Source organism: Lysinibacillus capsici, from assembly GCF_003367505.1.
In the GTDB taxonomy this organism is placed as follows: Bacteria; Bacillota; Bacilli; order Bacillales_A; family Planococcaceae; genus Lysinibacillus; species Lysinibacillus capsici.
This window is the reverse complement of sequence record NZ_PXXX01000007.1, coordinates 115,343-198,453: the sequence shown is the minus strand read 5'-3', so window position 1 is coordinate 198,453 and position 83,111 is coordinate 115,343. Positions and strand designations below refer to the sequence as shown.

Sequence of the window (83,111 nt, the reverse complement as noted above, 5' to 3'; positions counted from 1 at the left end):
TTAATTTCTGTAAAAAAATATAGTAAGAAATTCTATTTATTATATTTATAAAATATTTATTTGAAGGAAATGTAACTTTGAGAATAAAAAGTAAAATGTTTCTGAAATCGAAATAATAAAATTACTATTTTTTTGAGAGAGACGTATGGTGGAAATTTATATTTTGGTTTGTAATAATTTGAAAAAGGTACTTGCGTTTATACATGTTTTCTAGCTAAAATAATATCACGGTTTAATTTTCAGATAATTCTATCAGTGATTTAATGATTTAAAGCAAAAAAAATATTAAATTCACGCTTATCTAATAGAAAAGGAGAGGATAGGAGAGAAAAGTTAAATATGATTCTGATATAAGTATCAAGTTTTATTTTCAGAATAATGAATAATAGAGGAGAGATTGTTTGAATACAGCAAAATACTTATTAACAATATCTAATTTGACTACAAGTTTTCGAATTAAAGATACATACCACGCTGCTGTAGATGATGTCTCACTTTCGCTAAAAAAAAATGAGGTATTAGCAATAGTTGGAGAATCTGGTTGTGGTAAAAGTACTTTAGCGACTACAATTGTAGGCTTGCATAATGAAGTAAATACAAAGGTATCTGGCGATATTTTTTATAATAACCAAAATTTAGCTAAATTGAATGAACAACAATTTAATAACTTACGTGGAAATGACATAGGATTTATCTTTCAAGACCCACTTTCAGCACTTAATCCATTAATGAGGATTAATGAACAAATTGAAGAAGGATTAATCTATCATACTAAGCTTACAAAACAACAGCGTGAAGAGAGAGTTTTAGAACTATTAAATCAAGTTGGTATCGCTAACCCAAAACGTGTGGCTAGACAATTTCCACATCAGTTATCTGGTGGTATGCGTCAGCGGGTCATGATTGCTATTGCCTTATCATGTAAGCCTACTATTTTAATTGCAGATGAACCGACAACAGCTTTAGATGTTACGATTCAGGCTCAAATTTTAGATCTATTAAAAACATTGCAGACTGAAACGGAGACAGGCATTATTCTCATTACTCATGATTTAGGTGTTGTAGCAGAGATGGCTGATCGAGTTGTAGTTATGTATGCAGGGGAAGTAGTTGAAGAAGCTCCAGTTCAGGAACTATTCAATAATCCAAGACATCCTTACACTCGTTCGCTATTAAATTCAATTCCACAAACACATAGCGAAAATGAAAGACTAGAAGTCATTAAAGGGATGGTACCATCTTTAATAAATTTACCTCGAGAAGGTTGTCGTTTTTCAGGACGAATTCCTTGGATTGATGCATCTTCACACGAGACAAAACCTCAATTACATGAAATTGCACCAGGGCATTTTGTGAGATGTACCTGCTGGAAACACTTTCATTTTGAAGGTGAAGAAGGGGGCGGGACTGTATGAGCTTTATGCAAATTAAGGATTTAAATGTTCATTATCCAATACGTGGTGGATTTTTTAATACCATTGTTGATCGAGTATATGCAGTAGACGGTGTGACAATGGAGTTTGAAAAAGGGAAAACCTATGGACTAGTAGGGGAATCAGGATCTGGAAAGTCTACTACAGGCAAAGCAATTATAGGTTTAGAAAAAATTACCTCTGGGCAAATCGTTTATGAGGGCGAAAATGTGACAAATCAACAGAGAAAACGTGATTCTGCCTATAACAGAGATATTCAAATGATCTTTCAAGATTCTCATTCGAGTATGAACCCTAGAAAACGCGTTCTTGATATACTAGCAGAGCCAATTCGAAATTTTATGAAGCTTAGTGATCAAGAGGAGCGCAAACGTATTAAAGAGTTGCTTGCAATTGTAGGGATGTCAGAGGACGTTTTACTCAAATATCCCCATGAATTTTCAGGTGGACAAAAGCAGCGACTTGGAATTGCACGAGCGGTTGCATGTAACCCTAAAATGATTATCGCTGATGAACCTGTTTCTGCGTTAGATTTATCTGTACAAGCACAGGTCTTAAATTTTATGAAAGATATCCAAAATGAATACGGTCTTACTTACTTATTCATTTCTCATGATTTAGGTGTTGTTAAACATATGTGTGATTATATTTCTATTATGTATAAAGGACGCTTTGTGGAAACTGGTACAAGACATGATATTTATAAGAATCCTCAGCATATTTACACGAACCGCCTTTTATCAGCCATTCCAAATATCGAACCAGAGACTAGGGATGAGCGTAAATTAATTCGACAAAAAGTAGAGGAAAATTATCAAAAAGAGCAACATAAATATTATGATGAGCATGGAAAAGTCTACCCACTGAAATCCATTTCAGACACACATATGGTTGCAATGTCAGGGGGAATGTGAAATGTGGAAAACAATTGTTAGAAGAGTAATTTTAATGATCCCTCAAATGTTTGTACTAAGTTTAATTATTTTTGTTTTAGCAAAACAAATGCCAGGTGATCCTTTTACAGGGTTAATTACTCCAGAAACTGACCCTGCACGAATCGAAGAACTAAGGATTCAAGCGGGTTACTATGACCCTTGGTATATTCAATATTACCATTGGGTAATCAATGCCTTTCAGGGGGACTTTGGACAAAGCTATACATATAAACTTGCAGTGTCCACATTGATAGGTGAGCGTGCATTAAACACATTCTGGCTCGCTTTGCTTAGCACTATTCTTGTTTATTTAATAGCTATTCCATTAGGAATGATAGCGGGACGTAAACAGGATACTTTGTACGATAAGTCGATTACTTTGTATAGCTTCATAAGTTATGCAATACCTACCTTTGTGTTGGGTTTAATTTTCTTATATATTTTTGGATATCGTTTAATGTGGTTTCCGACAAGTGGAACTGTTGATGTAGGTGTAGAGCCGGGAACGCTCGAGTATTATTGGAATCGCTTGTATCATTTAATTTTACCTGCGATGACATATGCAATACTAGCTACAACTACAATTATTCAGTACTTACGTTCAGAAATTATTGATGCCAAGACACAGGATTATGTTAAAACAGCACGTAGTAAAGGTGTACCAATGAAAATAATCTATAGAAGACATATTTTCCGTAACTCCTTATTACCAATTGCAGCCTTTCTTGGCTTTACAATAACAGGATTATTGGGTGGCTCAATATTCATAGAGACAATTTTTGGCTTCCCAGGTATGGGACAATTATTCATCCATTCTGTAACAAGTCGCGATTATAGTGTTATTACCGCTCTTGTCATGCTTTATGGCTTCTTAGCGTTATTAGGTAGTCTATTGTCAGATATAATTATGAGCATTGTTGATCCACGTATCCGCATAGACTAGCAGCTAAATTGAACGCATAAGGAGAGGTGAATAAAATGGAGCAAAAAAATGATGTAGTGAAAGTTGAAAGTAATCCACCAACAGGAATTCAAGTTGTTATACGTGAATTCAGAAAAGATAAATTAGCATTATTTTCATTTATAGGTATAACTTTACTTATAGTTGTGATATTAATTATGTCTGCTTTTATGAACCAGGATGAGATATTACGAATTAAATTATTAGAGAGATTTACAGAACCTGGTGTTAATGGATATATTTTGGGGGCTGATGAAGCTGGGCGTGATATGTATGGACAGCTTATTATTGGTGCAAAAAATTCTATTTTAATTGCAATTGCAATCACTCTTATTGCAAATGCTTTAGGAATTGCGCTAGGAATAATAATGGGTTACTATGGTGGCTTTATTGATAACCTATTTATGCGTATCATTGATTTTCTTATGACATTACCTACCTTAATGATTATCATTGTTTTGGTCACAATTATTCCTAAATATGGTGTTTTAGAGTTGATTTTGATTTTAAGTGCCTTCCAATGGATCAGTACAGCGCGTCTTGTTCGAAGTAAAGCTCTATCAGAGGGACGAAGAGATTATGTAAATGCATCCAAAACAATGGGGACTAGTGATTTTGCCATTATGTTTAAAGGGATACTACCAAATTTAAGTTCTTTGTTAATAGTAGAGCTAACTTTAAACTTTGCTGGAAATGTGGGTATTGAAACAGGTCTATCATTTTTAGGCTTTGGATTACCACCTTCTACGCCTAGCTTAGGGACATTAGTAAGCTATGCAACAAACCCAATAGTATTATCTACAAAATGGTGGATTTGGTTGCCCGCATCATTATTAATATTAATTTTGATGCTTGGTATAAATTATGTTGGTCAAGCGCTAAGACGTGCGGCTGACGCAAAACAACGATTAGGATAAAGGGGAGGATTTACACATGAAGAAAAATTGGTTATTCTTATCCGTACTTTTTGCATTCATGCTAATTTTAGCAGCGTGCAATGGTGGTGGAGGTAGTGGGTCTGAAAAAGGCACAGAAACAGATAACACTGAAAAGTCTGGTGAAACAGAAAAGTCTGGTGAATCTGAGGCAACTAATGATTCTTTACTTCCAATGGAGGTAACAAATGAAGGAGAAGCAATTCAAGGTGGTACATTACGTGTAGGACTTGTAGCAAGCTCTCCATTCCAAGGGATTTTCAACTATGAGCTTTATGAAGATGCCTATGACTCAGATATTTTAGCATATATGACAAATTCAATATTTGACGTTGATGGTGACTTCCTTATTACTGATAAGGGCGCTGCAAAATTAGAAGTTGATACTGATGCTAAAACAGCAACAGTCACATTGCAAGGTGATTATAAATGGTCTGATGGTACACCAGTAACAGCAGAAGATTTAATATATCCTTACGAAATTATTGGACATCCTGATTATACAGGTGTACGTTACGATGATGACTTCAGAAATATTGTAGGGGCAGAAGAATATCATAATGGCAAGGCTGATACAATCTCAGGTATTACAAAAGTAGATGATAAATCAATTAAAATTCAATTTAAAAAAGTATCACCTGCAATTTATTATGGTGGGGATGGCTTATGGGGTTATGCAGAACCAAAACATCAATTAGAGTCAATTCCAGTAAAAGATTTACTAGCTTCAGATGCAGTACGAAAAAATCCGGTGACTCTTGGCGCATTTAAACTTGATAAAGTTGTTAATGGTGAATCTGTACAACTTGTAGCTAACGAACATTACTTTAAAGGAAAGCCGAAAGTTGATAAAGTTGTAATCGAAGTTGTTCCACCAACTTCAATTGGTGAGGCGTTAAGAACAGGGAAATATGATCTAGCAACATCTTATCCAACTACTCAATTTGATAGTATTAAATCTTTAGAAAATATTTCTGTACTTGGTCGACCAGAATTGTCTTATTCTTATATCGGCTTTAAGTTAGGAAAGTATGATACAACAGCAAAAGTAAACGTGTTTGATGAAAAATCAAAAATGAACAATGTAGAGTTACGCCAAGCAATTGCGTTCGCAACAGATGTTGAGGGAGTTGCTGAAAAATTCTATCAAGGCTTGCGTGTACGTGGCAACTCTTTAATTCCACCAGTATTCTCATTCTATGATGAAACATTAGAGGGTTACCATTACGATCCAGAAAAAGCGAAAGAGTTATTAGATAAAGCTGGTTTTAAAGATGTTGATGGTGATGGAATTCGTGAAGATAAGGATGGTAAAAAATTCTCAATTCGTTTAGCTTCTATGGCTGGGTCAGAAACGGATGAAGCAATTGTTGAATACTTCCGTCAAAATTGGAAAGAAGTTGGTTTAGATGTACAGTTAACAACTGGACGTCTTATCGAGTTCAATGCATTTTATGATAAAGTACAAGCAGATGATCCGGAGATCGATATGTTTATGGCAGCTTGGAATACAGGAACAAATCCATCCCCAGCGGGCTTATATAGTGTAGGTGCTGAATTCAACTTTAGCCGCTATGTATCACCTGAGTTAACAAAATTATTAGCAGCTATCGACTCCGAAGATGCTATGGATCAAGAAAAACGCTCTAAAGCTTTCCGTGAATGGCAAGAATATATGAGTGATAAAGCAATGGTAGTTCCAACATTCTTCAGAACTGAAGTTATTCCAGTTAATAAACGCGTGAAAAATTACAATGTTGATTATGCAAATCTTACAGAGTTACAAGATATTGAATTAACAGCAGATGCTCCAATAAAATAATAGGTATCAAAGAAGCAGTCTTTCTTGATAGAAGAAAGACTGTTTTTTCAAAACCTATTTAAAGATGCTGTGAATGAAAGAAAATTAAAGAGGTTATAGAGTAGAAAAGTTAATAAAATTTACTTTAAACATTCAATAACAATTACAAAAGTCTTGTATATATGCCTTTTATTGATAATTACGTTATACAGGTTTAGACTACAGTTAAATGTGGGTATAAATTAAAAAACTCCCATCACAGTTTTTATACTGTCGATAGGAGTTATAGCTTTTAGCGATTAGCAACCCAAGTTTTTACTAGATCAGCAGTACCATAAACATAATGCTGATCACCTACTTCATGGTAGGTTGCACTTTCGTCAACCTCTGTATGCTTGTACTGAATACGTTGACGGCGCTTCTCTGACATTGGATCAGGAAGTGGGATAGCTGATAGTAAAGATTTTGTATACGGATGAACAGGGTGATTGTAGATATCATCTGCTTTACCGATTTCCATGATTTTACCACGGTACATTACAGCAATACGGTCACTGATGTATTTTACCATAGATAAGTCATGGGCAATGAAAAGATATGTTAAGCCACGTTCTTTTTGTAGTTGTTTTAGTAAGTTAACAACTTGCGCTTGGATAGATACGTCTAGCGCAGAGATTGGCTCATCTGCAATGATAAACTTAGGATCTAAACTTAGTGCACGGGCAATCCCAATACGTTGACGTTGACCACCAGAGAATTCGTGTGCGTAACGATTCGCGTGTTCTTTGTTTAAACCAACAGCTTCAAGTAACTCTTGAATTTTTGCACGACGTTCTTTTTTATCCTTGTAAAGGCCATGAATATCAAAGGCTTCACCAATGATCTCACCAGCCGTCATACGAGGGTTTAAAGAAGCATAAGGATCTTGGAAAATCATTTGCATTTGACGGTTAAATTTCTTTAACTCATTTTTAGATTTTTTTCCATGGACATTTTCACCATCGAAAACAATCTCGCCACCTGTAATATCATATAAACGAATAATTGAACGACCAGTTGTTGACTTACCACAACCTGATTCACCCACAAGACCAAGTGTTTCACCTTCGTAAACATCGAAGCTGATACCATCTACAGCTTTGATAGGATTACTTGGCGAACCAAAATGCTGCTGTAAATTTTTGATTTCAAGAATTTTTTTCGCACCAGTTTTAGTCATTTTCTTGTGCCTCCTTTGCTAAATACCCTTCAATACGTTTAGCAACCGCATCTGGAAGAGGAATCTTTGGTGCATCAGGATGCAACAACCAAGTCTTTGCAAAATGTGTTTCACTTACTTGGAACATTGGTGGCTCTTGTTCATAATCAATGGCCATAGCATACTCGTTACGAGCTGCAAATGCATCACCCTTAGGTGGATTCGTCAGATCTGGTGGTGAGCCTGGAATCGTACGTAATAGCTCATCAGTATCATTATCTAAATCTGGCATTGAACCAAGTAGACCCCATGTGTAAGGATGCTTTGGATTATAGAAAATATCATTTACAGTACCATATTCAACGATTTGTCCAGCGTACATTACTGCTACACGGTCAGCGATATTCGCCACTACTCCTAAATCGTGTGTAATGAAAATGATAGATGTTTGCGAGTTTTTCTGAATTTCTTTCATTAATTCTAAAATTTGCGCTTGAATTGTTACGTCTAGAGCTGTTGTCGGCTCATCTGCAATTAATAGCTTAGGATCAGCTGCAAGGGCAATGGCAATAACAACACGTTGACGCATACCACCTGAAAATTCATGTGGGTATTGGTTATAGCGTTTTTCAGGGAAGGGGATACCTACCTGTGTTAAAAGCTCAATCGCACGTTTTTTCGCTTCGTCTTTAGAAACTTTTTTGTGTTGCAAAATTACTTCAGTTATTTGACGTCCGACCTTCATTGTTGGGTTCAAACTTGTCATAGGATCTTGGAAAATCATTGCAATTTCATTTCCGCGTACTTTAGACATTTCTTTATCAGTTAATGGAACTAAATCACGGCCATTAAATAAAATTTGTCCTGACTCATAAATACCAGGTGGCTGGGGAATTAGTTTCATTAATGCATTACTCGTAACACTTTTACCAGAGCCTGATTCACCTACTATAGCGAGTGTTTCACCCTCTTTTAAATCAAAGTTAACACCACGTACAGCATGGACAAGCCCTGCATAAGTTTTAAAGTTAATTCTTAAATCTTTTACTTCTAGAATTGTTTTACTCATTTCGGCCACCTCCTTATTTACGTAGTTTTGGATCTAGAGCGTCACGTAAGCCGTCACCAACTGCGTTAAACGCAAAGATTGTCAGTGAGATAAATACTGCTGGGAAAATCAAGCGCCATGGAGCATTGGCAATAGCTTTATTACCATCAGAGGCCATTGTACCCCAAGAAGCAGTTGGAGCAGGCACCCCAAGACCAAGGTAGCTTAGGAATGATTCAGTGAAAATAGCAGATGGAATTGTTAACGTCATCGTTACTAAGATTGCACCAAGAGCATTCGGAACTAAGTGTTTAATAATTAAATGGCCTGTACTAGCACCTAATGTACGAGCAGCAAGAACATATTCTTGATTTTTAATAGATAATACTTCACCACGAACGATACGAGCCATGTTAATCCATCCAGTGATGGACAGGGCAATAATCATAGGAATTAAACCAGGTTGCATAACAACTAAAAGTACGATTACTACTAGAAGGTAAGGTACAGCTGTTAAAACGTCGGCAATACGCATCATGATGTTATCAACACGACCGCCTGCTAAGCCTGAAATACTTCCCCATAAAACACCGATAATTAAATCAATAATCGCTGCAGCAATACCGATAAATAGGGAAATACGAGCGCCTTCCCAAATACGAACGAAAATATCACGACCAAGGTCATCCGTTCCAAACCAAAATTGTGCAGATGGTGGTGCGTTGTAAACACCTAGCTGATCACTTGCTTTATATTGAGAAAACATTGGTACGAATGTAGCCATTAAAATAACAATGATTAAAATGATTATCCCAATGATGGCTAATTTGTTATGAGAGAAACGGAGAAATACTTCTTTCCAAAAGGAGACTGATTTATCAGCTAATTTTTCCGTTGCTTCATGATTTCCACCAACAATTTTAAACTTATCTTTTTCAATTTGTTGCTGTGTCATTATTTTTTCGCTCCTTTCAGTTTAATACGCGGATCAATCACACTATATAGAATATCAACGATTAATACCGCAAATAAAAGGATGATGGAATAGAACACCGTCGTACCCATAATTACTGTATAGTCACGGTTTGTAATACTTTGAACAAAGTGCTTACCAAGTCCAGGAATAGCGAAAATTTGCTCAACAATGAAACTACCTGTTACAACACCAGCTGTTAATGGACCAAGGTATGTTACGACTGGCAGAAGGGCATTTCGTAATGTATGACGGAATACGATTGTCCATTTACCAATACCTTTTGCACGAGCCATTTTTACATAATCACTATTGTTTTGTTCAAGCATACTTGAACGTGTTAATTTTGCGATAAAGCCCATGTGAGAGAAAGCGATTGCAAGGGCTGGTAAAATACTATAAATAAAGCCCTTCCACCCACTAATAGGGAACCAGCCTAGCTTAAAGGCTAAGAAATACTGCATTAAACCTGCTAAGATAAATGAAGGTACTGATATACCGAGCACCGCAAAGGACGTTGCCAAATAATCCGGGAACCTATTATGATATAGCGCGGAAACTACGCCAATTAATACACCGAATCCAACTGCTAATAGCATAGCTTCAATCCCTAATGTTAATGAAACAGGGAAACTTTCAGAAATCATATCATTTGTAGAACGCGCTTTATATTTCATTGACTCACCGAAATTGAATGTGGCCGTATCGATTAAATAATCTTTATATTGAATATACCAAGGGTTATTTAATCCATACGTTTCGTTTAACTTCTCCTCAATTTGAGGTGGGAAATTACGTTCACTCGCGAAAGGACTACCAGGAGCGAGACGCATTAAGAAAAACGTAACCGTTACGATGACGAAAAGCGCGAGAAGTATATACATCAGCCTTTTCAAAATATATTTAATCACATAAAACTCCTCCTTCTATTTGTCAATTTTCAGACAAATATATGCCTTCGTATTTTAAAAAGAGCTGACTCGCGCCGAAGTGGCTACGAGGCAGCTCTTCGCTGTAGAGCTAAATAAGCGAATTATTTGTTGATTATTTCTCTACTTTAACCTCTTTAAGAGAGATGTTACCAAGGATGTCTGCCTTCATGTTTTTCACATAATCTTGTACTACAGATAGGTTCGTGTAGTAGTAGATTGGAATAACTGGGAAATCATTTACAGCAACTTTTTCAGCTTGTTTTAAAAGCTCAAGACGTTTAGCAGGATCTGCTTCAACGTTAGATTGATCTAATAATTTTTTGTATTCTGCACTTTCCCAACCAGTATCGTTGTTACCGTTTGCAGCAGTGTCATACATTTCTAAGAATGTATAAGCATCGTTGTAGTCACCAACCCAGCCCATACGGCCAACTTGGTAATCTAATTGGTTAAGTTTTTCTAAATATACTTGCCATTCAGAGTTATCTAGACCTACAGTGATACCTAGGTTTTTAGTCCAGCCCTCTTGAACGTATTGAGCGATAGCAGCGTGTGCTTCACTTGTGTTGTAAGAAAGGTTAATTTTGATATCTGCTGGGTTTGTAATTCCAAGTTCTTTCATACCAGCTTCAAGTGCTGCTTTAGCACCTTCGATATCGTTATCTTTGAAGTAACCACGGTCTTCTTCAAAGCCATGAACTGCGATAGGAACCATGCCTAATGCAGGTTTTTGCTCACCTTTAGTAATGTTGTCAATTAAACCTTGACGATCAACTGCTAAAGCTAACGCTTTACGGATGTTAGCGTTTCCAGTGATTTTATCTTTTGTATTTAGCTTGTACCAGTAAACAGAAGCTTGGTCATTAATATTTAATGAACCATCAGCTTTAAATGCGTCGATTGAATCAAGTGCCACAGATTGGAATGGTGCACCTAAGTAGTCAATTTCTCCAGCTTTGAAGCTTGTTGCTGCAGTTGCTTCAGACTCAACCATACCGATATTAACAGTTTCTAAAGAAACTTTATCAGCATCCCAGTACTCTGGGTTTTTCTTTAATACGATTGTATCATTGTGTCTCCATTCAGCTAATGTGAAAGGACCGTTTGTTACATAGTTTTCACCAGCATCTGCATACCACTCATCATTACCTTCAACTACTTTTTGGTTTAATGGTGCATATGTTTTGAATGCTGTTAATTCTAAGAAGTAAGGTGTTGGGTTTTCTAAAGTTACTACTAATGTTTTTTCGTCTTGTGCTTTAACGCCTACATCATCAGCAGAACCTTCACCATTGTTGTATGCTGCAGCACCTTTAATTGGGTAAAGGATTGAAGCATATTCAGAAAGATTGTCTGGGTTTAATGCCCATTTCCAAGCGTATTCGAAGTCACCAGCTACTACTGGATCTCCGTTTGACCATTTAGCATCACGTAATTTGAACGTGTATGTTTTTAAATCTTCACTAACTTCCCAGCTTTCAGCAGCAGCTGCAACTGGACGAGCGTCTGCATCAAGTGTTGTTAATCCTTCAAAAGTATTTGTTAGAATAACACCAGAAGTTGTATCTGTTGCTAATGCAGGATGAAGAGATGGCGGCTCAGAAGCTACTACTACATTTAATTCGCCACCTGATGAAGTTGTTTCTGAAGAACCAGAATCTTTTCCTTCGTCTTTAGATTTGTCAGACGAATCTCCACCGAAGCCACATGCAGCAAGTACTAAAGAAAATACTGCAAGGACTGTTAGTAATAAAAACTTTTTGTTTTTATTCATGTGAATCCCCCTTATACAATTTTTAAGCCTTTTGTGAAGCTCCTATTTAATATACCAAAAAAATCATTGTGTACAAAATAAAAAAGATTCGAATTTATATAGTATTATCTGACATTTAGGAGAATAATAAATTTTTCCGATTTATCACGCTAAAGAGGCGAAGTGTATATATATTAAAAATTTGATATTTACTTATTCTGAATATCAAAAATAAAGTAAAAATAAAAAAATGATTTACTATACGGAAAATTCCTATTTTTTTGATAATATTATCGATATTTGAAAAATGAATCAAAAGTCATAGATGTAATACCTTGAGGAATTTGTATAGATTTGTAGAAAATCTATGTAAAACTCAGTGAATTAGATTCTTTTACAGGTAATTTCTTGTAATTTATTATCGCAAAACATGAATATTTTTATCTATTAATGATATATAAGAAACTTGTTTTGTATTTTTCTAGGATTATCCATTTGTGGGGAAGAAAAAGAAAAAAATGAGCATTTGTATGAAAAAAGGTACCCATACTAAGAAAAATTTGGATTTAGTGACAAGCTAGTTTACGAGATTAAGTTTTTTTGAAATAATTTTGGAGCTAGTTGTATATACATGCATATATGCAGTCGGTTACTGTTTTATTCATCAGTTAAAAAATAAAAGGAATGCTTCATTTCGCCTTGTATTCTTCCAAAGAGAACTGTTTAAATCGTATTGTTTTTTTGAGGATGTCATTTGTCTTACTGAAGAGGATTGATAATGCAAATAATTACTAAAAATCTGTTTATTCATCGAATGAAAACGTTAACAATAGCTATTCAGAAGGATATTCTTCCACTTTTTAAGTGGTATACCATGAAAAAAATATAAAAAACAGTGCATCCCATTTATAAAATGCACTGTTTTCTATTTAAAGTTTAAATTGATTGATCTGATTCTGTAAATCTAAGGACTTTTCGCTTAGATCTGAGGCTACTTGGTTTACTTGTTGTACTGTTATAGATTGTTCTCTTGTTGCTGAAGCTACAATTTTTGTATTATCCGCGCTAGTTGAAGCACCATGGGCGATTTCTGCAACGGACGCTGCAACCTGTTCAGCGCTAGCTGAAATTTCTTCAGAGGTAGCTGATATATCTTCTATTTGATCTGTCATCGTATTAATTGCTTTCACAATTCCTTCAAAGGCTTGTCCTGCATGTCCGATGATTTTAACGCCCTCTGTGACAGAATGAAGTCCATCAAAGACTGCTTTTTCTACATTATGTGTATCCTGTTGAATATCTAGCGTTAAGGCAACGATTTGGTTGGCTGATTGTTTTGATTCCTCAGCTAACTTACGAACCTCATCTGCTACTACCGCAAATCCTTTACCATGCTCTCCAGCTCTAGCAGCTTCAATTGCTGCATTGAGTGCCAATAAATTTGTTTGATCTGTAATAGCTGTAATAACAGCTGTGATCTGACTAATCTCATCTGATTGCTTACTCAATTTTTGAACAAGATTATTAATCGTTTGTGTTGATTCATGGATGACATTCATTTGTTGCTGAGCTTCTTCTACCGTCTCGTTTCCATTTGTTGCTAATTCTGAAGTTGTTATAGCATTCTGATGTAGTTGTTGAGTTGCCTCAGCTATTCGTTGAACACCTACAGCCGTTTCATCCATAGCGTGTGCGCTTTCGTTAGCTGCAACTGTAGCTGTCACTGCAGCCTCAGCTGTTTCGTTAATCCGTATTGTAATTTCATCAGCAGTGGCAGTAATTTCTTCAGTTGAGGCAGAAAGTTCCTCTACTGAAGCTGTTAAATGCTCTGCATTGTCCTGTATATGCGTTAATAAATTTTTCAGATTCCCCTTCATGGCATTAAAAGCTGCTGAAAGTTGACCAATTTCATCTTTTGATTGATGGGTAATATCTGGATGAATTAATTCTCCATTAGCTACATGGTTTGCAGCCAGAACGACAGATTTTAAAGGGCGTGAGATTGTCCGTTGTATATAGAAAATAAGGAAAATACCTAGAGCGATACCAATAATGATTGCGATAATGGAAATAATTTGTGAATTAAACACGGCCTGTTTAGATTCTTTTGTCACAATATCTAGTTGTTGCTTTTGATAGTTTCCAATTTGATCGGATACATCTTGTATACCTTTATTAGCTTGTTGGACTTCACCATTTACCTTCTGCAAAGCACCTTCTAGATTACCAGCTTCAAATAAAGCTATTGCTTCAGTTGCTGCCTTGTTAAAAGAATCATTATGAACTTTTAATTCCTGTGCATATGTTTCCATTTCAGCTGAATTCGATTTTTCAGTGATTTCATCTACATGTGTGTCGAGCATACTTGCATATTTTGAGAAACTCTCTTTGTTAGCAGGTTTGTCTTCGATGATGATGGCACGAATGAAAAGACCTTGCATAGCCATTTCGTATTGAATATCATCTGCTAATTCTACCAGGGCAACATGTCCTTCTAATGCATTTTCAATCTTTTTTTCAATGTTTGAAAATAACAGGAACATAATGAACAAAGAAATGATTAATGTGAGAATAATTGCAAAGAAACCAAAGCTTAATTTTTTACCTACAGACATATAGATACGCCCTTTCCTGAATGCTCTATAAAAATTTTTATACTTTAATTTAGCGTTTCTCAGTAGTAGAAGTCAATATACGTTGAAGGAAACAGTGCAGATTATTCATGTGTTTTTATATTGTTATTATAATAAGGAAGATTGTCTGTAAAAATCAATCAAGATAAGGTTGTTTTCATCGTTTTATAGTACGGATTACGTGTATTCGTTATAAAAAGGAAGAAACCGATACTATTTGTATCGGTTTCTTCCTTTATGACTGTTTCTTTAACTGTAAAATGACTGCCTCATCCGGGTCAATATACAGTGTCTTTTGTTCAAAATAGATGACGAAACCAGGTTTGGCACCATTTGGTTTTTTAACCTGTCGTATTTCGGTATAATCTACAGGCACAGAAGAGGATTCTCTGGCCTTAGAAAAATAGGCGGCTAGAGTGGCAGCTTCTCGCAATGTCGTTTCATCGGGTTCACTTGAATGAATGACAACATGAGATCCAGGAATATCTTTTGTGTGTAACCAAATATCAGTCCGCTTTGCTAGTTTGAATGTCAGCATGTCATTTTGTTTATTGTTTTTTCCAACAGAGATTGTTACACCTGTAGAAGAAACATAGCGTTCTGGTTCAGGTTTCGCTTGTTTTTTCTTTTTCTTCGCATGACGTAGTTTTAAGTAACCTTGCTCTGCTAGCTCTTCACGAATTTCCTCAATATCTCCAGGAGAAGCCTGCTGAACTTGCTGTGCAAGCATTTCGAAGTAAGAAATTTCATCAGTAGTTTTTTCTAGCTGCTCTTGAACCATGACCAGGGCATTTTTTGCCTTTGTATATTTTGTATAATAACTTTGGGCATTTTCAATAGGTGTTTTACGTTCGCTTACTGGAATCGTTATTTCTTCGCCAGTTTCACTATAGTAATTTGTGACAGTAACTTCCTTAACTCCTTTTTCAAAGGCATAGATATTAGCCATTAATAGCTCACCATATAGTTGGAATTGATCGAGCTTGGAGGCACGTTCATAATCCTTTGTTAACTTTTTTGTTTTTAAAGCTAATTTGTCAATCTCATTTTGTAGCCAGCGCTCTAAATCGCCTGCTTGTTGTTTTACACGATCTCGCTCTGCACGGGCAAAGAATACACGATCAAGAAGCTCATGGACATTAGGATAGCTTGTTATATCCCCATCATGCAAATGCGTTAATTCGATAGGGGAAAAGTATACTTTCTGATTGAAGAGTACGTACATAGGCTTCATTCCACCGTTCGCAAAGGAGGCCATAAAATCCTTGAAACATACTAGCGTATTTGAAGTCGTCTTCATTCGATACAATAATTCTTCCGCGTGAAGAGGTGAAAAACCAGCTAATTGTTGCACTAGCTCTTTAGAGGTTTTCCCTTCAGCAAAAAATGCTGTTAGCTCTTCATCTGTCACCGTTAAAGGATTCCATTTGTTTTGTGCGGGTGGTGCAATATACGGTTGCCCTGGTAGTACAGTACGGAAGCTATTGACTGAAGGCGGTAGATGTTTTAGGCTGTCAATAATTTTTCCCTGCTCTTGATCAATCAACAGTAGATTACTATGTCTACCCATAATTTCAGCATGTATTTCTCTTACAATTGGATCTCCAATTTCATTTTTACTTTCAATTTCTACTATTATAATGCGATCAAAATCACGCTGTTTTATAGAAGCAATAAAACCACCCTCTATATGCTTACGCAAAAGCATACAAAACATTGGCGGCTCTGCTGGATTTTCAATCACCTGTTCAGTAAGGTGTACACGTGCATAAGAAGAGTGGATGGAAAACAGTAATTTATGATTCTTTCCGTTCGCTCGCACATGTAAAATAACTTCTTGTGCATTGGGTTGATGTATTTTGGTAATCCGACCAGTGACTAGCTGTTGTAGGTCGGCAGTTATTGAATAAGTAAATAAGCCATCAAATGCCATATGAATTCCTCTTTCCAACGATATCAAGCATCTTGGTACTTTCGTATTTTTTTCTTAATGTATCTGCATGCACTATTTTTAAGCTCGCAAATACTCTTTTGGTATGTTTATCATAGCATTTTTTAGGTGAATATTAAAATATAGCTTCAATTGTGGTAGAATTAGCTTTTACTTTAACCAAATTTTTTTGGAGAGTCGTCATAATCGACAAAGCTTATGTTATAATAATCCCAGTATGCAAAGAAAGGTGTGACGAACCTTGGTGCGTAGTATGACTGGTTTTGGCAGAGGTGTCACAACAACTAGAGACTTTCAATTAACCGTGGAAATGCGCTCGGTCAACCATCGTTTTTTAGAAATTAACGCAAAATTTCCGAAAGAATGGCTTGAAGCTGAAATTTTTGCAAAGAAACTAATTTCTCAAGCTTTGTCACGCGGCAAAATTGATGTGATGGTATATGTGAAGGACTTAGAGAACGTAGAGCAATCTATTGAGATTAATTGGTCATTAATTGAAGCGTATCGTAAGGCAAAAGAGCAATTAGCAAGTAAAGTACCACTTGAAGAAAAATGGACGATGCAAGAACTTTTATCGTTAGAGCAGGCACTTGTACAGCAAAAACCCCAGCTTACACCAGAGGATTTGCTCAGTGCTGTTGAACAAGCGATTTCACAAGCGATTTCACAGCTCGTTCAAATGCGTGAGCGTGAAGGGCAAGAATTACAAGAGGTTGTTGTACAATATAAAGAACAGTTAATGGAGCAAGTCAATCAGATTCGTTTGTGTTCTTCACTTGCTGTTGAAAAATATCGTACACGATTAATAGAGCGAATTAATGAAGTTGCAGATGGCACATTGCTAGAAGATCGTTTACTAGCGGAAGTAGCAATTTTTGCAGAACGAGTAGACATCTCCGAAGAATTAGACAGATTAGATAGTCACTTCAATCAGCTGGAGGAAACATTACTTGAAAAGATTTCGGTTGGGCGTAAATTGGACTTTTTAATGCAGGAAATACATCGCGAGATTAATACGATTGGTTCAAAAAATCAATCTACAGAAGCAGCGATTGCTGTTGTTCAGGCGAAAACAATTTTAGAAAAGATGCGTGAGCAAGTGCAAAACATCGAATAACTTGCACGTGTCTGTTATAAATTAAGGGAGATATAGAGAATAAATGATAAAAGAACGTGGATTATTAATTGTTCTGTCTGGCCCCTCTGGTGTAGGTAAAGGGACAGTGCGAAAAGAATTATTTTCTCAGCCGAATACGAATTATGAGTATTCCATCTCGATGACAACACGAAATCCTCGCGAAGGTGAAGTAGATGGTGTAGACTATTTTTTCAAGACACGTCATGAATTTGAAGTGTTAATTGAAAAAGGTGGCTTATTAGAGCACGCTGAATTTGTCGGTAACTATTATGGAACACCATTAGCTTATGTAAATGAAACACTTGATGCAGGTCGTGATGTATTTTTAGAAATCGAAGTGCAGGGTGCAGCACAAATTCGTAAAAAAGCACCAGATGCCTTATTTATTTTCTTAGCCCCTCCAAGTTTAACGGAATTAAAAGATCGTTTAGTTGGACGTGGGACAGAAACGGAGGATATCATTGCCAAACGAATCGCTACTGCAAGTGAAGAGCTTGAAATGATGAGCTTGTATGATTATGTTGTGGAAAATGATGAAGTGACGAATGCCTGTGATCGTATAAATGCGATTATTAAAGCCGAGCATTGTCGTAGAGAACGTGTTGAAAAAAGATATTTGTCAATGTTGAGAGGAGAATAAAACAATGCTATACCCATCAGTAGACGCTTTAAAAAAAGAAATCGATTCAAAATATTCATTAGTGAGCCTTGCTTCTAAACGTGCTCGCCAAATGCAAGAAGAGCAAGACACAGAACGCTTACACAAGTATGTTTCCCATAAATATGTTGGGAAAGCACTTGAAGAAGTAGCGGCAGGTGTACTTACGAAAGTATCACAGGATGAGTCAACTGTGTATGAGGACGAAATCTAACATCATGTAAAGAGCTTTACTATGTTTACATGCATGCTAGTCTAGTTAGCAGTAGATTTTAATTATACAGAATGCCGAAAGCTCCCAGGGAATCCTTCTTTGGGAGCTTATCATTTGAAAGGACGACACCTAGCATGAATAAAAATATTTTACTTTGTGTTTCAGGCGGGATTGCCGTATATAAAGCTGTGGCACTCGTAAGCAAGCTATCACAAGCAGGAGCCAATGTAAAAGTCATCATGACAGCCTCTGCTAGACAGTTTGTAAATCCATTAAGTTTTCAAGTGATGTCCAAAAATGATGTTTATTTTGACACGTTTGATGAAAAAGATTCAAGTGTGATTGCTCATATAGACTTAGCAGACTGGGCTGATTTAATTTTAGTAGCGCCCGCTACAGCAAATATAATAGGAAAAATGGCCAATGGTATAGCAGATGATATGATCACAACAACCCTGCTTGCTACGACAGCACCTGTATGGATTGCACCAGCCATGAATGTACACATGTACGACCATCCAGCGGTAAAACGTAATTTGGATAGGCTATCAGCTGATGGCTACAAATTTATTGAGCCTTCCGAAGGCTTTTTAGCATGTGGCTATGTCGGGAAGGGCCGTCTAGAGGAGCCAGAAAAAATCACTGCACTTGTTCAAGATTTTTTTTCGGGAAAAACTACACCACTAACAGATAAAACAGTCATAGTGACTGCGGGTGCCCTACATGTACCATTGGATGAACAGCATGTAATTAGTCCACAGGCAACTGGAGCCATAGGCCGAGCTTTAGCACATGAAGCAAGAATGCTAGGCGCACATGTAATTGAAATAGAAAATTCTAATTTGTTTGATGCTATACAGCAACTGGAGGCTTATAAAATCCAATATCCTCAGGCAATATTGATCCATGCAGCAAATGTGCCGACTATAAAGGAAACGCCGATCATTTCGGTAGAAGGCATAAAAGCGATCACTTTCGGACAAAAAGTGCAAGGAACTCCAATGCTTAATATACTTTCTGAGAGATGGATTGATTTTAGTGAAAAAGCGCAGCTTAACGGACAGTTTTTGGCTACAATTAACCCACAACTTTTTGCTCAGACATTATGGTCATATATTATAAAGGGTGAGGAACAATGAGCTTCTTGATAGCAGAGGTCATTGTAGATGTCTCTACTTACCATGTAGACCGTCCATTTGATTATCAAGTACCTGTAGAATGGATTAGTGTTATCGAGTTAGGAAGTCGTGTTAAAGTGCCATTTGGTCCAAGGAATGTCCTGGGTTTTGTTGTTGGATTGAAGAAAGAAACAGATGTACCGTTAAATAAACTAAAGGCAATCAATCAAATTTTAGATATGGAGCCAGTCCTGACAGAAGAGATGTTGCGAATGGCGAAGTGGTTGAAGAACGATACGATTTGCTATGAAATAGATGCCTTGCAAGTGATGTTACCATCTGCACTTCGAGCCAAGTATGAAAAAATGATTAAGCTACAACAAGGTCAACAATTGCCACTAGAGGTACAGGCTATATTCGGGAAGCGTCAACGAGCAAATTTTAAAGAATTTGAACGAGCAGGTTTACTACCCCTTGTGAAGCAATTGGTCGCAGAAAACATTGTTTCAATCGAAAATGTTGTGAAGCAACAGGGAAATGTGAAAGAAATTCGAATGGTTCAAATAACAGCAGACCAACAACTTATTGAACGTGCTTTAGAGCAATCATCCAGAGCAGCTAAACAACGGCTATTACTGCAATGGATGTGCCAACACTTAGGAGAGGTTTTTACTCCCCAACAAATTTGTGACGAAGCAAGGGTCTCTATTTCAGTTTTAGAGGCAGTAATTGATAAAGGAGCTGCTCAATTTATTCAAGAGGAAGTATTTCGTGATCCATTTACGAAGGAAGTTTCACGTACACATGCCTTACAATTAACGAGTGAGCAGCAGGTTGCTCTCCAAGCTATTACTACAGCTATGGACCAGCAAATAGCGCAAACCTTTTTATTACATGGTGTAACAGGAAGTGGTAAAACAGAGGTTTATTTGCAGGCTATTCAAAAGGTATTAGAAGAAGGAAAAGAAGCCATTATGTTGGTACCTGAAATCTCTTTAACTCCACAAATGACCGAACGATTCCGCAGTCGCTTTGGTGAGATGGTTGCTGTGATGCATAGTGGATTATCTGTAGGGGAGAAATATGATGAATGGCGTAAAATCCAACAAGGCAAAGTGAAGGTCGTAGTTGGAGCTCGTTCAGCTATTTTTGCTCCTTTTACGAATATAGGGCTTATTATATTGGATGAGGAACATGAATCAACTTATAAGCAAGAAGATTCACCACGTTATCATGCAAGAGATGTAGCCATCTGGCGTAGCGAATTTTATAACTGTCCTATTATTTTAGGGAGTGCAACACCAGCATTAGAATCATTTGCAAGAGCTAAAAAGGGAGTATATAAGCTACTCTCCTTAAAACACCGTGCTTTACATCAGGCTTTGCCGACTGTTTTTATTGCAGATATGCGTGAAGAGCTGAGACAAGGTAATCGTTCGATGTTTTCCCAATCACTGATAGAAGCAATCCGTTTAAGGCTTGAGAAAAAAGAACAAATGGTGCTGTTTTTAAACCGTCGTGGCTATTCATCATTTGTACTCTGCCGAGATTGTGGAACAGTTGTCCAATGTCCAAATTGCGATATTTCATTAACCTATCATCGAACAACTGAAAAATTGAAATGTCATTATTGTGGTTACGAGGAACATGTTCCACAAATATGTCCGCAATGTCAAAGTGATCATATTCGTTATTTTGGTACAGGTACACAAAAGGTGGAAGAGGAGCTGTATAAGTTGTTTCCTGAGGCAAGAGTATTACGTATGGATGTAGATACTACGAAGCATAAAGGGGCACATGAAGAAATATTAGAGACATTTGGGGCAGGGCATGCAGATATTTTGCTGGGTACTCAAATGATCGCAAAGGGTCTGGATTTTCCAAATATTACGCTAGTCGGTGTACTTAGTGCTGATACATCCTTACATTTACCTGATTACCGCGCAGCAGAGCGAACATTTCAGCTATTAACACAGGTAAGTGGCCGAGCTGGGAGACATGACAAGCTAGGGGAAGTCATCATTCAAACGTATACACCTGAGCATTACGCAATTGATTTAGCTAAAACACAAGAGTATGAACCATTTTATGAACGTGAGATGTTTTTACGTCGCAGATCAAACTATCCACCTTATTATTTTGTAGCTCTTATTCAATTATCCCATGAAGATGTCATGATGGCTGCTGAATATGCTGGTCGAGTGGCTGATTGGTTACGAGGGAACTTATCGAATCAAGTAGCAATAATAGGACCAACAACTGCGAGTATTGCTCGTCTCCAAAATAGATATCGTTATCAATGTTTGATAAAATATAAAATTGAACCAAATCTAATTCCCGTGTTACAACGTTTACTTGCTATGTATAGAGCAGAGTGGATTAAACAAGGAATATTAATGACGGTAGATTTAGATCCGTCTACTATATAGTTAGCGTGTAATAATAGCACGATTTTTAATAAAAGTATCAATTAGCTAGTGCACTAGCTTTAAAGCAGAAATGAGGAAATAATAATGGCTATAAAAAAAGTAATTGAAAATCCTGCAAAAGTACTATCCACACCGTGTGCTGAAGTGACAGAAATTAATGATGAAATTATTACATTACTTGATGATTTATATGACACTATGGTGGAATATGATGGCGTTGGAATTGCGGCACCACAAATAGACGTAGGGTTACGGGTAGCAATTGTTGAACTAGGTGAAGAACGTGATATTTTAGAAATGATTAATCCAACTGTCGTTGAAACGGACGGAGCAGAAGTAGATATTGAAGGATGCTTGAGCTTTCCAGGGTTATATGGAGAAGTGGAACGTCCTAGTTATGTCAAAATTGAAGCATGTGATCGTGAAGGACGTGTTTATGAATTAGAGGCAGGTGGCTTTGATGCCCGTGCGATTTTACATGAAATTGATCATTTAGATGGTGTGCTTTTCGATTCAAAAATCAAGCGTATTGTCACAGCAGAAGAACTAGAAGAAATGTACGCTGAAGAGGAGGAATAAAATGACATCTATCGTTTTTATGGGGACACCTGACTTCTCCGCACCTATTTTGCGTATGCTACATGATGAAGGATATACTATTAAAGCAGTTGTAACACAACCAGATCGTCCAGTTGGGCGTAAGCGAGTATTAACACCGCCGCCAGTAAAGGCAACGGCTTTGGAACTTGGCTTGCCAATTATTCAACCTGAAAAATTGCGTGGCTCCGAGGAGTTACAGCAGATTCTTGCTTTACAGCCTGATCTAGTAATAACAGCAGCATTTGGACAGATACTACCAAAAGAATTATTAGATGCACCGGCTCTAGGCTGCATTAATGTCCATGCCTCCCTATTACCAAAATATCGTGGAGGGGCTCCGATTCACCAAGCCGTCATGGATGGTGAAAAAGAAACAGGAGTAACAATCATGTATATGGCAGAAAAGCTTGATGCGGGAGATATTATCTCTCAAAAAGCGATCCCTATTGAAGAAGATGATCATACTGGTGGACTTTTTGATAAGCTAAGTATGGTTGGCTGTGAATTACTTAAGGAAACACTTCCTTCTATTATAAATGGTACAAATAACCGTACAGTTCAAGATGAAGCACAAGTTACCTTTGCAAGTAATATTTCAAGGGAACAAGAACGGATTGATTGGACCAACGATGCTATTACTTTATACAATCAAGTGCGCGGTCTTCATCCATGGCCTGTTGCTTATACTACTTTTGAGGATGGTAATTTTAAAATTTGGTGGGCAACGATTGGCAAAAGTAAGCATGAGGCTAATCCAGGTACAGTGGTTGCCATTGATAAAGATCATTTTGAGGTAGCAGCTGGCAACGGGACAACTTTAGCATTATATGATGTGCAACCAGCTGGTAAAAAGCGCATGACCGCAGAGGAATATTTACGTGGGACAGGTTCTAAATTACAGATTGGGGACCAATTTAAATGAGTAAAAAAAGTGTAGTGATTTGGGATGGCAATGTACGAGATGCCGCATTGTCAATTCTATTAGCAGTTGATAAAAATCAGGCTTATAGCAACTTATTGCTAAATGAAACAATTAAACGGCATAAAATTGAAGCAAAAGATCGTGCTTTATTGACTGAAATAACGTATGGAACTTTACAGCATAAAATGACACTTGATTATTACTTAGAGCCATTTATTCGTGGTTCAATTGATCATTGGGTTCGCTGGTTATTAAGAATTTCGTTGTATCAAATCCATTATTTAACACGTATCCCTCCACACGCTGCAGTAAACGAAGCAGTAGAAATTGCCAAGCGTCGAGGGCATCGTGGAATCGCTTCTATGGTCAATGGCATATTAAGATCCGTGTTACGCAGTGGAGTCCCTTCAACAGATGACATAGCAGATCCAATTGAGCGCCTTTCAATAGAAACAAGTCATCCAATGTGGTTAGTTCAAAGATTTGTTGATAACTACGGTTTTGAAGTAGCGACTGAAATGTTGCATGAAAATAATAGACCGCCTGTGCAGACTGTGCGTGTTAATACGACAAAAGCAACTGTTCAGCAAGCAATTGCCAAGTTAGAGGCAGAAGGATTAACGGCTAATCAAAGCGACGTTATACCAGAGTGCTTATACATTACAAACGGTCAACCAGCTCGTACAAAAGCCTTCAAAGAAGGTATGATTACTATTCAGGATGAAAGTTCAATGATACCTGCTAATGTGCTAAATCCATCTCCAGGTATGCGTGTCTTGGATATGTGTGCGGCACCTGGTGGAAAAACAACACATATTGCCGAAATAATGAAAAATGAAGGGTCTATTTTAGCAACAGACCTTCATCCACATAAATTAGATTTAATCGACCATAATACAGAGCGTCTAGGGCTTGATATTGTTGAAACAGCCCCAATAGACGGACGGAAAGCACCAGAATTTTTACAAGCAGCGTCTTTTGATGCTATCTTAGTCGATGCACCATGTAGTGGACTAGGAGTTATGCGACGTAAACCAGATATTAAATATACAAAGCGAGAAGAAGATTTAGAAAGTCTTCAAAAAATCCAATTAGCTTTACTTGATGCAGCAACGAAAGTTTTGAAAATAAATGGTAAGCTTGTATACAGTACGTGTACAGTAGACATACAAGAAAACGAAGGCACTGTGAAAGCCTTTTTAACAGCACATCCAGAAATGGAAGCTATACAACTAGAATCTTTACCAACAAAATTAGCGGAAAAGCAAGCTAATGGCATGCTTCAAGTCTTTCCACAAGACTTTGGCAGTGACGGTTTCTTTGTCGCCGCCTTTCGTAAAAAAGGAGAATCCAACTAATGGTGGATCAAGAGAAATTTAATGAACGTATTAACGATTTAGTCGAAGAAGCAGAAGAAAAGCCCGTTCGACGTGTAAAAAAAGAAAAGCCAAATTTAAAAGAATCCATTTATTCGTTACAACCTCATCAATTAGAAGAATGGCTAAAGGAAAATGGCGAAAAGCCTTTCCGTGCTGCTCAAATTTTTGACTGGCTGTATAATAAACGTGTAAAGACATTTGAAGAAATGTCAAACCTTTCAAAGGGATTACGCGAAAAACTAACTGCAAATTTTGCATTATCCACACTATCAACCATTATTAAACAAGAATCTAAAGATGGTACCATTAAATTTTTATTCCAATTACAAGATGGCTATTCAATAGAAACTGTTTTAATGCGCCATGAATATGGAAATTCTGTCTGTGTAACAACACAAGTAGGCTGCCGAATTGGCTGTACGTTTTGTGCATCCACTTTAGGTGGTTTGAAGCGACATTTATTAGCAGGGGAAATTGTGGAGCAAGTTGTCAAAGTGCAGCAAACATTAGATGAATTGGGCGAGCGAGTATCTCATATTGTCATTATGGGTATTGGTGAACCTTTCGATAACTATGATGCAATGATGAACTTCTTAAAAGTGATCAATCATGAAAAAGGTTTAAATATCGGAGCACGTCATATCACAGTTTCAACATCGGGTATTGTCCCTAAAATTTACCAGTTTGCAGATGAACAATTACAAATTAACTTTGCCGTTTCTCTGCATGCGCCAAACCAAGAAGCACGTCAAAAGCTAATGCCAATTGCCCGTGCTTATAAATTGGAAGAATTAATGGAAGCTGTGCGATACTATACAAAAAAAACAGGTCGACGAGTGAGTTTCGAGTATGGGCTGATGTCTGGTGAAAATGATTCAGTAGAAATCGCAGAGGAACTATCTGCTTTAATTAAAGGAATTAAATGTCATGTCAATTTAATTCCTGTAAACTATGTACCAGAACGTGATTATGTTCGTACATCTCGTAGTCAAATTTTTGCTTTTGAAAAAACATTAAAGAAAAATGGTATTAACGTAACGATCCGCCGAGAGCAAGGTTCAGATATCGCTGCTGCGTGTGGTCAATTACGTGCACAAGAGAGATCTGAAGAAACGAGGTGACCAGTATTGGAATACACAGTCGAAAGTGATATTGGTTTAAAACGATCCATTAATGAGGACCGTGCTGCATTCTTTAAACGTCCAGATGGACTTGCACTAGCACTTGTAGCGGATGGCATGGGTGGTCATAATGCTGGTGATGTAGCAAGTGATATGGCAATTAAACAAATGGAATCCTTTTTTTTACAGGCAGACACACATCATTTTGTATCCACAACATCAAAAAAAGAATGGTTATTACAAACAGTTAAGCAATTAAATAAAACAATATATGACTATTCTTTATCACATGAAGACTGTAAAGGAATGGGCACGACATTTATTGCAGTGTTAATCGAAGAACAACATTGCTTCATTGCACATGTGGGAGACAGTCGTGTGTATTATTTCTTTGAAGATGGTGCACAACAAATAACAAGAGATCATTCATATGTGAACGTCTTGGTCGAAAATGGTGAGATAAGCGAAGAAGAGGCTTTGACACATCCAAAGAAAAATTTCATCTTAAAAGCGGTTGGGACAGAGGACACAATCGAACCAGACTTTTATGAAGTAGATTTAGCATCAGAATCGTATTTACTCATTTGTTCAGATGGATTAAGCAATAAACTAACTGTTTATGAAATGGCATCGATAATTACGTATCCAGACTCCATTAAGGAAAAGGGGCGTAAACTTGTAGAATTAGCAAATGCCAGCGGGGGAGAAGACAATATCTCCCTCGTGCTATTAACAAAAAAGGATGAGGAGGTGTAAGAATGCTTGTAGGTAAAAGAATTAGTGACCGTTATAAAATTTTAGAACTCATTGGTGGCGGAGGTATGTCCAATGTTTATTTAGCACACGATATGATCTTAAATCGTGATGTAGCCATTAAAATATTACGCTATGATTTTTCCAATGAGGATGAATTACATCGACGTTTTCAACGTGAGGCACTGTCTGCTACAAGTCTTACACATCCAAATATTGTTAGTGTTTATGATGTAGGTGACGATGGAGATCTACACTATATTGTGATGGAATATGTTCAAGGAAAAACATTAAAGCAGTACATACAAGAATTTGCACCAATTTCTCCTGCTAGAAGTGTGCATATTATGAAGCAATTAACGTCTGCCATTGCTAATGCCCACGAAAACCATATTATCCACCGTGATATTAAACCGCAAAATATATTAATGGATGCGGAAGGTAATGTGAAAATTACGGATTTTGGTATTGCCATGACGTTAAGTGCTACATCATTTACTCAAACAAATTCTGTGCTTGGTACAGTCCATTATTTATCACCAGAGCAAGCTCGCGGCGGTACAGCTACAAACAAATCAGATATTTACGCACTCGGTATCGTGTTATATGAATTATTAACAGGTGAACTTCCATTTTCTGGCGAATCTGCTGTTTCAATAGCACTTAAGCATTTACAAGCTGAAACGCCTTCTGTCCGTGCTTTTGATGCAACGATTCCCCAAAGCTTGGAAAATGTAGTATTAAAGGCTACTGCCAAAGATTCATCCCATCGTTATACTACAGTGGAAGAAATGTATGAAGATTTGGAAACCGTACTAACACCATCTAGAATCAACGATCCCAAATTTGTCATACCTGTGGATAATGATGTAACGAAAGCTATTCCCATCATTAAAGAGCAGATGCATAAAAAAGACGAAGATCTAACTAAAACAAGAGTTATTGAACCGATTATGGAAGCTAAAGCACCTTCTCAACCACAACCTAAAAAGCCTGTAGAAAAGCCAGTTCCTGTAAAGGGAAAGAAGAAAAATTGGCCCAAATATGTTGCAGGACTATTCATTGCAGCGGTTGTCATTTTCTTATTCTTTATTTTTGCAAAAGATTTATTTAGCCCGAAAAAAGTGGCTATACCAGATGTAGCAAATTTAACAATAGAGGAAGCGACAAAAAAATTAGAAGCAGATGGATTTGTTGTTGGTGAAGAGCATCAGGAGCGAAATCATGAGGAAATAGAGAAGGGGAAAGTTATAGAAACGGACCCATCAAAAAATTCATTACGTGAAAAAGGTTCAGAGGTAGACTTAATCGTTAGTTTAGGTGTAGAGATGACGACTGTTGATAATTATGTTGGACAAAATTATAGTCAAGTTGAAGCTTTAATAAAAGGAAAGTATAAAGACGTAATAAAAGAGGATGTCCCTTCTAATGAGCCAGAAGGAAGAATTATTGAACAAAGCATACCACCAAATTCTGAGGTAGTAGCGAAAGAAGAAACAATCACGTTTAAAGTTAGCCAAGGAGTTAGAATGGTAAGGGTTGAAAATGTTGTAAATTATACGAAAGCTGATATGGATGACTATGTGAAAAGAGCAGGTCTCAATTGGCGTATATCTCGTGAAGAACATCATGAAACCATCCCAGCTGGCAGTGTAATTTCGCAATTGACAAAAGCGGGTACTATGGTAGAAGAAGGTTCTATGATATCGGTTGTAATAAGTAAAGGGCCAGCAAAACAGCCCGATAAACTACGTGTCATACCTGTAGTCATTGAGTATAAACCTACAGAAGAGGGAATAGCTCAAAATATTCGAATTGAAATTCAAGATAAAAATCATACATTGTCTGAACCTGTTGAAGTATTTGAAATTTTAAGTGATACGCCATACAACATTCAGCTTACAATTGAAGATGGCAAAGATGCGAGTTATAGAATAATTCGTGACTCAGAAATAATTTTAGAAGGCAAAGTTAATTATAATGATGTCGATTAAGGAGGAATTGGATGGCGCAAGGCCAAATAAGAAAAGCATTAAGTGGTTATTATTATGTATTTGATGGACATCAACTGATTCAATGCCGAGGACGTGGGGTATTTCGTAATCGTGGCGAATCCCCACTCGTAGGCGATATTGTAGAGTATACAATGGAAACTGAAGGCTCTGATGGGACAATACAAAAGATTTTTGAGCGCCAAAATGAATTAGTACGTCCGCCAATTGCGAATATTGATCAAGGTATTTTGGTGTTTTCTGTAAAGGAACCGAATTTCAATACCATTTTACTGGATCGTTTTTTAGTTGTGTTAGAATCCTTCCATGTACATCCTATTATTTGTTTAACAAAAATGGATTTGCTAGAAAATGATGAACGTGATGAATTACAAAATTATATAGCAGATTATGAAAGCATGGGCTATACAGTTTTGCAAACATATAAAGATGAAGAAGAATTAGTAGAACGGTTACATCCTATTTTAAAGGGAAAAACCACCGTTTTAGCTGGCCAATCGGGCGTTGGGAAATCAACTTTGCTTAATACGCTCATTCCAGAGTTGAACTTAAAAACGGGTATTATATCCCAAAGCTTAGGACGGGGTAAACATACTACTCGACATGTTGAACTGATAGAGGTCTGTGATGGTTTATTAGCAGATACGCCTGGATTTAGTTCCTTTGATTTTGACGAAATTGAGAAAGAAGAATTAGGTGTATGTTTTCCTGAAATGGCTAGAGTAGCGGATGATTGTAAATTTAGAGGTTGCTTACACTTGAAAGAGCCAAAATGTGCAGTAAAGGCAGCAGTAGAAGCAGGGGAAATTCGAGACTACCGCTACAAGCATTATGAACAATTTATGCAAGAAATTATGGATCGAAAGCCGAGGTATTAATGATGATACAAATAGCACCATCAATTTTAGCAGCAAATTTTGCAAAGTTAGGTGAAGAAGTAAAGGAAGTAGAGCAAGCAGGTGCACAACTTATTCATATTGATGTAATGGATGGTCACTTTGTACCGAATATCTCATTTGGTTCTATTGTATTGGATGCTATCCGTCCATTAACGAAGTTACCATTAGATGTGCATTTAATGATAGAAAATCCAGATCAGTATATTGAACAGTTCGCAAAAGCTGGAGCAGATTATATTACAGTACATGTAGAAGCATGTCGTCATTTACATCGAACAATTCAATTAATCCGTTCTTTTGGTGTAAAAGCGGGTGTCGTATTAAATCCACATACACCGATAGAATCAATTCAACACATTTTAGAAGATATTGATATGGTATTATTAATGACTGTTAATCCTGGATTCGGTGGACAAAAATTTATTCATTCTGTTGTACCTAAAATTGAAGCATTATCAACAATAATTAAGGAGCGAGGCTTAGATATTGCCATTGAAATTGATGGTGGTATTACTGCTGAAACAATTGTGCCATGTGCACAGGCTGGAGCGACAATTTTTGTAGCTGGGTCAGCTATCTATAGTAAAGAAGATCGAACAGCTGCTCTTCAAGAGATTTTACTAGCTGGTGAGGCAGCGATTAAAGGATGACGACAGTCGTTGTTTGTGCAGGTGGTCCAAAAAATGAGCTTTGTTCATTTTCATCGTTTCAGCAACAACAGGATGTTGTGTTTATCGGGGCTGATCGTGGCGCTTTATATTTAATTGAGCAAGGAATTACGCCCCATGCTATTGTTGGTGATTTTGATTCTTTAACGGATGAAGAATATCGACAAGTAATGGCACAAACCAATGATCAACAACGTTTTCAAGAAGAGAAAAATGAAACAGACACGGATTTAGCTTTGCTTAAAGCCTATACGTTTGCACCACAAGAAATTATTTTGACAGGTGTGACGGGTGGGCGTTTAGATCATTACGAGGCAGCTGTTCGTTCTATTTATCGGTTACAAAAAGAGCATCCTCAAATTGAGTTAAAGATAATCAATCATACTAATATGTTGCAATTTTTACTACCAGGTACACATACAATTTATGCAGATGATCGATACCGATACTTGTCTTTTTTTGCTCACGAGGAGCCTATTCAAGGTGTAACATTACGACAAGTAAAATATGAAACAACGAATGAGGAAATTTCCTTAGGAACATCTCGATTTACAAGTAATGAAATAATAGGAACTTCAGGGTCTATATCTTTCTCGCAAGGCATATGTTTAATGATAAGAAGCATAGATTAGCGTAAGGGGGAGAGAGTCCTGAAAGTATATACGTTCCAATTGCCGAAATTCGTGAGTAGTATCACGCGTACGTGTATTAACCTATTTAAAAAAGATAAGAAAGTAAAAAAATCCGACTAGTGTTAGTCGGATTTTTTACTTTCTTCTAGAATACTAATCAAGAAAAAAATCGATTGCGCTCAATGCGAAATCGATTTTTTAGAAGCAGCGATTAAACGCGCTCGATTTTACCTGATTTTAATGCACGAGCAGAAACCCATACACGTTTTGGTTTACCGTCAACTAAGATACGAACTTTTTGAAGGTTAGCACCCCAAGTACGTTTGTTAGCGTTCATAGCGTGGGAACGGTTGTTACCAGTACGAGCTTTACGTCCAGTGATTACACATTGTTTTGGCATGTTGTATTCCCTCCTTACTGTTGATGCTGAAAGATTATTATTTCAGTTCGGTATTTCACATACCATAATAATTTAACATACGATGGCGTTCAGTGCAACAGTTTTCACATAACCTTTCAAGAAAAAAACCTTTACAGACATAAAACATTTATGAAAAGTAGAGAAGTTTAATGGGGAATAGTTCTCCTATCCTTTTCCTCGATAACCAAGTTTCAGCGATACACGTCTACCAGTATCAACTAATCGCTCAATCAATGTATTAATATGATCTTGAGAGACATTAAAGTTTACAAAACCAATACTGACTGCTCCTATCACTTCACCAAAACCATCTAAAACAGAGACAGCAATGGAGGAAGTACCTGCAGTTCGTTCTCCATGACTTATTGCATAGCCTTGTTGTCGAATTTGGTGAAGCTGCTCCTCTAATTCGGCCATTTCATCTTTAGTTACTAGTTGCTCTAGAATTTCTTTGGATTGTAGCGCTGACATTGAGGCGAGTATGGCCTTATTGGCCGCTCCGATATGCATAGGTATGCGAATACCCAACTGATCATAAATACGAATCGGATTAGCTGCACTGTCTATCCGTTCTATAATAATCGTATCTAATCCAGCTGGTTTACTTAAATAAACGCTTTCTTCAACCTCCCTGGCTAATCGTTCTAACTCAGGTCTGATTTTGCTAATATAATCCATCGTATCATATACCTGTAAGCCAAGTTCCATCCATATGGTTCCAAGCCGATAATATTTAGTCTGTTCATCTTGCTCAATCATCCCTTGTTTAATCATGGCTTTTAAAATTCTATGTAAAGTACTTAGCGGTAAATCGCATTTTGTAGAAAGCTCTGAAATGGACAAGCTACTGTCGTTTGCATCAGCAGCTAAAACCTTGGCAATTGTCATCGCCCGCTCTAATAATTGCATTTGTCCCACCTCCCTTCATCCTATTTTATTTTTATTCTCCATCTACGTCTAGTTCCAATATTCCCGTACAAATCAGAAGTCTAAACAAATGCTTATTTTAATACACGAAAACTACAAAAGGATCCTTTAAGGCTTCTTTAATAAACGACAGCATTTTTTCCAAGCGTGAACGCAATCTAGATTAAAAGAAAAATAAAAGTTTTCTAAATATATTGACAGTATAGCATAAAACGAATATATTCTTCATATAAACTTTCCTCTTAACGGAAACGTTTTCCACTACGCGGAAATGAGGTGAAAGGAATGCATTATTGTTCATCAATGTATGCGCCTTTGAAACATGTTATTGTAAAAGATCCAAAAGATGCTTTCCGAAGCCAGACACATCTTAGTGAGGAATGGAAAACATTTAACTACTTATCTGAGCCTGATTATGAAGAAGCTCTAAGCGAATACGCTGAATTTATTGGGATTCTTGGAAAGTATGTTGAGACTATTGAATATCTGCCTATAGCAGATGAAGTAGGATTAGATTCTCTTTATGCACATGATCCAGTTAAATTCACTCCAAATGGTGCCATAATACTGAAATCAGGCAAAAAATTAAGACAACCAGAAGCAGCAGTATACAAGGACTTTTTACGGCAAAAAGGTATACCAATAATTGGTGAACTTACTGGAGAGGCAGTTTCAGACGGTGGAGATATTGTTTGGCTAGATGATCGAACGCTCGTTGTGGGTAGAGGTTATCGAACAAACGATGAAGCCATTCGTCAGTTAAAGGAAATGACAGCCGATATGGTAGATGAATTTATAGTTGTACAACTACCACATGATCTTGGTGAAGCTGAATGTTTACATTTAATGTCTTTCATAAGTATGGTAGACCGAGATTTAGCTGTTGTGCATTCGCGTTTAATGCCAGTATTTTTCAGACAACTGCTAATTGAGCGTGGCATCCAGCTAGTAGAAGTACCTAAAGATGAATACGATTCGTTAGGCTGTAATGTTTTAGCGCTTGCACCAAGGGTATGTGTGATTCCTCAAGGCAACAAAGAAACAAAGCAACAGCTACTTGATGCTGGAGCAACTGTGTACGAATATAAAGGCGATGAAATTACTGTTAAAGGAACAGGTGGGCCGACTTGCCTAACTTGCCCAGTAGTAAGAGGATAAAGGAGAAGATGAATATGTTTAAAAATGTTATTGTTAAAAATCCAGGTAATAGTTTTGTAAACGGTTTAACAACTAGTGATTTAGGAAAGCCGATTTTAGAAAAATTATTTGAACAACATGAACATTATGTAGAGGCTTTAAAAAAATGCGGTGTAGAAGTTACACAATTACCAGCAAATGAAGCATTTCCTGATTCAACATTTGTAGAGGATACAGCTGTATTAACGCCTGAATTTGCTATTATATCGAATCCTGGAGCAGCAGCTCGTAACCGCGAAATTGAAGAAATCGAACCAGCTGTAAAGCAATTCTATGAAAAAATTTACTATATTAAAGGTTCTGGAACACTTGATGGTGGAGATGTACTACAAGCAGAGAAAAAGTTTTACGTAGGGATCTCAGAACGCACAAATGAAGAAGGCGCTCAGCAATTTAAAGAGATTGTTGAACAAGAAGGTTATGAAGCAACTATTATTCCATTAAAAGAATTCTTCCATTTAAAAACTGGAATTGCCTATGTTGGGGAAAATCGTATGGTGCTAGCTGGTGAATTTGTCGATCATCCTGCATTTGAATCTTACGAAAAAATCGTGATTCCTAAAGAGGATGAATATTCAGCTAACTGTATTCAAGTAAATGATTATATTATTATTCCAGCTGGCTATCCAGAAACAAATCGTAAATTACTGGACCTTGGCTATCAAACAATTGAACTTGATATGTCTGAATTTAGAAAACACGATGGTGGTTTAAGCTGTTTATCATTACGTTTTTAAGTAAATCTAACAATACCCAATCAATTTAAAAGAGAAAATTGATTGGGTACTTTCATTCTTAAAATATCAGAATATTTAATATTTTTACATTATATGGGAAGTAGGGATGGATGTTGAATAAAGGGGATCAGCTTCACAATAATCAATTAAAGCGTTCGATGAAAAGTCGTCACTTGTTAATGCTTTCACTTGGGGGTGTTATTGGAACAGGCTTATTTTTAAATGTAGGCTATACCATTAACCAGGCAGGACCCGGCGGTGCACTGATTGGTTACTTATTTGGTGGCTTAATTTTGTTTATGGTCATGAATTGTCTTGGGGAATTGGCTGTTTACATGCCTGTTACAGGTTCTTTCCAAACTTATGCAACACGTTTCATTAGTCCTTCAGCCGGTTTTTCATTAGGTTGGATGTATTTTGTCGGATCTGCTGCCACAGCAGGCGTTGAATTTACGGCTGCAGGTATTTTAATGCAGCATTGGTTTCCAAGTGTACCAATTTGGATATGGTGTGCTGTGTTTATGGTTCTTTTATTTGTCTTAAATGCTTTAACAACGAAGGGCTTTGCTGAAGCAGAGTTCTGGTTTGCTAGTATAAAAGTTGTTGCAGTGATTGCATTTATCATTATTGGTGGAGCAGCAATCTTTGGTTTAATTCCATTAGCAGATCGTCCTACTCCACATCTCACAAATTTAGCACCTTCTGGTTTATTCCCAGCAGGTATTACGATTATTTTTGTCACAATGATGAATGTAATTTTTTCTTATCAGGGATCAGAGCTGGTGGGTATTGCAGCAGGGGAGACCGAGAACCCTGAAAAAAATATTCCTAGAGCGATTCGTACAATTCTATTTAGAATCATCGTTTTCTATATTGCTTCCATTATTGTATTATCGGCAATATTCCCAGCATCAGAGCTTGGGCTTATGGAAAGTCCATTTGTCACGTTAATGAATTTAGCTGGTGTACCATATGCAGCTGGTATCATGAACTTTGTTATTTTGACAGCTATTTTATCAGTCGGTAATTCATGTTTATATGCATCAACACGTTTATTATTTTCCATGTCACAAGAGGGGATGGCGCCCAAGTTATTTGGTCGATTAACGAAAAATAAAGTACCTTTAAATGCGCTTATTTTTACGATGGTATTCTCACTCTTATCTTTATTAACTAGTGTAATGGAAGCTGATGCTGTATTTGTATTACTAATGTCGGTAGCAGGTATATCTGTCACAATTTCATGGATGGGGATATGTGCTTCTCAGTTAATGTTCCGTTATCGCTATGTGAAGTCGGGAGGAAATGTGGCTGATCTAAAATTTAAAACACCACTATTCCCGTTGATTCCAGTATTTTGTATAATCTTTTGTGTTTTAATTTTAGTATTTTTAGCGTTTGATCCAACGCAAAGGATTGGTTTACTATACGGGATTGGCTTCTTTATTGCCTGTATGATTTTTTATCAATTTAAATTAAAGAAAGCGGCGACTGCTGCTACAGATAGCAAAAGTGAAGAAACACTAGAAGTTCGTTAATCGTACCTCTAACGAATGGGAGTAAAAGGAGAAAAAATCATGAATACTTTTATGTGGGATACACCCGAAAAACTACGTGCCCTATTATGTGAACTTGTGAGCTGGGAAAGCCGTACATTAACGGAGGGTGAAAATAAATTTGCCTTTCGACTAAAAGATAAATTGTTAACGCTTCCATATTTTGAGAAGCACCCAGACTTGATTGAATTACATGATGCAGGACTTGGCAGAAATGCAGTGACAGCCTTCTATAAGCATCCAACCGCAACTGAAACCGTTGTGTTAATCAGTCACTTCGATACCGTGCATACGGAGGAATATGGTGAACTAGAGCCGTTAGCCTTTTCTCCAGAAGAACTAACGAAAAAGCTAATGGAACCTAAATACCTAAAAGATTTACCAGAGGCAGCTCGCATTGATTTGGCGTCTGGGAATTATTTATTTGGACGCGGCACAATGGACATGAAAATGGGTCTTGCCTTACACATGCAGTTGATCGAAAAGGCAAGCTTTGAGCAATGGCCGATTAATTTAATTTTAACAACGGTCCCTGATGAGGAAGTCAACTCTGCTGGTATGAGAGCGGCTGTTGTGGAACTGGTGAGACTGCGGGAACAGCATGGCTTAACCTATAAATTATTTTTAAATAGTGAGCCATCGTTTTCACAAGGGCCTTCGGATACGAATGAATATATTTATTCAGGTACAATTGGTAAAATCATGCCTGCTGCTTTGTTCTACGGAAAAGAGACACATGTTGGTGAGCCATTAAAAGGGATGACGGCCCCCTTTATCGCTTCCTATATGACACAGCATATGGAGTGGAATCCCCTTTTCCGTGAAACAGATTTAGGCGAAAGCACACCACTACCCGTCTCTCTACAATTAAAAGATTTAAAAATGGAGTATTCTACACAAACACCATACCGTGCGGCGGCACTTTACAATGTCTTTTTGTTAAAACGTACAGCCGCTGAGGTGATGGCTATTTTTGAGGAAGTTGCGTTACAGGCAATGGCTGCTTGCAATGCGCACTATCAGGACATTTGTACACGCGAAAATGTTCAGGGTGTGGGCATGGTAAAGGTCTTACGCTACGAGGCATTATTGGAGCATGCGATCCATAAGTTAGGGGCTGAGGAAGTACAAGCGATTAAGCACCAGGTTCAGCAGCATCCTGCATGGGATGATCGTGAAAAATCCATTCGTATTGTGGATCAGCTCATGATTCGCTGTCAGGAATTAGCACCTGCCACAGTTCTGTTATATGCACCACCTTACTATCCAGCCATTAATTCATCCAACCATCCATTAGTGAAACAGTCGATTGAATTAATGAAGCAAACAGCTCAAACATTTGATATTGAGGTGGAGCAGATCCACTACTTTAACGGAATTTGTGATTTAAGCTATGTCAACTATTCAGATGCATCCAATGAGTGGCTAGCATTTGAACGGAACACACCTGTATGGGGCGATACGTATCATATTCCATTCAAAGAGATGGCGGCATTACAAGGACCTGTCTTAAATGTCGGTCCATTTGGTAAGGATGCCCATCAAAAAACAGAACGATTGCATGTGGATAGTGCGTTTAAAGAGATGCCTGTTATGATTGACACGCTTATTAAAAGTCTATTTTAGCCAAATAAATTTTTCGATATTTAATTGAATACAATGTAAAAAGTTGATGCTATAAAGGTATCAACTTTTTTATTTATCAGAAAAATTTAGATTGACTTGTATTTTTCATTATCATGACGATACATATAGGACATTATAATTATTTGAAAGTGGGCATGAGGAGAGAGCATGATGGAAAATCAAGAAAAATTAGCTTTTTCTATTCGCGAAGAAATGGTTCAGTCGAATTTAAAAGGGATGAGAATAGTTGCTTGGACACTCATGTATGTATCAGTCATTATTTCGTTAATACATTATGGAGAGGTATTTTTTGTGAAGGCGGAAAGAGCCGTGGTTCCCGTCTATATTGCCATTCATATCGCTATGTTTTATATAGATGTTGCAGTATTATTGTTTATCCGAGAAAAGCGAATTCATATTACTCCTGTTAATATACAGAAGTATGAACGGTTGGTTGTTGTTTATATTTACACAATAATGCTTTTGATTACTGCGATATCGGTATTGGATGTTTACTTTTTCCGTCATGCAGCACTCTATGAGGTTATTTTAATCATTATTTGTACAGTATTCGCGTTACCTTTACGAAAAATTGTCTGGATTATTTTGCTTTCTGCATCAGCCATTATTGTGAGTGCATATATGAGTGCTGGAATATCGAGTGAAAATATAAAAATTATATTACCCATGTCATTATTAATACCTATTGGTGTAATGATTCAATATCAGACCTATAAGGTTCGTAAACAAATCCATACCCAGCATATTTTATTGAATGAGGAAATGACTAAAACGAAGCGACTATCAGAATTGTTGGCTATTAAAAATAATGAATTAGCAGAGCAAGCATTAAAAGATTCTTTAACGAATCTACCTAATCGACGTGCATTTAACCAAAAATTGAATAAGATCGGACAGCAACTTTATCAAACACAACCTTTAACAGTCATAATGATTGATATTGATTGCTTTAAAAAATTTAATGATTATTATGGTCATTTGCAGGGAGATGCAGCAATTGTCAAAGTCGCATCTCTATTGGAGGAAATTGCAGGGAAGTATAATGCATTTGTTGCCCGTTGGGGTGGCGAGGAGTTTGTTATGATAAGCCAGCATACTCATAAGGTTGCTGAACCTGTATGTGAAGAAATCTTAGAAGAAATTCGACAACTTAATATACCGCATTTACAATCTACTATTGCCCAACAAGTTACTGTTAGTATTGGAATGTGTCAAGCTAAAATCGCAAAATATGAGCATTTACAAACATGTTGTGAATTAGCTGACCAAGCGCTATATTTGGCAAAGCAAAACGGACGAAATAACTATTTCTGCAAAATGGCAATTTTTGATGAAGAAGCAAATGCGTCTATTTGAAGTCAGAAAACGTTGCTACAAAGCCCTTCAATACCCCCTTAGGTTGCTTAAATTATAACGAAAGTGTTACAATATAGTTTAGTCAAAAAGAGCCAAGGGGGCATTTCTATGTCAATTGAATTAAACAATGAATTCGGCCAAATTGATATTTCAACAGATGTACTTGCACAAATTGCTGGTGGAGCTGCTGTAGAATGCTACGGTATTGTTGGCATGGCATCTAAACATCAAATTCGTGATGGTCTAACTGATATTTTACGTAAAGAAAACTTCGCAAAAGGTGTTGTAATTCGACAACAGGACGACGATTTACATATAGATATGTACATTATTGTTAGTTACGGGACAAAAATTTCGGAAGTGGCTTATCAAGTACAATCGAAAGTGAAATATACAGTAGATAAAACATTAGGTATGAGCGTAAAATCTGTCAATATCTTTGTACAGGGCGTTCGTGTAGCGAATTAAGAGGAGGAACTAAATCGAATGCAGTCTTTAGACGGTATAAAGTTTGCTGAAATGGTACAAATGGGGGCGCATCACCTATACCAAAATGCAAATTATGTAGATTCATTAAATGTTTTCCCCGTTCCAGATGGTGATACAGGTACAAATATGAACTTATCGATGACATCTGGTGCAAAGGAAACAGAGCATGCTGCTTCAGAGCATATTGGTAAAACAGCACAGGCATTATCAAAAGGCTTGTTAATGGGAGCGCGTGGGAATTCAGGCGTTATTCTATCTCAGTTATTCCGTGGTTTTGGGAAGTTTATTGAGAAGGAGTCAACAATTGATGCAAAGGGCTTTGCTGGAGCATTCCAAGCGGGTGTTGATACGGCATATAAAGCTGTTATGAAGCCAGTAGAAGGAACAATTTTAACGGTGGCACGTGAAGCTGCGAAAAAAGGTGTAGAAGTAGCAGAAACTGAAAACGATATCATTGCCGTAATGGAAGCTTTTACAGCAGAGGCAAAGGCATCGTTGGATCGTACACCTGACCTACTGCCTGTTTTAAAAGAAGTTGGTGTGGTAGATAGTGGTGGTCAAGGCTTACTATTTGTGTATGAAGGATTTTTAGCTTCCTTAAAGGGGGAGGCTCTTCCGGAGAAAAATGATGCGACGCTAGATGATTTAATCAATGCAGAACATCATAGAGCCCAAGATTTCATGAACACTGCTGATATTGAATTTGGTTACTGTACAGAAATAATGGTACGCTTAGAAGAAGGAAAAGAACCTTTTAATGAAGAACAATTCCGTAATGAATTAAATCCTTTAGGTGATTCTTTACTTGTTATTTCAGATGAGGAAATTGCGAAGGTTCATATCCATTCCGAGCAACCAGGTTCTGTTCTATCAATTGGCCAAAAATACGGTAGTCTTATAAAAATTAAAGTTGATAATATGCGTGAGCAGCATTCAGCAATCGTTGGCGAGGAACATAAAGCCCCTACGCCTGCTAAAAAAGTAGAAAAACATCCATATGCTATTGTAACGATTGCTATGGGTGAAGGTGTGGCAGAATTATTGCGCTCTATCGGTGCTTCCTATGTCATTGAAGGCGGTCAAACAATGAATCCTTCAACTGAAGATATCGTGAAGGCTGTACAAGAAATCGGTGCAGAGAAAGTATTAATCTTACCGAATAATAAAAATATAGTGATGGCAGCGGAGCAAGCGGTTGAACTATTAGAAATTGATGCAGCAGTAGTTCCTACGAAGACGATTCCTCAAGGAATGGCAGCGATTTTAGCGTTTAACCCAGAGGCAGCTGTTGATGTAAATAAAAAAACAATGTCAGAAGCATTTACAAATGTGAAGACAGGTCAAGTTACCTATGCAGTGCGTGATACATCTATTGATGGTGTTGAAATTCACAAAGATGATTTTATGGCATTGGCAGAAGGAAAAATTGTCCTTTCTACACCAGCACTAAAGGATGCAGCTGAAAAAGTAATTAAGGATTTAGTTAATGAAGATGCTGAGATTGTTACAGTCATTTATGGTGAAGATACAACTGAACAAGCTGCCTCTGAGTTGGTAGCTTTCATAGAAGAGAACTATCCGGATGTAGAAGTTGAATTATTTGATGGTAAACAAGGGTTATATCCATATATTATTTCAGTAGAATAATTACATGCTACTTTGCTATTCCGTAAAGAAAGCAGTGCACAAAACGTGTACTGCTTTTGTTTATGCTACAAAGAGAATGTTGGATTAAATTTATTAAAAACGTACTAAATATGAATCATTCAATGTACGTACCCACAGGATATAAAATTTGGAAATATTGGAATGTCGCCGCTTTCGTAGTTGTGTATATATGGTACGGACAATAAATAAGCATAAATATTTACTATAAATTATAGTAGTGGTAATTTTCTGAAAGTTGATAAATTAAATGCTTTACTTTTATAGTAACTATCAAGCATGATATAAATAAAAATAAATATTATTATACGGATAGAATAGAGGGGTGTTTGTATGAAGTTTACTTCAGTATTTGATATTATTGGACCAGTCATGATTGGGCCTTCCTCCTCTCATACGGCAGGAGCAGCTCGCATCGGGCGTGTTGCAAGGGATTTATTTGGTAGACAACCTAAATGGGCAAAAATTCATTTATATGGATCGTTTGCAGAAACGTATAGAGGGCATGGTACAGATGTTGCGATTGTAGGAGGCTTATTAAATTACGATACATTTGATGATCGTATTAAAACGGCATTTGAAGATGCCAAAAAAGCAGGATTAGAATACGAATTCATTCCTGAAACAGCTAATACCGAGCATCCAAATACGGCTCGACTTGTCATTGGAGACGATGAAGGGGAAATGTCAGTAGTCGGTATTTCAATTGGTGGCGGAAAAATTGAAGTCAGTGAAGTCAATGGCTTTAAGTTACGTTTAACTGGTGGTATGCCAGCTATTCTTGTTGTTCATGACGATCGTGCTGGCTGTATTGCCAATGTAGCCAATTGCTTGGCGATGCATGAAGTCAACATTGGGCATATGGAGGTATCACGTATCGAACGTGGTTTAACTGCTTTGATGGTGATTGAAGTTGATCAAAACATTGAGGATAAGGTGCTACAGCAAATATCTTTAATTCCATATATTACAAAGGTCTCAAAAATTAATAACTAAGGAGGTGTCCCGTGATGGACGTTTTATTTCATAATGTTCGTGAACTTGTTGAACGAGCAGAGAAAGAAGATAAATTAATATCAGAAATTATGATTGAACAAGAAATATTGATAACTGGTAGAACGCGTGAAGAAATCATCCAGCAAATGGATCGAAATTTAACAGTGATGGAAGAAGCAATTGAACGTGGATTACAAGGTGTGCAATCAGTAACAGGTTTAACTGGTGGGGATGCCGTATTACTTCAAAATTATATTGCACAAGGAAAGTCACTTTCAGGTGATTTATTATTAGATGCAGTAAGTAAAGCGGTTGCAACTAATGAAGTAAATGCTGCAATGGGAACAATCTGTGCAACACCAACAGCAGGTTCAGCAGGTGTAGTACCAGGAACACTGTTTGCAGTAAAAAACAAACTAAATCCAACTCGTGAGCAAATGATTCGTTATTTATTTACGTCAGGAGCATTTGGATTTGTGGTAGCCAATAACGCTTCCATTTCTGGGGCTGCTGGTGGTTGTCAGGCAGAGGTTGGTTCAGCTGCAGGTATGGCTGCAGCTGCTATTGTCGAAATGGCTGGAGGTACACCACAGCAATGTTCAGAAGCGTTTGCCATTACACTAAAAAACATGCTAGGTCTTGTTTGTGATCCAGTGGCAGGCTTGGTTGAAGTGCCTTGTGTCAAACGTAATGCAATGGGTGCATCTAACTCCCTAGTAGCGGCGGATATGGCACTTGCTGGTGTAACAAGTCGTATTCCATGTGATGAAGTAATTGGTGCTATGTATCGCATTGGACAATCTATGAGTCCTAATCTTAAAGAGACGGCACGAGGCGGTCTAGCAGCAACACCAACAGGGAAGGCGATCAGTAAAGCCATCCTTGAAAATGGTGGCTTACAAAGCATTAAAGCACTTCAATAAAAAATAAGAAACATGCTATCTAAATAGGTAGCATGTTTTTATGTTGGTTGATAACTTACTGGAAAGAAAAAACCTCTTACGTACATAGTCGATTTAAGTATAATTAAATTTTAATAAGGAAATGTATGTATCTTAATTATATAGCAGGGACGTGAATAGAGATGGATTTGCGTAATTTGAAAACATTTCATGTTGTTTCAACTTACCTCAACTTTACAAAAGCGGCTGAAATTCTTAATTATAGCCAGCCTACAATTAGCCAACAGATTAAAGCGTTAGAGGAAGAGTTAGGGCATATCTTAATTAATCGAATGGGTAAGAAAATGTTTCTTTCTCAAGTAGGAAAAATAGTAAAGGAACATACAGATCAATTATTTGGGATTATTGAGGAAATGGAACAGGATTTGAAGAATTTCGAAAAGCCATTTGGTCATTTGACAATCGCTGCACCAGAGTTTTATTGCGGCTATTATTTATCACATATTATCGGCTCGTTTTTAAAACAGTACCCTCAGGTAAACCTAAAACTTCTTTGTGCCAATAGTAAAGAAACAGCCAAACTTGTGAGTTCAAACCAAGCAGATATAGGTTTTGTAGCTGGATCCCCTAGTTACGCTGGTGTAGAGGGGATTTTATTGGAGGAAGAGGATTTAGTATTGGTTGGAAATCCGCTTATTATAAAGGATCATACTGTGCAGGAAATATTTGATGATTATCCCTTTATAACCTATGGAATGGATGACTGTATTGTCAGTTGCCTGCAAGAAATTAAGTGTAAGCCACAAACAATAGTGGAATTTGGAAGCGAGGAAGCAATTAAGAGAGCAGTAATGGAACAAGTGGGTCTAGCCTTGTTGAGTGATATTATTATTCAAAAAGAGGTAACAAAAGGGAGTCTTCAAGTTCTGTACCGATTCCCTAAAAAGTTACCCACTTATTTAATTTTTCCTCAAAATGCTAAAACATTTAGTAATGTAAGTACATTTATTGATTTAGTTAAAGACACATGGAAAACAATTTAATTGGTTTGTATATCGAAAAGAATGAAAAGAATGTTGCTGCCTGGTGAAATCGCAGGGATGTAACGTTCTTTTTATTTGTAATTTTTTTGATGTATCTCGATGAATTTATATGTAAATTTATCAATAGTAACTATTCAAAATAGTAATTTTTTATTTATTTTTTTATCAATTACAATGAATAAGACGGAAATTTCAAAAAAAGGGGATGGCTTTTTATGTTGGAGAGATATGTTACGTATTGATAGTGGACATAAAAATTTGTATTTATTCAATGATTCAACTAAGGAGGATGGCGGATGAGTAAATTTATAGCTAATAAAGAAATAGAGCAACAAAAAGGAATCAATGTTTATGTGTTAATCTTTTGCCTTATTGTTGTATCTTCCATTTTAACGTATTTTATTCCAGCTGGTTCATTTCAACGGGAAGAAGTTAATGGACGTCAAGTGATTCAACCTGGGACATTTAGTTTTACAGATATGAACCCCATTGGATTTTTGGATATTTTTAGCAGTGTACATTCAGGCATGATGCAAGGAGCAAGTATTATTTTCTTCGTATTGATTGTAGGAGGTACCTTTGGAATACTATCAGCCACAGGGGCATTAGAATCCTTTATCGCCATGCTATCTGTAAAAATGGCAAAACGCGAAATGTTAATAATACCAGTATTAATGTTGTTTTTCGCCTGTGCTGGGTCATTAATGGGGATGTCTGATGAAACGATTGTATATGTAGGAATTCTTGCACCGCTTGCTGTTGCCCTAGGGTTTGATGCAATTACAGGTTTTGCAATTGTTATTCTTGGTGCATCTGTCGGATTTTCGGCAGCTGTTATGAATCCGTTTACAGTAGGAATAGCGCAAGAGATTGCGGGCTTGCCATTATTTTCAGGAATTGCTTTTCGAATTGTCATTTTTATTGTCTTATACACAGTAGCAACAATATATGTTTATCGCTATGCAAGAAAAGTGAAAAATAATCCTAAACTCGGCTTTTATGGAAATTTTCGCAATGATGAGAGTGATTTCGTACAGGGGAATTCGAAAATGGAAATAAGACATAAGCTTGTTATGGCTACATTTCTTTTGAATTTTATCGTATTGATGTACGGGGTTGTAAAACTAGGTTGGTACATTACTGAAATAGCTGGTTTATTTTTATTGTTTGGTATTTTAATGGGGCTTATTGGCAAATTATCACCTTCGCATATTGCTAATTCATTTATGAAGGGCGCAGGTGATTTAGTTGGTGGCGCTCTTATCATTGGGTTAGCTCAGTCTATTTTAGTGATTTTCAATAACTCAGGATTAATTGATACAATTCTCTTTTACACATCTGCATTGCTTGATTCAGTTCCACCTGCACTAAATGCTGTAGGGATGTTTATCTTCCAGTTATTTTTAAATTTTTTAGTACCATCAGGAAGTGGACAGGCTGCCTTAACGATGCCAATTATGGCACCTTTATCAGATATGATCGGTGTTACAAGACAAACAGCCGTACTTGCCTATCAATTTGGCGATGGTATGTCGAATATTATATTCCCAACAGTAGGTTTTTTAATGGCGGGATTATCAATTGCGGGTATTCCTTGGGGTAAATGGATAAAGTGGATTTTTCCGTTTATGCTTATTCAAGTAACAGTTGCGGTAATATCGCTCATTATTGCACAAGTCATACAATACGGACCTTTCTAAAGGAGTTTAACAATGGAAATAATGAATATAAAAAAATTAGCAGAAAAGGCAATAGAGGATCGCCGTCATCTGCACCAATACCCAGAGCTTTCTGGTGAAGAATACGAAACAAGTGAGTTTATTCGCAAAAGACTAGAGGAGTTAGATATAGAAATTCTAGATTATGAACCTCCAGGTGTAGTGGCGTTTATAAAAGGGACAAAGGGAACAAAAACTATTGCATTACGTGCCGATATAGATGCCTTACCTATAAAAGAAGAGGGAGACAAACCGTACATTTCAGACAGGCAAGGTGTTGCTCATATGTGTGGCCATGATGGTCATACAGCGATTTTATTAGCAGTTGCAACATGGATAAGCTTAAATAGAGAGAAAATCGAGCCGAATATCAAGCTTATATTTCAATCAGCAGAGGAAATCACGCCAAGTGGCGCTGATTTATTAATTCAAAAAGGTGTGTTGGAAGATATAGATGCTATTTTTGGCATTCACTTATGGCAAGGTTTAGAGAAAGGGAAGATAGGTTTAACACATGGACCGATGATGGCTTCTATTGATGATTTTGAAATTATAATTCAAGGGTATGGTGGTCATGGTTCGATGCCACATGAAACAATTGATCCTATTTATATAGCTAGCCATTTAATGCAAGCTTTTCAAAGTATCATAAGTAGAAATGTCAATCCTATCGATGCGGGTGTCATTACAGTTGGTAATATACAAGCGGGAACCACTTATAATATTATTCCTGATACGGCAAAATTAACTGGAACGATCAGAGCATTGACACCGAACACTGTAAAAATCATTAAAACGAAAATGGTAAGTTTAACAGAAGGGATTTGCCGAGCATTTGGAGCAGAAGGAAAAATCGATTTTATTTTAGGAACACCTCCGCTCGTCAATTATCCAACACAATCACGATTTATTGAATCGATTGTACGGGAACAATTCGGAGATACCGCATTTAAGGTAGTCGAACCAGTCATGGGTGGAGAAGATTTTTCTTATTATTTACAACATAAGCCTGGAGCATTTGTTTTTGTAGGTATGGGTGGTGAAAAAAGCCAATATCCACATCATCATCCACGATTTGATCTAGATGAAGATGTTTTCCCTGATGCGATTCAACTATTTATAAATATTATCTTGCAACATAAATAATCAGACTATTTATACGAAAAGGAGTTTTACATCGTGATAAAAAAGATTGAAGTGTTTGCAGCACGTTTACAATTAAAGGAACCCTTCGTTATTTCTTATGTTCATTTAGATGATATGCCAACTATTCTTACCAGAATCGAGACGGATGAGGGAGTAGTTGGCTGGGGCGAAGCTGTGCCTGATCAAAATGTGACGGGTGAAACTTGGGAGAGCACGTATCACGTTATTAAACATGAACTAGCGCCATTACTGATTGATGAAGATCCATTTGCAGTAGACCGTATCCATAAAAAGTTTAATGAAAAAATTGATGGAGTCCCTTCAGCAAAAGCCGCATTGGACATTGCACTCTACGATTTGATGGGGAAAATGACTGGTCAACCAGTTTATCAATTAATTGGTGGAAAAGCACATGAGGAATTACAGGTGCCAAGAGTGATTAGCATTAAGAGTCCCGAGGAAATGGCTAAAGATGCAAGTGAATTTGTAAAATCGGGTTTCCGTAATATTAAAATTAAGGTTGGTACAAATGCTGATTTAGATATTGCTCGTATTCGTGCTGTAAGAGAAGCAATAGGTGAGGAGGTGCAACTGCGAGTAGATGCCAATCAAGGTTGGAATAGAATGGAGACACTAAAAGTAATAAGAGAAACTACAGCTTGTCATGTAGACTGGTACGAGCAACCTGTAAAAGCACATGATTTAAGAGCGTTAAAAGAAATCAGAGCCCTTTCACCTTGTAGTATTATGGTGGACGAAGGTGTTCATAATATTTATGATTTAGTCGATGTCATAGAAATGCGTGCTGCCGATATGCTAAATATAAAATTAATGAAATCAGGTGGAATCTATCCAGCTTTAGCGCTTGCAAGTCTTGCGGAGGCTGCAGAGATGCCTTGCCAAGTTGGCTCTATGGTTGAATCAGCAATCGGAACAATGGCTGGGGCACACCTAGCCGTCAGTAAGTCGATTATCCATACAAACGAGATGGTCGGACCATTAATGTTTGTAAAAGATGTGGCAAATGTTACATACTATAAAGACATCCTGCAGTTAAGTGATAAAGCTGGATTAGGAATAGAAGTTGATGAGCAATATGTGAGAGAAATTACATGTTTCTCCTGTGAAATTAAATAATCAAAAGTTTAACCCTATCAATCATTGGTAGGGTTTTTGCTTATGTGTAGGGTTAGGGAAATAATTTATGGTACATTAGATAGAGAGAGTATAACACTACATAAACAATCAATGAAGGGAGTTGTGGGATAAGATGACTGAATTATATGGACCCGTCAATGAATTAAAAGGCGTCGGGAAAGAAACAGCAGCCCATCTTGAATCACTAGGAATCAATACAATAGCTGATTTATTATGGACGTTCCCACATCGACATGAAGATTTTCGTTTAAAAGATTTAGCGCAAACACCACATAACGAACGGGTTACAGTTGAGTGTAAGGTGGAGCGGGAGCCTACGATTTTATTTTTAGGTCGTAATAAGTCAAGACTCCAAGTAACTGTTTTAGCAGGAAGACATTTAGTGAAAGTCGTATTTTTCAATCAGGGCTATTTAAAGCAAAAGCTTGTACCTGGTTCCATTATTACGGTGACTGGTAAATGGGATCGAGGTAGACAAGTAATCAATGGCACTTCAGTTACATTTGGTCCTAAAACAGATCAAGTTGACTTTGAGCCTGTCTATAGTCTGAAAGGCTTGATCCCCCAAAAAAGATTTCGAAAATATATGCGACAAGTGTTAGACGATTGTGGAGAAGTACTGCCAGAGACCATTCCATATTATTTACAAGAGTCGTATAAGCTTGTTTCAATAAGAGAGGGCTTGGAGGGTATTCATTTTCCACTGGATGCTGGGCATGCTAAACAAGCAAGGAGACGCTTTGCCTATGAGGAGCTATTAAACTTCCAATTGCGTATTCAAGCTTTACGGAAAATAAGGAAGGATAGTGAACACGGTACAGTTATTCAATTTAATGTGCATAAGTTACGAGATTTTATCGCTTCCTTACCCTATGAATTAACGAATGCTCAAAAACGCGTGGTGAATGAAATTTGTAAGGATTTGAAGGAGCCGCATCGAATGAATCGCTTGCTACAAGGGGATGTAGGTTCGGGTAAAACCGTTGTAGCAGCAATAGGGCTATATGCAGCCGTAACAGCAGGTTTTCAAGGAGCCTTAATGGCACCAACTGAAATATTAGCAGAACAGCACTTAGAGAATTTGAAAGAATGGTTCCAACCATTTGGTGTTCGTGTTGCACTCTTATCCGGGTCCACTAAAACAAAAGAGCGACGTGTGATATTAGCTGATTTGGCAAATGGAGATCTTGATATTGTTATTGGTACACATGCACTAATCCAGCCAGATGTTATTTTTCATAAACTTGGCTTTGTCATCACGGATGAACAGCACCGCTTTGGTGTGGAGCAACGACGTATTTTGCGTGATAAAGGGGAGAATCCCGATGTGCTTTTTATGACAGCTACCCCGATACCACGAACACTAGCTATTACTGCATTTGGGGAAATGGACGTATCGATGATTGATGAAATGCCAGCAGGGCGTAAGCAGATTGAAACGCATTGGATGAAGAAAGAACAATTCGGCTCTGTTTTATCTAAGCTAGAATTAGAGTTAGCTGCTGGAAGACAAGCCTATGCGATTTGTCCGCTTATCGAGGAATCCGATAAGCTTGATGTTCAGAATGCTGTGGAAATTTATGAGCAGCTAGCGACTTATTTTAAAGATCGTTATCATGTCGGTTTAATGCATGGGCGTTTATCAGCTGATGAAAAAGATGCGGTTATGCGTGCTTTTAGTGAAGGGACTATTCAAGTTTTAGTTTCTACAACCGTTGTAGAGGTAGGTGTAAATGTACCAAATGCTACCTTTATGCTTGTCTATGATGCTGAACGCTTTGGCCTAGCGCAGTTGCATCAGCTTCGAGGTCGTGTTGGTCGTGGTGAGCACCAATCATACTGTATTTTACTTGCAGATCCTAAGTCTGATGAGGGGAAAGAACGTATGCAATCGATGACAGAAACAAATGATGGTTTCCGTTTAGCTGAAAAAGATCTTGAATTAAGGGGACCAGGAGACTTTTTTGGTAGAAAGCAAAGTGGTTTACCTGATTTTAAAGTAGCTGATTTAGTACATGATTATCGTATATTGGAGACCGCTAGAAAAGATGCCTCAGAGATGCTTGAAACAAAAGAGTTTTGGCAGGATGACGACTATCAATACTTGCGTAAAATGCTAGAAGATACTGGTGTTTTACAAGGAGAGCGCTTCGATTAATCTGAGAAGCTTGTTAGCACAGAAAGAATGTAAGTACTTGATTTCAAAACAAGTCTTGCATTCTTTTTTTATACTCTATATACTGATATTAGTACCAAGTGCTAATAACAACTCAAAAGGTGGCGAATGAAGTTGAGACGAACGAAAAAAGAGCGACAGCGACTACTATCTGAAACGATAGCTGAAAATCCATTCGTCACAGATGAACAGCTAGCAACACAGTTTCAGGTAAGTGTCCAAACAATTCGTTTAGACCGTATGGAATTATCAATACCAGAATTACGCGAGCGAATTAAAGATGTTGCTTCAAAAAACTATGAAAATGAAGTAAAATCTCTCCCGATTGATGAGGTCATTGGGGAGATAGTAGATATTGAATTAGATCATCGAGCACTCTCGATTTTTGATGTACAAGAAGAGCATGTTTTTCAGCGTAATGGCATCGCACGTGGGCATCATTTGTTTGCGCAAGCAAATTCATTAGCGGTTGCAGTAATTGATGACGAACTAGCATTAACCGTACATTCCAATATTACGTTTGTGAAACCTGTACGAGCTGGAAATCGTGTTATTACAAAAGCGATTGTTATCGGACGAGATGAACAAACACACCGAACAAAAGTTGAGGTAACATCTACCGTTAATGGTGAAACCGTTTTTGTTGGTGAGTTTGATATGTACCGCACGAAAGGTAAAGGTGAGTAACAATGAAATTAGCGCTTGATGGAATGGGTGGAGACAATGCACCAAAGTCAGTTGTTGAAGGTGCACTTTTAGCATTAGAGCAAATTCCAAACTTAGAAATTCAACTATATGGTCATCAAGATAAGCTGGAACCATTTTTAAAACAACATGATCGATTAAAGGTTATACATTGTGAGGAAGCAGTAGAAGGAACTGATGATCCTGCCCGTGCTGTTCGTAGAAAAAAGGATTCTTCCATGGCACGTATGATGGATGCAGTAGAAGAGGGTAAAGCAGATGCTTGCCTTTCTGCAGGGAACACAGGGGCCCTGATGGCGGGTGGCCTATTTAAAGTAGGTCGCATTGAGGGAATAGCTAGACCAGCATTAGCTACAACGCTACCAACATTAGACGGTAAAGGGTTTTTAATGCTTGATTTAGGGGCAAATGCAGATGCTCGCCCAGAGCATTTAGTGCAATATGCCATTATGGGTGATATTTATGCTAAAAAGGTTGGAGGTTTGCAAAAACCACGAATTGGCTTATTAAATATCGGTACCGAGGATAAAAAAGGGAATGAATTAACAAAAGCTGCCTTCGAATTATTGAAGGAAGCAGATTTGAATTTTATTGGAAATGTAGAAGCACGTGATTTACTTGAAGGAGTAGCTGATGTTGTTGTAACAGATGGCTTTACAGGAAATATGGTGTTGAAGTCTATTGAAGGGACAGCAGGTGCTTTATTTTCTATGTTAAAAGAGGCCTTTATGTCTTCAACGAAAACGAAAATTTCAGCAGCGCTCATGAAAAATAATTTACGTGACTTGAAAAATAAAATGGACTATACAGAGTATGGTGGCGCAGGATTGTTTGGCTTACAAGCACCTGTTATTAAGGCACATGGATCATCAAATGCGAAAGCGATTTTCAGTGCCATTCGACAAGCCAATACGATGGTAGAGCATACGGTTATTTCGACGATTACGGAGACAGTACGCCACATAGAAATTGATTAAGCAAAGGGGATTATTCAAATGACAAAAATAGCATTTATTTTTCCAGGACAGGGTTCACAAGTAGTTGGAATGGGTCAAGAGTTTGTTGAAAATGCTGCAGAAAGTAAAGCATTTTATGATCGCGCAGATCAAGCTCTTCAATTTGAATTATCTAAATTAATGTTAGAAGGTCCAGCAGAAGAGTTAACACTGACATATCATGCACAGCCAGCACTACTTACTACTGGTGTAATGGTGGCTGAAAAGTTACGCGCAGCAGGTATTCAACCACACTACGCAGCGGGTCATTCACTTGGAGAATATGGTGCATTGGTGTTAGCAGGTGTTATGTCATTTGATGATGCTGTGTCAATCGTGCATAAACGAGGTCTTTATATGAATGAAGCTGTGCCAGCAGGTCAAGGCGCAATGGCGGCAATTTTAGGAATGGAACTAGAGGCATTGAACGAGATAACAGAGCAGGTATCAGCATCAGGTGACTCTGTTCAGGTGGCTAATGTGAATTGTCCAGGACAAATTGTTATTTCGGGCACTAAAGAAGGTGTGGATAAAGCAAGTGTTGCTGCCAAAGAAGCTGGTGCAAAACGAGCAATACCTTTAGTTGTAAGTGGTCCCTTCCACTCTGATTTAATGCGTCCATCTTCAGAGAAACTGCAAGCAGCATTGGCAGAGATTTCTTTATCTGCACCTGAAATTCCTGTAATTGGCAATGTGATGGCGAAGGAATTAAAAGATGTAGCAGCAATACAACAAGAGCTAGTTGAACAGGTATACAGTGCTGTTCAATGGGAAGCTTCTATGCGTGAAATGCTTGCGCAAGGTGTTGACGTCTTTATCGAATGTGGACCTGGTAAAGTATTAAGCGGTCTCTTGAAAAAAATTGATCGCTCTGTTGCAACTTATTGTGTTTATGATGAAGCTTCGTTAGAAGCAGTTTTAGAAGCGTCGAAGGAGTGGTCAATTAATGCGTAAATTAGAAGGAAAAGTAGCTGTTGTAACAGGAGCTTCAAGAGGGATTGGACGTGCTATTGCTTTAAAGCTTGCAGAAGAAGGTGCTAAGGTTGTTGTGAACTATAGCGGCTCTCAGGCAAAAGCAGAAGAAGTAGTAGCGATGATTCAAGAAAACGGTGGCGAAGCAATTGCTGTACAAGCTAGCGTCTCTCAGACAGAAGAAGTGACAGCATTAATGGATGCTGCTGTGAAAACATACGGCTCCCTTGATATTTTAGTGAATAATGCTGGTATTACAAGAGATAACTTGATCATGCGTATGAAAGAAGACGAATGGGACGATGTATTAAATACGAACCTTAAAGGTGTTTTCCTTTGTACAAAAGCGGTCACACGTCAAATGATGAAGCAACGTGCAGGTCGTATTATTAATATTTCTTCCATCGTTGGTGTAGCGGGTAATGCTGGTCAAGCCAACTATGTTGCGGCTAAAGCAGGTGTTATTGGACTAACGAAAACGACGGCAAAGGAATTAGCTTCTCGTAATATTTTAGTTAATGCTATTGCACCAGGTTTTATCGAAACAGAAATGACAGAACAATTGCCAGAGGATATCAAACAAGGTATGCTAACACAGATTCCTCTTGCGAAACTTGGTCAGCCAGAGGATATCGCAAAAGCAGTAGCTTTCCTAGCATCGGAGGACGCAAATTATATGACTGGACAAACGCTTCATATTGATGGCGGTATGGTTATGTAATTTCAATTAGGCATATAAGCTGATTTTTTGTATAATCATTTGAGGGGAGGTGAATCATTTGTCTACAGTATTAGAACGCGTAACAAAAGTAATCGTGGACCGTTTAGGTGTGGAAGAAAGCGAAGTAACGCTTGAAGCTTCTTTCCGTGATGATTTAGGTGCTGACTCATTAGACGTAGTTGAGCTTGTAATGGAGCTTGAAGACGAATTCGATATGGAAATTTCTGATGAAGATGCTGAAAAAATCTCAACAGTAGGTACTGCAATCTCATACATCGAAAGTAAATTAAACTAATTTCGTTAAAACTTTATTTAGTGAAAATAGATCACCTCTAATGGTGTAATGGTCATCGTAATCATACAATGGTTTTATGGTAGCTTGAATAAAGTAGAAATTACTTTTTCTGCATTCCTTGTTTGAAGGAGCAGATTCAATGAATGAAGATGTATTTAAAGGGGACGAAATGGATCGGTTTTCGATCTATTAACGTCCCTTTTTTATGTTAAAAATCTAATGACCAGTCAGCTTCAAAATTCTCTCTAATGGGAGATGCATGCTGTATTAAGAGGAATTTTCGGGAAAATTTCCAAAACATTGTGTTTAAGCCGAAATACTTTTGCATAAACGCCCTGAAAAAGGTACACTAAAACGGTAGAAACTATTAGGAAGGCAGATTTGTTCAATGGCTATGAAAAGAAAAGGAACTATGCAGAAATCTGGCGTACTTCCTGAAAAAGTACGCAACCAATTTGAGCTGTTACAGCATGAATTAAATATCACATTTATTAATAAAAATTTATTGTATCAAGCATTCACGCATTCATCTTATGTGAATGAGCATCGCCGTAAATTATTTACGGATAATGAGCGTCTTGAATTTTTAGGAGACGCAGTACTTGAACTGTCTGTTTCTAAATATCTTTTTGAGAAATACCCAAATATGAGCGAGGGTGAGTTAACAAAGCTAAGAGCTTCCATTGTATGTGAGCCATCACTAGTGATATTTGCTAACGAGCTAGGCTTTGGACGCTTTGTATTACTTGGAAAAGGTGAGGAATTAACAGGTGGTCGGGAACGTCCAGCGCTGCTTGCAGATGTCTTTGAATCATTTGTAGGTGCACTCTATTTAGATCAAGATTTACAAACGGTCGTGTCATTTTTAGAACGAATCGTGTTCCCAAAAGTAGAAGTCGGTGCTTTTTCGCATGTGATGGATTTTAAAAGTCAATTGCAAGAAATGGTACAGCAAACGAATAATGGACTTCTTCATTATGAGATTATCGATGAAAAAGGCCCAGCACATAATCGTACCTTTGTATCAAGCGTATTATTAAATGGACAAGAGCTTGGTATTGGTCGTGGAAAATCAAAAAAAGAAGCCGAGCAGCAAGCTGCACAATGTGCAATGCGGATGATGCGTGAAGAAGCTGCAAAAGAGGAGGCTTAATAGATGTTCCTAAAACGACTAGAAGTGATTGGCTTTAAATCTTTTGCGGAACGCATTGGAATTGATTTTGTACCTGGTGTTACAGCCGTTGTTGGACCAAATGGCAGTGGAAAAAGTAATGTCACAGATGCGATTCGTTGGGTACTTGGGGAGCAATCGGCAAAGTCGTTACGTGGAGCAAAGATGGAAGATGTTATTTTCGCTGGGAGTGACTCTCGTAAGCCACTCAACTTTGCAGAAGTAACACTTATTTTAGATAATACTGATGAGCAACTTGCTTTTTCTTATACAGAAGTCAGTGTAACAAGACGCGTATACCGTTCAGGTGATAGTGAATATTTATTAAATAACCAACAGTGTCGCCTGAAGGATATTACGGACTTGTTTATGGATTCAGGACTTGGGAAAGAGGCATTTTCAATTATCTCTCAAGGTCGTGTTGATGAAATTTTAAATAGTCGACCTGATGACCGTCGTTCTATTTTTGAAGAGGCAGCTGGCGTTTTAAAGTATAAAATAAGAAAGAAAAAAGCTGAGCATAAGCTTGTTGAGACAGATGAAAATTTGTATCGTGTATTAGACATTCTCCATGAATTAGACAACCGATTAGAGCCGCTTGAAATGCAGGCATCTAGTGCAAGAGATTATGTACAAATGTCTTCTGAGCTAAAGGATTTTGATATTGCAATTCTTGTGCATGATTTTAAAAATTGTGCACAATCTTTGCATGCGCTTAAAGAGGAATTTACGAAGCTTTCTGCAACAGAGCTAGAACAAGCTCAAAATATTTCAATGATTGATAAACAGACCGCCAATATACGTAAGCTATTAAAAGATCTAGATGATTATTTGGATGTTTCGCAGGCTGAGCTTGTCAATGCCACTATGGAGGTAGAGCGTTGGGATGGTCGTAAGGCATTAATGGCTGAAAAACGCCAAAATGCATCGAATCAACTATTACAACTGAATACAACATTACAAGAGGCTAAGGCGGAAGTAGAATTACTCCTGGTTCAAGAACAGGAGAAAAAAGAAGTGTTCTCCGAGAAGCAACAAGCCGTATCAGTATTAAAGCAGAGCATCAAGCAGTTAGAACAATCATTAAATCGGTCTGTGACAGAAATCGAGGAAGAAATAGAAGACTATAAAAATCGATATATTGATTCATTAAATGAAGAAGCAACAGTCAAGAATGAATTAAAAAATATCGATCAGCAATTAGCTCAACAAAAGGCAATGGCGGCAAAAATGTCCGATCAAACAGATGAAATTGGACAAGAGCTTATGCAAATCATTGCTGAAAAAGAAAAGCTAGTGGTTGAACATGCTTTGACAACCAATGATTTACAGAAAAAATTAGAGCAATATGAAACCTTACAAATACAGTTGAAAAATGTCAATATTTCTTTTAGCGAAAAACAGGATATGTTGTACAAAGCGTATCAACACCAACAACAACTAAAGGCTAGAAAAGATACATTAGCTGAACTCGAAGCTGATTTTTCTGGGTTCTTCCAAGGTGTTAAAGAAGTCTTGCTTGCTCGAGATAAAGGTGATTTACAAGGTATTGAGGGTGCTGTAGCAGAGTTAATCCAAGTTGAAGGAAAGTATTCACAAGCGATTGAAACAGCTTTAGGTGCTGCCTCTCAACATATTGTCACAACCAATGAGCGCCATGCGCAACAGGCTATTCACTGGTTAAAACAAAAACGGGCTGGACGTGCTACTTTTTTACCGAAAACAGTCATGAAATCACGCAAAATTAATCCAGGAACTATTCAGCTAGCAACTGAACATCCTGCCTTTGTTCAAATGGCAGATGCACTCGTCACTTTTAATGAAGACAATCGAACAATTGTTGAAAATCTATTAGGGAATGTCATCGTGGCATCAAATTTAGAAGGCGCAAGTCAAATTGCCCGATTATGTGGTTTCCGATACCGAGTTGTCACACTTGAAGGAGATATTGTTAATGCAGGGGGTTCCTTAACAGGTGGTGCACTGAAACAGCAATCCTCACTCTTTACAAGAAAAGCAGAGTTAGATGATTTAATCATTAAGCTAGAATCGTTACAGGCTTCCATTTATAGTGCTGAACAGGCTGTTGCAGCCGAAAAAGAGAAGCTTGCAGTACTGCGAGATCAAGTAGAGCAATTAAAGCTTGAAGGAGAGCAATTACGAAAAGATGAGATGCAACAGTCAAGTCGTATTCGTGAGCTAGAAGTCGTAGAAAAAAGCTTATCGGCTAGAGTAACCTTTGCTTCAACTGAAACAAAAGATGTAAAAACACGTGAGGAAGCATTGTTAACACAAAAGCAAGCAGCAGAGGAGCGCTTAAATACCCTTGCTGTAGAGCTTGTCGAAATCAATGAAACTGTCGAACAATTAAGTAAGGTAAAGTTACAGGGGGAGACAGAGAAAGATGTCTTACGAGAACAGCTTGCCGAAAAACGTTCACAGCTAGCGGTTATGCAAGAACAAATGTCACAAGTTCAAATTACAACTGCTGAACTGGCACTACAATTAAACAAAGCACAACAAAAAGTTAAAAATATTTCTCAGGAAATAATGTGGCTTCAATCTGATGAATCGACAAATCATTTAAGTGATGAAGAGGTCGAGGAACAGGTTGTGACATGGAAAGCAAGAAGAGATGCCTTACAAGAGACTATTTCTGAAAAGAAAGAGCAGAAAATAGGACAACAACAAGAACTCTCTACATTAGAAGAACAACTCAAGGAACTACAGCGTATTCATAAAGGATACCTTGAAGCAATTCGTGCCAATGAGTTAAAACGTAATCGTGTAGAATTTGAAATGGATAATTTTATCGAACAACTCGAAGAAAATTATCAGTTAACATTCGAAGAGGCTGAGAAAGAAGCTCTGGCAATAGAAGATGAAGAGTTTGTGCGAAGACGTGTTAAATTGTTAAAAAGATCCATTGAAGAGCTAGGACCTGTTAATTTAAGTGCGATTGAGGAATATGATAGAGTACTAGAACGTCATACTTTCTTAACTGAACAACGAGAGGACTTGCTTGCTGCACAGGAAACATTACATGAAGCAATCAAAGAAATGGATGAAGAAATGACGTTGCGCTTTAGTGAAACGTTTTATGCTATTAGAGAGCAATTTAAACGTGTTTTCCGTGAATTGTTTGGCGGAGGGCAAGCTGATTTGGTTTTAATTGACCCACAAAATTTATTGGAAACAGGTATTGAAATTGTTGCACAGCCTCCAGGAAAAAAATTACAGAATTTAAGTTTGCTTTCTGGTGGTGAGCGTGCACTTACGGCCATTGCTTTACTATTCTCCATCTTAAATATTCGACCTGTACCATTTTGTATTCTGGATGAAGTAGAGGCGGCTTTAGATGAAGCGAATGTTGTGCGTTATAGCCAATATTTGAAAAAGTTTAGTCTCGACACACAATTCATTGTGATTACTCATCGTAAAGGAACAATGGAGGGAGCTGATGTCTTGTATGGTATAACAATGCAAGAATCAGGTGTGTCGAAACTTGTATCAGTAAAACTAGAAGATGAACCCGTACTTGCGGAGCAAAGGAGCGAACAAGCATGAGTTTTTTTAAACGTTTAAAAGATAAATTAATGGGTAATCCAGCAGAGGAAGAGAAGCTAGACGCAACCGACAACGAACAGGAATCTGACCATTCGGAGCCAGAGTTTAAAGAATCAAACGAACCTGCTGCCATTGAGACCGTTGATCTAAAAGTGTCTGAACAAGATGTAGAATCACCAGAAATGGCGATTGTGAAAGAAGTCGACGTGGAAGCCGAGCCCTCACCTGAAATAGAAGAAGCACAGCTAGATGTTCAGGAGCTAGCAGTAGTAGAGGATGAACCACTGGAAGAGAAAAAGCCTTCTGCTTGGTCAATAACACAAAAATTCAAGGCTGGTCTTGAAAAAACACGTAATTCTTTTACATCAAAAGTGAATGACCTTGTTGCACGCTATCGTAAAGTGGATGAGGATTTCTTTGAAGAATTAGAGGACTTACTATTACAGGCTGATGTTGGATTTGAAACAGTCATGGAACTCATGGATAAACTGCGTTATGAAGTGCAACGTAAAAATATTAAAGATACAAATGGCATTCAAGCTGTGATTTCTGAGAAGCTTGTAGAAATTTACGAGCAAGGTGAAGAAGATTTAATTGAACTAACTATGCAGCCAGATGGTGAATTAACTGTTATTCTATTTGTTGGTGTAAATGGTGTTGGGAAAACAACAACGATAGGTAAGCTAGCACACCGTTTAAAGTCTCAAGGAAAAACGGTTGTATTAGCTGCGGGTGATACGTTCCGTGCAGGTGCTATTGATCAATTACAAGTATGGGGAGATCGTGTTGGTTGTGAGGTTATTAAACAATCAGAAGGCTCTGACCCAGCAGCAGTTATGTATGATGCGATTCGTGCAGCAAAAAACAGAAAAGCGGATGTATTGATTTGTGATACAGCGGGACGCTTGCAGAACAAAGTGAACCTAATGAATGAGCTTGAAAAAGTTCATCGTGTTATTTCACGTGAAATTCCAAATGCTCCACATGAAGTATTATTAGCATTAGATGCAACAACTGGCCAAAATGCGCTTGTTCAAGCACAAACATTTAAAGAGGCAACGAATGTGACAGGGATTGTTTTAACAAAGTTAGACGGTACTGCTAAAGGGGGTATTGTTCTTGCTATTCGTAACAAGTTGCACATTCCTGTAAAATTTGTGGGTCTTGGTGAGAAAATGGATGATTTACAGCCATTTGATGCAGAACGATATGTCTATGGACTATTTGCTGATGGTTTGGATAAGGAACTACAAAATAATGATGAAAACAGCTAACAGTGGCTGAATAGTTTTATATTGAATGTCATATATCTCTTTTCTATTCAGAAAGCAGGATGCTTAGTTTGCTTCAGCTTTTGAACAAAATTGGATAAAGTGACACTGACACATAATAGATAAAAACGCTCGATTGTGTATAGGTGAATTGACTTGTTTAAAAGAGTAATACTAGCCAAAGGCAAAAAATGCCTGAAAGCTGTAATTTAGGCTTTTAGACAAGGAGATTACCTTGACACAGACGGGCGCTTTTCGTTATGATACAAATGACTAATAGCGGGAGGAGAAACATTCGATGCTACTTGAAAAAACAACACGCATGAACTTTCTCTTCGACTTTTATCAAGCATTATTAACAGATAAGCAAAGAAGTTATATGGAGCTATACTATTTGGATGATAACTCTCTAGGAGAAATCGCTGAATCGTATGGTGTTTCACGCCAAGCTGTTTACGATAATATTCGTCGAACTGAAGCGATGCTTGAGGAATATGAAGAAAAATTATGTTTACTTGAAAAATTTCAACAACGTACCCAAATGCTGTCACAGCTAACACAGGGGATTACAGAAAAAAGTATGACAGCTGAAGAGCAGCTAGCACTTATTGAGCAGCTGAAAGAATGGGATTAGGAGGCGAAAGCAATGGCTTTTGAAGGATTAGCGGAACGACTCCAAGGAACGATCCAAAAGATTAAAGGCAAAGGAAAAGTGTCAGAGCAAGACGTTAAAGAAATGATGCGAGAAGTCCGATTTGCTTTAATCGAGGCGGATGTTAACTTAAAAGTAGTCAAAGAATTCGTGAAAAAGGTAAGTGAACGTGCTGTCGGTGTTGATGTTATGCAAAGTTTAACACCAGGTCAGCAAGTTATTAAAATTGTACAGGATGAACTAACAGAATTAATGGGGGGCGAACAAAGTCCCATTAAGTTTAATACGAAGCCACCCACTGTCATTATGATGGTTGGTCTACAAGGTGCGGGTAAAACGACCACTACAGGTAAATTGGCAAATGTTCTACGAAAAAAATATAATCGTAAACCATTATTAGTTGCCGCTGACGTTTATCGTCCAGCAGCTGTCCAACAATTACAAACATTGGGAAAACAGTTATCACTACCTGTTTTTGCGCTAGGTACTGAGGTATCTCCTGTAGAAATTGCACGTCAGGCAATTGAATTGGCAAAGGAAGAACATCATGATGTAGTGATTATTGATACAGCTGGTCGACTTCATATCGATGAAGACCTAATGCAAGAGTTAAAGGATATTCGTGCATTAAAAGAGCCAGATGAGGTTTTCCTAGTTGTTGATGCCATGACGGGTCAAGATGCAGTCAATGTAGCAGAAAGCTTTAATGAGGCAATCGGTATTACTGGGGTTGTTTTAACAAAACTTGACGGTGATACGCGTGGTGGTGCTGCATTATCTATCCGTTCTGTGACGCAAAAACCAATTAAATTTGTCGGGATGGGCGAAAAAATGGATGCGCTTGAACCATTCCATCCAGAGCGTATGGCGTCTCGCATATTAGGTATGGGCGATGTTCTGTCCCTTATCGAGAAAGCTCAGGCAAATGTAGATGAAGCCAAGGCAAAAGAATTAGAAGAAAAGTTTAAATCTCAAACATTTACTTTTGATGATTTTGTCGAGCAATTACAGCAAGTCAAGAAAATGGGCCCTCTTGATGAAATTTTAAAAATGCTACCAGGTGCTAACAAAATCAAAGGCTTAGATAATGTAAAAGTTGATGATAAGCAAATGGGGCGTGTAGAGGCCATTATTTACTCCATGACGCCTGCTGAAAAGACCAACCCAGAAATCATTAATGGTAGCCGTAAAAAGCGTATTGCGAAAGGCTCTGGGACATCTATTCAAGAGGTGAATCGTCTCATTAAACAATTCGATGAAATGAAAAAAATGATGAAACAAATGACTGGAATGGCAAGTGGTAAAGGGAAGAAAAAAATGAAATTACCAGGCTTTGATTCATTGTTTAAATAATAATTTTTAGGTGTTAAGAAAAAACACTTTACAAACAACCTAAACATTGATAATATACTATCTTGTGTGAAACTTATTCGGAGGTGCTATTAAAATGGCAGTTAAAATTCGCTTAAAACGTATGGGAGCTAAAAAATCTCCTTTCTATCGTATCGTAGTTGCAGACGCTCGTTCACCACGTGATGGTCGTCAAATCGAAACAGTTGGTACTTACAACCCACTAACTCAACCAGCTACTGTAAACATTGATGAAGAGAAAGCTCTTAAATGGTTAGCTGACGGTGCAAAACCATCAGATACAGTACGTAACCTGTTCTCAGAACAAGGTATCATGGAAAAATTCCATAACCAAAAATTCAGTAAATAATCGGGGGCGACGTCTTTGAAGCAGCTGATTGAAGCAATCGTTTTACCGTTAGTCGATTATCCAGAAGAAGTTCGTATTGAGACGGATGAAAATGCAAATCGAATTGTTTATAAACTTTTTGTTCATCCAGAGGATAGAGGGAAAGTCATAGGCAAGCAAGGGCGAGTAGCAAAAGCGATTCGTACAATTGTTTATTCAGCGGCAGGTAGTCACCATCAAAAGAAGACCTACGTCGATATATTGGATTAATAGAAAAGATTTTCACGCTCTTGCAACAAGTACTAGTGAGTCCTGATAGGTGTGTTTACATGTCGCTTAGGAGTTCAAAGTGGCCTTTTTGTATAAAGCGTAAAATCTGGACGAAAAAGGAGGGAGCTTGTAGGTTCCTTCCTTTTTTTATCTTTTTTTAACATCAGCATATCGCTATAACTTCTGTTTAAGTGGAAATTAAAGCTTAAATAAGGAGTATAGATAAAGGATATTGCTTATATTATTGTTGACAAGACAAATAAGTCTTAGCTAAAACTACATTCTTCCAAAGCACATCTGCAAGAACGGAACCTTTTTTGGATGAGCCAGATGCATTGTGAAGATAAGCATGTTTTTTACGAGGTGAAATAGAATGGAATGGTTTAATGTAGGTCGAATTGTCAATACGCACGGTATTCGTGGTGAGGTACGTGTATTATCGACAACAGACTTTGAAGAAGAGCGTTTTGCAGTAGGAAATAAGCTTGCTGCCTTTAAAAAAGACGATAAGAAGCCAACCTGGGTAACGATTGACTCTATGCGTCGTCATAAAAACTTTATTTTATTAACTTTTGAAGGCATGAACAATATCAACTTGGTTGAGCCATTTAAAGAAGGCATGCTGAAAGTGACAAAAGATCAAATGACTGATGATCTTCTTGAAGAAAATGAGTTCTTTTTCCATGAAATAATAGGCTGCACAGTTATTTCTGAAGAGGGCGAGACAATCGGTATTGTAGCAGATATCCTGCAAACAGGGGCAAACGATGTATGGGTAGTGAAAGGGATTAAGAAAGAACACTATATCCCTTATATAGAAGATATCGTGAAAGATATTGATGTTATGGACAAAAAAATAGTCATTCATGTTATGGAAGGCTTATTATGATGAATATTCATGTATTGAGCCTGTTCCCTGATATGTTTTCAGGCGTTTTTGGTGCATCTATTTTAAAGAAGGCACAAGAAAAGGGAGCTGTAAATTTAGAGGTAACGGATATTCGTACATTTTCAGGGAACAAGCATAATCAGGTTGACGACTATCCATATGGTGGTGGTGCAGGTATGGTATTAAAGCCTGAACCAATGTTTAGTGCAGTAGAGGCTATAACTGCAGGGAAACAGCCACGTATCATATTAATGTGTCCTCAGGGCGAACGATTTACGCAGAAAAAAGCAGAGGAGTTAGCGCAGGAGACAGAGTTAGTGTTCTTATGTGGTCATTATGAAGGCTATGATGAGCGTATACGTCAGCATCTTGTGACAGACGAGATTTCCATTGGCGATTTTGTCTTAACAGGTGGAGAATTAGGCGCTATGACTGTTATTGATAGCGTAGTTAGATTGTTACCTGGTGTCTTAGGACAAGAGGATTCTCATATTCAAGATTCTTTTTCAACAGGTCTCCTTGAGCATCCACATTATACACGTCCTGCGGAGTTCCGTGGCATGAAGGTACCTGATGTTTTATTATCGGGGAATCATGCTAAAATTGAGCAATGGCGAGAGGAACAGTCGCTGAAAAGAACTTTTGAGCGCCGTCCTGACTTACTTGAGCAATACCCATTAACAGACAAGCAAAAATTGTATCTAGAAAAACTAAAAAACAATCGTCTAGATGCTTGATTGCCGAATCTATTTATGATAACATCTAATCTGTACTTCTATGTGAGTACTGAATTACGGTGTTCCGCTGTGGCATAGATTGCGTGCAAGAGCATCTGTCTAAGGAGAGAAAACAATGTCAAACATTATTGCAGAAATTACAAAATCTCAGCTTCGCTCTGATCTACCAACTTTCCGTCCTGGTGATACTGTTAAGGTACACGTGAAAGTAGTAGAGGGTACTCGTGAACGTATCCAAATTTTCGAAGGTGTAGTAATTAAACGTCGTGGTGGCGGAATTAGCGAAACTTTCACAGTTCGTAAAATTTCTTACGGTGTAGGTGTTGAGCGTACATTCCCTGTACACACACCAAAAATCGCTAACTTAGAAGTTGTACGTCGTGGTAAAGTACGTCGTGCTAAACTTTACTACCTACGTAACCTACGTGGTAAAGCTGCTCGTATTAAAGAAATTCGATAATTATGACTTAAAAGTGAGGGGCTTGTGTTCAAGCCTCTTTTCTTTTTGCTTGTCATCTTTATTCACTATCATCTAAAATGGTGTTAGACAAGGGGGCAATTCTCAATGGAAAAACAAGTGAAAGAAAAAAATGAATTATGGGAATGGACAAAAGCACTATTAATTGCATTTGCGATTGCTGCAGTTATTCGATATTTTTTATTTACACCCATTGCAGTTGATGGAGAGTCCATGATGCCAACCCTTGAAGATGGCGACCGAATGATTGTGAATAAAATTGGTTATAAAATAGGTGAGCCTAAACGTTTTGATATCGTTGTATTTCATGCACCTGAACAAAAAAATTACATAAAGCGTGTAATTGGATTGCCAGGAGATACATTAGAGTATAAGGATGATCAATTGTATATAAATGGTGAGCCAATTGAAGAACCCTATTTAGATGCCTATAAAGCGCAAATCACAGAGGGAACTTTAACAGAAGATTTCACCTTAAATGACATTGATGTTTCCTTGGATAGCAATACCATTCCTGAGGGGTATATCTTTGTTATGGGAGATAATCGTCGATATAGTAAAGACAGTCGACATATTGGCCTTGTTAACCAAAAAGAAATTATCGGTAATACTAGTCTGATTTTCTGGCCATTTAGTGATATAAAAATTGTAAAGTAATGTAAGAAAGGGAGAGCATAATCACTCCCTTTTTCTTTTAGTTTAGGAGGTATAGCTGTGACGATACAATGGTTTCCAGGGCATATGGCTAAAGCCCGACGTGAAGTAACTGAAAAATTAAAGCTTGTCGATATTATCTTTGAATTAATAGATGCACGTTTACCGCTATCCTCACGTAATCCGATGATTGACGAAGTCATTAACCAAAAACCTCGTCTTTTGATCTTAAATAAAGCGGATATGGCAGATGAACAAGAAACACGGAAATGGGTAGAGTATTTTGCAAAGCGTGGTCATAAAGCAGTAGCCATTAACTCACTTGAGGGCAAGGGCTTACAGCAAGTAACAAAAGCGGCACAAGAAATTTTAAAAGAAAAATTTGATCGTATGAAAGCAAGAGGAATGAAGCCTAGAGCTATTCGTGCCATGATTGTGGGTATTCCAAACGTGGGAAAATCAACATTGATAAATCGCTTAGCGAAAAAAAATATCGCTAAAACAGGCAATACACCAGGTGTGACAAAGGCACAGCAATGGATCAAAGTTGGTAAAGAGCTTGAACTATTGGATACACCAGGTATTTTATGGCCAAAGTTTGAGGATCAAGAAGTAGGCTTTAAATTAGCTTTAACTGGTGCTATTAAGGATACTATTACAAATATGGAAGACCTAGCTGTCTATGGATTACGCTTCTTATCTAATCATTATCCAAAGCGTATGGAAGAGCGTTACGGTCTTGAGTTTATCCATGAGGAGTTAGTGGATACTTTTGACCATATTGGTAAGCTGCGTCGTGTGTTTGGTCCTGGTGGAGAAATAGATTATGATCAAGTAGCTCAACTAATTGTTCGAGATATCCGTGGATTACAATTAGGTAAACTTACCTTTGATTTTGTGGATGAACAGTTAGAAAAGGAAACTGAACAATTATAAGTATTTAAAACTGTCACACGTTCTTTTGTGACAGTTTTTCTTTTAGGAATACATTTTTTAACCGATAATGACTATAGAGAGGAAAATAGTTTTCAAGTTAAAGAGACTACATAATAACTGAACATGATATAGTTTGAATGAATAGAAGCAAGAAGGAGTACACAATGAAAACGATTAAGGAAATTACAACTGCATTGAAAGCTGCTGAGGAATGGCAAGATTGGATGAAAGAAGTTGCAGCCGATGAAAGAGCAGGTGTACAAAAGGCATGGCTAACTTGGCAAAAGAGACAAGATAAAAAACATCAATTACTGCAAGAGCATCAAAAAAAAGTTACATTCGATTTAAGCTATGGAGGAACAGATACATTTATTGCGGGTGTAGATGAAGCAGGAAGAGGACCACTAGCAGGGCCAGTCGTAACGGCAGCAGTAATTTTACCGACAAATTGTGAGGCACTTGTTGGTCTGAATGACTCAAAGCAATTATCGAAGGATAAACGAAACGGCTTTGCTAAATTAGTTAAAGAGCATGCCATAAGCTATTTTATTCATTTTCAATCTGCCCAACAAATTGATGAACTGAATATATATGAGGCAACAAAACAATCTATGAAGGTAAGTGTTGAATCATTGTCAACGAAGCCGGATGTTGTTTTAGTAGATGCTATGACATTACCTATTACAATTCCTCAAGATTCGATTATAAAAGGAGATGCTAAGAGCTTAGCGATAGCAGCCGCATCCATTTTAGCTAAAACGGCACGGGATGAGTATATGGAGCAATTAGACGAGGAATTTCCAATGTATGGCTTTGCGCAACATGCAGGGTATGGGACTAAGCAACATTTAGAAGCGTTAGAAGAATTTGGACCGACTATTCACCATCGTAAATCATTTGAACCAATAAAATCTATGTTTTCATAAAGTTAAAAAACGGTAGACAATTACACGAAGGAGTAATTGATGAAAGGAGTATGTATATGACAGCCACATCATTTAATCCAATTCAGATACAGCAAAATGCAATGACTTCGACAAATCAACCACTTGCTTTAAAACAAGGACAAGTATTTCATGGAACAATTAAGCAATTATATCCAGATCAAATGGCAGAAATACAAGTAGGTAATCAAAAATTTATAGCTAAACTCGAAGTGCCGTTAAAAGCCGGGGATGCCCATTTCTTTCAGGTAACAGGGACAAATCCACAAACGGAATTGAAAATAGTGACTGGACCGATGGCGCAGGCATCTACACCGAGTCAGCAAATTAATCAGTTATTAGAATCCATGAATTTGCCAAAATCTGCAGAGATGCAGCAATTATTAGGGCATTTTATGAAAGCGCAGCTACCAATTTCTAAAGAGCAAATGCTGCAAGCTGAAATGTGGTTAAAGGCATTGCCAGAGGGTATATCAAAAGTAGATGCTCTACAAACCATTCAAAAAATGATAGAGCTTAAAATGCCTATGATAAACGATGTGTTTCAAGCATTGATGAGTGGTCAAAAGACATCTGGTATGACCGCTATCATGGATAACTTTGCTCAGCTTTTAGCGAAGGATACAACCCTATCTGAGTCATTGAGGCAAAATTTAATGCAACAAGTACAAGCGATTGCCAAGCCCTTTGAAGTAGAAACAGGTAGTGCAGTGCTTGCAAGGCTTTTACAAAGTTTAACGAATAGTTCTGCGACAATGAATGAAAAAATGCAAGCTTTATCAATGCTAAAAGAATCAGGGATTCTCCCCCAGCAGGCTACATTGCAAAACTGGTCAAAAATGAATGAAGCAAAAGCCTTTCAGCCAATACAGCAAGCTGGTCAAGTTATTCAAACCATTCTTGCTACAAAGCCAGAAAATGCTAGACAACTGGTGGAACAGCTTAAATCATGGACCGAAAGTCAAAATTTATTAACGAATGGACAAAAACAGCAAATCAATCAGCTTGTGGATCGTTTTAATCAACTACCAGTATCAAAACAAACGCTAGATGTTTTTGCTAAACAAATGCAGGATCAGTTATTAAAAGCTTTTACTCAAAATACAGCTGATCGTTTATTTACACAGGATGCCCATACACTTTCTATGAAAGATCATTTGTTATCCCTAATTAAGCAAGAGGCCAATTCTCCTTCACAGACTGAGGCACTCATGCGCAATCTGGTGAAAAATAGTATTGATTCTTCGCAACCATTTATACAGCAAGTTGTGACACAAGCAGAAGCACTAGTACAAAATTCAATGGATAGTAAAGCGATGGAACATGCACTTAAAACGGTGTTGAAAAATTTAGGAATTAGCTACGAGGCTACACTCGGAAACAAGTCGGCTGATTTACACATGATTGCGCATCAGCTAAAGCCACAGCTCCATACATTATTGCAGGAAACTAATATACCACCTCAAATGAAGGAAGCGGCAGAGATGCTTATGACGCGTATGAATGGAATGCAGTTATCTTCAGGAGAAAATGGTCATCAACATCAGCTCATCATGCAAGTTCCACTTGAATTTTTTGGCAAGAAGATGGATGCAACCTTACAATGGAATGGTCGCATGAAAGATAATGGCAAAATTGATGCAAACTATGCACGCGTATTATTTTATTTACAAATGGCATCTATGCAAGAAACAGTGATTGATATGCAGGTTCAAAATAGAGTTGTCACAGTAACGGTCTTTAATGAAAATTCGGAAATTCAATCACTTGCTGAGCCGTTGAAGGCTGCTTTAAAAATTGGACTGGCTGAAAAAAATTATCAACTTTCAGGTGTGTTTATTAAACAATTTGATAAAGGGCAAACGGAAAAAGTAGGTCCTGTAGTAGAACAGCGAGAGGAGCAGAGTGGGGTGGATATCCGCGTATGAGCGAAGAAAAACTTACTCGAAAAGAGGCAATTGCGCTTACGTATAAGCTTGGTCAATTTGATAGTCCCACTGTTGTAGCAAAGGGAAAAGGGAAAATTGCCGAGAACATTTTGGCAAGAGCAAATGAGCATAATGTGCCGATTTATGAGGATCCTAACCTTGTGCAGTTACTTGGTCAATTAGATTTAAATGAGTCTATTCCTGAAGAATTATATCAGGCAGTAGCAGAGGTTTTCGCATTTATTTATCGTTTGGATCAGCAACATGCGCAAAAATATAGAAAAAATGAATTATTCTGATTATTTTTACAAGCTGTTTTAGTACACAAAATAGAAAAAAGCGTCATAATAAGAGAGAAAATTCGAACTAAAGACAAAGTGTAGACTTTATCAGAATCTTTCGTTAGAATAGTCTATGTTAGTAAAACAATTCTATGCAAATGTTTGATGGGAGGATGTATTATGAATATCCATGAATATCAAGGGAAAGAGATTCTGAGAAAATATGGTGTAGCTGTACCAAACGGAAAAGTTGCTTTTTCCCCTGATGAAGCAGTAAAAGTAGCGAAGGAACTTGGCTCAAACGTAACAGTAGTCAAGGCGCAAATCCATGCAGGTGGACGCGGTAAAGCAGGCGGTGTCAAAATCGCTAAAAACCTTGACGAGGTGCGCACATACGCAAAAGAGTTATTAGGAAAAATTTTAGTGACTCATCAAACAGGTCCAGAAGGAAAAGAAGTAAAACGTTTGTATATTGAAGAGGGTTCTGATATCCAAAAAGAATACTATTTAAGTCTAGTATTAGACCGTGCTACATCTCGTGTAACAGTGATGGGATCTGAAGAAGGCGGTATGGATATTGAAGAAGTAGCAGAAACAAATCCAGAAAAAATCTTCAAAGAAGTTGTAGATCCTGTAGTTGGATTAACAAGCTTCCAAGCACGTCGTATGGCGTTTAATATGAATATTCCAGCAAACCTTGTAGGGAAAGCTGTTAAATTAATGTTAGGCTTATATCAAGCATTTATCGACAAAGATGCATCAATTGTAGAAATTAATCCACTTGTTGTAACTGGACAAGGCGAAGTAGTAGCATTAGATGCTAAATTCAATTTTGATGCCAATGCATTATATCGACATAAGGATATTGTCGAATTACGCGATTTTGACGAAGAAGATGCAAAAGAAATCGAAGCTTCGAAATATGACCTAAGCTATATTTCATTAGATGGAAATATTGGCTGTATGGTTAACGGTGCTGGTCTTGCAATGGCAACGATGGATACAATTAGTTATTATGGCGGAAGCCCTGCTAACTTCCTAGATGTAGGGGGCGGTGCAACAGCTGAAAAAGTAACAGAGGCTTTCAAAATTATCCTTTCTGATCCAAACGTAAAAGGCATTTTCGTAAACATCTTTGGTGGAATTATGAAGTGTAACATTATTGCTGAGGGTGTTGTAACGGCTGCTAAAGAGATTGGTTTAGCTGTGCCATTAGTTGTACGCTTAGAAGGTACAAATGTTGAACTTGGAAAAGAAATTTTAAATGCATCTGGTTTAAACATCGTTGCAGCGGATTCAATGGCTGACGGTGCACAAAAAATTGTGGGACTAGTAGGCTAAGGAAGGCAGGGAGAACAATGGCTGTATTTATTAACAAAGATACGAAGGTAATTGTACAAGGGATTACGGGCGAAACAGCTCTTTTCCATACGAAGCAAATGCTTGAGTATGGTACTAAAATCGTAGCAGGTGTAACACCAGGTAAAGGTGGACTTGAAATCGAGGGAGTTCCTGTTTTCAATACAGTAGCAGAAGCTGTAGCTGCAACAGGTGCTACAACTTCAGTTATCTATGTACCTGCACCATTTGCGGCAGATGCAATTTTAGAAGCTGTTGATGCTGAATTAGAATTAACAATCTGTATCACAGAGCATATTCCTGTCCTTGATATGGTTAAGGTTAAACGTTATATGGAAGGTAAAAACACTCGACTAGTAGGTCCAAACTGTCCAGGTGTTATAACAGCTGATGAATGTAAAATTGGTATCATGCCTGGTTATATTCATACAAAAGGCCATGTAGGAGTTGTTTCTCGTTCTGGTACATTAACATATGAAGCAGTACACCAATTAACACAAGCTGGAATTGGTCAAACAACTGCAGTAGGTATTGGTGGAGACCCTGTCAACGGTACAAACTTCATTGATGTGCTTGAAGCCTTTAATAATGATCCAGAAACATACGCAGTTGTTATGATTGGTGAAATCGGTGGTACAGCTGAGGAAGAAGCAGCGGCATGGATTAAGGCAAATATGACAAAACCTGTTGTAGGCTTTATTGGTGGACAAACTGCACCTCCTGGCAAACGTATGGGTCACGCTGGTGCTATCATTTCTGGTGGTAAAGGAACAGCAGCGGAGAAAATTAAAGCAATGAACGAAGCTGGTATTGAAGTTGCAGAAACACCTTCTGTAATTGGTGAAACATTAATTAAAGTAATTAAAGAAAAAGGGCTATACGAAAAGTGTAAAACCCATTAAAATGGAAGATGTAGCCATTACGGCTACATCTTTTTCATTATTTATACACTGTTTATCATACTTCATTCAACAATTACCTACTTACTTATGAAGAAATCAACAATTTTGTGGCAGATGTTATAAATAATAATGCAATGTTGTGTTGAAAATTATCATGCGGTCATTTAATTTCTTCTATTATAAAAGGAGGTTTATTGAATGATTCTCGCAGTAGATACGCAGAGATTACTAGCCTTACATTATGTGTACCCATTACCACTACAGAAACTTCAGCAATTGTTGTCCCCTGTGAATATTTTAAGCTCTTTTGAAGACATTCATTATGACGACCTCGCAAAAGTTTTACAAATATCGGCACAAAAAGCACATCAACTTTCTCAGCTCTTTCGACAAATTATGACAACACCACTTGAAGAGGCCTATGCACGGGCTAATATTTTCCCCATCCCGTTTTATCATCCCTATTTCCCGGCGCAATTATTTGAAATATCAAGTCCACCTACTGTATTGTATGTGAAAGGTCAATATTCCCTGTTAACAAACAAAAAACAGATAGCTATTATAGGCTCTAGGAAGGCGACAGCGTATTCAAAAAGAGCGATAGACTTAATTGTCCCGCCGCTTATTCAACGTGATTATACGGTTGTTAGTGGGCTTGCAAGAGGTGCAGATACAATGGCACATAGGGCGACTATCGATATGGGCGGTCATACAATAGCTGTGCTTGGACATGGTTTTAATTATCTCTATCCATCAGAAAACCGCATTCTTGCTACGCAAATGGCAGAGCACCAGTTATTAATGACAGAATATCCTCCTCATATGAAGCCTGAAAAATGGCATTTCCCAATGCGTAACCGAATCATTAGTGGTTTATCTCAAGCATTAGTTGTGACAGAAGCGGCATTAAAAAGTGGCACGCTTATTACAACAGAGCTTGCATTAGAGCAAGGAAAAGATGTGTTTGTGGTGCCAGGACCTATAGACGCAACGCAATCAAAAGGGACAAATCAATTGCTTTTTGAAGGAGCAATTCCCATAGTGAATGGTCATCAAATCATTGAAACATTAGACCTCTTTTCTAACAAAAATTGAAAAAAAGTTGCATTATCTTAAAATCTGTTATACATTTTGCAACAGGTAACTTAAAAAATTAGTAATAGACCTCGCTAAGGGGGAGACATAGATGGCGGATTATTTAGTGATTGTAGAATCACCAGCAAAAGCAAAAACAATTGAACGGTATTTAGGAAAGAAATATAAAGTGAAAGCGTCGGTTGGACACGTACGGGATCTTCCACGTAGTCAGATGGGCGTTAGCGCGGAAAATAATTTCGAGCCTAAATATATTACGATACGTGGTAAAGGACCTGTGTTACAGGAATTAAAGTCTGCTGCTAAAAAAGTAAAGAAAGTTTATCTAGCGGCCGATCCAGACCGCGAGGGAGAAGCAATTGCTTGGCACCTTGCGACTGCATTAAATATTGATATTCACTCAGATTGTCGTGTTGTATTTAATGAAATTACTAAAGATGCAATTATAGAGTCTTTTAAAAACCCACGTCCAATTAACATGGATTTAGTAGATGCGCAGCAAACAAGACGTATATTGGATCGACTTGTTGGCTATAACATTAGCCCAATTCTATGGAAAAAGGTAAAAAAAGGTTTATCAGCGGGTCGGGTACAATCTGTAGCACTACGCATGATCATTGATCGTGAAAATGAAATTAAAAACTTCCAACCTGAAGAATATTGGACAATTGAAGGAACGTTTGAAAAGGGAAAAAAATCATTTGATGCCCTTTACTATGGAAATGGTAAAGACAAAATAAAATTAACAAATGAAGCACAAGTAAAGGCAATCTTAAAAGATGTTAAAGGAACAAACTTTGATGTTGTCAATGTAACGAAAAAGGAACGTAAGCGTAATGCTGCACCAGCCTTTACAACATCATCTTTACAGCAAGAAGCTGCACGAAAATTAAATTTCCGTGCTAAGAAGACCATGATGCTAGCTCAGCAATTATACGAAGGTATAGATATTGGAAAAAAAGAGGGGACAGTCGGGTTAATTACTTATATGCGTACCGATTCCACACGTATTTCTGATACGGCAAAAGCAGAAGCGGTTACGTACATTGAGGGTAAATATGGAAAAGAATACATTGCAACAGAAATAAAACAAACAAAGAAAGCTTCAAATGCACAGGATGCGCACGAAGCAATACGTCCAACAAGTACAATGCGGACACCAGATGAATTAAAGGCGGTACTTAGCCGTGATCAGTTACGCTTATATCGCTTAATTTGGGAGCGCTTTATTGCGAGTCAAATGGCACCGGCAGTACTTGATACTGTAGCTGTAGATCTTCAAAATGGTGATGTTTTATTCCGTGCAAATGGCTCACAAGTTAAATTCGCAGGCTTTATGAAACTATATATTGAAGGTACTGATGATCAAACTGAAGAGACGACAAAACTTTTACCTGAGATGGAAATTGGTGATCAAGTAAAATCGCTTGAAATCGAGCCTAAACAACATTTTACACAGCCACCACCACGTTATTCTGAGGCGCGACTTGTTAAAACAATGGAAGAACTAGGAATTGGGCGCCCGTCCACATATGCACCGACCCTCGATACAATTCAGCGCCGTGGCTATGTTGTATTAGATGCTAAACGCTTTATGCCAACAGAGCTAGGAGAGATCGTACACCAACTCGTACTAGAATTTTTCCCAGATATCATAAACATCGAATTCACAGCACAAATGGAACAAGATTTAGATGATATTGAAGAAGGCAATCGACAATGGAAAAAAGTTGTGGAGGAATTTTACAAAGACTTTGAAGTCCATGTAAAACATGCGGATGAAGCTATGGAAAAGGTTGTCATTAAAGATGAGCCTGCAGGAGAAGACTGTGAGCTTTGTGGATCTCCAATGGTCTTTAAGCTTGGACGATATGGCAAATTTATGGCTTGTTCTAATTTCCCAGATTGTAGAAATACAAAAGCGATTATGAAGCCTATTGGTGTGAAATGTCCTTCCTGTGAAACGGGCGAGATTGTGGAGCGAAAAAGTAAAACAAAGCGTCTATTCTATGGTTGCAATCAGTATCCTGAATGTGAATTTGTCTCATGGGACAAGCCGATTAATAGACCATGTCCAAAATGTAGTGCATTATTAGTAGAGAAAAAGATAAAAAAAGGTGTGCAAATTCAATGTACGAAGTGTGACTATGAAGAAGCACCAACTCAATGATAGGAAGATGGTAAGAAACATGACTGAACAAGTAGTAAATGTAATTGGAGCAGGGCTGGCAGGTAGTGAGGCAGCTTGGCAAATTGCTAAACGGGGTATAAAAGTTAAACTTTATGAAATGCGTCCAGTAAAGCAGACACCAGCGCACCATACTGATAAATTTGCTGAGCTTGTTTGTTCTAACTCATTGCGGGCAAACGGGTTAACAAATGCTGTAGGCGTTATAAAAGAAGAAATGCGTATGTTAGATTCTGTTATCTTAAAGGCAGCAGACCAATGTTCAGTACCTGCTGGAGGTGCCTTAGCAGTAGATCGTCACGAATTTGCAGGGTATGTAACTGAAACTGTGAAAAACCATCCACTAGTGGAGGTTATTCATGAAGAAGTCACAGAAATTCCAGAAGGTATTACAGTTATTGCAACAGGACCATTAACTTCAAAAGCTTTAGCTGAAAAAATTCAAGGTTTAACGGGTTTAGATTATTTATACTTTTACGATGCAGCAGCACCTATTATCGAAAAAGATAGTATTGATATGAATAAAGTTTATTTAAAATCTCGTTATGATAAAGGGGAAGCGGCTTATTTAAACTGTCCTATGACAAAGGAAGAATTCGATCGTTTCCGCCAAGCATTAATCGAAGCTGAAGTTGTACCATTGAAGGAATTTGAAAAAGAAATTTACTTTGAAGGTTGTATGCCAATTGAAGTCATGGCAGCTCGTGGAGAGAAAACTATGTTATTTGGTCCGATGAAGCCAGTAGGTCTTGAGGATCCAAAAACAGGAAAACGTCCATATGCAGTTGTTCAACTTCGTCAAGACGATGCAGCAGGCACGCTTTACAACATTGTAGGCTTCCAAACGCATTTAAAATGGGGGCCACAAAAGGAAGTGCTACAGCTCATTCCTGGGTTAGAGAATGTAGAAATTGTTCGCTATGGCGTCATGCACAGAAACACCTTCATTAATTCACCGAAAGTTTTAGAAAAAACATATCAACTTCGTGAGCAAAAGAATATTTTCTTTGCAGGTCAGATGACTGGTGTAGAAGGCTATGTTGAATCAGCAGGTAGTGGATTAATTGCAGGAATAAATGCAGCTCGTTTAGCCTTAGGACAAGAGCCGATTATTTTCCCATTCGAAACGGCATTAGGAAGCATGGCGCGTTATATAACAGAAGCACAGTCGAAAAACTTCCAGCCTATGAATGTAAACTTCGGCATCTTCCCTGACTTACCACCTGGTCGTCGTTCTAAGCCAGAGCGTGCGGAAATGCATGCAACACGCGCAATAAGCACAATTCGAAATTTTGTGAATTCACAAACAATTTAATTGCCAAAAGCCTCTAAAAGTTGTTATACTCTTAGAGGCTTTTTCTTTTTGTAGACAAAATGCTTAATTAGACGTATTTTATTATTTTGTATGGAGTTTTTCTCAAAATATAACTATTTACACTTGCTATATTATGAAGATAGGTTTAGTGTCAATATGTATGTTTATTAATGATCAGGAAAACGATACAAACTTGTAAGAGATGACAAAGGATTGTATATCCGTTATATTACAAGTGTCAGTCATTTAAGAAAATTATTAATAAATTATTGGTGGTGAATCTTTCTGTGTTAGTTTCGTCCCAAGATGCACTCGAACAGTTCATGCTTTACATCCAAGTTGAAAAGAACTTCTCTGTTCATACAGTGCGAGAATATGAATCAGACCTGCTAGATTTTTTAACCTTTTTACAAACGGAGGGAATCGATGATTTAGCAAGTGTTGAATATATACATGCACGTCTTTATGTAACAAAGTTGTACGATGAGAAAAGGGCAAGGGCTTCTATTTCAAGGAAAATTTCCTCAATACGCTCCTTTTTTCGCTTTCTAAATAGACAGTACGGATTAGATGACGGAGCCTTTCGTTCGCTTTATCATCCGAAAAAAGAATCACGTTTACCTAATTTTTTCTACGAAGAGGAATTGAAACAGTTATTTGATGCGAATACTGGTGATGATTTGAAATCATTAAGAAATATAGCTATATTAGAGCTGTTATATGCAACAGGTATTCGTGTGAGTGAACTGACTTCAATTCAAGTAGAGGATGTAGATTTTCATTATTCGATTATACGAGTAATGGGCAAAGGTCGAAAAGAACGAATCATTCCATTTGGTCAATTTGCGAGTTTAGCAATGCAGGACTACATAGAGCAAGCTCGTCCACGATTGATGAAAAAAACGAATCATCTGCAGTTGTTTGTCAATATGCGTGGTGGGGAACTTACTCCTAGAGGGGTACGTCATATTTTAAACGAAATGATTGATAAGGCCTCACTCCATACGAAAATTTACCCACACATGCTTCGCCATACTTTTGCTACTCATTTATTGAATAATGGCGCAGATTTACGGACGGTGCAGGAGTTATTAGGTCACTCACATTTATCTTCTACACAAGTTTACACACATGTAACAAAAGAGCATCTTCGTCAAACATATATGAATGCTCATCCAAGGGCATAATAGAGCTAAGGAGGAAGGCAGATGGGACAAATTCATGCAACAACGATATTTGCGGTTCATCATAACGGAGGCTGTGCTATGGCTGGTGATGGTCAAGTAACATTGGGAAATGCAGTTGTGATGAAGGGTACAGCAAGGAAGGTCAGACGTCTGTTTAATGGGCAGGTCCTCGCTGGTTTTGCAGGTTCAGTTGCTGATGCCTTTACACTTTTTGAAATGTTTGAAGGCAAATTAAATGAGTATAACGGTAATTTGCAACGGGCAGCCGTTGAGGTAGCGAAGCAATGGCGTGGTGATAAAATGCTGCGCCAGCTAGAAGCAATGCTACTAGTAATGGATAAAACGACTTTATTACTCGTTTCGGGTACAGGAGAAGTGATTGAACCTGATGATGGCATTTTGGCCATTGGCTCTGGAGGCAATTATGCATTGTCTGCGGGTAGAGCATTAAAAAAATATGCAGGTGAAACAATGACTGCTCGTGAAATAGCTGAAGCGGCATTAGAAACAGCTGCTGAAATCTGTGTATTTACAAATCATAATATTATCGTGGAGGCGCTGAACTAATGACACAAAAAAATTTAACGCCAAGACAAATTACTGAGCATTTAGATCGTTACATTGTTGGGCAGAATGAAGCTAAGCGAGCAGTAGCTATTGCGTTACGAAACCGCTATCGTCGTTCGTTGTTAAATGAAGATATGAAGGCTGAAGTTATTCCAAAAAATATTTTGATGATTGGGCCAACTGGTGTCGGCAAAACAGAAATAGCAAGAAGGATTGCAAAGCTTACCAATGCACCTTTTGTAAAAGTTGAAGCGACAAAGTTTACCGAAGTAGGCTATGTGGGTAGAGATGTTGAATCAATGGTCCGTGACTTGGTAGAAGCTTCTCACCGTCTAGTTAAAGAAGAAATGATGGAGTCTGTCAAGGAACAAGCAGAAGAATTAGCAAATGAAGCAATCGTGAAACTTTTGGTGCCTTCTTTACGTAAAAAACAGGCGATGCAAAATCCGTTTGAAATGCTATTTGGTGGGAAAGAACAACCAACAAATGATGATTCATCAGCAGATGATGGAGAAGTTCGCTCGAAACGTGCTCAAATTGCCATTGATTTACGCAATGGTAAGTTAGAAAATGAGTGGGTTACTGTAGAGGTAACAGAACAAAATCCATCCATTTTTGATGCGTTACAAGGAACTGGGATGGATATGTCTGCGAATAGTGGTATGCAGGATATGCTCTCTAGTTTAATGCCTAAAAAACAGAAAAAACGCCGTGTGCAAGTAAAAGATGCGCGTCGTATTTTAACAATAGAAGAAGCAAATAAGCTGATAGATGCTGATGAAGTAGCACAGGAAGCCATTAATAGAGCTGAGCAAACGGGTATCATTTTTATTGACGAAATCGATAAAATTGCTAGTAAAGAAGGAAATACTTCGGCGAATGTCTCCCGTGAAGGAGTTCAACGTGACATTTTACCAATTGTAGAAGGTTCTACGGTTACTACAAAGTATGGTGCAGTGAAAACGGATTATATGCTGTTTGTTGCTGCTGGGGCATTTCATATGTCAAAACCATCAGACCTAATTCCCGAGTTACAAGGCCGTTTCCCAATTCGAGTAGAGCTAGAAAAATTAACAAAACAGGATTTTGTCCGTATTTTACAAGAACCAGATCAATCATTAATTTTGCAATATAAAGCACTTTTAGAGACAGAAGGCGTAGAAATTCATTTCACGTCAGATGCTATTGAACGAATTGCTGAGATAGCAACTGAAGTGAATCAGGAAACAGACAATATCGGAGCTCGTCGTTTACACACGATATTAGAACGTTTACTGGAAGAACTATCGTTTGAGGCATCTGAAATTGCGCCTGCTAGTATCCCAATTAATGCAGCGTATGTGGATCAAAAACTTGCGGGAATAGTAAAAAACAAAGATTTGTCACAGTTTATACTGTAAGATAAAGCTGATTAGTATCATTCAATAATAAAAACCTTTAGAATATTTAGTAAATACTCTTCGGATTATTTATAGGAGGAACATATAATGAATTTATTAGAAAAAACACGTAAAATTAACTCGATGCTTCAAGCTTCTGCTGGTAAGCCAGTAAACTTTAAGGAAATGGCCGATACATTAGGCGATATTATCGATAGTAATGTCTATATTTTAAGTCGTAAAGGTAAATTATTAGGTATTTCAATTCACCAACAAATTGAAAATGAACGTATGAAAAAAATGTTCGAAGAGAGACAGTTCCCAGAAGAATATACACATAGCTTATTTACGATCTCTGAAACATCATCAAATTTAGATATTAATAATGAACATACTGCTTTCCCGGTAGAAAATAAAGATTTATTCCAAAATGCTTTAACAACAATTGTACCAATCGTTGGTGGTGGTGAGCGTTTAGGAACATTAATCCTTGCTCGTTTATCTTCACAATTTGAAGATGATGATCTAATTTTAGCTGAGTATGGTGCAACAGTGGTTGGTATGGAAATTTTACGTGAAAAGTCGGAAGAAATTGAAGAAGAAGCTCGTAGCAAAGCTGTCGTGCAAATGGCTATTAATTCACTTTCGTACAGTGAGTTAGAGGCAATTGAACACATTTTCGAAGAACTTGATGGTAATGAAGGCTTACTAGTTGCTTCTAAAATTGCTGATCGAGTGGGTATTACACGTTCGGTGATCGTAAATGCATTACGTAAACTTGAATCAGCAGGTGTCATTGAATCTCGTTCTTTAGGTATGAAAGGTACTTATATTAAAGTACTAAACGATAAATTCTTAAATGCTTTAGCAGAAATTAAAATGAAATAAATACTTCTTTTAAGAAGCTAATGAAAGCGTCTATGGTAAACATAGACGCTTTTTATGTTGTTGAAAAAGACCTTTTAGAAAGGTGAGGGGTGCTTTAGGTTTCGTCATCGTCCAATTCAGAGGAGCGTACAATGAATCCGTTAGTCGAACATGAGGAAAAGTGACTTTTCAGACTAGTGATTGTAATTTTTGCTTTTAATGTAGAACGGTGGAGTAGAAGGCTGATTCCCATGTGAGAAAGGGGAGACCTTAAACAGAGCTATAGTTTTATACTTTAAACTGAGTGAGAGAGAAGTATAGTGGCAAGCAGGTAGTGTGGAATGAAAGTCGTTTTCATCTTTCATAAAATATATTGTTTTTCAAAACAATGATGGTGTCTATGGTAATATAGACGCTTTTTTGTGTATTTTCGAAATTTTAGGGCATTTGTTTTTTAGAGAATTAATATAAAAACATGGATTTCGTTGCTTTTATCCTAAAAATGTTCGATAATTTGTCACTACAATTAGCATATAAAAAATGCTGTTATGTTACTTTTGAAGAATGGGGAATAAACTTATAGTCACTGTATAAAAAATACTCCCATAGTGATTAAACTAGTAAAAAGGGACCTTTATTTAAAAGGATTAAAAAAGGCGATAAACCTCATAAAAAGGCATTTTTCACAATAAAATCGTAAACACTGTCGAAATGGTGTAAAATAACTAGATGATTATTAATCTTTACTGAAGCCTAGAGACACAAAGGATGGGGAAGTTTTGTCATGGTTGAGAGGGAGAAAAAATAGGGCGTATAGACTATTAAAAAGTGACAAAAGACAATAGACACTAGGTATCATCTTAATTACAATTGTATTATTGGATAAATTAACAAGTACATAGATTTTAAATAAAATGAGGTGAACAGTTTTGAATTTATTTGGAGGAACTATTAGTAGCCTGGAAAATGGACTTTCCTATGCCACTTTAAATCATAAAACAATCGCAAATAATATCGCGAATGTCGATACACCTAATTATAAGGCGAAAAATGTTAGTTTTAAGGATATGTTGGAAGAGCAGAAGAGTATAGCTATTTCTGCATACCGTACTGATAATAGACATTATGATTTCACGTTTCGACAATCTACACCAGGTGTCAATATTGTTGAGAACTTGCGATATAGAAACAATGGGAATGCTGTAGATATGGATGCTGAGCAAGCGAAATTAGCAGAGAATCAAATTTATTATAATGCTCTAATCGATCGTGTTAATGGGAAATTAAACACATTGAATACCGTTATTAAAGGAGGTAAGTAATAGATGTCTATTTTTCATGGGATGAATACCACTGCCTCCGCATTAACAGCGCAGCGTTTACGTATGGACGTTATTTCTTCTAATATGGCTAACATGGATACAACTCGCGCTCGTCAAGTGAATGGGGAATGGGAACCATATCGACGTAAGTCCGTGACGCTGTCAGCACAAGAAGGACAATTTTCTAATTTTTTGAATATAGCACTAGGTAAAAATGCAAAAAGTGGTGTTGGTAATGGTGTGAAAATTACTCGAATCTCAGAAGATCAAGAAACACCTTTCAAACTTGTATATGACCCAACTCATCCAGATGCAAATGCAGATGGTTATGTAAACATGCCTAACGTCGATCCATTAAAAGAAATGGTTGATTTAATGTCGGCTACTCGTTCTTATGAGGCGAATATAACTGTATTTAATGCGAATAAATCCATGCTTACAAAGGCTTTAGAGATTGGTAAATAAATTTAAGTAGAAAGGAAGATACATACATGGCCATTTCGTCCATTTCGCTAATGACACCTACTCAGGTTGTAAATAACACGAATAAACTGAATGCTACACCTTATGAAGCGCAACAAAGCTTCGCGAACTCGTTAAAAGAAGCAATTGCAAAAGTAAATGATCAACAAATAACTTCTGATAAATTTACTCAGAAGCTAATTAAAGGTGAAGATGTGGAGTTGCATGAAGTGATGATTGCTTCGCAAAAGGCAAGCATTACCCTAAACGCAACAATTGAAGTTCGCAATAAGGTGATTGAAGCTTACCAAGAAATAATGCGCATGAGTGTTTAATTTTATTGTAAGGATAAGAAACCTCTTTTCAATATAAATTAACAACCACAAATCAGAGTGGCTCATTATGTTCGCAAATTATTGATGGCTAGGTTATTCACTATAACCGGAGGATTCATAATGAATGAACGATTGACAAAAATAAAAAACGACACCAGTCAATTTTGGACAAGTCGAAGTAAAAAGCAAAAAATAGTTATGATTGGCTCCGTGGTAGGTGTAATCGCACTAGCAGCAATCGTGACATTTTTTGCTTCCAAAACTACATATGTTCCACTTTATAAAGATCTATCAACACGGGAAATTGGACAGGTAAAGGAAGCGCTAGATTCCCAAGGTGTGACCTATCAAATTGCTCCAGGTGGAACATCTATTTTAGTGCCAGAAGAGCAAGTTGACTCCTTATTAGTGCAATTAGCTTCAGAGGGATATCCACAAACAGGATCAATCGATTACTCATTTGCTAATAGTTCAGGATTTGGTATGACTGATAATGAATTTAACCTATTAAAAAAAGCAGCTACTGAAACTGAAATTGCTAAACTTTTTAAAAATCTGGAAGGTGTAAAAGATGCAAAAGTTATGATTACTGTTCCTGAGGAAGGTGTATTCGTAACGGATGTTCAAGGAGAGGCAACAGCATCTATCGTTTTAAATACTGATCCTGGCTATAAATTTACGGAACAGCAAATAACTACAATGTACAATTTAGTGTCAAAAAGTATTCCGAATTTAAAG

At 37.5% G+C, this 83,111-nt stretch carries 76 protein-coding genes (1 of these 76 cut by a window edge); 67 read left to right on the top strand and 9 right to left on the bottom strand.

What is annotated here, in order from left to right:
* The first annotated feature begins 401 nt into the window (after positions 1-401).
* The 5 genes from C7B89_RS04260 to C7B89_RS04240 are packed head-to-tail and all read left to right on the top strand — an operon-like array spanning position 402 to position 6,086.
* Positions 402-1,415, top strand: coding sequence for an ABC transporter ATP-binding protein (locus tag C7B89_RS04260; RefSeq protein ID WP_103117556.1), 1,014 nt, complete (start codon positions 402-404; stop codon positions 1,413-1,415).
* Positions 1,412-2,347: an ATP-binding cassette domain-containing protein gene (locus C7B89_RS04255; RefSeq protein ID WP_115673211.1), complete on the top strand. Its 936-nt coding sequence runs from the start codon at positions 1,412-1,414 to the stop codon at positions 2,345-2,347. Before C7B89_RS04260 ends, C7B89_RS04255 begins: the two co-directional genes overlap by 4 nt.
* A 1-nt stretch (position 2,348) precedes the next feature.
* Positions 2,349-3,311 carry an oligopeptide ABC transporter permease gene (opp4B, locus tag C7B89_RS04250; protein WP_004227362.1) on the top strand — a complete coding sequence of 321 codons (963 nt, stop codon included), beginning with the start codon at positions 2,349-2,351 and terminating at the stop codon, positions 3,309-3,311.
* 35 nt (positions 3,312-3,346) lie between these two features.
* Complete coding sequence (locus tag C7B89_RS04245; RefSeq protein ID WP_103117558.1) at positions 3,347-4,246, top strand: ABC transporter permease; 900 nt, start codon at positions 3,347-3,349, stop codon at positions 4,244-4,246.
* Positions 4,247-4,262: 16 nt separating this feature from the next.
* A complete protein-coding gene (locus C7B89_RS04240) occupies positions 4,263-6,086 on the top strand; it encodes an oligopeptide ABC transporter substrate-binding protein (protein ID WP_103117559.1) in 1,824 nt (607 codons plus the stop codon).
* Positions 6,087-6,357: 271 nt separating this feature from the next.
* On the opposite strand, the gene C7B89_RS04235 is transcribed toward C7B89_RS04240, so the two are convergent.
* From C7B89_RS04235 to C7B89_RS04205, 7 genes are all read right to left on the bottom strand, one after another.
* Positions 6,358-7,284, bottom strand: a complete 927-nt coding sequence (locus C7B89_RS04235) for an ABC transporter ATP-binding protein (protein ID WP_054549873.1) — start codon at positions 7,282-7,284, stop codon at positions 6,358-6,360.
* Positions 7,277-8,332, bottom strand: coding sequence for an ABC transporter ATP-binding protein (locus C7B89_RS04230; RefSeq protein WP_048395385.1), 1,056 nt, complete (start codon positions 8,330-8,332; stop codon positions 7,277-7,279). Before C7B89_RS04230 ends, C7B89_RS04235 begins: the two co-directional genes overlap by 8 nt.
* A gap of 13 nt (positions 8,333-8,345) precedes the next feature.
* Positions 8,346-9,266 (bottom strand): ABC transporter permease, encoded by a 921-nt coding sequence (locus tag C7B89_RS04225; RefSeq protein WP_048395384.1) that lies wholly within the window; start codon positions 9,264-9,266, stop codon positions 8,346-8,348.
* Entirely contained in the window at positions 9,266-10,195 is a 930-nt protein-coding gene (locus tag C7B89_RS04220) for an ABC transporter permease (RefSeq protein ID WP_004227372.1), read from the bottom strand. Before C7B89_RS04220 ends, C7B89_RS04225 begins: the two co-directional genes overlap by 1 nt.
* Before the next feature lie 133 nt (positions 10,196-10,328).
* Positions 10,329-11,990: a peptide ABC transporter substrate-binding protein gene (locus C7B89_RS04215; protein ID WP_054549875.1), complete on the bottom strand. Its 1,662-nt coding sequence runs from the start codon at positions 11,988-11,990 to the stop codon at positions 10,329-10,331.
* A gap of 908 nt (positions 11,991-12,898) precedes the next feature.
* The gene (locus C7B89_RS04210) at positions 12,899-14,584 is read right to left on the bottom strand and encodes a methyl-accepting chemotaxis protein (RefSeq protein ID WP_066037180.1); all 1,686 of its coding nucleotides are present in this window, start codon (positions 14,582-14,584) and stop codon (positions 12,899-12,901) included.
* 253 nt (positions 14,585-14,837) lie between these two features.
* A complete protein-coding gene (locus C7B89_RS04205) occupies positions 14,838-16,535 on the bottom strand; it encodes an Rqc2 family fibronectin-binding protein (RefSeq protein WP_115673210.1) in 1,698 nt (565 codons plus the stop codon).
* Positions 16,536-16,794: 259 nt separating this feature from the next.
* Between C7B89_RS04205 and C7B89_RS04200 the strand changes: the two genes are divergently transcribed.
* The 15 genes from C7B89_RS04200 (at position 16,795) to spoVM (ending at position 31,216) form a co-directional block, all read left to right on the top strand.
* Positions 16,795-17,670 carry a YicC/YloC family endoribonuclease gene (locus C7B89_RS04200; RefSeq protein ID WP_066037833.1) on the top strand — a complete coding sequence of 292 codons (876 nt, stop codon included), beginning with the start codon at positions 16,795-16,797 and terminating at the stop codon, positions 17,668-17,670.
* A gap of 43 nt (positions 17,671-17,713) precedes the next feature.
* Entirely contained in the window at positions 17,714-18,331 is a 618-nt protein-coding gene (gene gmk / locus C7B89_RS04195; RefSeq protein ID WP_115673209.1) for a guanylate kinase, read from the top strand.
* 4 nt (positions 18,332-18,335) lie between these two features.
* Positions 18,336-18,563 (top strand): DNA-directed RNA polymerase subunit omega, encoded by a 228-nt coding sequence (gene rpoZ, locus C7B89_RS04190; RefSeq protein ID WP_004227380.1) that lies wholly within the window; start codon positions 18,336-18,338, stop codon positions 18,561-18,563.
* A 134-nt stretch (positions 18,564-18,697) separates the two neighbouring features.
* On the top strand, positions 18,698-19,702 hold the full coding sequence (gene coaBC, locus C7B89_RS04185) for a bifunctional phosphopantothenoylcysteine decarboxylase/phosphopantothenate--cysteine ligase CoaBC (RefSeq protein WP_066037832.1): 1,005 nt from the start codon (positions 18,698-18,700) through the stop codon (positions 19,700-19,702).
* Complete coding sequence (gene priA, locus C7B89_RS04180) at positions 19,699-22,110, top strand: primosomal protein N' (RefSeq protein WP_115673208.1); 2,412 nt, start codon at positions 19,699-19,701, stop codon at positions 22,108-22,110. Before coaBC ends, priA begins: the two co-directional genes overlap by 4 nt.
* 84 nt (positions 22,111-22,194) lie before the next feature.
* Positions 22,195-22,689 carry a peptide deformylase gene (gene def / locus C7B89_RS04175; protein ID WP_004227388.1) on the top strand — a complete coding sequence of 165 codons (495 nt, stop codon included), beginning with the start codon at positions 22,195-22,197 and terminating at the stop codon, positions 22,687-22,689.
* A gap of 1 nt (position 22,690) precedes the next feature.
* Positions 22,691-23,632, top strand: a complete 942-nt coding sequence (fmt, locus tag C7B89_RS04170) for a methionyl-tRNA formyltransferase (protein WP_103117565.1) — start codon at positions 22,691-22,693, stop codon at positions 23,630-23,632.
* Positions 23,629-24,990 (top strand): 16S rRNA (cytosine(967)-C(5))-methyltransferase RsmB, encoded by a 1,362-nt coding sequence (gene rsmB, locus C7B89_RS04165; RefSeq protein ID WP_115673207.1) that lies wholly within the window; start codon positions 23,629-23,631, stop codon positions 24,988-24,990. The genes fmt and rsmB overlap by 4 nt, the downstream gene beginning before the upstream one ends.
* Positions 24,990-26,132: a dual-specificity RNA methyltransferase RlmN gene (gene rlmN / locus C7B89_RS04160; protein WP_048395368.1), complete on the top strand. Its 1,143-nt coding sequence runs from the start codon at positions 24,990-24,992 to the stop codon at positions 26,130-26,132. The genes rsmB and rlmN overlap by 1 nt, the downstream gene beginning before the upstream one ends.
* A 6-nt stretch (positions 26,133-26,138) precedes the next feature.
* Positions 26,139-26,888, top strand: coding sequence for a Stp1/IreP family PP2C-type Ser/Thr phosphatase (locus C7B89_RS04155; RefSeq protein WP_054549883.1), 750 nt, complete (start codon positions 26,139-26,141; stop codon positions 26,886-26,888).
* A gap of 2 nt (positions 26,889-26,890) precedes the next feature.
* Positions 26,891-28,879 carry a Stk1 family PASTA domain-containing Ser/Thr kinase gene (gene pknB, locus C7B89_RS04150; RefSeq protein WP_048395364.1) on the top strand — a complete coding sequence of 663 codons (1,989 nt, stop codon included), beginning with the start codon at positions 26,891-26,893 and terminating at the stop codon, positions 28,877-28,879.
* Between the two features lie 11 nt (positions 28,880-28,890).
* Positions 28,891-29,775 carry a ribosome small subunit-dependent GTPase A gene (gene rsgA, locus C7B89_RS04145; RefSeq protein ID WP_115673206.1) on the top strand — a complete coding sequence of 295 codons (885 nt, stop codon included), beginning with the start codon at positions 28,891-28,893 and terminating at the stop codon, positions 29,773-29,775.
* A gap of 2 nt (positions 29,776-29,777) precedes the next feature.
* Positions 29,778-30,446 (top strand): ribulose-phosphate 3-epimerase, encoded by a 669-nt coding sequence (rpe, locus tag C7B89_RS04140; protein ID WP_048395360.1) that lies wholly within the window; start codon positions 29,778-29,780, stop codon positions 30,444-30,446.
* Complete coding sequence (locus C7B89_RS04135; RefSeq protein ID WP_048395359.1) at positions 30,443-31,096, top strand: thiamine diphosphokinase; 654 nt, start codon at positions 30,443-30,445, stop codon at positions 31,094-31,096. The genes rpe and C7B89_RS04135 overlap by 4 nt, the downstream gene beginning before the upstream one ends.
* A gap of 18 nt (positions 31,097-31,114) precedes the next feature.
* Positions 31,115-31,216 (top strand): stage V sporulation protein SpoVM, encoded by a 102-nt coding sequence (gene spoVM / locus C7B89_RS23520; protein WP_099805045.1) that lies wholly within the window; start codon positions 31,115-31,117, stop codon positions 31,214-31,216.
* Between the two features lie 91 nt (positions 31,217-31,307).
* On the opposite strand, the gene rpmB is transcribed toward spoVM, so the two are convergent.
* On the bottom strand, positions 31,308-31,496 hold the full coding sequence (gene rpmB / locus C7B89_RS04125; protein ID WP_004227417.1) for a 50S ribosomal protein L28: 189 nt from the start codon (positions 31,494-31,496) through the stop codon (positions 31,308-31,310).
* A gap of 186 nt (positions 31,497-31,682) precedes the next feature.
* Complete coding sequence (locus tag C7B89_RS04120) at positions 31,683-32,426, bottom strand: IclR family transcriptional regulator (protein ID WP_048395357.1); 744 nt, start codon at positions 32,424-32,426, stop codon at positions 31,683-31,685.
* A gap of 303 nt (positions 32,427-32,729) precedes the next feature.
* Here C7B89_RS04120 and C7B89_RS04115 point away from each other — a divergent pair, with 303 nt between their 5' ends.
* From C7B89_RS04115 to fliF, 47 genes are all read left to right on the top strand, one after another.
* Positions 32,730-33,602 (top strand): dimethylarginine dimethylaminohydrolase family protein, encoded by an 873-nt coding sequence (locus tag C7B89_RS04115; protein WP_048395355.1) that lies wholly within the window; start codon positions 32,730-32,732, stop codon positions 33,600-33,602.
* A 14-nt stretch (positions 33,603-33,616) separates the two neighbouring features.
* Complete coding sequence (locus C7B89_RS04110) at positions 33,617-34,378, top strand: dimethylarginine dimethylaminohydrolase family protein (protein WP_082148185.1); 762 nt, start codon at positions 33,617-33,619, stop codon at positions 34,376-34,378.
* Positions 34,379-34,488: 110 nt separating this feature from the next.
* Positions 34,489-35,916 carry an amino acid permease gene (locus tag C7B89_RS04105; protein WP_115673205.1) on the top strand — a complete coding sequence of 476 codons (1,428 nt, stop codon included), beginning with the start codon at positions 34,489-34,491 and terminating at the stop codon, positions 35,914-35,916.
* Between the two features lie 39 nt (positions 35,917-35,955).
* On the top strand, positions 35,956-37,560 hold the full coding sequence (locus C7B89_RS04100; protein ID WP_115673204.1) for a M20/M25/M40 family metallo-hydrolase: 1,605 nt from the start codon (positions 35,956-35,958) through the stop codon (positions 37,558-37,560).
* A 171-nt stretch (positions 37,561-37,731) separates the two neighbouring features.
* On the top strand, positions 37,732-38,937 hold the full coding sequence (locus C7B89_RS04095) for a GGDEF domain-containing protein (protein ID WP_115673203.1): 1,206 nt from the start codon (positions 37,732-37,734) through the stop codon (positions 38,935-38,937).
* Between the two features lie 108 nt (positions 38,938-39,045).
* On the top strand, positions 39,046-39,405 hold the full coding sequence (locus C7B89_RS04090; protein WP_004269431.1) for an Asp23/Gls24 family envelope stress response protein: 360 nt from the start codon (positions 39,046-39,048) through the stop codon (positions 39,403-39,405).
* An 18-nt stretch (positions 39,406-39,423) separates the two neighbouring features.
* The gene (locus C7B89_RS04085; protein ID WP_048391660.1) at positions 39,424-41,073 is read left to right on the top strand and encodes a DAK2 domain-containing protein; all 1,650 of its coding nucleotides are present in this window, start codon (positions 39,424-39,426) and stop codon (positions 41,071-41,073) included.
* A gap of 351 nt (positions 41,074-41,424) precedes the next feature.
* Positions 41,425-42,087 (top strand): L-serine ammonia-lyase, iron-sulfur-dependent subunit beta, encoded by a 663-nt coding sequence (gene sdaAB / locus C7B89_RS04080; RefSeq protein WP_004269429.1) that lies wholly within the window; start codon positions 41,425-41,427, stop codon positions 42,085-42,087.
* Positions 42,088-42,101: 14 nt separating this feature from the next.
* Positions 42,102-43,010 carry an L-serine ammonia-lyase, iron-sulfur-dependent, subunit alpha gene (gene sdaAA, locus C7B89_RS04075; RefSeq protein WP_004269428.1) on the top strand — a complete coding sequence of 303 codons (909 nt, stop codon included), beginning with the start codon at positions 42,102-42,104 and terminating at the stop codon, positions 43,008-43,010.
* A gap of 161 nt (positions 43,011-43,171) precedes the next feature.
* Positions 43,172-44,032, top strand: coding sequence for a LysR family transcriptional regulator (locus C7B89_RS04070; protein ID WP_115673202.1), 861 nt, complete (start codon positions 43,172-43,174; stop codon positions 44,030-44,032).
* A gap of 296 nt (positions 44,033-44,328) precedes the next feature.
* Positions 44,329-45,732, top strand: a complete 1,404-nt coding sequence (locus C7B89_RS04060; protein ID WP_115673200.1) for a YfcC family protein — start codon at positions 44,329-44,331, stop codon at positions 45,730-45,732.
* Positions 45,733-45,744: 12 nt separating this feature from the next.
* On the top strand, positions 45,745-46,896 hold the full coding sequence (locus C7B89_RS04055) for a M20 metallopeptidase family protein (protein ID WP_115673199.1): 1,152 nt from the start codon (positions 45,745-45,747) through the stop codon (positions 46,894-46,896).
* Between the two features lie 33 nt (positions 46,897-46,929).
* The gene (locus C7B89_RS04050; RefSeq protein ID WP_115673198.1) at positions 46,930-48,033 is read left to right on the top strand and encodes a mandelate racemase/muconate lactonizing enzyme family protein; all 1,104 of its coding nucleotides are present in this window, start codon (positions 46,930-46,932) and stop codon (positions 48,031-48,033) included.
* A gap of 133 nt (positions 48,034-48,166) precedes the next feature.
* The gene (recG, locus tag C7B89_RS04045) at positions 48,167-50,212 is read left to right on the top strand and encodes an ATP-dependent DNA helicase RecG (protein ID WP_054550503.1); all 2,046 of its coding nucleotides are present in this window, start codon (positions 48,167-48,169) and stop codon (positions 50,210-50,212) included.
* A gap of 132 nt (positions 50,213-50,344) precedes the next feature.
* Entirely contained in the window at positions 50,345-50,917 is a 573-nt protein-coding gene (gene fapR / locus C7B89_RS04040; RefSeq protein WP_004269421.1) for a transcription factor FapR, read from the top strand.
* Between the two features lie 2 nt (positions 50,918-50,919).
* A complete protein-coding gene (gene plsX, locus C7B89_RS04035) occupies positions 50,920-51,912 on the top strand; it encodes a phosphate acyltransferase PlsX (protein WP_048391651.1) in 993 nt (330 codons plus the stop codon).
* 18 nt (positions 51,913-51,930) lie between these two features.
* Complete coding sequence (fabD, locus tag C7B89_RS04030; RefSeq protein ID WP_115673197.1) at positions 51,931-52,884, top strand: ACP S-malonyltransferase; 954 nt, start codon at positions 51,931-51,933, stop codon at positions 52,882-52,884.
* Positions 52,877-53,623 carry a 3-oxoacyl-[acyl-carrier-protein] reductase gene (fabG, locus tag C7B89_RS04025; protein ID WP_004269418.1) on the top strand — a complete coding sequence of 249 codons (747 nt, stop codon included), beginning with the start codon at positions 52,877-52,879 and terminating at the stop codon, positions 53,621-53,623. The genes fabD and fabG overlap by 8 nt, the downstream gene beginning before the upstream one ends.
* Positions 53,624-53,681: 58 nt before the next feature.
* Positions 53,682-53,918: an acyl carrier protein gene (gene acpP, locus C7B89_RS04020; protein WP_009371143.1), complete on the top strand. Its 237-nt coding sequence runs from the start codon at positions 53,682-53,684 to the stop codon at positions 53,916-53,918.
* A gap of 388 nt (positions 53,919-54,306) precedes the next feature.
* The gene (gene rnc / locus C7B89_RS04015) at positions 54,307-55,071 is read left to right on the top strand and encodes a ribonuclease III (RefSeq protein WP_012293239.1); all 765 of its coding nucleotides are present in this window, start codon (positions 54,307-54,309) and stop codon (positions 55,069-55,071) included.
* Positions 55,072-55,074: 3 nt separating this feature from the next.
* Entirely contained in the window at positions 55,075-58,656 is a 3,582-nt protein-coding gene (gene smc, locus C7B89_RS04010; protein WP_103117574.1) for a chromosome segregation protein SMC, read from the top strand.
* Positions 58,653-59,930, top strand: coding sequence for a signal recognition particle-docking protein FtsY (gene ftsY / locus C7B89_RS04005; RefSeq protein ID WP_115673196.1), 1,278 nt, complete (start codon positions 58,653-58,655; stop codon positions 59,928-59,930). The genes smc and ftsY overlap by 4 nt, the downstream gene beginning before the upstream one ends.
* 295 nt (positions 59,931-60,225) lie before the next feature.
* Positions 60,226-60,561 (top strand): putative DNA-binding protein, encoded by a 336-nt coding sequence (locus C7B89_RS04000; RefSeq protein WP_048391643.1) that lies wholly within the window; start codon positions 60,226-60,228, stop codon positions 60,559-60,561.
* Between the two features lie 12 nt (positions 60,562-60,573).
* On the top strand, positions 60,574-61,932 hold the full coding sequence (gene ffh / locus C7B89_RS03995; RefSeq protein WP_048391641.1) for a signal recognition particle protein: 1,359 nt from the start codon (positions 60,574-60,576) through the stop codon (positions 61,930-61,932).
* A 94-nt stretch (positions 61,933-62,026) separates the two neighbouring features.
* A complete protein-coding gene (gene rpsP, locus C7B89_RS03990) occupies positions 62,027-62,299 on the top strand; it encodes a 30S ribosomal protein S16 (RefSeq protein ID WP_004269411.1) in 273 nt (90 codons plus the stop codon).
* Positions 62,300-62,314: 15 nt separating this feature from the next.
* Positions 62,315-62,548 carry a KH domain-containing protein gene (locus C7B89_RS03985; protein ID WP_004269410.1) on the top strand — a complete coding sequence of 78 codons (234 nt, stop codon included), beginning with the start codon at positions 62,315-62,317 and terminating at the stop codon, positions 62,546-62,548.
* A gap of 373 nt (positions 62,549-62,921) precedes the next feature.
* Positions 62,922-63,437 (top strand): ribosome maturation factor RimM, encoded by a 516-nt coding sequence (rimM, locus tag C7B89_RS03980; RefSeq protein ID WP_066037820.1) that lies wholly within the window; start codon positions 62,922-62,924, stop codon positions 63,435-63,437.
* Complete coding sequence (gene trmD / locus C7B89_RS03975; protein WP_066037837.1) at positions 63,437-64,174, top strand: tRNA (guanosine(37)-N1)-methyltransferase TrmD; 738 nt, start codon at positions 63,437-63,439, stop codon at positions 64,172-64,174. Before rimM ends, trmD begins: the two co-directional genes overlap by 1 nt.
* A 115-nt stretch (positions 64,175-64,289) precedes the next feature.
* Positions 64,290-64,634: a 50S ribosomal protein L19 gene (gene rplS, locus C7B89_RS03970; protein ID WP_004269407.1), complete on the top strand. Its 345-nt coding sequence runs from the start codon at positions 64,290-64,292 to the stop codon at positions 64,632-64,634.
* Positions 64,635-64,739: 105 nt separating this feature from the next.
* A complete protein-coding gene (gene lepB / locus C7B89_RS03965; protein WP_048391637.1) occupies positions 64,740-65,309 on the top strand; it encodes a signal peptidase I in 570 nt (189 codons plus the stop codon).
* Between the two features lie 57 nt (positions 65,310-65,366).
* Positions 65,367-66,242, top strand: coding sequence for a ribosome biogenesis GTPase YlqF (gene ylqF, locus C7B89_RS03960; protein WP_115673195.1), 876 nt, complete (start codon positions 65,367-65,369; stop codon positions 66,240-66,242).
* A gap of 164 nt (positions 66,243-66,406) precedes the next feature.
* Positions 66,407-67,168, top strand: a complete 762-nt coding sequence (locus C7B89_RS03955) for a ribonuclease HII (RefSeq protein WP_054550509.1) — start codon at positions 66,407-66,409, stop codon at positions 67,166-67,168.
* 56 nt (positions 67,169-67,224) lie between these two features.
* Complete coding sequence (locus C7B89_RS03950; RefSeq protein ID WP_115673194.1) at positions 67,225-69,114, top strand: hypothetical protein; 1,890 nt, start codon at positions 67,225-67,227, stop codon at positions 69,112-69,114.
* The gene (locus C7B89_RS03945; RefSeq protein ID WP_048391628.1) at positions 69,111-69,413 is read left to right on the top strand and encodes an EscU/YscU/HrcU family type III secretion system export apparatus switch protein; all 303 of its coding nucleotides are present in this window, start codon (positions 69,111-69,113) and stop codon (positions 69,411-69,413) included. Before C7B89_RS03950 ends, C7B89_RS03945 begins: the two co-directional genes overlap by 4 nt.
* Before the next feature lie 162 nt (positions 69,414-69,575).
* Complete coding sequence (sucC, locus tag C7B89_RS03940; protein ID WP_036080495.1) at positions 69,576-70,736, top strand: ADP-forming succinate--CoA ligase subunit beta; 1,161 nt, start codon at positions 69,576-69,578, stop codon at positions 70,734-70,736.
* 17 nt (positions 70,737-70,753) lie between these two features.
* A complete protein-coding gene (gene sucD / locus C7B89_RS03935) occupies positions 70,754-71,656 on the top strand; it encodes a succinate--CoA ligase subunit alpha (RefSeq protein ID WP_004229280.1) in 903 nt (300 codons plus the stop codon).
* A gap of 198 nt (positions 71,657-71,854) precedes the next feature.
* Entirely contained in the window at positions 71,855-72,751 is an 897-nt protein-coding gene (gene dprA / locus C7B89_RS03930) for a DNA-processing protein DprA (RefSeq protein WP_115673193.1), read from the top strand.
* Between the two features lie 91 nt (positions 72,752-72,842).
* Positions 72,843-74,921 (top strand): type I DNA topoisomerase, encoded by a 2,079-nt coding sequence (topA, locus tag C7B89_RS03925; RefSeq protein WP_016994084.1) that lies wholly within the window; start codon positions 72,843-72,845, stop codon positions 74,919-74,921.
* 19 nt (positions 74,922-74,940) lie between these two features.
* Positions 74,941-76,254, top strand: coding sequence for an FADH(2)-oxidizing methylenetetrahydrofolate--tRNA-(uracil(54)-C(5))-methyltransferase TrmFO (trmFO, locus tag C7B89_RS03920; protein WP_016994086.1), 1,314 nt, complete (start codon positions 74,941-74,943; stop codon positions 76,252-76,254).
* A 287-nt stretch (positions 76,255-76,541) separates the two neighbouring features.
* A complete protein-coding gene (gene xerC, locus C7B89_RS03915; RefSeq protein WP_004229272.1) occupies positions 76,542-77,441 on the top strand; it encodes a tyrosine recombinase XerC in 900 nt (299 codons plus the stop codon).
* Positions 77,442-77,462: 21 nt separating this feature from the next.
* Positions 77,463-78,008 (top strand): ATP-dependent protease subunit HslV, encoded by a 546-nt coding sequence (gene hslV, locus C7B89_RS03910; RefSeq protein ID WP_004229270.1) that lies wholly within the window; start codon positions 77,463-77,465, stop codon positions 78,006-78,008.
* A complete protein-coding gene (hslU, locus tag C7B89_RS03905; RefSeq protein ID WP_115673192.1) occupies positions 78,008-79,408 on the top strand; it encodes an ATP-dependent protease ATPase subunit HslU in 1,401 nt (466 codons plus the stop codon). Before hslV ends, hslU begins: the two co-directional genes overlap by 1 nt.
* Before the next feature lie 87 nt (positions 79,409-79,495).
* Positions 79,496-80,275: a GTP-sensing pleiotropic transcriptional regulator CodY gene (codY, locus tag C7B89_RS03900; RefSeq protein ID WP_004229266.1), complete on the top strand. Its 780-nt coding sequence runs from the start codon at positions 79,496-79,498 to the stop codon at positions 80,273-80,275.
* Between the two features lie 908 nt (positions 80,276-81,183).
* Positions 81,184-81,576: a flagellar basal body rod protein FlgB gene (gene flgB, locus C7B89_RS03895; RefSeq protein ID WP_048391621.1), complete on the top strand. Its 393-nt coding sequence runs from the start codon at positions 81,184-81,186 to the stop codon at positions 81,574-81,576.
* 3 nt (positions 81,577-81,579) lie between these two features.
* Complete coding sequence (gene flgC, locus C7B89_RS03890) at positions 81,580-82,041, top strand: flagellar basal body rod protein FlgC (RefSeq protein WP_054550512.1); 462 nt, start codon at positions 81,580-81,582, stop codon at positions 82,039-82,041.
* A gap of 26 nt (positions 82,042-82,067) precedes the next feature.
* On the top strand, positions 82,068-82,373 hold the full coding sequence (gene fliE / locus C7B89_RS03885) for a flagellar hook-basal body complex protein FliE (protein ID WP_004269303.1): 306 nt from the start codon (positions 82,068-82,070) through the stop codon (positions 82,371-82,373).
* A gap of 120 nt (positions 82,374-82,493) precedes the next feature.
* A protein-coding gene (gene fliF, locus C7B89_RS03880) for a flagellar basal-body MS-ring/collar protein FliF (RefSeq protein ID WP_115673191.1) crosses the window boundary here: on the top strand, positions 82,494-83,111 show its 5' end (the start). 978 nt of this gene lie beyond the right edge of the window; 618 of the gene's 1,596 nt are visible here — the first part of the coding sequence; its start codon is at positions 82,494-82,496; its stop codon lies beyond the right edge, outside the window.

Excerpts from the sequence above, each read along its gene's own strand:
- rlmN (WP_048395368.1), top strand. The coding sequence starts at position 24,990 with ATGGTGGATCAAGAGAAATTTAATGAACGTATTAACGATTTAGTCGAA.
- C7B89_RS04245 (WP_103117558.1), top strand. The coding sequence starts at position 3,347 with ATGGAGCAAAAAAATGATGTAGTGAAAGTTGAAAGTAATCCACCAACA.
- sucD (WP_004229280.1), top strand. The coding sequence starts at position 70,754 with ATGGCTGTATTTATTAACAAAGATACGAAGGTAATTGTACAAGGGATT.
- C7B89_RS04240 (WP_103117559.1), top strand. The coding sequence starts at position 4,263 with ATGAAGAAAAATTGGTTATTCTTATCCGTACTTTTTGCATTCATGCTA.
- sdaAA (WP_004269428.1), top strand. The coding sequence starts at position 42,102 with ATGGACGTTTTATTTCATAATGTTCGTGAACTTGTTGAACGAGCAGAG.
- rimM (WP_066037820.1), top strand. The coding sequence starts at position 62,922 with ATGGAATGGTTTAATGTAGGTCGAATTGTCAATACGCACGGTATTCGT.
- hslU (WP_115673192.1), top strand. The coding sequence starts at position 78,008 with ATGACACAAAAAAATTTAACGCCAAGACAAATTACTGAGCATTTAGAT.
- C7B89_RS03945 (WP_048391628.1), top strand. The coding sequence starts at position 69,111 with ATGAGCGAAGAAAAACTTACTCGAAAAGAGGCAATTGCGCTTACGTAT.
- lepB (WP_048391637.1), top strand. The coding sequence starts at position 64,740 with ATGGAAAAACAAGTGAAAGAAAAAAATGAATTATGGGAATGGACAAAA.
- fabD (WP_115673197.1), top strand. The coding sequence starts at position 51,931 with ATGACAAAAATAGCATTTATTTTTCCAGGACAGGGTTCACAAGTAGTT.
- C7B89_RS04085 (WP_048391660.1), top strand. The coding sequence starts at position 39,424 with ATGCAGTCTTTAGACGGTATAAAGTTTGCTGAAATGGTACAAATGGGG.
- pknB (WP_048395364.1), top strand. The coding sequence starts at position 26,891 with ATGCTTGTAGGTAAAAGAATTAGTGACCGTTATAAAATTTTAGAACTC.
- opp4B (WP_004227362.1), top strand. The coding sequence starts at position 2,349 with ATGTGGAAAACAATTGTTAGAAGAGTAATTTTAATGATCCCTCAAATG.
- rpsP (WP_004269411.1), top strand. The coding sequence starts at position 62,027 with ATGGCAGTTAAAATTCGCTTAAAACGTATGGGAGCTAAAAAATCTCCT.
- gmk (WP_115673209.1), top strand. The coding sequence starts at position 17,714 with ATGATAAAAGAACGTGGATTATTAATTGTTCTGTCTGGCCCCTCTGGT.
- C7B89_RS04090 (WP_004269431.1), top strand. The coding sequence starts at position 39,046 with ATGTCAATTGAATTAAACAATGAATTCGGCCAAATTGATATTTCAACA.
- C7B89_RS03950 (WP_115673194.1), top strand. The coding sequence starts at position 67,225 with ATGACAGCCACATCATTTAATCCAATTCAGATACAGCAAAATGCAATG.
- topA (WP_016994084.1), top strand. The coding sequence starts at position 72,843 with ATGGCGGATTATTTAGTGATTGTAGAATCACCAGCAAAAGCAAAAACA.
- C7B89_RS04210 (WP_066037180.1), bottom strand. The coding sequence starts at position 14,584 with ATGTCTGTAGGTAAAAAATTAAGCTTTGGTTTCTTTGCAATTATTCTC.
- flgC (WP_054550512.1), top strand. The coding sequence starts at position 81,580 with ATGTCTATTTTTCATGGGATGAATACCACTGCCTCCGCATTAACAGCG.
- rpoZ (WP_004227380.1), top strand. The coding sequence starts at position 18,336 with ATGCTATACCCATCAGTAGACGCTTTAAAAAAAGAAATCGATTCAAAA.
- C7B89_RS04115 (WP_048395355.1), top strand. The coding sequence starts at position 32,730 with ATGCATTATTGTTCATCAATGTATGCGCCTTTGAAACATGTTATTGTA.
- rsgA (WP_115673206.1), top strand. The coding sequence starts at position 28,891 with ATGGCGCAAGGCCAAATAAGAAAAGCATTAAGTGGTTATTATTATGTA.
- hslV (WP_004229270.1), top strand. The coding sequence starts at position 77,463 with ATGGGACAAATTCATGCAACAACGATATTTGCGGTTCATCATAACGGA.
- priA (WP_115673208.1), top strand. The coding sequence starts at position 19,699 with ATGAGCTTCTTGATAGCAGAGGTCATTGTAGATGTCTCTACTTACCAT.
- C7B89_RS04120 (WP_048395357.1), bottom strand. The coding sequence starts at position 32,426 with ATGCAATTATTAGAGCGGGCGATGACAATTGCCAAGGTTTTAGCTGCT.
- recG (WP_054550503.1), top strand. The coding sequence starts at position 48,167 with ATGACTGAATTATATGGACCCGTCAATGAATTAAAAGGCGTCGGGAAA.
- dprA (WP_115673193.1), top strand. The coding sequence starts at position 71,855 with ATGATTCTCGCAGTAGATACGCAGAGATTACTAGCCTTACATTATGTG.
- trmD (WP_066037837.1), top strand. The coding sequence starts at position 63,437 with ATGAATATTCATGTATTGAGCCTGTTCCCTGATATGTTTTCAGGCGTT.
- C7B89_RS04110 (WP_082148185.1), top strand. The coding sequence starts at position 33,617 with ATGTTTAAAAATGTTATTGTTAAAAATCCAGGTAATAGTTTTGTAAAC.
- fmt (WP_103117565.1), top strand. The coding sequence starts at position 22,691 with ATGACATCTATCGTTTTTATGGGGACACCTGACTTCTCCGCACCTATT.
- trmFO (WP_016994086.1), top strand. The coding sequence starts at position 74,941 with ATGACTGAACAAGTAGTAAATGTAATTGGAGCAGGGCTGGCAGGTAGT.
- C7B89_RS04225 (WP_048395384.1), bottom strand. The coding sequence starts at position 9,266 with ATGACACAGCAACAAATTGAAAAAGATAAGTTTAAAATTGTTGGTGGA.
- C7B89_RS04255 (WP_115673211.1), top strand. The coding sequence starts at position 1,412 with ATGAGCTTTATGCAAATTAAGGATTTAAATGTTCATTATCCAATACGT.
- ftsY (WP_115673196.1), top strand. The coding sequence starts at position 58,653 with ATGAGTTTTTTTAAACGTTTAAAAGATAAATTAATGGGTAATCCAGCA.
- rnc (WP_012293239.1), top strand. The coding sequence starts at position 54,307 with ATGGCTATGAAAAGAAAAGGAACTATGCAGAAATCTGGCGTACTTCCT.
- rpmB (WP_004227417.1), bottom strand. The coding sequence starts at position 31,496 with ATGCCAAAACAATGTGTAATCACTGGACGTAAAGCTCGTACTGGTAAC.
- C7B89_RS04070 (WP_115673202.1), top strand. The coding sequence starts at position 43,172 with ATGGATTTGCGTAATTTGAAAACATTTCATGTTGTTTCAACTTACCTC.
- C7B89_RS04000 (WP_048391643.1), top strand. The coding sequence starts at position 60,226 with ATGCTACTTGAAAAAACAACACGCATGAACTTTCTCTTCGACTTTTAT.
- def (WP_004227388.1), top strand. The coding sequence starts at position 22,195 with ATGGCTATAAAAAAAGTAATTGAAAATCCTGCAAAAGTACTATCCACA.
- fabG (WP_004269418.1), top strand. The coding sequence starts at position 52,877 with ATGCGTAAATTAGAAGGAAAAGTAGCTGTTGTAACAGGAGCTTCAAGA.
- C7B89_RS04100 (WP_115673204.1), top strand. The coding sequence starts at position 35,956 with ATGAATACTTTTATGTGGGATACACCCGAAAAACTACGTGCCCTATTA.
- C7B89_RS03955 (WP_054550509.1), top strand. The coding sequence starts at position 66,407 with ATGAAAACGATTAAGGAAATTACAACTGCATTGAAAGCTGCTGAGGAA.
- sucC (WP_036080495.1), top strand. The coding sequence starts at position 69,576 with ATGAATATCCATGAATATCAAGGGAAAGAGATTCTGAGAAAATATGGT.
- C7B89_RS04230 (WP_048395385.1), bottom strand. The coding sequence starts at position 8,332 with ATGAGTAAAACAATTCTAGAAGTAAAAGATTTAAGAATTAACTTTAAA.
- smc (WP_103117574.1), top strand. The coding sequence starts at position 55,075 with ATGTTCCTAAAACGACTAGAAGTGATTGGCTTTAAATCTTTTGCGGAA.
- C7B89_RS04215 (WP_054549875.1), bottom strand. The coding sequence starts at position 11,990 with ATGAATAAAAACAAAAAGTTTTTATTACTAACAGTCCTTGCAGTATTT.
- C7B89_RS04055 (WP_115673199.1), top strand. The coding sequence starts at position 45,745 with ATGGAAATAATGAATATAAAAAAATTAGCAGAAAAGGCAATAGAGGAT.
- rpe (WP_048395360.1), top strand. The coding sequence starts at position 29,778 with ATGATACAAATAGCACCATCAATTTTAGCAGCAAATTTTGCAAAGTTA.
- C7B89_RS04105 (WP_115673205.1), top strand. The coding sequence starts at position 34,489 with ATGTTGAATAAAGGGGATCAGCTTCACAATAATCAATTAAAGCGTTCG.
- ffh (WP_048391641.1), top strand. The coding sequence starts at position 60,574 with ATGGCTTTTGAAGGATTAGCGGAACGACTCCAAGGAACGATCCAAAAG.
- C7B89_RS04235 (WP_054549873.1), bottom strand. The coding sequence starts at position 7,284 with ATGACTAAAACTGGTGCGAAAAAAATTCTTGAAATCAAAAATTTACAG.
- C7B89_RS04095 (WP_115673203.1), top strand. The coding sequence starts at position 37,732 with ATGGAAAATCAAGAAAAATTAGCTTTTTCTATTCGCGAAGAAATGGTT.
- C7B89_RS04135 (WP_048395359.1), top strand. The coding sequence starts at position 30,443 with ATGACGACAGTCGTTGTTTGTGCAGGTGGTCCAAAAAATGAGCTTTGT.
- rplS (WP_004269407.1), top strand. The coding sequence starts at position 64,290 with ATGTCAAACATTATTGCAGAAATTACAAAATCTCAGCTTCGCTCTGAT.
- codY (WP_004229266.1), top strand. The coding sequence starts at position 79,496 with ATGAATTTATTAGAAAAAACACGTAAAATTAACTCGATGCTTCAAGCT.
- C7B89_RS04060 (WP_115673200.1), top strand. The coding sequence starts at position 44,329 with ATGAGTAAATTTATAGCTAATAAAGAAATAGAGCAACAAAAAGGAATC.
- C7B89_RS04205 (WP_115673210.1), bottom strand. The coding sequence starts at position 16,535 with ATGGCATTTGATGGCTTATTTACTTATTCAATAACTGCCGACCTACAA.
- sdaAB (WP_004269429.1), top strand. The coding sequence starts at position 41,425 with ATGAAGTTTACTTCAGTATTTGATATTATTGGACCAGTCATGATTGGG.
- rsmB (WP_115673207.1), top strand. The coding sequence starts at position 23,629 with ATGAGTAAAAAAAGTGTAGTGATTTGGGATGGCAATGTACGAGATGCC.
- fliE (WP_004269303.1), top strand. The coding sequence starts at position 82,068 with ATGGCCATTTCGTCCATTTCGCTAATGACACCTACTCAGGTTGTAAAT.
- coaBC (WP_066037832.1), top strand. The coding sequence starts at position 18,698 with ATGAATAAAAATATTTTACTTTGTGTTTCAGGCGGGATTGCCGTATAT.
- plsX (WP_048391651.1), top strand. The coding sequence starts at position 50,920 with ATGAAATTAGCGCTTGATGGAATGGGTGGAGACAATGCACCAAAGTCA.